Origin of the sequence: Planosporangium spinosum (assembly GCF_049999945.1) — a bacterium.
GTDB classification, from domain to species: domain Bacteria; phylum Actinomycetota; class Actinomycetes; order Mycobacteriales; family Micromonosporaceae; genus Planosporangium; species Planosporangium spinosum.
In genome coordinates this window covers 1-115,343 of record NZ_JBLYUB010000008.1, presented here as the reverse complement: position 1 = coordinate 115,343, position 115,343 = coordinate 1, and the positions used below count along the sequence as shown (strand labels likewise).

The window sequence follows — 115,343 nt, the reverse complement described above, 5'->3', positions numbered from 1 at the left end:
GCGTGCTGGTTGGGGTCGCTGGATGGTCAGGGTCAGCGCTCGAGCGCCGCCAGGTGAGACGCGATCGCGCGTGCACAGTCGGCGGCGCTGGCGGCGGCGGTGTCCACGACCAGGTCGTAGACGACACCCTCGTGCACCCGTTCGGCCTGGAGGCGAGCCATCCCCACAACCCGGTCCGGCCGACCGCGCTCCCGAGCGGCGGCGACCTCGGGGGCGCAACGCACCCCGACCCACACCACCGGAAGGCCTGACAGGGCAGCCGCCAACCGCTTCTGTGACGACCCGCCACCCATGAAGACCTCATCGAGGATGAGACCCGTTCCGCAGCGCCCTATCGCGGCCAGGCCCGCGTAGCACAGACCCGGCTACTCGCCCCGCGCGAACTTGTGCCTGATCCGCCGATCACAAGCCCCCTTGCGATCGGCGGATCCAACCACTCCGGCACTCACGGCGAGCTACACCACCCGCTCGGCTGGCCCCCCTGGTCGAAGCGCGCGGAGTGCAGCTTGCCGTCGAGGCCGAGAACGGCGACGACGAGCCGGCCGGAGGCATCGATCGCACCGGACGGTGAGTGCGCGAACATCGGTCCGGTCTCCAGCCACTCGGTGCTGCCGCCGGCACCCGTAGTCGACTGGAACGAGACGCCGACCGAGCCGGCACCGTTGCGCTGCGCCAGGGCGACCGTGCCGTCACCGAGTACCGTGGCCGAGACCAACCCAAATCCGCCGTGACCTCCGGCCATCTGAGGTTGCGGGTCCCACCTGCCGTCCGGCTCGGTCTGCCGGTACATCAGCGCCCATCCGGTACTGGGCTGACGCACCACCATCAGCAGCCGGCCGTCGGGCAGTTTCACCACCGTAGGCGGACCCGCGGGTGCCGGGAAGGGCAGTGAGTAGTCCCGCTCGAAGGCGGCGTTGGGGCGGGGCTGGTACCAGCGCAGAATGCCGGTCCGGGTAGCGCCGAACACCTCGATGCGCCCGCTATCGGTCGTTACCGTTGCCACGCTGTCCTGGCACGTGCCGCGGAGATCCTGCCACGAGCCCCACCCGGCCTTGTCCTGTGGCAGGCAGTTCAGCCCGGTGCCGAAATTGCGGACGAACAGGCGCATCATGCCGTCGGCGTTGAAGGCCACGACCGGCATACCCATTTCACGTCGTTTGATCGGGTTGAGGCCTGGTTTGTTGTACGGGTTCCCCAGATTCTCCCACGCGTCGAAGGGCCCGTCGGAACCTTTCTGCGCGGCGGTGACGACGTCCCTGCGATGCTCGTACGGACTGCTGGACAACGTGATACGCATTCCGAACAGGCGCAGGCCGTCACGAGCGGTACGGACCACGTGGAGCTGAGGGGCGAACAGGCCGTCCCCGAGCACGACCGGTGCCGACCATTCGTTACTCGCTGGCTCGACTTCGGTCCACACCACCGGCCGTCCGTCGAGAACGGCGAACGCGTACAACCGGCCGTCATCGCCGAGCTGCAGCCAGTTCGTGGTGCCGGGAAAGCGGTACGTCGTGCTCTGACCGTAGCCCCGGTTGTACGCACGGTCGCCCAGCACCAGGTCGCCGCACAGGCTCCGGTCGGCACACGGGTGCGGGTCGGCGCCCCCGTAGATGGTGATGAGATCCATCTTCTCGACGAAGGCGGTGCCACTGAGGTTGTGCGGCCACAGCTTGTTCCAGTATCCGCGGTAGCTTTCCACGACGCAGGGCTGATCGTGTCCCGCGTCGTCATAGCGACGAACCGCCTCCATCGCGAACATCGCCGCGGCGGTGTGGTCGGCGTTGTCGCAGTATTCCGCGCCGCGGTCGGCAGAATATGCGGTGTGGTCGGGGTCGAGGTCCATGACGCGTACGACTGACGGCGCGAACCTTGCCAGCAGGTCGCCGAGGGCGGACAGCAGTCGTTCCCGGGTCAACGAGTAGGTCCCGCCGAGCGGACTTCCGGTCGGGCAGAGGGTCGGCTGGCTGTCGATGGATCCGTTCCACAGGTTCAGAATCCGCACCGGGGGCGTGCCAGGGGCCATCCGAAGATTGAAGAAGATGAGGATGACGCCGGGGTCCGCGCACAGGGTGGCGAGTTCCGCCGAGAACCCGTCCCCCATCGGCAGGACCTCGCGAGTCCATTCCGCGGCCCGGTCGCCGGTGACCATCGTGGCGTACGCGGCTCGAATGCCGTTCTGCCTCGCCGCGGCGTACCGTTCGAAGTCGACCGGGGCATCGGCTCGGTTCGGATCGTTACTCGGGACGTTGCGTCCGTCCGCCTCGCCCGCCGTCAGGTACACGCTCACCGTGGCCGCGCCCGAGCGGACCGACTGCGCCAGGTCAGGATTCATAAAGTACAGATCGTCATCGGCGTGCGCGAGGATCTGCATGTGAACGGGGCGCTCTTCCCCGTCCGCGCTGACCGGCCGCGTTGGTCGCGGAGCAGCCGTCGGGGCTGTCGCCTCCGCATCCTTACCGCGCCAGAACAGTGAACGGATCACCCGCTGCCCTCTCATTCGTCCGGACTCCATCGCTCACGCGCTTTCGGTCGGTGCACCCGTACGCCCCGATGAGGTGGCCCCCAGTCTCGCCACGCTCGCGGACAGCCAACGGCGAAGCAGCCTTGCCACCGGCCGTTCCACCCACCGGTGCACCAACCAGGCCAGCAGCACCATCGCCACCACGGTCACGGAGACGACCAGCAGCGGCGGGAACCTGTCCGCCAGGCCACGAACGACCGTCCAGCCGATGTATTCGTGGAGCAGATACAGCGGATACGTGGTGGCACCGGCCAGCGTCAACCACCGCCACCGCATCCAGGAGAGCCCTCCCACGGCGATCAGGATGACGACCGCGAACACTCCGGTGACGATCAGCGCGGTCGGCCACCAACCCAGATGTTTGCCGACGGTGTCGGCCTGCTCCTCGTTCAGGCCGATAAGACCGTGCTGCGCGAGTAGCCAGGAGACGCCGATGATCCCCCACAACAGCGCGTCGGGTCCGTACCGGTGCATCAGGTAGCACGCGATGCCGGCGATGAAGAAGGGGGCGTACGTGGGAATGACGACCAGATCGAACACCTCGCTGTCGACGGTGGGCGCCACCGCGGCGGCGATCGTCCACAACAGGCAGAACAGCACGACGCGTCGGTACTGCAGGCCGAGCCGTACGACGATGGCGAACAGCAGGTAGAACCTGAACTCGGTCCACAACGTCCAGTAGACCCCGTCGACGTCCGGCACATCGAGCGGCGACTGGAGCATGGTGAGGTTGACCAGAACGTCACTGGGTCTGAGGTGGTGGCGGACCGTGGGCCAGATCGTCACCACCGCGGTGGTGGCCAGCACCGCGAACCAGTAAGCGGGGTACAGGCGCACGACGCGGGACACGAAGAAGCCACTCAACCGCCGGTCCCATGCGCTCATGCAGATGACGAACCCACTGATCATGAAGAACAGCTCCACCCCGAGCCATCCGTACTTCGCCGCCGCACTCAGGTGCGGGAAGACCGCCTCGGCCGGTCTTCCCCACCCGGGATTACCACTTTCGGGGCTGAACCCGACATAGTGGAAGAAGACCACTGACAGCGCGGCGACGAACCGCAACCCGTCCAGCGACGCGAGTCGGCCGGGTACCGGGCGGCGGCGAGGACGCTCGGGGAGGTCGACCTCTCCGACCGCCTCCAGCGTTGGCGCGCTCATGATCCGCCCCGTGGTGCGCACAATCCGCCCCGTGGTGCGCGCAATCCGCCCCGTGGTGCGCGCAATCCGCCCTGTGGTGCGCGCGCAGGATGGTCGCCGGGCCGGAACTTCGCCGGACGTGAGGCAGGCCGTCCGAGCGGGCTTCCGGTGCCGACGGCGAAGAATACGTCGCCCACCGGGCCGCCCCCTTCTCCCGCCTGCCCCATAAAGCGTCCGACAATATGGACAGATAGCACTTTTCCGCTTTCCATCAACTGACGTACGCCACTTTCGGGATCAGGCCAGGATGGACACCCGGCGGCAACGAGGGGGCTCATCGTACTAGGCCAACGAGCAATGACCGCAAGACGAGAGACCGGCAGCTCCGCCGATATCCGCTCGACCGACCGCTGGCGCGGCGCTCGTCAACCGCCTACCGACCGGACCGCCCCGGTCCCGGCACCCATCCACCCGGTTGACTAACGGCGGATACCGCACCGCAAGGACCTACCGGTGACGATTGTGGTCGGTCGCCACGCCACCCGGTGCGACCACGGCGGCCACTCTCGCCATCCCTTCAGCCCACCAGCGGCTGGAGGGATGGCGGCCCTTGAGACCTCCTTGTAGCATGATCGGCCACGCGGCGACACAGCGTGCGGAAGGGACGTTCATGGAGGCCAGGAGAAGGCGGGGCGAGCGGCACGGCGTCCCGTGGTGCCCCGCTCAGAGCGCCGACGCGGGTGCGCGCCCGTACCCGGAGTCGACGGCTCCGGCGATGAGGTAGGTGGATCATCGGCTGGACCCGCCGACAGGCAGCGGCCATCATCGTCGGCAGCGTCGCCGGAGCCTCCACCAGCATCGGTGCCATATGGCCGACCTGGCGGACCCGCCCAACCCTGGCGGCCTCGTCGCGGCGGTCACCGGACGCGCGCTACCTGCAGGTGGTCGCCCACCCCGACGACGACCTGTACTTCATGAACCCGGACCTGGTACACACGCTGCGCACCGGCCGGCCCCACATGAGCATCTGCCTCACCTGCGGCGAGGCCGACGGCAGGAACGCCGGGGCGTCGAAGTCCCGCCACGCCACCATGCCGGTGGACTACCAGGGGTACGCGGCGTCGCGCTTCCACGGTTGGCGACAGGCGTATGCCGACATGGTCCTCGGCGACCGCGACGCGGTGTGGGACCGCGGGGTCATCGTCACCGCGGAGGGCACCCTGGCCGAACTCAACACGTTGCGCGACGCACCGCACATCCAGCTCGTCATCCTCAACTGCTGGGACAACGGCGCCAGCAGTCCGTCGGGTGGCGGGCGGGTGTACACGCTGTGGACCGGCCAGGACCGGAAGTATCCCACCATGCGGCCGGTCGGTTCGCCCGTCGGTGGCGAGTACATGTACACCCACGACGGGCTCATCCGCACGCTGGTGGGGCTGTTCGACCGGTTCCGGCCGACCCTCGTACGAACCCTGGACCCGGATCCCGACCAGCAGACCCACGACGCCCAGAACCCGCAGTACTCCGACTGGGGTGACTTCTCCGATCACCAGTCCCACGTCGGCACGGCCCTGTTCACGTTCGCCGCGCTGCAGCAGTGGTGGCAGCGCGACCCGGGCGCCCGGACCGCCGTGGAGACGTACCGCGGCTACTACAACCGGCGCTGGCCGTCGAACCTGAGCCTGGCGGCGCGTCGGCTCAAGGAGCGCTACGTCCGGGTGTACGCGGGGGTCGGCGCCTCGCCGTGCGACCTGAGCACCGGCTGCGGCGACCTGAAGATCGGCAGCGGCAAGCTGGGCAACGGCTACGGCCGGAGCACCACCCGCCGGTACCCGCCGGCGCCGACCTGGCTGCACCTCGGCAATGACGGCCGTCTCGTCGCGTTCGCGGTCCTCGGCGGCCGGGCCGTCATGTGGCGGGAGCACCGGCCCGGCAGCGGTATGTTCGACGACCCCGTCGCGGTCGGCGGTGGACCGCTGCTGCCGCAACTGTCCGCGCTGCGGCTGCGGGACGGACGGTGGCAGCTCTTCGCCATCCGGATGACGCTGGACGCCGACCCGGGCAAGCAGGCACGCGACCTGGTCACCACGGTGCAGTCCACGGTCGACGGTTCCTTCGGCGACTGGGTGAACCTGGGCAACCCGCACGACCTGCCCGGTGTCGACCCCGTGCGACGCCGGGGGGTCGGCATCCCGGTGGCGGCCGTCCGCGGCGACGGGCAGGTCCAGGTCTTCGTCCGCAACTTCGGCAAGGGCATCGGCAGCCGGCTGCAGTTGCCGGACGGCAGCTGGGGACCGTGGTTGGATCTGCAGGGCACCGACACCCAGGACGGGTTGGCGGCCCGCGGCACCGGCTCCGGCCCGGCGGAGGTCTTCGCCTCCGGCAAGGCCGGCATCCTGCGCTGGCGGGAAGCCGGCGCGGACGGCGCGTTCGACCGGGAGGTCGTTCGGGTACCGGCACCCGCCGGGCCGCCGTGCGTGGTACGTGTCTCCGACGGCCGGCTGCTGTTGCTGGTACGCGAGGCCGGCACCGGCGGGGTGGTCGGGTACGCGCAGCAACGCGCCGGCGGCTCGTGGGTCCCCCGGGGGCACCTGCTCGGCGGCACCGGCGTGGGCGCCGTCTCGGCCGCGCCGTTGGCGGACAAGCGGGTACTCATCGTGGCGCGCACCGACGACGGCGGCATCAGCTACGTGGAGACGACCCTCGGCGCCGAGCACCCACGGTGGACACCGGTGGCCGCGCCCATTGCCGTGGGCACGCCGGCGGTGGCGACGAACGCCAACGGCAGGCCGGTGATCGCGGCGGTGATGGCCGACGGTCGGCTGTGGACGCACACCGTCGGCACCGGAGCCGCGGCGAACTGACCTACCCGGCCGTCCGACCGCCGTGCACCGCCGCGATCACCGACCGTCGTGCACCGCCGCGTTGCGCGCGCTGCCGCGCTCGTACTGGCCGGGCACCGGGAAGTACGCGGACAGGAAGGCCGACAGCAGTGCCTGCTGTTCCTCCACCGGTACGTCGCCGTCGTGGAAGTCGTTGAGGCAGAACACGTCGAAGGCGCGCCGGTCCAGCAGCCGGGTCAACCGTGGCCGGTGCTCCTGCAGGCCCACGTTGACAAAGCTGCACCGGATCTCCCCGGTGACGGCCCGGCCGGTCACGAGGCCGAAGTAGTGGGCGAACGACGACGCGACGGAGATGTCGCTTCGGGTGCGGACCCTGCTGCGCATCGTGCGGTCGAACGCCTCGGGGAACTCCTTCTCCATCGCGTACAGCGTGCTGCGCCGGTGTGCCATGGGCGCGTGCAGGAACGCGTGGCGCAGGGTCCGGCCGTACGAGGCGCGCAGCAGTTCCCGGTTGTTCTTCGCGGCGGTGATGTTGAACTCGTCGTCGTCGCTCACCGGCGTCGGCGGTACCTGGGTCGGCGACGGGAAGAACCGGGTCAGCCCACCCGGGGTGAAGAACAGCCCCGGATCGACCGGGCGGCCGACGAAGACGTCGTCGTTGAAGTACAGGAAGTGCTCGCTCAGCCCCTCGATGTGGTGGAGCTGCGTCTCGATGGCGTGCGAGTTGAACGTCGGCAGCGCCGCCGGGTCCGTGAAGATCTCCCGGTGGTCAACGACCCGCACCTTGGGGTGCAGCGTGTCGAGGAAGCCGGGCGTCTGCGCGTCGGTGACGATCCAGATCCGGTTGACCCAGGGCGCGAAGAGGTCGAGCGAGCGCAGCGAGTAGCGCAGCTCGTCGCGGCTGCGGAAGCGGGCGGCACCGTTGGCGACCTCCTGCGGCTCGTGGCCGGTGACCGCCTGCCGGCGTGCCTGCCAGGCCGGGTCGTCGCCGTCGACCCAGGTGTACACGACGTCGATCGGAAAGGTGATCTCGGTCGGCAGCGTGTCGACGAGCGGTTCGACAGTGCGGTACTCGCGGCCGCCGAGCCGGACGGTCGCGGGGACCATGGCGGCCTTGGGCACGGCCGAGCCCAGCGGGGTGGGCTTCGGTGCGAGCAGCTCCTCGCCGTCGTCGGAGTCGGTCCACACCTCCAGCGTGCAGCCGTACACCGCGCCGAACCGCAGGGTCCGCGAGCTCGTCACGACGGGCTCGAACACCTGGTACGAGTGGGCCTCGACGCTCGGCGGGACGTCACCGAGCAGGTACGCCGGCCACACGCCGGCCGACCGGTCCCGTCCGACGCGCGGCTCGACGTACACCGGACGCTCCCGGCCGGCGGCCCGGAGCGCCTCCAGCGCGGCCGGCCGGTCGGCCTCCAGGACCGCTACCCGGTGCGTGAGGCTCTGCCGGCGCACGAGGACGTACGGCACGCCGGCGTCCTCCAGCGCCTCGGCCACGAACCGCAGGTTGGCCCGGGCCACGTCCTCGGCGGTGTCGACGTCGCTGACCCGGGCGAGCTGTCCGGCCGCCCAGGCCAGACCGGGGTGCCTGGCCTCCACGGTGGCCGCCCAGCGCTCCGCCCCGTCGGTCGCCGTCGACGCGTCGGCGCCGACCGCGTGGCGTGCCACGTGCGTGCTCCCCCGTGCCCTCAGGTACGCCTCGCGCAGCAGCCGCCGCTGCGTGACGGCCGCGGGATCGTGGTCGGCGAGCAACTCGGTGAAGAGCCCGTCCCACTGCTTCATCACGGTGTCGAGTTCGAAGCGGCTGGTGGAGGCGAGTGCGTTGTCACCGAGGCGGTCACGCAGCTCGACGTCGTCGATCACCCGGCGCAGCGCGTCGGCGAGGGCCTCGACGTCGTCGGCCGGGACGAGGAAGCCGTTCTCGCCGTCGGTGATGATCTCGCCGGGTCCGTTCGGGCAGTCGTACGCCACGCACGGCACTCCGGCCGCCATCGCTTCGGCGAGCACGAGTCCGAACGACTCGTTGCGGGAGGTGAGCACCGCGACCGACGCGCGCGCCCACTCCTCGTCCATGCTGCGGCTCACGCCCATGAGCTCGACCCGCATGGCGACGCCGAGCGCCGTCGCCTCGCGCTGCACCTCGGCGGCCTTGGGGCCGTCCCCGAACAGCCGCAGCCGCCAACCCGGGTGTTCCCGGGTCGCTTCGGCGAACGCGCGTACCGCGTGGACCGGCTGCTTCTCGCCGCTGAGCCGGCCGGCCCACACCACCACCTCGCCACGCCGGCCGGAGGCGGGCCGGAAGCCCGGGTCGAGCGAGTTCGGGATGACCTCCAGCCGGGGCGCGGCCGCGCCGAACCGCTCCGCGAACCACCCGCGCGTCGCCTCGCTCAGCAGCACGATCGCGTCGGCCCGCGCGGTGTAACGCTCATACGGACCGCCGGAGGTACCGCGTAGCTCGGCCACCCGGTGCTCCTGGTGCACCAGCAGCACCCGTGGCGGCAGCACCTGGGCGGCGAGGGCCAGCAGCGCCGGCGTCGTGGAGACCACCACGTCGGCGTCGGTCTCGGCGAGCGCCTGCTGGGCCGCGAGGTCGGTCAACCCGGTGAAGGCGCCTTCCCACGAGGCGTCGACGAACCGGCTCGGGGCCGCGTCGAGCGCCGCCGCGACGTCGTCGGGCAGCGTGGCGGCCGTCGGGCGGCGGTCGCGGCCCAGCAGGTAGCGCACCCGCACGCGTTCGTCGAGCGCGAACGCCGGCCGCGCGCTGTCCTGGAAGACGCTCACCACCTCGACGTCGTGGCGGGCGGCCAGCCAGCTGGCCTGGCGCAGCACCGCCCGCTCGGTCCCGCCGACCGCATCGGCCCAGGTCAACAGGTACTGAATCTTCATGCGTCCACTTCCGGGCATACCGACACGAGGTTGCAGGCGAGGGCGAGCCGTCCGGTCGAGGTGAGGTACGGACGGGTGCGCACCGCGCTCTCCGGCGACGCCCACACGACCACGGCACCCGTGCGGACGGTCTTCTTGGCGTCGACGAGGTCGTGCAGCGACCGGCCGATCCGCAGCCGCATGCCGCCGGTCACCAGGTGCGGGTCCCACACCCACTCCTGGGCCCGCCCCCGCGGGGCAAGCAGCGCCACCGGGACCGGGCAGATGATCCGGTCACCCTCGACCGTCGCGTCGACCCGGGCCCGGGGTGCGCCTTCGCGGGAGGTGAACTCGACGGCGGCCGTGTCGGCGGAGATGCCGACGGTGCGCAGGACGAGTTCGGCCCGCGTCCAGTCGAGCACCACGTCGACCAGTTCGGCGGTCGGGCGCGCGGCGAGCACGGCCAGCTCGGTGCGCCCGCCGGGCCCCTCCTCGGGTCGGTACAGCAGGCCGCTCTCCGGGCTGCGGGGCGCCCGGATCGTGGGGCCGTCGGGCCAGGCGGCCGCCGGTACGCCGCACAGCGGGTAGGTACGCGTACCGTCCGCAGTGGACACCGCGCAGCTCAGCCGCCAGCGGCCGGGCCGGACGATGCCGAGGCCGGAACGGCCGAGGCGGACCGTGGCGCAGGCCCGGGTGGACCCGGCGTCGACGTGCCGGACGCGGGCCGGCACCTCCATCGTCCGGTTACCGGCGGTCAGGCGCAGCCGGACCTCGGAGGCGTCGGTCGCGACCGGCACCACGAAGTCGATGTTGAGGGTCTCGCCGTCGAGCACCGCGCAGTACCGCACCCGCGCCGTGGGACCGGCGGCGCGGGCGGGCATGAGCCGCCGTAGGTCGGGCAGTTGGCGCCCCGCGCGCCGCTGGGCGAGCCGGCCGGCCTCGAGGCGGCGACGGGCGGAGCGGGCCGCCCGGTGCGCCCACGGCACCCGGACGACGATCCGCTTGACCATGGTGGTGACGTGCACGACCTTCAGCGCTCCCGGGATCGGCGCACCCGCCCGGCGGGCACGGATCGGTGCGGGTGCGTCGAGGGCACCGTGGTGTGGCTACGAGTCACTGCTCACCCAGTCCGGGTACTTACCGATGAAGGTGTCGACGGTGTCGCTGTGTACCGCGCTGAGCAACTCCAGGCTCTCGGGCGTGAGCCGTTCCCTGGACTCACCGTCCACTTTGAACGACTGGTACTTGCCGGCGTTGGTCTTCACCATCGTGATGCCGTCGCCGCTGATACCGCCGAAGGTGAGCAGCCAGTCGGTGAGCGGGACGCCACCGGTGTCCACGGTGAGGGCCTTGCCGGCGGCCTTGAGCACCGAGTCGAGCTTCGCCGGGTTGGTGATGACGCCCTTGCCGGCGGCGCTCTTCGCGACCGCCTTGAGGAACTGCTGCTGGTGGCGCTGGCGGCCGTAGTCGCCGTCACCCTTCTCCAGCAGGTCGCGCTGGCGCACGAAGTCCAGGGCCTGCCAGGGCTCCAGGTGCCGGCAGCCCTTCTCGTACACGACGGCACGCACGCCCGGCACGGCCCGCAGGTTGGGCGGCTGGCCCTTGTACGGCACCCGCTGCTTGCCGGTCGAGTCGAAGCCCACGTGGATGGAGGTGACTCTCTCGTCGATGCACATGTCGACCCCGCCGAGCGCCTCGACGATCGCCTTGAAGCCCTCGAAGTCCACGATCGCGCCGGCGTCGAACGTGATGCCGGTGAGGTTCTTGATGGTCAGCGCGAGCAGTTCGAAGCCGCCCGCCCGTCCGCCGGACCCGTTGCTGCCGAAGGCGTACGCCGAGTTGATCTTTCCGCGCCCGCCCTTGTAACCGGTCTTCGGGTACGCCGGGATGGCGACGTCGGAGTCGCGGGGCACCGAGATGATGAAGGCCCGGTCGTGGGTCGCCGGGATGTGCAGGATGATGATGGAGTCGGCCCGGATCGCCTGGCTGGGGTCGCCACGCGTGTCGATACCCATCAGCAGGACGTTGATCGGCCCCTTCAGCGCGGCCTTCCCGCCGCCCTGCCGGCCGCCCGCCCCGAGCAGGCTGGTCTGTTCGATCGACCCGGTGTACCGGTCGAGCAGCACGGCGCCGGCGGCCAGCGTGCCGCCACTGATCAGGATCAGCACGGCGCCGACGACGACCAGCATCCGCGCCCAGAGTGGGCTGCGCGTCCGCCGGGCAGCGGGCGGCTCCGCCGGCTCCCCGGACCCGGCCGGACGCTGCGGACCGGGCGAACCGTAGACGGTCGGCCCGTGTGGACCGGGCGAACCGTGTGGACCGGACGAACCGTAGACGGCCGAACCGTGTGGACCGGCCGGACCTTGTGGACCGGACGAACCGTAGACGGCCGAACCGTGTGGACCGGCCGGACCTTGTGGACCGGACGAACCGTAAACGGCCGAACCGTGTGGACCGGGTGAACCGTAGACGGCACCGCTCGTCCGGGTGCGATCAGGATTACCGTCGATCGCCGCGTCGGCCGGCCGCTCCCCCTGACGCCGCACCGCCCCCGACGGCGCCTCACCCGGGCGCGCTGTCGGCTTCCAGTCATGGCCGGGATGGCCGGAACCACTGGAAGTTCGAATCGACATATCGCCCCTTATCCGGATTGGGACCCTCCAGTCCCGCGTGCTGTCCAGGCCAAGCGCCGCGGTCACTGTACGGAGGTTGGATGCGCCCGGCCACCCCTCCATCTCTCGGAGGTGACTCGCGACCATACGACGGCTGTCGCACCGGTAAAGGATTTGTTAATCTCACCGACCGCACAACCTTGACAAGGTTCAATATGTCCAGATTGTGCGGGCGCGTCGGCACATCAGTGCCGGAGCGTGACGGGCACATCACTGGGGGGCAGATGATCGGCGTGGTTCTCGCGGCCGGACTGGGCCGACGCCTGGCGCCGCACGCCCAGGGACTGCCCAAGGCTCTCCTGCCTATCGGGCAGGGGGTCGCCATCTTCGACGTCATCCTCGGCAACCTCGCCGCGGTCGGCATCGAGCGGCTCGCCGTCGTCGTGAGCGACGCCGCCCCGTACTTCGCCGACCGCGTCCCCGACGCCCGCCAGCGGCACGGCATCGCGATGGAGCTCATCCAGAACCGCCGACCGGAGTGGAACAACGCCTACTCGCTGTGGCTGGCCCGCCACGCCTTCGCGGAGGGAGCGATCATCGTCAACGGCGACACGCTGCACCCGGTGGAGGTGGAGCGCGCGCTGCTCGCCCGGTCCGACGACGCGCTGGTGCTCGCGGTGGACTCGGCACGCCCGACGGACGCCGAAGCGATGAAGGTGACCCTGCGCCCGGACCGGTACGTCGACCGGATCAGCAAGCAACTGCCTCCGACGAGCGCCTACGGCGAGTACATCGGCGTCTCGCTCGTCCGGCGGGCAGGCGCACGGGCCCTTGCCGACGCCCTGGAGGCGACCTGGCGCAACGACCCCGACGAGTACTACGAGGGTGCCTACCAGCGCCTGGCCGACCAGGGCTTACCCATCGGCGTCGCCGACCCCGGCAACTTCGACTGGGTGGAGGTCGACGACGGCGTCGACCTGGCCGTGGCCAGGGAACTCGCGTGCCGCTTCTAGCCCGTACCCTCTTCGCCCCGCTCGCCTTCGACGTCCGCCCCGGAGCTCTCGGGCAGCTGCGGCAGATCCTGTCCGAGCGCTCCGTCGACGTCCACGCCCGCACCCTCGTCGTGGTCGGCCCGGGCGTCGGCCACCAGGTCCGCGACATCGTGCACACGAGCCTGCCGGCCGCCACCGTGCTGCCGGTCATCGGTGGCACCATGCGGGCGGCGAAGGCGCTCGCCCGGACACTGCGGGACGGTCATTACGGCCTGGCGATCGGCGTGGGCGGCGGCCGGATCATCGACACGGTGAAGTACGCCGCCGGCCGGGAAGGCGTTCCGATGGTGTCCGTCGCGACGAGCCTCGCCCACGACGGGATCGCCTCGCCGGTCAGCGTGCTCCAACGGCGCGGTCGCAGCGTGTCGCTCGGCACCCACATCCCCGTCGCCACGATCGTCGACATCGACTTCGTACTGCGCAGCCCGGTGCAGCAGACCCGCTCCGGCATCGGAGACGTGGTGAGCAACCTCTGCGCGGTCGCCGACTGGGAGCTCGACCATCAGGTCAACGGTGCGGTGCTCGACGGCCTCGCCGTCTCGCTGGCCGGCACGGCGGCGCAGGCCGTCCTGACCCATCCGGGCGACCTCAAAGACGCCGATTTCGTCACCACCCTGGCCCACTCGCTCATGCTCTCCGGCGTCGCCATGTCCATCGCCGGCTCGAGCCGGCCGTGCAGCGGCGGCTGCCACGAGATCGCCCACGCGCTGACCGCCCTGTACCCGGGGTCCGGCACCCACGGCGAGCAGGTCGCCCTCGGCGCGCTGTTCTGCACCTGGTTGCGGGGCGACCGGCGCCTGTTCAACGACCTGTACGCCACACTGCGCCGGCACGGTCTGCCGTGCCGCCCCGCAGACCTGGGCCTGACCGCGGAGCAGTTCGCCGAGGCGGTGACGCTGGCGCCACGGACCCGCCCGGGGCGTTACACGATCCTGGAACATCTCGACCTCGACCCGTCGGCCATCGCGGGCCGTCTCACGGACTATCTCGACGACCTTCACGACATGACGAACCGGAGCACAGAATGACCAGCGAGGTACGGACCGCGGCCAACAACTGGGCGGTCCTCCGGCTCCTCGTGCAACGCGACCTCGCGGTGAAGTACCAGCAGTCGTTCCTGGGCTACCTGTGGTCCATGCTGGAACCCCTGGCGCTGGGCATCATCTACTGGTTCGTCTTCGGCGTGCTCTACGGCACCCGGGTCGGTCCGGACGGTGGCTCGTACGCACTGTTCCTCGTCACCGGACTGTTCCCGTGGCTGTGGATCAACTCGTCGCTGTCGGAGTCGACCGGCGCGCTGACCTCCCAGGCACGGCTCATCACCACGATGAAGGTCCGACGGGAACTGTTCCCGCTCGGCCGGGTCATGGGCCGCTTCGCCGAGTACATCGCCGGGCTGCCGGTCCTGCTGCTGTTCGCAGTGGTGTTCCACGCGGACTTCAGCCTGGCGCTGGTGGCGCTGCCGCTCGCGCTCATCCTCCAGGCGGCGTTCCTGATCGGCTGCGGGCTGCTGCTCGCCCCGCTCAACGTCCTGCTGCGCGACGTGCAGCAGGCCATCCGCATCGTCCAGCGGGTGCTGTTCTACGCCGCCCCGGTGCTGTACCCGCTGCAGAAGCTCACCCACTCGCACGCACCCCAGTGGGTCAAGGATCTCTACCAGTGCAACCCGCTGGTCGGCGTCTTCCAGCTGCACCACGCGGTCTTCTTCCCCGCCGAGTTCCCCTCGGTCACGCTGCTCGGAATCTCCGCGCTCGGCTGCTTCGGCACCCTCGCGCTCGGGTGGTGGACGTTCAGCCGGCTCGAGTCGGCCGTGCTCAAGGAGCTGTGATGCAACCCGTCATCGAGGCCAAGGACCTTGGCGTCAAGTTCGTACGCAACCGGCGCCGTAAGCTCAAGATGCGCGAGACGTTCATCCACGGCCTCAAGCGCCAACCCAGCGGCGAGTACTTCTGGCCGTTCCGGAACGTGTCGTTCGAGATCCATGCCGGTGAGGCGGTCGGCGTGGTCGGGCGCAACGGCACCGGCAAGAGCACCCTGCTGCGCACGCTGGCCGGGGTGCTGTACCCCGACGAGGGCTCCGTGGTCTGCCGCGGCAGGATCGCGCCACTGCTGCAGCTCAGCGCCGGCTTCTCGGACGATCTCACCGGACGGGAGAACGTACACCTGCTCGGGACGCTGCACGGGCTCTCCCGCGCGGAGCTGCGCGCGAAGTTCGACGAGATCGTCGATTTCGCGGAGGTCGGCAACTTCATCGACACCCCGCTGCGGCACTACTCCTCCGGGATGAAGGTCCGGCTGGGCTTCGCCGTCATCTCCCAGCTGTCGCACCCGATCCTGCTGGTGGACGAGGCACTCGCCGTCGGTGACCGCGACTTCCGCACCAAGTGCTACACGGTCATCGAGAAGATGCTCGCCGACGGGCGCACGCTGGTCTTCGTCTCGCACAGCGACAGCGACCTGACGCGCTTCTGCAAGCGCGGCCTGTACATCGCCGACGGCAAGCTGGTCGTGGACGGGTCGATCGACGAGGCGCTCTCCGTCTACAACGCCGGGGCGCGGTCATGACGACGGCTCTGGTCTTCGCCGTTCATCCGGACCCGCGCGACCCGGCACGGCCGTCCGCGGCGCTACGGGTCGACGGGCGCAGCCTGCTGTCCCGGCTCGCCGGCCAACTGCGCTCGCTTGGCGTCGACGACGTCCGGGTGGTGACCCGCCCGGAGTACGGACCGGTCGTGAGCGAGGCCGGCTGGCCGGTCGAACTCTGCGCGGACACCGGCGAGGAGCTCGCGCTCGTCGCCTCGGTCGGCCGGGAACTCGCCGAGCAGCCCGGCTCCACCCTGCTGCTGTGCCACGGCGATCTGCTCGCGCACCGGACCGCGGTCGGCGCCGTCGCCGCGGCGGGCGTGACGTCGACCACCGCGCTGGTCGGCTCCCGGCGCGGAGCCGACCACCAGGCCCCCATCGTGCGGCAGCGGGACCGGGTCATCTCCGTCGGTACGGCCTGGCACCAGGTGACCGCGCCGAACGCCAGCTTCCGTGGCGTGCTGAAGATCGGGCACGACGATCTGCCGTTCCTCGCGGACGTCTGCGACCGGCTGCTCGCCACCGGCGCCGACCTCGACGCGTGGGCCGGCGACGGCAACGCGGTCGACCTGGCCCTGCTCGGCGTGGTCCGGAGTGGACTGCGGGTGCCGGCGCGTTTCCTGCGCGCCCTGGTGTGCCGGCGGGTGCGGGACGAGAACGAGGTCGCCTCGACGGTGGACCTGATGCGGCGCGTCGACGAGGACGCCGTCTCGCTGCGCCTGGCCGTCAAGGAGCACGACGACCTGTTCGCCACGTTCGCGGTCAGCTCGTACTCACCCCGCATCGTCCGGCTCGTCGCGCGGACGGGCATCTCCCCGACGACCGTCACCTGGATCTCCACCGCGCTGGCCGTGGCCGCCGCCGTGGCGTTCGGCTCCGGCACCCGCGCCACCGTCGTGGCCGGCAGCGTCCTGCTGTACCTCGGGTTCCTCTTCGACTGCATCGACGGGCAACTGGCCCGCTACACCCAGCGCTACTCGGCGTTCGGCGGCTGGCTCGACATGATCGCCGACCGGGCCAAGGAGTACATCGTCTACGCCGGCCTCGCCGTCGGCGCGCTGCGCGTCGGCGTCAAGGACGCCTGGATGTTCGCGTTGACGCTGCTGGTGATGCAGACCGTCCGGCACATGGTGGACACCTGGTACGGCGCTCTCCAGGAGGCCGCGGTCAACCGGCTGCCCGTCGCACCCCTGGCGATGCGGGAGGACGCGCTGGCGCACACCGGCGAGATGCCGCGATCCCGGTCGCTCCGGCTCGGCCGGAAACTCGGCCGGCTGTCGGCCAAGGTCCAGTCGGACAAGGGCTCGGCCGGCTACTGGTTCAAGCGCACCGTCGTGTTCCCGATCGGCGAGCGGTGGCTGGTCATCATGGTGACCGCACCGCTGCTCCTCGGGCACGCCACCTTCTACGCGATGCTCGGCTGGGGCCTGGTCGCCATGGTCTACACGTTGACCGGGCGCACCCTGCGCGCCCGGGCCATGCGGGTACCGACCATGCCCGAGCACAACATCCCGGTCCACCGCGACGACGGCCCCGTCAGCACCCTGCTCTCGCTGCGCTCCCGGCTGCCCCGGCCCCGTCCCCTACCGGTCGTCCTGGGCGTCACCGTGTTCGGCGCGGTCCTGCTCGCGCTGACCACCGGGGTGCTGCACGAGCCGCTGCTCTCCGGTACGGACGACCGCCTGCTGCTGGTGGCGCTCGCCGTGCTGCTGCTGGCCGGGCTGCCGGCCGGCCACCGCCACGACGGTGCCCTGGACTGGCTGGTGCCACCGGTGCTGCGCGCCGCGGAGTACCTCTTCGTGCTCTTCGTGGCCGTCAACGACGGCGTCGCACCGTGGCTGACGTTCGCGTTGCTGACGATCCTCGCGCTGAACCACTACGACCTCGCCGCCCGGCTCGACAAGCGCTCGTCGCCGCTGGGTAACGTCCGGTGGGGACTCGGTTGGGACGGCCGCGCGATCGTCCTCACCGCCGCGGGCGTCGCCGACGCCGCGGAGTACGCCTTCGGTTTCCTGGGCGTCTACCTCGCCGCCATGCTCACCATCGGCGCCGTCGTCGGCACGCTGCGGCAACGGCCCCGGCCGCATGCCGCGCGGAACCGCATCCCGGTGCAGCGCGGCCCGGTCGAACCGCAGCCGGCCCTCGGGCGGAGCGTGACCCGCTGATGGCCGAGCAGCGCGCTGAACGCAGGACCGGCATGGTGGCCCGGCCGCCGGCCCGGTCGTTGGTTCTCCGCGTGTACGGCAACGTCGTGCCGCTCAACGTCCGGCTCAAGGTACGCGAGCAGCTCTCCCCGGAACTGCGGGCGCACCTGGCCCGCCGGCTCACCCAGGGCGGCCGCGTGGCCAGGTCGCGCGACCGGATGGCCGCCCGTATCCAGCGCCTGCAGTACCGGGAAGCCTTCGCCGGTGCGGACCGCATGGCGGTGCGGTACGACGGCCACACCTACATCGGCCTGGTCCACCCGGCTCCGACACCGACCGTCGCCCGGTTGCACACCCTGGAGTTCGTGCTGCGCACGCTGCACAACGCGGGGGTCACCGCGTTCCGGGTGCGCGGCTACCACGACACCGGCAGCGTCGTGGGCGTACCCGCCGAGCAACGGGCGCACGCCGTCGCCGCGCTGGCCGCCGCCAGCGTCGCGACACCCGGCTACGTCGGCAGCGTGAACGGCGAACCACGGCCCGCCGCTACGCTCGCCGTCTGGCAGCGACTGCGCGGCCATGCCGTGCTCCGCTTCACCCAGTTCGTCGTCGATCCGGCCGGCCGGCTCGTACTCGGCCGGGAGCACGGCTGCGACCTGGAGTTCTGGGCACGGCAGGACGGCCAGCTCGTCGCGCCCCGCCCCAACCGGGTCGCCGACACGGTGCCCGCCGACGAGCCGCTCGTCCTGGCCGAAGACGCGGTGTTCATGCGGACCCCCCTGCCGGGGGCGGCGGTCAAGCACCCCACCCACAGCGCGTTCCTCGGCGACCTGCTGGACGACATCACCTTCCCCATCGACGTCGTGTACACCTGGGTCGACGGCGCCGACCCCGCGTGGCGGGCGCGGCGTGACCGGGCGCTGGGCGAGCACGCCGCCGCGCTCAACGAACAGGCCGCCAACGAGTCGCGGTACACCAGCCGTGACGAGCTGCGCTACTCCATGCGGTCGCTGTTCCAGTACGCGCCCTGGGTGCGGCGGATCTGGCTGGTCACCGACGACCAGGTGCCACCGTGGCTGGACACCGCGCACCACCAGATCACCGTCGTGAGCCACCGCGAGCTGTTCGCCGGGCGGGGACTGCTGCCGACGTTCAACAGCCACGCGATCGAGACCCAGCTGCACCGCATCGAGGGCCTGAGCGAGCACTTCCTGTACTTCAACGACGACGTGATGCTCGGCCGGCCGGTGCAGCCCCAGGCGTTCTTCCACGCCAACGGGTTGAGCAAGCTCTTCCCGTCCACGGCGAAGATCGACCCCTCGGAGCCGAGCGTCCTCGACGCACCGGTCACCGCGGCCGGCAAGAACAACCGGCGGCTCATCCACGCCGGGTTCGCCCGGCGCGTGACGTACAAGATGAAGCACTGCCCCCATCCCCTGCGGCGTAGCGTGCTCGAGGAACTGTCCGGCCGGTACGCCGAGGAACTGGAGAACACCGCCCGCCACCAGTTCCGGCACCCGGACGACGTGTCCCTGCCCTCGTCGCTGTACCACTACTACGCACACCTGACCGGCCGGGCGGTCGTGGGTGACCTGCGGTACATGTACACCAACATCGCCGACCCGGACACGGCACACCGGCTGCGGCTCACCCTCGCCCGCCGCGACTACGACGTGATGTGCCTGAACGACACCGACAGCGACCCGGCGAAGATGCGTCAACTGCACGAGGTGCTGGAGGAGTTCCTCGACGCCTACTACCCGGTGGCCGCGCCCTGGGAGCGGTCGCGCTGACGGGCCGGCCGGCCCTCGACGGCGCCGGGAGACGTCCGACCGGCGAGCGTACCCGCCAAACCACCCAGCTTGCCGGCGGCGAAGGCGGCCACCTTGCCGCCCACGATGCCGCCGACCCCACCGGCCAGGCCCTGGAGCGCACCGGTACCGAGAGACCCGAACGCGTCACCCCAGTTGTGGGTGTTGTCCTGCGCCGAGTCCTTCGCCAGGTCGATCAACGCCGCGGCGCCCACCATGCAGGCCACCGCACCGGCACCGGCCGTCACCGCGGTACAGGCCAGACCGGCCAGCACGCCACCGGCGATCGCGGCCACCTCGATCAGCAGGTCCTTGTGGTCCTTGACCCACTTCTCGGTCGCGTTGTACGCATCCTTGATCGGGTTGACCTGCTGGACGACCACCCGGGTCGCCTTGGTCACCACCACCTTGCCGGCCTGTTTGACCGAACTGACGCGACCTTCTTCGCCGCCTGTTTGACCTGGTTGACCTTCTGGGCCACGTAGCTGCGGCCCTGGTCGACCTTCTTGGCCACGTAGCTGCTGGCCGCGTGGTACGCGTTCGACACGCCGACGTCACGGTGCCGCCCGACCGCAGAGCCGACACCCTGCCCGACCGGCTGCGCCAGGTACCCCAGGTGGCGGTGGTGTGCAGGGACGGTTCAGCCGCCGAGCGCCGTTCGACCCCAAGTTGATCGATATTGACGGCAACGGTGACGGCGACCTGGAAAGCCAGTCATGCCCGGCCAGCGCCGTTATCCACCGAGGGCGCGGCGCAGGTCTTTCATCAATAACAGCAGGTGCATGGGGTCGGTGGGGCTCGGCTCGAACTTCGCCAGCCGCAGATAGAAGTCGCGGGCAGCCTCGGTCTCGCAGTGGATGAGCACCGCCCGTACGCCGATGACCTCGGCGGCGGCCGCGATGCGCCGCAGCGCGTCAACCACCAGAGCGCGTCCCAGCCCGGCGCCCTGGACGCCACGGTCGACGCCGAGTCGGGTCAGAATCACCACCGGTTGGTGGTAGCGGCCCGCGCCCTGCCTCAGCCGCGGCGAGGCATCGGCCGGGGCGACACTGCCGGCGGCGAGGGCGTAGTAGCCGACCACCCGCCGGTCAGGGTGGTCGGTGTCGCAGACTACGTAGACGCGCGACAGGCCCGCGCGGTGCGCTTGCAGGGCGTGCTCGACCAGCCAGACGGACTGGGCGGGTGAACCGCAGTCGAAGCCGGCCAGCACGTGCGCGGCCGCCAACGGCTCGACCACCGAGAAGCCGCGGTTCACTGCCCCGTGCCGGTCGGTGGCGCGTCGAGCACCGTTGGCGTCGTCAGCAGTTCCCGCAGCCCCGCGACATCCTGAGCCGGTCGGCTCAGCGCCTCGTCGAACACCCGCCAGGCGTCCTGGTCCAACAGAAATGCCCGACGGTCGGCCAAGACGTCCGCCGCCGCCTCGGTCGCCGCCCGCAACACGAACGTCGACACGCTCGCCCCGGCGGCTCGGCTGGCCGCCTCCAGCAGCGCCTTCTGCTCGGCATCCACCCGCAGGTGCAACCGCTCCGCCTTCGCGCTCATGACGCAATCGTACGCACAACGTACGCCACAAACAATCCACCACAACGGCAAGATCGAATGTGAGCTCAAAACCACTACCAGAGCCAAACGACCCGGCTCGCGCCGGGCCGCACGCACGCGCTATGGCCGAAGCCCCGCGCGCACGCCACCAGCGCCGAGCCAACTGCGCAGGTTCCCGGATCGGCCACCCAAGGCCACGCCGACAGCGCTTCGCCAGCCGCTCACCGACACACGTCCGGCCTCGACGCCGTGTCACATCCTTCGGCACGCCACAGGCCTGACCACGCCAGCTGGTGCCGCTCGCGACATCCGTCATGCAGTATGCCAGCAGCGGCTGTCATACATCGTTCTCGACTAATTCTGTTGATCATCTGACATCAGTCATGACAGTAACCGAGGCATACTCCGGCGCCCGCAGGTGCACAACCGCGTCGACGAGACCACGGGCGATACACAACATCACATTCCGTCACGCGGAAGGCTGTGTTCCAGACAAGCCGCCACTCGCAATAGTTCACTGAGCCTTTTCCACCGTGACGGCGCTGGTCACGGTGTGGTGGCGTGCGCGGGTATCGACGTGAGGCGGAGCTCCCGGTAAGACAGCGATCAACCAAGACCCGCTGCCCCGCTGGGAGCCTCGTTGCTGTCCTACCCCGCCGCGATTCCGCTGTCCAGCCGCACCCTGACCCAGGTCGCCGACCTGGTCCGCGCCCACCGCCGCCAGCTTCGGTCCCGGTGGCGGCGCCTGTCGCCCGGGCGGCAGGCCCTGCTGACGCTCGCGCACTTGCGCAACGGTGACACCTACACCCCGACTGGCCGCCGGGTTCGCCATCGGCACCGCCACCGCTTGGCGCTACGTGCGCGAGGTTGTCGACCTTCTCGCCACACTCGCCCCCGATCTGCCCACCGCGGCCATGCACGCGCAGCGGTTGGCGTACGCGATCCTCGACGGCACGCTGGTCCCGATTGACCGGCTCGCCGACCAGAGGCCCTACTACTCCGGTAAGCACAGGCGCCACGGTGTCAACGTCCAGGTCTTATCCGATCCCGCCGGCCGACTGGTGTGGGCGTCCCCGGCCCTGCCCGGCGCCGTTCACGACTTGACCGCCGCCCGCACTCACGGCCTGATCGACGCCCTAGCCGACGGTGGGGTGATGACGTTGGCGGACAAGGGATACCAGGGTGCCGGCGGCACGGTGCGCACCCCGTTCAAGCGCCGTCACCCGCGTCCGCAACTGTCATGCCGACAGAAGGAGGCCAATCGCTCTCACGCCAGGCTGCGCGCCCTCGGCGAGCGCGCGGTGGCCACCCTCAAGAGCTGGAAGATCCTGACCAAGCTGCGCTGCTGCCCACGTCGCGCCAGCGCGATCGTGCAGGCCATCCTCGTCCTGCATCACGTCTAGCCAACCATCGCTCACGACGAATTGCCTCATCGCCCAGTGACGCCGGTGCACCGCGTCATTCACGCACTGAACGCGGCCTTGCCAGACGGACATTCACGATCATCTTGATAAACTGCGCCGGTGTCCGGACCCGCGATAGATCAGGACGTACTCGACTTCGCCGTCGAGGTTGCGGAAGCGGCCGGCCGGCTGGCCGCAGACCGCTTCTACGCCCTTGACTTCACGATCTCACTCAAGCCCGACGGCACCGAGGTCACCGAAGTCGACCTCGCCATCGAGAACTTCATCCGAAGCCAGATCCAGCGACGGTACCCCGACGACGAGATTTACGGCGAGGAAGCCGGCACCACGGCCGGCCGCTCCGGACGGCGATGGATCATCGATCCGATCAACGGCACCACGTACTTCGCGCACCGCATGCCGATCTTCAGCATGAACATCGCCTACGAAGACGAACATGGGCCAGCCGTCGGCGTGATCAACTATCCGGTAAACCGCCAGATCCTGTACGCGGGCCGGGGTCGAGGCTGCCGGATTCGCTCGGGAGACACCGACCTAAGCCCCATACTCCGGGATAACGCCGAGTTGGCGAAGGCCAGGGTCGAACTGGTCAACTTCGACCTGTGGCCGCCCGACATCGTGATGACGCTGCACCGCCATGTACGCGCGATGGGCTACCTGGGCGGCGTCGGCGGCATGCTCACCGGCGTCCTGGACGCGATCGTCATAGCAGGCAACGAGATGGGCTACGAGGACCTAGCCCCCTTGCCAATTATTGTCGAGGAAGCAGGGGGCCGAGCCACCGATCTCGATGGCGGTCCACTGCTGTCCGGACCTGGCACCGCGCTCCTCAGCACCGGATGGTGTCACGACGACCTACTCGACCTGCTCCGACTGCCTGCAGCGAACTGACATCGGTTGCCTTCCCTGGCCGAACCGTTCGCCGCAACGACCAATCCCCTAGCCATCATCGGCACCAGCACCTCGCGGCTTGCCTGTCGCCCGGAAAGGTTGGAAAAGGCTCAATTATGGACGAGGACCGGAGTGTTGCCGGCGATCACATAGTACGTGTGTGGTTTTCACGGCCAGCACGGAGAGTGACTCACGCAGTCATGACTTTGACCTGGCCTTTCCCGCCGACCAGTCGCTGCCCGACCGCAAGTTGATCGATATTGACGGCAACGGTGACGGCAACCGGGACAGACAAGCGCTGACGGCCGAATTCACCGACGCCGCTCGGTCAGCGCCCTCCGTCCCGCACTGGCACCCCTGGTTTACCATTCGCTATACTCGGCCCGTGGCGACCGGAGAGTGGGAGATCTACCTCGTCAACGAGGTACGCGACTGGATCGACAGCCTCGACCCGGCCACCCACACCCGCGTCGTGCAGGCCATCGACCTGCTCGCCGAAGCAGGGCCGGGGCTCGGCCGACCACTGGTCGACACGATCCATGGATCGTCGATCGCCAACCTCAAGGAACTACGCCCCGGCACCGTGCGCATCCTGTTCGCCTTCGACCCGTGGCGCGCCAGCATCCTGCTAGTCGCCGGAGACAAGGCCGGACGGTGGAACCAGTGGTACACCGAAGCCATCCCCCTGGCCGAGCAACGCTACGAGACCTATCTGAAGGAACGCGCCGAGGAGGAAGGCTGACAAGCATGAGCAGCTACGTGCGATGGAACGACATCCGCGCCGACCATGTCGAGCGCGCCGGCGGTGAACAGGCCGTCGAGGCCGGCAAGCAGGATCTGCTCGCCAGCGTGGTCGGGCACCGCCTGGCCGAGGTGCGTCGGATCCGGGGGCTGACCCAGCAGCAGGTCGCCGACCGCATGGGCGTCACCAAGGGCCGCGTCTCCCAGATCGAACAGGGCAAGATCTCCGGCCAGGACGTCCTCGCCCGCTACGCCGCCGCCCTCGGCGGCCGCCTGCACCAGGCCATCTACTTTGACGACGGCGACATCGCCGCCATCGCATAGCCAAGCCCCCCAACACCAAGATCGAAGTTGGGCTCAAAACTGCTATACAAAATCAAGACGGCCCGACTGCCGCCGGGCCGCGCGCACGCGCTATGCCGTTCCGGCCCGCGCGCACGCCGGCATCACCGAGTCGCCCATCCACGGAGCGCTGCCAACCCGCCAGCCGAGGCCACGACGATCTCTTCACCAGCCGCCCTCGGCAAGTGGCTCCGGAGATCGACGCCGCACGCCACCGAACGTCGGCCGCGACGATCCAGGACATCAGAAATGTCATCGATATCGGTGGATGTCATCTCGTGCCTGACGGCAGCCGTGACGGCAACGCAGGCTCACTACGGGGCCCTCCTGCACGCTTCGGCGCACAATGTCAACTCTCCGTCACGGCAAGTCTCCCGGCTAAGCCGAGCCTGAACGCAAGGGAGTGAGAGGCCTTCAAGCACCGAAGGGGGCGGCAAGAATGGTCGAAAAATCTGCATTCCCTCCACCGATCCACCGAGTTTCGATTTCCAAATCAGAACCAACAGCTTTGCTTTTCCATTGGAACGAGGATTAGGCGAAGATATCAGGCAGTCGGAATGTCAGACGGACGAAGTGTCAGAGTGGGCTGCCGACCCGGGTCCGCCGCCAGAACGACGGCCCTCCTAACTTCGCCGATATGCTCAGCCGTTTCCTCGATCGTGAAACGGCCATCCGTAACGCGAGGAGGGTTGACGTGACCGTAGGCACCTTGCGCAGTCAGTTCAACACCTACACCGAAAGCATGGACGCACAGGATCCGAGCCTCAACTATACGTCCGACCAGGTCATTGCCCACCTGCCCCCATTGCGACAGGGGCAGATCATGAATGTCTCGACCTTCTACCACGGCGCCCACAGCTTCTCCCTATTCAGTGTCAGATGGTTGAAGAGGTCAATCTTTCCATGCGGTATTTCCCATTCCAAGCCAGGGCCGCCTTCATATGGAAGCCCCGTACCGAAGTGTTCCTCGAACTCTGAACGCTTGAACGTGAACTTGGTGTAGTAATCCTCGTGCGTGCCGACCGAATAATCGGCATACTTCTGCGCCACGTCTTCAGTCCCGATATAGGCGAGACCATTGCCACCCGCGTGCCGAGCAGGGTTAAGTCCGCTAGCAAGTTCATCGGCTCCATTCCCCCTCTGCGCGGCCCGATAGACATGGATCAGGTCATCAGAATTGCCCGATCCGCAGTTGTGTACGAGGACCGGAGTGTTACCGGCCAGCACATAGTACGTGTGGATGTCGGCGACGGTGAGGTCGCGCATCTCGTGCTGACCGGTGAAGTTTCGGATGGTCGCGACGGATTGGACGCTGCCGTCTGTGGTGCGCAACCGGTGACCGGCCTGAAGGTCGGCGGCATCGACCCACGCGTGGGAGGTCTCGTCCCAGAATGGGTGGTGCTGGGTGGTGTGCAGGATCTGCGTATGCCCGTCGGCACCGGTCAGGATGACGTCGGTGAGATCAGTATCTTTATTGATATGTAGTGCAGTGACGGGCCTGGTTGTGGTCTGGCCGGTGTCGGGGTCGGTGGTGACGACCTTGTCGTCGACCTTGACGTCCTTGATGGCCTTGCGGGTGCCGTCTGCCATCAGGACAGGCGTTCTCGGATCGAAGCTGTGACATCCGCGCCTCAGCAGCGCTTGGGTTCTTGCGATGACTTCGTCGGCAAACTTGACGGCCTTCTGCCAGGTTTTATATGCCTCAAAGCCTCGGGTGAGTGCTTTGAAGATGTCTTTGCCGATCTTGAGCGCCTTGCCCCAGGGCATGGCATTGAGGGCGGCATTGCCGCAGGCCCACAGGTCACCCTTGGTGAAGCAGTTGACGATGTCCGTTACACCGATGAGGTCGAGGACGAACTTCAGCCCTTGGTCGATGAGGACGTCTACGAGGGTCTGCTTCTTGACCTTCTGGGCGTTTTCGTAGGCGGCCTGTTGAGCAGCCGTGAGCACCGGCGCACTGGGACGAGCGTTGCTGGACGGCGCACTGTTTGCTTTCGCCTTGGCTTGACGCGTCGCGACCTGCTGCTTGAGCACGTACTTGTCGTCAGGTCCGCCGCATTCGTCGAGGCAGACGCGCAGGCCGTCCGGGTCGCTGGCGGTGGTGGGGTTGTTGTTGGCGTAGCTGTAGCCGTTGGTCTGTTGCGGGTCGGTGACGTCGAGGATGGGGTCGACGGAGATGAACCGGCCGATGCCGGGGTCGTATTCGCGGGCGCCGAGGTGGGTCAGGCCGGTGGGGTCGGTGACGCCGTTGACGAAGCCGTGGGTGGTGGGCCAGGTGGGTTGGGTGCCGCGGGGGTTGCCGAACGGGTCGGTCTTGCGGCGGGTGGTGCTGAGGTCGCTGGAGTTGATGGCGAGTTGGGTGGTGCCGTGGTGGTCGGCGGCCAGCCAGGTGAGCCCGCCGGGGTTGGTGCGTACCGCGGTGGAGCCGTAGAAGCGGGTGGCGCTGATCGCACCAGCGGCGTCGCGGCGGACCTCGGTACCGGCGAGGTAGAGGGTGGTGCCGGAGGCGTCGCGGGCGATGAGCCGGTTGCCGGCGGCGTCGTAGAGGTAGGAGGCGGTGCCGGCGCTATCGGCGATGCTGGCCAGGTGGCCTTCGAAGTCCCAGGTGAGGGTCTGCCCGGGTTTACCGGCGAGGTTGCGGGTTTTGGTGTTGCCGGCCTCGTCATAGGTGTAGCTGCTGGTGCCGGTGGTGGCGGTGACGGAGGTGACGGCGTGCGGTCGGGCGGTCTTGGCGGCCGGGTAGGTGTAGCTGCGGGTGGTGTCGCCGGTGGCGATGTGGGTGGTGTCGGTGGTGCGGTTGCCGATGGTGTCGTAGCGGTAGCTGGTCCAGTACGGGTCCGGCCCGCCGACGACCGCTTGGCTGGGGGTGGTCTGGCAACTGGTGGCGGTGGTGGTCCACGCCTCGGTCAACTGCCGCAGCCCGTCGTAGCTGAAGCACTGGTTGGACACCACCTCGCCGGCGGTGGTCTCGGCGATCGAGGTGACCTGGCCGGCCGGGTTGTAGGTGTAGTTCTCGGTGAGCTTCTCGGTCCAGGTCGACGCGCCGGTCTGGATGCCCGTCGACAGCTGGGTCAGTCGGCCGGTGGCCTCGTCGGCGGCGGTGTCCAGCTTGACCTGTTTGGGCGCGGCGCCCAGGAGTTGCTGCTTGACCGCGCCCCAGTAGTAGTACTGGGTGCTGGCGATGTAGGTGTCCAGGCCGGCCAGCGTGGTGGGTAGGCCGACGTTGTCGTAGCTGGTGGTGACGGTCTCGGCGCCGAGGCCGGCGGCGGCCGGGTAGGTGGTGGACGCCACTGAGCCGTCGACGTTGTAGGCGGTGGTGGTGGTCCAGTCGCCGGCCAGGCCGGTCTCAGCGGCGGGGATGCGCACCGTGGTACCGAGGGGCCGGTAGGCGTCGTCGTAGCCGGTGACCAGGGTGGTGTAGGTGGTGCCGTTGGCATACCGGTTGGCGGCGGCGGCCTGGCCCTTCACCGTGCTGCCGTTGGCCAGGGTGTCGAAGGTCCAGTCGGCGAGTTTCGTGCCGGTGCCGGCCGCGTCCTTCCACAGCTCGGTCTTGCGGCCGAGGCCGTCGTAGGTGTAGGCCAGGGTGACCTTACGGTCGTCGGTGCTGGTCAGCAGCTGCCCGGCGTCGTCGTAGGTGGAGGTGATGGTGCCCTTGTCCGGGTCGCCTGCCTGGGTGACCCGGCCGCGGAGGTCGTAGCTGGTGGTCCAGGTGTTGCCGGCCGGGTCGGTGACGCTGGTCTGGCGGCCGAGCCGGTCGTAGCCGTAGCTGGTGTCCTGGAACGCCCCGGACGGGGCGCCGTTCAGGTACTGGCGCAGGGTGACGGTCTGGCCCCGGGCGTCGGTGATGGTGGTGGTCGGGGTGCCGCCGGCCGGTGGGGTGACCGTGGAGCGGTCGCCATCGTAACTGGTGGTGGTCTGCCACTTCAGGGTGTTGTTGCTGTAGAGCGCGTCGACGGTTTGCCGTTGCAGGGTGTCGTAGCTGAAGCGGTGCTGGTTGGCCACGTTGGCGTCGTTGGCCGCCACGAGCGACCCGGTCGGGCCGGATGCGCTGTTCCAGAACGTCGAGGTCTTGGCCGGCAGGCCGCGGCCGTCGTAGACGGTCTCGGACACCACCCGGCCGCCGACGTTCTGGGGCGCGGGGGTCTGGGTCTGGCGGGGGCGGAGCAGGCCGTCGTAGATGACGTAGCTGGTGATCTGCTGGCCGGCGGGGCCGAGTTTCTGGGTCTGGACGCTGTTGGGGGCACTGCTGGACAGGGTGTAGGTGTACTGGTTGTCCGGGGTGTCGGTGGTGGGCCGGTTGTTGCGCCAGACCTTGGTCAGCCGCCCGAGCGGGTCGTAGACGGCGGTGGTGGTCTTGCCGTTGATGTCGACGACCGAGGTGGGGGTGTCCTTGCCGGAGTCGACGGTCGTGGTGGTGGTCCAGCCTGCCGAGTTGGTCACGCTACTGGCGGTGACCGGTCCGCCCGAGGCGGGGGTGTAGCCGGTGGTGGTCTTGCGGTCGAGCGCGTCGTAGGCGGTGGTGGGCCGGCCGTAGGCGTCGTAGTCAGTGCGGGCGGCCTGCTTCCAGGTCCTGGTGCCCGAGGCGACACTGGCCAGGGCGGTGGTCTTGGTGGGCAGGCCCTTGGTGGGCGTGGCGCCGACGGTGGTCGTGCCGTCGTAGAAGGTCTGGGCGCCCTCGAGGTAGTCGCCGTCACCGGGGTTGGCCGCACAGGTGGTGGTGGTCACCTGAGAGGGGAAGTTGATCAGTCCCTTGCCGGTGTCGCGGGCGTAGTCGGTGTGGGTGCACCGGTCGTCGGCCGCGGTGGCGGTGTCGCCGAGGTCTTTGACGTCAGTCGGTAGGCCGTAGGAGTCGTAGGCGGTGTTGGTTTCGGTCCAGCGCCAGGTGTTGGTAGCGGCGATCCAGGTGCGGCTGCGGGTGGCGGTCTCGGTGACCATCAGGGCGCTGAGGTCCTCGCCGACGTCGTTGGGCTTGGACCGTACGGCGGTGCGGGTCACGGTCGGCTCGTGGATGGTCGAGGAGACGAGCGTGCCGCCGTCGAGGGTCTGCTGCTCGCGGCCGAAACCGCGGGTGCCGTCGGCGTCGGTGAAGTTGTTGACCCAGATCTGGCCCGGTCCGCCGGTGCAGTCGGAGATTTGCAGCTGAAGTCCGTTGACGCCGTTGCCGTTGGGGGCGTCCAGGCAGCGGCCGGACTTGGTGTTTTTGAGGCTGCCATCGGCCTGCGCCGCCCAGACCTGTGAGGTGGCGCCGTTGCAGGTCCACAGTTGGATCAGGGTGTTGTTGGCGGTGCCGCCGCTGGCGGTGTCCAGGCATTTGCCCGACTGGGGGTTTTTGAGTGTGCCGTTCGACAGGGTCTGCCACAGCTGCGCGCCGGTGCTGTTGCAGCGGTACGACTGGACCTTGGTGCCGTCGGCGGTGCCGCTGCTGGAGACGTCCACGCAGCGGGCCGCCTGCGGGTTGAGCATGCTGCCGTCGGCCTGCGGCAGCCACACCTGAGCGAGGTTGTCGCTGCAGTCGTTGAGTTGCACGTTGGTGGCGTCGGCATTGACCCCGCCGGCGATGTCGAGGCAGCGGCCCGTGTACGGGTTGCGCAGGCTGCCGTTGGGTTGGCGTTGCCAGACCTGGTAGGCGTTGCCCGCGGTGCAGGTCGACAGGTTGACGTTGGTGCCGGGCCAGGCGCTGCCGGCGATGTTGAGGCACTTGCCGCTCTGCGGGTTGCGGAACGTCAGGTCGGTCCAGTTGTAGCGCCATATCTGCGCGCCGGTGGTGTTGCAGGTGTACAGCTGGACGTTGGTGCCGTCGGCGGTGCCGCTGAGGGCGACGTCGAGGCACCGGCCGCCCCGGCCGGAGATTGCCCCGATCGTGCCTGGGGTGCCCAGCGGGGCGAGCACCCCGACCCGGCGGGCGTTCCACACCATCGACTGGTTGTCGGTGGAGGCCAGGCCATCGCCGTCCATGCCGCGGTGGTGGATGTTCGTGGTGACGGTTTGCGGGCCGCCGGCCGGGCCGTGGGTGACGGTCACGGTGGAGTAACCCTGCCACTGCGTCCACGACCGGTACGCCAGCTGGACGGTTTCGTTGTAGTCGTGGTGCCACAGCGCCGGGTCCGAGGAGTTGGCGGTGGAGTAGGCGTACGACCAGGTCTCGTCGGGCGACCCGCCGGTGAGGTCGCGGTTGGTCACCGAGGTGACCACGTACTTGTGGAACCAGTCCCAGCCGGCGTTGGGCATGGTGACCGGCTTGGCGTACACCGGGAAACAGCGGTTGGGGTTGATCTGCGACAGCGGGTCCCAGTCGCGCACGCAGTCGGTGGAGGAGAACGGCTCGCCCTGGCCGGAATAGTTCACGACGGTCTCGGCACCGGTCCCGGTGTTCACCCTCGTCACGCGGTAGTGCATCAGCGGGGCGAGGCCGAGGTCGTTCCCCCAGTTCTTGCGGTTGACCATGCGGGTACCGCCGAACGTCATCGTCGGTTCGGCGAGGCTGGTGGTGCCGTCGGCGGCGTAACCGGTGTGGGTGATCGAGGCCAGCCACAGGTTCGGCGACGAGTCGTTACCGGCCGGGGCGATGTAGTCGCCCGACGCGGGGAACTGGTGGGTCAGGTCCCACTTGTCGACGTTGCGGTAGGCGGACTTGCCGGCGTCCCAGACCTGGCTGGTCACCGAGGTCAGCCGGTACGACGTCCAGTACGCCGGGGTCTGCGTGTTCGGGCACGACGTCGGCGCCGGCGACGAGTTGCAGTTGAGATCCCATGGGGTGTCCGGCCAGTTCTCCGGATGTCCCGAACACGGGGTACTCGGCGACTGGAAACACCGGTCCGTCTTGGTGAACACCACCCGCATCGGGGCGGTGGAACTCGCCTCGCTGCCGGCCCGGGTGCCGTAGTCGATGTGGTCGAGAACCGCCCCGGCCAGGTACGGCTGCACGTTGGTGTTGCCGTTGATGCCCACGTACTGCTGGTTGACGGCGTAGTAGTACGTCATCGAGTTGCCGCGCGGGTCGACGACGTAGTCGAGGTTCCAGCGGTAGCCCAGCTCGCACCAGGAGCTGGCGAACCCGCCGCTGTTGTAGCAGGGTTCGCCGGGGTTGTTACCGAAAACCGGCTCCGGCAGGGTGGCCGCCGTGTCGGCGGTGTCGCCGGCGTAGCGCTTGTTGATGCCGAAGTAGTACTGGGTACCGTCCAGGGCAGTGACCCGCCAGTACTCGCCGTTCTTGGTCCAGTTCGACGTGCCGGTCAGGTTCTCGATCTTCAGCCCGGAGTCGTCGGCGGCGTGCCACACCCCGGTGGCGTTGTCCCGCACCAGCCGGGTCGCCTTGCCACCGAAGACCATGGTGGCGTTGTAGGCCGAAAACCAGCACAGGTCGGCGGTCGACCCGCCGTCCTGGCTGCACGGGCGGTAGGAGCGTTCGATGTAGCCGGGCTCGAGGTTCCAGCCCTCCCCCACCCACGAGGTCTGGCCGTTCTGCCGCACGGTCTGCCCGTCGATGGCACCGGAGTCGTAGGACAGCGCCAGATCCGGAGCCGGCCCGCCCAACGACGCGGGCACCTTGAACGGGTAGTTGTAGGTGAACGACCCGCCCTGGTTGCCGGCCGCCCACGAGTACGCCGGCGACAACGACGTCGCCCCGAAGTCCCCGCTCGACGACGACGCCGATGACGTCACCGCCACCACCATCGGCGCGGCCTGCCCTTCCTGCGCCTGTGCGGCAGGCGCGTTGCTGGGATCGGCGGCCACGTCGACATCCACCGACACCGACGTCGTGGTCGGCATGTTCACCGACGGCAACGGGGTCTGCCGCTGGCACTCCCGCTTCTGCGGCGTCGTCAGCGCGCAGGCCGGCAGTGCCACCAGCCGCAGCCGATCCCCGTAGTTGGCCCCGTAGGCGTTGGCGAACCCCGAGTAGTCCACCCGCAGGCGAACCCGGCCGGAGCTGGCGACCTTGTCGGAGCGGGTCAGGCTCATCACCACACCGGGCACCCCGACGGCCTTGGCGGCAACCTGGTCTGCCACCGTCACCTGGACCGACCCCGGCCGCTCCACATCGGTGGTGGGCATCTTGCGGCCCTGCCGCAACCCGTCGTTGCCCGACGGTGTCGCCGCATCGAGAGTGATTGGCAGACCGCCCACCGCGACCGCCGCGCCCGCCACCGGCACGTCCGCCGCGCCACCCGGCGGCAACGTCCGACGGTCGCTGATCGACGTCACCGCGGCGTCGTCGGTCTGCGACCGGGTCGGTTCCTTCGCCTTCACCCCACCGACCGGTGCGGACTTCGGCGCGGCCCCCTGCGCACCCGACCACGGCGGTGCCGCCAACGCCGGAACCTGGCCGGTCATGCCGACCGGCACGGCCACCGCCAGCGTCGCCGCCACCAACCTGACCAGCCGGCGGCGCCAGGCCGGTCGTGGACGGTGAACGCCAACGGGCACAACGGAACCACGCGCCGACCAGGCAGACATCGCGACCTCCCCAAGAGCCCCCCACGACAGGGGAACCGCAACATTAAGGAAGGTCAATAGGAGTTCACAAGAGCGTGCCGGTGAAACTACCGAGCGTCATGCACATAGGCCCCGCCGCACGATCATTAAAAGATCAACCACCTGCAGGTCCAGATGCTCCAATGTAGACAGCAGCGCCCGGGGTGCTACCACCCGTTACGACCGGCAAATCGGACAGGTACCCGCCAAGGCTTTGTATCAGGCGGCATGATCCAGACCATCCCTACCGGTGACGAAGCAGCGCCAACCATTCCTGCTGCTGATCTAGCAGACAAGATCCCGTAAAACAGCGACATCACCGTACGGACGACGGCCACAGCCGGTCACGGCGCGCCCGGGCGGCCGAGCAGCGGCCGGGCGACCGCACACGCCCCGGGCGTCACGACGGCGGCGCCCGACCCTCCCCCGCCGTCGGGCTCGATCGCGTAGGCTGCCCGCCAGTCGGCAAGGAGAGGTGTGGCGGTGCGAACGAGGTCGTATCCAGCCGTGGTGGCGGGACTGCTCCTGATCGTCGGGCTGGCCGCGTGCGCCGAACCCGCCCCGCACACCCCCAAGGCCGCCTCCGCCGTGTCACCTGACGCCAGCCCCACCGACCCGCCGCCGTCCCCATCGCCGTCGCCCCCACCACCGTCGGCCTCGCCCACCCCGTCGACCACCGGGAGCCCCAGCCGCAAACCCACGCCGAAGCCGACGACCACGTTGAAGAAAACCGTCTCGGCCGGCGCGGACGCCCCGAAGTCCAAGGTCACGCCGCCGACCAACGACGGCGTGCCGACCCGCGGCGCGGGCACCTTCAGCGTCGCCGACGGCGGCACCGACGTCGCCGGCACCGGGGCCACCCTGGTCAAGTACCGCGTCGAGGTCGAAGACGGCATCGCCTGGGGCGACAACCCGGCCTGGACCCCGGCCAGCTTCGCGTCCACCGTGGATAAGATCATCACCGCCCCGCGCGGCTGGACCGACTCCGCCCGGTCCCCCGTCACCGACCCCGACGAGCAGATGACCGACGCGTCGTGGTCGTTCCAGCGGGTCAGCGGCGGCGACTACAGCGTCCGGATCCGACTGGCCACCCCCGCCACCGTCGACAAGGAATGCGGCGCCTACGGCATGGACACCCAGGGCGTGTACTCCTGCCGGTTCGGCCAGACCGAGATGATCAACCTACGGCGCTGGCTGCACGGCGCCCCCGGCTTCCCCATCGACCTGGCCGGCTACCGCACCATGGTCATCGACCACGAGATGGGCCACTTCCTCGGCTTCGACCACATGAAGTGCCCCGGCGCCGGCCGACCCGCACCGGCCATGCAGACCCAGACCATCGACCTGGGCGGCTGCACGGTCAACCCCCACCCGTTCGCCGCCGACGGCACGTTCATCATCGGCCCGTGGGCCCCGTCCTGACCGACCCCGTACGACGACGGGGCACTCACGTGCCCCGTCGCTCCGCAGCGTGCGGATGCCGCCTCGCACGGCCTGTCCGGACCACCCTGCGTTGGAACCGTTCCCACCCCACCGCTGGCGGGACAGCAGCGGCAGCGTGACGCTCGACGTCACTCGCGGACAATTGCACTCAGCGCTGTCGCCACCTTTGTGGACGGTCGACCGCAGGCCCCTACGGCGATGAGGCGACAAGGGGATCGAAGGGCGGCCGGCCACCGATCTTCGACCCCATCGTCTACCGGACGCTAGGCGGCGACCTGGTCGCGCCCGCCGCGTTTGGCGTGGTAGAGGTTGGCGTCGGCGGCGTTGAACAAATCCTGCGCGGTCATACCCGGGCGCAGTGCGGTCGCGCCGATGCTGATGCTGATCCGCAGGCCGGCGGCGATGTGGTGAAGGTTCGCACCGCGGACGGTCGCGCGGATGCGTTCGGCGATGCGGCGGGCACCGGTGAGATCGGCGTGCAGGAAGATGACGAATTCGTCGCCGGCGTAGCGGATGGGGATGTCGCCGGCGCGGCAGTTCGCCTGCAGGATCACAGCGATCTCACGCAGCACCTGGTCGCCCACGCTGTGGGAGTACGTGTCGTTGATGGTTTTAAACTTGTCGACGTCGAGGAGCAGCAGCGCGGTCGGCTCGTTGATCTCGCCGGTGTCGAGGTCGGCCATGATCTGGTCGAAGCGGCGGCGGTTGGCCAGTCCGGTGAGCGGGTCGAATAGCAGCGCGGCCTCGGCGCGTTGGCGGGCCTGCTCCTGTTCTTCACGTTGGCGGGCCTGGCGGAGCATGGCGACGCGCTGCAACCGTTGCCGCCAGAGTTGCCGGGCCTGGTCGTGGATCATGCTGCGGAGGTCGCGGGTGGCGTGTTCACCGATCTCCTGTGCGGCGAGCACGGCCAGTTCGAACCCGACGACGAGCCCACCGCCGGCACTGCTGTCCGGGCCCAGCTGCTTGGCGGCGAGCAGTTCCCGGCGGGCGGCCGGGAGATCGCCGTTGACTCGAAGCGCGATCCCGAGCGCCAGGTGGGCCTGCCGGGCGTGGTACCAATCGCCAGCCGCGCGCAGCGGTACCACGATGCCGGCGGCGAGGTCGAGCGTCCGGTCGACCTCGCCGAGCTTGGCCAGCGCCACCGCGTACGAGGCGCTGAGCGACAGTGCCTTGTCGGTGGCATCGCCGCCGGCGGGGATGTCGCACGATCGCGCAAAGAGCTCCGCGGCGGTCCGCAACCGCACCCTGGCTGCTGTGTGGTCGCCGAGCTGGTCCAGCCGCAGACCCCATTCCAGCAGCATTTCAGCGTGGATCAGGTCGTAGATGGCGAACGACTCCGTCCGGTCGGTCGCGGTCCGAAGCTGCAAGATCTGATGGTAGGCGGCGCGGGACGTCTCGTAGAGTTCGGCGTTGATGGCCGTCCCCATCAGTGAGCCCAGCGCCGCCACGTACCGCTCGTTGCGTACGCCGGTCCGTTCCAGCAACAGGCCGGCCCGGGCCAGGCACTGCATCGCCTCGCTGAGCTGGTCGACGTACAGGTGCACCCGGGCAAGGTCGGCCAGCGTCTTCGCCACGCCGACGACGGAGCCCGCGGACTCGTGATGGCTCAGCAGCCGCTCGCCGGCCGTCAGCGCTTCCTGCAGCCGACCGAGGTTGACATACGCAAACATGCGGCTCTGCAGCAGGAAACCGACGGTCTTCTCGTCACCGAAGGCGCGGGCCAGCGGCTCATAGACCGCCAACGCCGCGAGCGCCTCTCGGGCCCGGCTGGTCTGCGTCAGATCATGTACCTGCTCGGCCAAGGCATCCAGCGGCCCGTACGCGGACACCGGGACCGGTAGATACGCGCCGGTTCCCGCGTCGTCGTCCACCACAACCCCAGTCAGCTCAACACATGATCGCGCACCACGCTGCTCTGTCCATCGGCCTGGAACCACCGCATCTGAGCGTTCCCGTGCCGACGCCGGCCAGCCCCCGGATCTCCGGCCGCGGGCCGGCGTCGGCACGCATCAGTACAAGTACGGCCTGCGGACGGCCACGCTGGAGTGTCGGATAGGCGTCTGCGGTGCATGGACGACATTGTGGCCACGACCTGCGCTGGCGCGCCAGCCTCGTCTCCGCGGCGCAGCACCGTGCGCCAGCCCGCGGCGACTGCTGTACCGGTCCGACCGATGCGGCAAAGATGTCTGTCACCGGCCCCTGCGGGCCATGGCGGTTCGCGCCGCAGAAGGAGGAGGCACGATGCCCGACAACTCACCGGCCGACGAGGCGTGGCGCCAGCAATCCATCTGGTCACAGACCGCCAACCGGATGAAGGCCTCCATCGGTCGCGCCCGGACCACGAGCCTGGCGCTGACCGTGACGAGCGCGGTGTCGGCGACGCTGGCCGGCGCGGTGACCGGCATCGCGCCCGCCGGCCGCTCCGCGCTCGCGGTCGCGGCGACCGTGGGGGTGGGCCTGGTCCCGCTGCTGCGCCCCCGGTGGAGCGGCTCCGTGTTGCGGGACTGGACCCGCGCGCGTTCGGTGTCGGAGGCGCTCAAGAGCGAGGTGTTCCTGTACCTCGCGCGGGCCGGCGACTACGCCGGGCCCGACCGCGACGACCGGCTGGTCAAGGTGTCCGAGACGGTACTGCGGGACGCCGCGGACCTGCTGCGACACAGGACCGGCATCGAGCCGGTGCGGCGCGCCCTGCCGGAGGTCCACGACTACCGGTCGTACCTCGAGGTTCGGGCCGACGCCCAGATGAACGGCTACTACGAGCCCCGGGCCCGGGGCATCCAGGCGCGGCTCGCCCAGTTCCGGCGGGTCGAGGTGACCCTGGCGGCCATCGGCGTGGTGCTCGGCGCCATCGCCGTGGTCCGCCCCGACCGGAGCCTCGGGGTGTGGATCGCGGTGGTCACCACGGTCGGCGCGACCCTGGCCGCGCACGTGGCCGCCGCGCGCTACGAGTACCAGCTGGTCGAGTACCTGCGGACGGCCGACGAGCTGGCCCGGCTGCGCCGGGCCGCGGCACGCACCGATTCCCCGGCCGAGCTCGACGTGCTGGTACAGCAGTGCGAACGGGTCATCTCGATCCAGAACGAGGGCTGGATGGCGAAGTTCGTCGGCGACGCCGACGCGCAGCCCACGAGCTGACGCCGTGGCGACCGCTACGGCTCCTCGGCGGCGACGGCTCCGGACTGCGGCGGGCCGGACCGGGCGACGTCGGCGTGCGACCGTGACACCTCGATCAGTTGAGCCGCCTGACCGGCCAGTTCGGTACGCAGCCGGTCCCACTCGGTCCGCACCACCGCCTTGTAGTCGGGGCGGTGGGCGACGAGCCAGTCGAGCGCGCCCGCCTCGTCGCCGGCGTCGATCAGCCCCTCGAAGTCGGCGAGCTCCGATTCGGACATCTCCGCCGCGAGGGTCGTGCCGACCCTGAGCTCGAGTGTCTCGTATATGTAGCGCAGCATGAGTTCCCCGTGCGCCGGGGGCAGCGCGGCCAGTCCGAGCTCGACCAGAGTGTTCTGGTCGAGCTTGATACGCGAACTCCTGTCAGGGCCGGCAGGATCGTCGGTCGTCGTTGCCATCCGCACTCTCCCGTCGTACGGCGTGCCGGCATACCCACCGGCCACTGTCGTCAGATCTCACTCACCGGGTCGGCGTCGGAGCTGACCGGGGACGTCGTGGACGAGGGGCTGGCGGGGGCCGTAACCGGCTCACCCGGACTGCCGTGTCGGCCGAGATACGTTCGCCAACCATCGACCAGGTTCTCGCCGTCACTGTCACTGTCACTGTCGCCGGCGCCGGCGCCGGCGCCGCGGCTGTCGGGCGCGGCCGGCTTCCAGGGCGACCGGCCGAAGGCGGGCCCTTGCCGGGTCCCCGCGTCGGCACGCTGCTGGTCCTTCTGCTTCTGGATCTGCCGCGCCACCTTGTTCTCCGCTCGCAGGAGGGTGCGACTGGCGGAGACGATGGCGCGCTGCTGGCGCCTGCCCTCGGTGGCCGGCTTCGTCGCCATTCTCTCGTAGTGGTCGATCTTCAACGTGAAGGCGGGTGTCGGCACGCCCGCGACCAGGAGGGAGCACGCCGCGTCGAAGTTGGGCAGCCGCCGGAGCGCGTCGAGTTCGAAGTCCGGCTGGAACCGGGCACCCAGGTGCTGGGCGTCACGGTCGCCCAGCCTGAACGCGACGACCGTTCCCACGTTGCCGAGCAGCGCGTTCTGGATGTTCTCCGGAAACTGGTCGAGGTACTGGTTGGCGACGACCGCCGACAGTCCGAACTTGCGGCCCTCGGCCAGGACGTCGGGGAGAGCGCCCTTGGCGAACGTGTGCGCCTCGTCGACGATCAGGCCGAACAGCTTGTTCGTCCGCCTCCGCAGCGCGGCGGTCCAGAACCTGGTCAGGTACACGTAACCGAGAAGTTGGCTGACGGGAGCACCGATCTTGCCCTTGTCCAGCGAGACGATGACTATCTTGGACGAGTCCATGATCTCGGCCGGGTCGAGCACGTCGTGGCCGCTGCCGAGAATCCGACGCAGGACGCCGTTCGTCCGGAATGCGGTGAACTTGCTGGTGAACCAGCCCAGGATCTCCGACTTGTGGTAGTCGGTCGTCTGCTTCATCTCCCGGTCCCAGAAGTCCAGCAGGTAGTCCTCGGAGATGGTCTTCTTGCAGGCGTCGCGGTATGCCGAGTCCAGGAACATCAGCGGCACGTCGAGCAGGGAAGCGTGTCGACCCTGGGCCGCGATCAGCGTCAGCATCGCCATCCGGAACCACGTCTCCCAGCGCGGTCCGACGATGCCGGTCTGGCCGGGGTCGAACAGGTCGGTGAACATGGCGGCCACATTGGCCAGGGCCGTGTCGCGCTCCAGCAGGTCCGTCACGGCGAACGGGTTGATGGGCGCCGGGTGTTCGATGTCGGCGCAGTTGACGTAGACGGTGTCGGCCACCCGCTCAGGGGGCAGGTCACGGAGCAGGTGGGCGGCGGTCTCACCATGGGGATCGATGAACAGGAAGCCGTGACCGGCCGCGGCGAGTTCCGTCGCCACCGCCCGCAGCGCGGTCGACTTACCCGCTCCGGTCTGGCCTGGAATGTACAGGTGGCGGGAGAGGTCCGCCAGGGACATCCGGATGTCGGTCGGCGAGCCTCCCGGCCCGATGGCGGAGCCGATGCGCAGTCCACTCGAGGCGCTCCCCCGGACCGCGCTGAGCCCCGCCCGGATCTGCCCGGCAGGCACCACGTCGAAGCCCGGGAACGTCCCGGTGGTGGCGACGGGCAGCCGGAACATGCCCTCGACGTCGTTGGCGCCGAGGATCGCCTCCCCCGGAGCGGCGTTGACCGCGAGTGGTTCCGGGCGGTCACCGCGCCAGGTGGCGACCGCCTGCGGCATCATCGCCGGTTCGACCACGACCAGTTCGAGGGGGTCGCCCGCGCTCGTCAGCTCCGCGGCCACCAGCGGGTCCAGGCCCGCCGTGGGGCAACTGATCAGTACCTGGCAGCGGACCGGCCTGCCGTGCCGGGCCAGCGCCATTCCCAACTCGGTCGAGGTACGACGCTCGACCCCCAGGACCTCGGCGAGATCCTCGTCCGACAGCGAGGTCACCGCCGACGAGACGCACAGCCGGATCTCGTGCTGCTCGGCGTCGACGAGTGCGCGGCACAGCCCGAGCATGTCCCGGTCGCCGTGGATGACGAGGGGCATGGTGCGCCGCCGGGAGGACCGGTCGGCGGCGAAGACCGCGCGGCGCATCTCGACCATCCGCTTCGGCGTCGCCCGCATCAGGCGCGTCACCTCGGCGTCATCGAGCCGCCCGGCGACCACCGGGCTGGCCGGGTCGGACAGCAGCGACCTCAGTCGGCGGTCGATCGCCGGCAGGGACCGGGCCGGTCCGGTGACGACGAACCGGAGCGCCAGGGTCGGCGACTTCGCCTCGCGGCCGATACTGACCTGCAGGCTGCCGGGGAAGGGCAGCGCGGCCGCGAAGTGAACGATACGGCCGAGGAAACCGTTGCGCGCCGCTCGCTGTTCCGCGGACCACGACGACACCAGGGACTCCGCCCGGTATCCGAAGTAGCCGGTGGTCGGTTCACCCGGTCCGTCGTCGCCGGCGACCGGACTCCGCGCCACGTTCCTGACCGCTCCTGCCATCGTGCCCCTCCCGTGCGCTCCTGCCGACCGGTCTTCACATGCTCCTGAGGATTTCGCCCACTACCTCGCGGGCCCAGGGAGTCGGCGCACCGTGCGCCCGCAGGGCCTCGATCACCTCCGCCTGCGTCACCCCGCGACCCAGCTCCCGCGCCGCGTACGCCCGCAGCTCGGTGGCGCTGGGAGCGGGCGGGAGGTCCGCGGCCGACCCGGTCCGCAGGGAGACCCGGAGGTCCTGCCTGAGCGAGTCCAGGGTGGCCTGCACCATCTGAAGAGCCGGCAGCACCTCCGGTGGTGACGAGCCGTCGTCGCCGCGCGCGGTCCGCCCGGACGTCCAGTCGAGCGGAAACGGCTTGGACGCGGTCGGCTCCGCGAGCGTCTCGGTGATGGCCCGGGTGATGTCGCCACGGAGCTTCTCGGCCCAGTCAGGATCGCGCGGCGAGTAGCTGATGTGGCGCTGGTTCTGCAGATCGAACGGGATCTCGGAGCCGGTCTCGGTCAGCAGCACGCACGGTTTCTCCGCCATGTGTGCCAGCCCGAGCTCGTAGTACACGTTGGCGTTCGGCTGGGAGAGCTCCGCGACCACGACGCTGGAGCGCAGGATGAGCTCCACGATGTGCCGCACGACGTTCCCGGAACGGAATATGTCGTCACCGCGTTGGCCGTCGAGATGAGCGTTCGCGATGGCCGGCAGGTAGATCTTGCGATAGTAGGTGTCGTACGGTTCGCCGAAGGGCGACACCACGAAGGCGGTGCCCCCGGCCGGTGGGGCCTCGGCGGCGGTGGCGACGGCAGCCGTCACGGGAGTTGGCCCGGGGTCGAGCGGAAGAGCAACCCGTCGGTCATCTCGGTGATGAAGCGGGCCAGGGCCCGCTCGCGCACGAACTCGACCAGAGGATAGTCGTACCGCTGGAGGAACATGTCGAAGTCGGGCTGCTGACGGGGCGGTTCTGCTTCCAACCGCGATTCCGCCACGTAGGTCAGATAGATCCAGACTGTGCCGTAGTCGCGATTGCCGGGCGCCTGGATGTCATATATCTCGCGCACCGGCCCGCTGGGACCGTCCTGCCATCTGCTCACCGCAAGATCGATTCGCCCGAGGTCGGGAATCTCCTTGTCGGAGAGTTCGACCAGTCCGCCGTCGCCGCTGGGCACGTGTGTGAGCGCCCGCCGGAGCACGTGCGAATTGCGCACCCGGTTGGCGCGCGACCTCCCCTGACTGAAGTCGTGGAGGATGAATGCGAAATGGTACGACGCGCGTGCGGGCTCGATGTGCCGGCGCTCGTCCCGGCTGCACAGCCGCTCCAACTCCTCCCGCAGCGCCGCCTCCACCTTCGCCACTCCCGGCAGGATGAGCTTGTACCAGTCGAAGAAGCGGCGGAACGAGGAGCCCGTCCGTTCGAGCCTGAGCTGGTTGCCCCGGGTGAAGACAACGGCGAAGCCCTGGTCTGCGTCGTTGTACTCGACACGTACCGAGTCGGAGTCGGAGGCCCGTTCGAGGCTGTCGTACCGGTACAGCCCGGTGCGGCTCAGCAGCTCGTACACCTCCTCATAGAGCGCGTCGTGAACGCCACTCATCGATGTGGTGCTCTCCCAGTGCGTGAACTGGGGATACTGGACCTCCAGCGCGAAGCGGTGAATCGAGTCGATGCACTCGAAGATGTCCGGCGCCCGGAACACGTCCCATTCGCCGAGGAAATCGTCCTCGCTCCGACCTATGGGCAAGGGGCGTCTCCCGTCCGGCGGGGCGACGCGTGCAACGCCGGGCCGACTGCCGGATACGCCGCGACGCGCAGGTAACCGGACCGCCAGAGCGCAAGGAAACCGATGTGCAGCTGAACCGGAGCGTCGGCACCGTGCACCGAATTCCGGGTCAGCTTCCGAGTCCGGTACGGCGATGAGCCCTCGCCGGGTACGAACACCATCGACGACGCCCCCTTCTGCACGTCGGGCGAATCATCCGGTCCCGACTCTGTCGGCATTGGAGGGTGACTGTCAATCGACCTGCCGCCGGTTCCCTAGGGATGATCGTCGTAAAAGCGGGTCGGCACGGACATCAATTCGATGATCGTGAATCATATTCCGATCGCGTGGCGGTAACCGGGCCGGTCGGCGCCGGTCACCCCACCGACCCGACCCCGGCCGGGCGTACGTCACGTCCGGCGTAGCATTCAGGGCATAGGGGCGTTGACCGTCCCGCACGCCGTGCCACAACGAGCCGTCGTGGAAGCGGCGTGACAACGAGCCCGCGACAACGAGCCCGTGACAACGAGCCGTCGAGAGGCCACACCACCGGCCGGCTCCCACCTCGGATGCCGACCGGCGACACCGCCGGTGGTAGACACCGGTCCGATGCCGACGCGCCCTCGTACGGCTTCCGCCAGGCGCCTGGCCTTCGGCCACCGGTACGCCGGTCCGGGCGCCAGAATCAAGGGAACGGCGGGATGTTCCGACGTGTCGCGTACCTGCTGGTAGCAGCCGCGCTGTTCTTTTCCGGGGTCACCGCTCGCGCCCTGCCGGCGGCCGGTTCCCTATCGGCGGACCGGCCGTGGATGCGTCCGGGCGCCAGCCCCGCCCAGCGCGCCGAGGCGCTGCTCGCCCGGATGACGCTCGACGAGAAGATCGCGATGGTGCACGGCGACGAGTTCCCGCCGAAGGGCGCCCACGCCGGACACGTGCCGGGCAGTGCCCGGCTGGGGATCCCGGAGCTGTGGCTGGCGGACGGGCCGAACGGGGTCGGCAACGGCGGTACCGGCGTGACGGCGTTTCCGACCGTCGTCGCCGACGCGGCCACCTGGGACCCGGACGTCGCCTACGAGTACGGTCGGGCACTGGGCCAGGAGCAGGCAGGCAAGGGCCACAACGTCGCCCTCGCACCCGCCCTGAACATCCTGCGGACGCCGCTGTGGGGACGGGCGTCGGAGACCTTCACCGAGGACCCGTACCTCAACGGGCAGCTCGCGGCGGCGGAGATCCGCGGCATCCAGAGCCGCCACGTGATCGCCACGCCGAAACACTTCGTGGCCAACAACCAGGAGACCGGCCGGCAGGGGGTACCGGTCATCGGCGGCCCGGCGGTCGACGAACTCATCTCCGAGCGGGCGCTACGGGAGATCTACTACCCGGGCTTCACGGCCGCCGTGCAGCAGGGCGGCGCCGGCGCGGTGATGTGCGCGTACAACCAGATCAACGGCGCCTACGCCTGCCAGGATCCGCGGATCCTCGGCACGCTGAAGGCCGGCTGGGGCTTCGACGGGTTCGTGATGTCCGACTGGTCCTTCGGCATCCGCGACACCGTCGCGGCGGCCAACAGCGGTACGGACATGGAGATGCCGCTGGGCACCCACTTCGGGGACGCGCTGAAGGCGGCCGTACGGTCCGGCGCGGTACCGATGAGCCGGCTGGACGACATGGTCCGGCGGATCCTCACCGCGATGTTCCGGATCGGCGTGTTCGACCACCCCGTGCGGGGCAACGAGTCGGCGATGGTCAGCACGCCGGCGCACCGCCAGCTGGCCCGGCGGATCGCCGAGCAGGGCAGCGTGCTGCTGCGCAACGAGCACGGTGTGCTGCCGCTGGACTCCGGCCGGCTGCGCTCGCTGGCGGTGATCGGCACGGCCGCCGGTGCCGGCGCGCAGATCGGCGAGGGTGGTTCCGGTACGGTCGTCCCCTCCGAGCTGGTCACCCCGCTCGCGGGGATCACCGCCCGGGCGGGCAGCGGCGTGCAGGTCAGGTACGCGCCGGGCACGCTCGGTACCGCTCCGCTGCCCGTGGTGCCCGCGACGTCGCTCACCCCCGACGCCGGCGGCGGCCACGGCCTGCTCGGCACCTACTACGCCACCCCCGACCTGACCGGCGCCCCCGTCGCCACCCGGGTGGACCGCACCGTCGACTTCTCCGCGCCGCCGGTCGCGGGCCTGCCGACGGTGTGGTCGGCACGGTGGACCGGGACGCTGACCCCGCCGGCCACCGGGGAGTACCGGTTCTCGCTCAACGCCGCCGGAGCGTTCCGGCTCCTGGTCGACGGCAGGGAACTGGCCGGCAACAAGTACGCCGACTTCCCGGTCACCGCACAGCCCCCGCCGGTGCGGCTGACCGCCGGACGGCCGGTCACGATCCAGCTCGAGTACTCCCCCGCGGAGTCGGTCATCGGCGCCGGCGTGCACCTGGGCTGGCAGCCGCCGGACCCGGCGCTGCGGCAGCGCGCCGTGGACGCCGCGCGCGCCGCCGACGTCGCGGTGGTCTTCGTGGGCGACAGCACCGGTGAGGGCACCGACCGTACCGACCTGGCGCTGCCCGGCGACTCCGACCAGCTCGTCCACGACGTCGCCGCCGCCAACCCCCGGACCGTCGTGGTCCTCAACACCGGCGGTCCGGTGTCGATGCCGTGGCTGCACCAGGTCGCCGGCGTCGTCGAAGCCTGGTACCCCGGCCAGGAGTTCGGCAACGCGATCGCCGCGCTGCTGTTCGGCGACGCCGACCCGTCCGGCCGGTTGCCGATGACCTGGCCGGCCAGTGCCCGGCAGGGCCCCGTCACCTACGACGACCTGGGCCTGCGCACGGAACGCTACGACGAGGACACCCTGGTCGGGTACCGCTGGTTCGACGCCACCGGACAGCGGCCGCTGTTCGGATTCGGCTACGGCCTGTCCTACACCACGTTCCGGTACAGCGACCTGGACATCGCCGGCGACGGCCGGGACGCCACGGTCACCGTACGCGTGACCAACACCGGCGACCGGCCGGGATCGGAGGTGGCCCAGCTCTACCTGGGTGCGCCGGCCGGCGCCGGCGAACCGCCCAAGCAGCTCGCCGGCTACCAGAAGGTCAGCCTGCGCCCCGGCGAGAGCGCCTGCGTCATGTTCCACCTCGACGCCGACGCGTTCGCCCGCTACGACGCCGGCCGGCAGCGGTGGTCGGTATACCCCGGCACGTACCAGGTCCTGGTCGGCGGCTCGTCCCGTGGCCTCCAGCCCGCCGGCAGTGTCCCCGTCACCTGACCGACCGGCCGTCGCCCGACGGGCTCACGTCGCCGGCGGTGGGCCGGAGGCCCGGCCCGGCGCGGTGGCGCCGGCGCGTACGGCGAGCGGGTGGTGGCAGGTCTGGACGCCGCGAGCGCCGCCCTTCGCCGGCCGCACCGGCGAGTGACCATGGTCGTCGTGACGTAGGGTGATCTGATCGATGACCGCCACCAGTTGGGGAGCCGACCGATGCAGCCGACGACGACCGCGGACGTGGCCGTCCTGCTCACCCACGACCCGGCCGCGGGAGCCCGCCGGGCGCTCCTGACCTACTACGACGACGCGACCGGCGAGCGGGTGGAGCTCACCGCACCGGCCCTGGGTAGCTGGGCCGCGCGGACCGCGGCTCTCCTACGGCACGGGTGCCGCCTCGACCGGGGAGCCCGCGCGGCGGTGCTGCTGCCGCCGCACTGGCAGACCGCGGCCATCCTGCTGGGCGCCTGGTCGGCCGGGATCGCCGTGGCGTACCGGTCCTGGGCGACGGCGGGACTGGCACCGGTCGGACCGGGTATGGACGAGCCCCTGGAGGCGGTGTTCGTCTCCCGTAAGCGCCTGGACAGCTGGCTGGAGACGGTGCCGGCAGCCCACCAACGGTTCGTGCTGGGCCTGGCACCCGGCGGCGCGCCGATGGCCGAGGTGCCCGCGGGCTACCGGGACTACGTCACCGAGGTCGGCCGGTACGCCGATCTTCCGCCGGAGTACGAGTCGATCGGACGCGACGACGCGGCGAGCCCCGACGGCACCAGCTACCGGGAGTGGGCAGCCCTGGCGGGCAGCATCGCCGACTCACTGGGGCTGCGCGCCGGCGACCGCCTCCTGGTGGACGTGGCCGAGCACGAGGAGCCGGTCACGTGGCTGCTGGCGCCGCTGGTCGTCGGCGCGTCGGTCGTGCTGTGCGCCAACCTCGACCGCAGCGCGGTCGATGCCCGAATCGCCGCCGAAGGCGTAACCCACGTGCTCTGAGGCCGCCCGAAGCTCCGGAGCTGCCGTCCGAAGACCCGGGACCCCGATCCGCCGTTGTCGTCGCCTAGGCGGGAGAAGTACGCACCCGGAGCCTCGACCGCGGGCGCGATGATGTGGCGTATGGACTGGATGCCGATTGTGAGCACGGCGGCCGGCGGGGTGGTCGCGCTCTCGGGCACGCTGATCGCGGATCTCCGGCGTAGCAGGACCCAGCGCAGCCGCGAGCGGGAGCTGGAGTGCTGGCAGAACTGCATCGACTTCACGCTCGCCCTGGATTCGGCGCACGGTCTGCTCCGCGAGGTCGCGCGGACGGACGCCGGCGCCACGGACCGGCCCGACGCCGCGGGTGACGCGATCGGCCGCTCCGGTCTGTACCGGGCCCGGGAGAAGTTGCTGGTATCGGCGACTCCGGACCTGGTGACCGCCGGCGAGGCCGCGTTTCGGCGGCTGATCGAAATCCGGGATGCCGTCCGGTCGGGCGCAGCGCTCCGGTCGGAGAGTTACCACCGGGCGTACCACGACTTCGCCGAAGCGCTCTGGGGCTTCCGGATGAGGGTCCGGACCGATTTCGGCCACCGACCTCTCACCCCGCAGGACCTTCACAAGGCGAGCTGGTCGGAGCGGGAACAGTGCGTCCACTGTGGCCAGCCGGCGTGATCCGACGCCGGACCGGGTACGGCAGACGGCGACGCGTGCTGGGCTGGTCGCTGGTCGCTCTGGGGTTGGCGACTCCGTACGCGTGCTTTCTGCTCAGCTTCGAACCCTCCTACCTGCCCTTCGGGCCGACGCCCGAGCAGGCCGCCGAGTACGTGCACAACCAGCGGGTCACCGCCGTCGTGACGGGAATCGGCTGCGGGATCGGCTCGGTCCTGTCGGGTATCGGGGTCCGGCTGGCACCGTGGCGTCGACACCGGGCGCGACCGGAGACGACGGCCGGCCTGCCGAAGGTCGCCGCGGCAGGGCTCAGCCCCGGGACTGCTCCGTCGTCGAGCGGAACGCGACCTCCCGCATCCGGTAGTGGCGCGGCCGGGTGAGTGCGAAGACCACTATCGCGGCCGGGTGAGTGCGAAGACCACTATCGCGGTCACGTCATCCGGGCGCATCATCTCAGCGAGCTGCGCCATGGCGTGGTAGTCGTGCGTCCACGGACGGTTCGCCGAACAACCGCGGCGCCGCCACATCTCCGGGACGGCGCCGCTCGGCGTACCGGGTCGGTACCCTCGCCGACACCCTCACTTCTGACCGGCCCGGATGGCCGGACCGCCATCCGGGCCGTTTACTCGTTTCATCTATGTATTCGCATACCTAGGTGACCGCCGGCACGCGGACGCCCGGGCCGACACCAACTCCACCACCCCGGAGCGAAGAGGTACCCGTGCGCAGACCCGAATGGACAACCCGAGGAAGGCCGCGATGGCGGCCCGCCCATCTCCTGGCGACCGTCGCGGCCGTCGCGGTCGTCGGCAGCATGGCCGCCGTGACGCCGGCCAACGCCGATCCTTCCCGGGGCCCGGCCCCGCAGCAGCAACGCTCCGACCTGCTCGGCGACGGCCACGGTCCCCGCGGCAAGGACAACCGGAAAGGCGCTGTGCCACCCAGCACCCGGCAGCGTACGCTCGCCGGCCACTTCCCCGGGGTGCGCTGGAACCCGCTGGGCACGCCCGAGGCGCTCGGGCCGGGCCCGGCGCTGGCGACCGGGCTGCCGGCGGACCCGGAAGCCGCCTCCCGGCAGTTCCTCACCGCCAACCGCGAACTGTTCGGCCTCGACCAGGCGTCGGTCGCCGCGATGCAGACCGTCCTCGTCCGTCCGCTCGGCGCCGCCTCGGTGGTGCAACTGCGCCAGCGCTTCGGTGACCTTCCGGCCGGCTATGACGGCCTGGTCAGCATCCTGGTCAAGGGCGGTACGGTGATCCGGGTCAGTTCGTCGCTGTCCCGGGACACCGGCGCGCCGCAGCCGGCCACCCTCAGCCCGGCCCAGGCCGCCGACGCCGCGCTGCGCGACGCCGGGCTGACCGCGGGTCAGGTCGCCACCTCCGACATCTATGAGGTCGCGGTGCCGACCCCGGCGAACGGTCCCCGCGCGGCCTACTCCGTCACCCTCATCGCGAACGACACCACCGAACCGACCGCGTACACCACGTTCGTCGACGCCCGTACCGGTGAGATCCTGGTCCGCGAGGACCTGGTGAACTTCGACGCGGACAACCCGGACTGGGCCGTGTTCCCGGCCGCCCCGCCCAGCCGCATCGCGCCGGGCACCGATCCGCGGACGCACTGGTGCCTCGCCCCGCAGCCGGGCTGCACGCGTACGGTCCGCGACCCGGCGAGCGGTCAGGCATGGGACGTCGACCTCGCCACCGGCGCGCCGACGTTCACCTCGGTGGGCAACGCCGCGAACAACACCGTGCGCTGGGGTGGCGGTGCCACTCCCTTCACCGCGACCCCCAGCCCGGACCGTGCGTACACCTACCCGTTCACCGACCAGTGGCACGAGTCCAGGTGCGACCCGGCGGTCTTCACCTCGGCCCGGCGCAACGACGCCGACGCCGCCGTGAGCAACCTGTTCGCGATGCACAACCAGATGCACGACTTCGCGTACCACCTGGGCTTCACCGAGGCGACCTGGAACCTGCAGGCGGTCAACCTCTCCCCCGCAGGTCTGGGCGGCGACGCCGAGCAGGGCCGGGCGCAATCCAACGCGCTCGGCGGTTCCCGCAACAACGCCAACCAGGGCACCCCGCGGGACGGCCTGCCGCCGACCACCAACATGTACCTGTGGCAGCCGGCGGCAGGCAGCGCGTACCCGCCGTGCGTCGACGGCGACTACGACATGACCGTCATCGGGCACGAGTACACCCACGCGATCACGAACCGGATGATCGCCGGCCCGGACAGCGGGATCGGCTCCTTCCAGGGCGGCTCGATGGGCGAGGCGTGGAGCGACCTGGTCGCCGCCGAGTACCTGTTCGAGAACAACCTGCGCGCCCCCGGCGACACACCGTTCGTCACCGGCGCCTACGTCACGGGCAACAACGCCACGGGTATCCGCGACTACGACGCAAGCTCCAGCCCACTCAACTTCTCCGACATCGGGTTCGACCTGACCGGACCGGAGGTGCACGCCGACGGCGAGATCTGGGTGGCGGCGAACCTTCGGGTACGCGACGCGTTCGTCAAGCGGTACGGCAGCGGCACCCCGCAGGTGCAGCGTAGCTGCGCCGAGGGCACGACGCCGGTGGAGTCCTGCCCGGGTAACCGGCGCTGGATCCAGCTCATGTTCGACTCGTTCGTGTTGCAGGCCGCGAGCGACGTCAGCATGATCGACATGCGCGACAACATGCTCGCCGCCGACGTCGCCCGCTTCGACGGCGCGAACCAGGCCCTGATCTGGAACGCCTTCGCCGAGTCCGGGCTCGGCCGGGACGCGGCCGGCGACGGGGCCGACACCGACCCGACGCCGAGCTTCGCCTCCCCGTACGCCGACAACGCCACGGTCACGCTGCGTCCCGCCGGCGACGCCTCGCGCGCCGTCGTCCGGCTGTACGTGGGCGACTACGAGGCGCGGGCGGTACCGGTCGCGGACACCGACCCCGCCACGCCGCTCCCGGACACCTTCCAGATCGTGCCGGGCAAGCGGTTCACCTTCACGGTGACCGGCGCGGGATTCGGCAGCACGAAGTTCAGCGAGGAGTTCCGGGCCGGCAAGGCGAAGGACCTGCGGCCGAACCTGCGACGCAACCTCGCGTCGACCGCCTCGGGCGCGACGGTGACCGGCGACGGCGTCAACCTCGACAAGATCGCCGACGACACCGAAGCCACCGACTGGGCGTCGCTGGACGGGGTGGCGGGCAGGCGGGTGACCGTGGATCTGGCCGGCACCAGGCCCCAGGTGGTGAGCCGGGTCAACGTGAGTGCGCTGCTCCGGCCGGCGATCACCGGGGACGCCGACGCGGGCACCCAGAACCGGTTCAGCGCGCTGCGGTCGTTCGAGGTACTCGCGTGCAACGCGATCGTCGCCGACTGCACGAAGGACGCCGGCTACCGCCGCGCGTTCGTCAGCGCGCCGGACGCGTTCCCGGGCGGGAAGTTCCGGCCGACCGCGCCGCAGTTGAACATCCGGTCGTTCAGCTTCCCGCCGGTCCTGGCCACGCATCTGCGGATCAAGGTACTGGCCAGCCAGTGCACCGGCGGGCCGGACTACGCCGGCGAGCAGGACGCCGACCCGGCGACCACGACCGACTGCGCGACCGGTAGCCCGTTCGCGCAGCAGGTACGGATCGCGGAGTTCCAGGCGTTCATGTACTGACGGACCGGAAGCCTGTCGACGGCCGCACCCGCTCGCCAGCGGGCGCGGCCGTCGCGGGATCGCCAGCGGGCGCGGCCGTCGCGGGAGAACGAGCGGCTACGACGCGTCCGCGGACGTCGGCGCCTTCGCGACGAACTCCGTGGTGTACGTCTTGCCCAGGTCGATCCGGTCGGCCATCGGCTGCACGTTCGGCGAGAACGCCTTCAGCACGTTGAGCACCGTCTTCGGGCCGTCCGCGGGCATGACACCGTCGGCGGTGAACATCGGCATCGAGTCCTTGACCGCCTGGGTGTACAGCTTCGGGTTGCCGGCGGCGTAGTCGGCGGGCATCCTGGCGGCGATCTCGTCCGCGCTGTGGGTGGAGATCCAGCGCATCGTCCGGACGAAGGCGTTCACGACCTTCTGGACGGTCTGCTTGTGCGCGGCGACGTACGCGCAGTCCATGTAGAGGGAGCTGGCCGGGTAGAGGCCGCCGAGCGCCGCCCTGGTGCCCTCCTCGGTACGCATGTCGATCAGCACCTTCGCCTTGCCGGTGGAGGTCAGCTGCGCCACCGTGGGATCGGTGGTCATGCCCGCGTCGATGCCGCCGTTGGCGATGGCGGCGATGAAGGTCTGGCCGGCACCGGCCTTGACCGTGCTGTACGCGCCCTGGTCCACGCCGTTCGCGGTGGCCAGGTAGCGGGTGAGGAAGTCGGTCGACGAGCCGGGGCTGGTCACGCCGAGTTTCTTGCCGGCGAAGTCCTTCGGCGAGGTGATCTGGCCGGCCTTGTCGGTGGCCACCACCTCGACCTCGCCGGGCACCTTGGCCAGCTGCGCGACGCTCTCGATGCACTTGCCCTTGGCCTGCAGGTCGACGGTGTGGTCGTAGAAGCCGACGACGCCCTGCACGTCACCGCTGATGAGGACGTTCTCGGCCTGGGCCCCGGCGGGTTCGGTGAGCAGCTGGACGTTGACGCCTTCCTTGGCGAAGTAGCCGAGCTGCTCGGTGAGCTTGGCCGGCAGGTAGATCACCTTGTCGATACCGCCGACCATGATCTTGACGGTTTCGGTGCCGTTGCCGCCGCCGTCGGCCTGCGTACGGGAGTCGCGGCAGGCGGTCACCAGGCTGAGGCCGAGCACCGGCACGGCGAGCAGGGCGATGCTCCGGGTGAGGCGCATGGGGTATTCCCTTCAATCGGTACGGATCTGCGGTGAGGGTCGGGTGTGGGAGGTCAGGACGCCGCGCCGGAGGTCGCCTGCGCCGGTCGCCAGGCCAGCAGGCGCTTCTCTAGCAGGCCCAGCAGCGACTCGGCGAGCAGCGCGATCACGGTGACGATGATCATTCCGGCGTAGATGCCGGCGGAGTCGAACGTGCCCTGGGCGTTGTTGATCAGCAGGCCCAGGCCCTTGTCGGCACCGGTGAACTCGCCGACGATCGCGCCGATCAGCGCGAACCCGAACGCGGTGTGCAGGCTGGCCAGGATCCACGAGGTCGCCGACGGCAGCACGATCGTCGTCATCAGCTGCCAGCGGCCGGCGCCCAGGATCCGCGCGTTGTCGTTGATGACCTTGTCGACCTCCCGGGCGCCCTGGAAGGCGTTGAAGAAGACCGCGAAGAACACCAGGACGACGGCGGTGGCGACCTTCGACGACATGCCGAGGCCGAACCAGATCACGAAGAGCGAGGCGAGCACGATGCGCGGAATGGCGTTCGCGGCCTTGATGAACGGGGCGCACACGTCGGCGAGGAAACGGCTGCGGCCGAGCAGGACACCGAGTACGACGCCGGCGATCGCGCCGATCACGAAGCCGTACACCGCCTCGGCCAGGGTGTAGCCGATGTTGGTCCAGATCGAACCGAACGCGGTTCCCCTGGTGAACCAGTCGACCAGTCGGTGCCCGATCGCGGTCGGCTTCGAGTAGTAGAAGGGGTCGATCCACTGGCTGGCGGCGAGTTCCCAGCTGCCGAGCCAGGCGACGACCAGCAGGACCCGTACCAGATGAACCCGCCAGCGGCGGCGGGCCCGGCTGGACAGCGCGGCCGGGACCCGCTGCGGGGGTGCGTCGGCCTGGACGGCCATGGCGGTGGCATCAAGCGGCACGGTTGGCTCCCCTCCTCCTGGAGATCTCGACCTCTTCGCGCAGGGCGTCCCACACCTCGCGGTAGATGTCGAGGAACGCCGGCTCCAGGCGGATCTCCTCGACGTGGCGGGGGCGCGGCAGGTCGACCGGGACGGCGGTCTTGACGGTGGCCGGCGCGGCGGTCATCACCACCACCCGGTCGGCCAGGGCGATCGCCTCGGTCAGGTCGTGGGTGACGAAGACGACCGCCGCGCCGCTGCCCGCCCACAGCCGCAGCAGCTCGTCCTGCATCAGCTCGCGGGTCTGCACGTCCAGCGCGCCGAACGGCTCGTCCATCAGGACGATCGACGGCTCGGTGATCAGCGTCTGGGCCATCGCGACCCGCTTACGCATGCCGCCCGACAGCTGATGGGGGTAGTACTTCTCGAAGCCGGCGAGCCCGACCCGCGCGATCCAGTCACGCGCCCGCTCCCGCGCCTGCGCCCGACCGACCCCGCGGTAGCGCAGCCCGAGCGCGACGTTGTCGAGGACGGTACGCCAGGGCAGGGCCGCGTCGGACTGGAACATGTAGCCGACCCCGGCCGGGATGCCCCGTACCGGCTGACCGGCCACCTCGACGCCGCCCGCGCTGGCGGCCTCCAGCCCGGAGACCAGGGCGAGGGTGGTGGACTTGCCGCAGCCGGTCGGACCGACCACCGTGACGAACTCGCCGGGGTTCACGTCGAGGGTGACGTCGCGGAGCGCGGTGAACTCCCCGCCGGCGGAGGTCTCGAACGTCTTGGTCGCCCCGCTCAGCCGGATCACCGGCCCCGGGGGCGGCGCGGCGGACGCGGCGCCCGGCGGTGATTGTGTGCCTTGGGTCATGGTCCAGGGACGCTATGAGCCGCCCGCGGGTATCCGGCGGGTTAAGCGCGTTGCGGCGGCAACCGTCACAAGCCGCGTTCTGCGCGTTTAGCTCACCGTTCGTCGTGGCCCGCGTCAACGGTACGGTGACCGCGTGTCCAGGCGGTTGAAGTTGGCGACGCAGACCATGGTGCTGCAGGTGGTCGTCATCGCGGTGCTGGCCGGCGTGGGATTCCTGCTGGTCACCATGCTGCTGCGGGCCGAGCTGGAGCGGCAGTTCCAGTACCGGGCGCTGGCCGTCGCGCAGACCGTCGCGGCGCGCCCCGGCCTGGGCGACGACGTCCGCGCCGCGCGACCCGACGCGGCCGGCGAGATCCAGCGGTATGCCGAGCAGGTCCGCCAGAGCACCGATGTGCTCTTCGTGGTCATCACCGACAGCGACGGCATCCGGTACTCGCACCCCGACCCCGGCCAGATCGGCAAGCGGGTCAGCACCGACCCGTCCGCCGCGCTGGCCGGGCATCCGGTCACCCTCATCGAACGCGGCACCCTCGGGGTGTCCGCCCGTGGCAAGGTGCCGCTGCGCGACACGAGCGGGCGGATCGTCGGCGAGGTCAGCGTCGGCATCGACGCCGACGAGATCACGAGCCGGCTCGACGACCTGCTCCCGATGGCCGAGCTGTTCACGTGTCTCGCGCTCGCCGTCGGCGCGCTGGGCGCGGCGCTGCTGGCCGCGCACCTCAAGCGGCACACGCTCGGGCTCGAGCCGGCCGACCTCGCCGACCTGCTCCGCGAGCAGGTGGCGGTGGTGGAGGGCATCGGCGAGGGGGTGCTCGCCGTCGACACCGACGGGTGGGTACGGGTGTGCAACGCCGAGGCCGCGCGCATTCTCGGCACCGTCCCCGACCACCTCGACGACCTGCCGGCCGAGGCCCGGGCGCTGCTGACCGATGAGGCGGCGGTGGTCGGCGCACTGCGGGTGGTCGGGGACCGGGTCGTCCGGGTCACCCGGCGACCGGTCCGCCGCGCCAACCGCGACCTCGGCACGGTCCTCACCCTGCGCGACCGTACGGATCTGGACGGGCTGTCCCGGGAGCTGGAGGCCACGCGGGCGCTCACCGACGCGCTGCGGGCCCAGGCGCACGAGTACACCAACCGGCTACACACCCTCACCGGCATGCTCCAGCTCGGCCACACCGACGAGGCGCGGGCCTACCTGAGCGAGCTGGCCGGGGAGTCGATCGGCGGCGGCCAGCTGGGCGACCCGTACCTCGACGGGCTGCTCACCGCGAAGGCCGCGGTCGCTTCCGAGAACGGCGTCACGCTGCGCCTCGGGGACGACACCTGGGTGGCGGGGCGGGTGACCGCCCCGCTGGACGCGGTGACCGTGGTCGGCAACCTGGTCGACAACGCCATCCGGGCCGCGGCGTCGGTCCCCCGCCGGCCGGCCTATGTGGAGGTCAGCCTGCTCGCCGAGCACGCGGACCTGCACGTCTACGTGGCCGACAGCGGCCCCGGCGTGGCAGCCGAACACGCCGACAGCCTCTTCCGGTCCGGCTTCACCACCAGCGCCGACACCTCCCGCCCGCACGGCCTGGGACTGTCGCTCGCCCGGCAGACCGCACGCAACCACGGGGGCGACGTGACCCTGCGCGACACCGGCGGCGACGGCCACGGCGCGGTGTTCACCGCTGTGCTACCCGGCGTGCTCGAACCGGAGCACGGCCTGGCCTGGCAGGGCAGCCGGTGATCCGGGTCCTCGTCGTCGACGACGACTTCCGGGTGGCGAAGCTGCACGCCTCGTACGTCACCGTGGCCGGTTTCGAGGTCGTCGCGGTCGCCCACACCGCCGCCGCGGCCATCGCCGCGGCGGCGCGGCTGCGCCCCGACCTGGTACTGCTCGACCAGTACCTGCCCGACCGGCTCGGCACCGACATCCTGCCGGAACTCGGCGCCGACGTGATCATGCTGACCGCGGCGGCGGACACCGGGACGGTACGCCGGGCCCTCGGCACGGGAGTGCTCAACTACCTGGTCAAGCCGTTCAGTGCCGGACAGCTCACCGACCGGCTGGTCGGGTACGCCCGCTACCGCCAGCGGCTCGGCACCGGGCGGGAACTGGACCAGTTCGAGGTCGACCGGGCGGTCGCCGCGCTCCACCAGTACGACACCACCGCCGCCAGCCTGTCCAAGGGCCGCTCGCCGATCACCGCCCAGCGGGTACTGGAGGCGATGCGCGAGGTCGGCCGCCCGGTCACCGCGGTCGAGATCGCCGACCTGGTCGGCGTGTCGCGGGCGACCGCCCAGCGCTACCTGGCCGACCTCGCGCGCTCCGGAAAGGTCGAGCTCAACCTGCGGTACGGCACGACCGGCCGACCCGAGCACCTCTACCGCTGGCTCGGCGGCGAGCAGTGACATCGCCCGGGTCCCGCGGCGGTTACCCGATCTCGGCCAGCCAGGCGTCCACCAGGTACCGGTCGATCGCGTCCGGTCGCGACGGCCGTCGCCGGCGTACCTCCTCCGCGGTGAACCAGCGGGCATCCTCCAGCTCGTCGCGGTCGACGGCGATCTCGAGCGAGATTGCCCGGGCCCGGAACCCGACCATCAGCCCGGCCGGGAAGGGCCACGGCTGCGACGCCACGTACGCCACCTCGCCGACCTTCACCCCTGCCTCTTCGGCGACCTCGCGGCGGACGGCGTCCTCCAGGCTCTCACCGATTTCGAGAAAACCGGCGAGCGTGCCGTAGGAGTCCGGCGGCGCGCCCCGGTGCCGCCCGAGCAGGCAGCGCGGCGCGCCGTCGGGGGCCTCGACCAGCACGATGATGGCCGGCTCGATCCGCGGGAACAGCAGGTTCCCGCACCCCGGACCGGTACAGACCCGCAGGTGACCGCCGGCGCGGACCTCGGTGCGCGCGCCGCACGCGCCGCAGTGACGCTGGTTGCGGTGCCAGTGCAGAATTCCCCGCGCGTACGCCTGCGCCGCCGCTTCCGCCGCCGTGAGCGACCCGACGACGTGCCGGACGTCGGCGGTCCCGGCCGCACCGGCCAGCGACAGGGCGTCGGACTCGGCAAGCCCGGAGAGGTCGGCGGCAAAGACCCCGACCTCTCCATCCAGCCCCAGGAAGACCGGGCCGTCACCGGCTGCGAGCAGTTCCGCCGCCTCGTCCGCCGGAACCGTCACCGGCGTCTTCGCCTCCGTCACCAGGCAGCGGTCACGCCAGAGTGGAATCACCCGGGCGTCGGGCCGGGCGAGGATCGCGGCGATCCATTCCGGGTCCTGACGGTGCGCGCTCGCCCGATCGAGCCAGTCGCCACTGTACGTGAGCAACGCGTCTCCCCCTGTCCCGTCGGACGCCCCGGATCCGGCCGATTCCATCGTCCTCCAGCCACGGCTCGGCCAGCGTAGCGCCGCCGGCACCCCGCGCCCACAGCGTCGCCCCACCCGGACCCGAGGCCGGTCGGCCTGCCTCCCGCGGCGGACCACGCGCGCCGTCGGTCCATCACTCAGGAGGACGAGCAGATCTCCACCCACGCACGGCATGCAGCCGCCGCACCGAGCCAGTAGCGTTTTCGTAGTGCTCATCAGGGGGGCTTCGCCGCCGGTCCGGCTGGTGGTCGGCACGTTCGCCGTCATGCTGGTGGTGGGCCTACTAGGGGTGTTGACAGCGTCCACGGGCGGTACACACTCGACGCCGGACCCCGCCACGCCCACCGACTTCTCCCTGGGCCCGGCGGACAAGTCCGCCCACGGCGACGACCTGGTGTCGGTCACCACCCTGGTACGCAACCTCGACGTCCCCTGGGGCCTGACCTTCCTCCCCGACGGCGGCGCGCTGGTGACCGAGCGGCAGAACCTGCGGATCCTCAAGATCGGACCGGGGCGGGGGCCGGCCGGCAACCTCACCGTCACGACGGTGGCCACGATCGCGGAGGCCTACTCCAACAACGAGGGCGGCCTGCTCGGCATCGCCGCCTCGCCGAACTTCGCCCGGGACGACACCGTTTTCATCTTCTACACCACCAGGGACGACAACCGAATCGCGAGGCTGCGGCTCGGCGGACGGCCGGTGCCGATCCTCACCGGCATCCCACACGCCGGTGTCCACAATGGCGGCCGGCTCGCCTTCGGTCCGGACGGCTACCTCTACGCGAGCACCGGTGACGCGTCGCGGGCCGGAAACGCGCAGGACATCGGTGACCTCGGCGGAAAGATCCTCCGGATGACGACCGACGGCAGGCCGGCACCCGGCAATCCGTTCCGGGGCTCGTTGGTCTGGTCGTACGGCCACCGCAACGTGGAGGGCATGGCCTGGGACAACAAGGGCCACATGTACGCCGCCGAGATCGGCGAAGCGGTCTGGGACGAGCTCAACGTCATCATGCCGGGCAGGAACTACGGCTGGCCGAAGGTTCAGGGCATCGGCGGTGATCCGCACTACGTCGATCCGATCGTGGCGTGGCGCCCCGAGGTTGGCGTTTCCGACGGCGTCGCGATCCTCGGCAACGTCGCGGTCGTCAGCTGCCTGCGCGGCCAACGGATCTATATCGTGCGCCTCAACGACATGGTCACGACCGGCCTGGGCAGCCGGCGGGTCGAGGGCAGCGGCGTCGACACGACCAGCGTCCGCTGGCGGCCCGGCAGCGGCGTCGCGAGCCGCCCCATCGAGGCGCTGACCGGCAGGTACGGCCGGCTCCGCGCCGCCGTCACCGCACCCGACGGCAGCATCTGGATCACGACGTCCAACCGGGACGGACGCAACCAGCCGGTCACCGAGGACGACCGGATCATCCGACTCACCCTGCACCCGGCCAGGCCGAGCCCCTCCGCGAGCCCGCATTAATTGCGAGTCGTTCACCGGGGCGTCCTGGTAGGTTCCGCCGGTGAACGCCTCGCACGGTGCCCGGCTCGGTCCGCGGTTCACGCTGGTGTGGTCCGCCACCGCCGCCTCCACGTTGGGTGACGGGGTCACGCTGGTCGCCGCCCCGCTGCTGCTCGCGTCGATCACCGACAACCCGCTCGTGGTCTCCGGCGCGGTCTTCGCCGGGATGCTGCCGTGGTTGCTGTTCTCCCTCATCAGCGGCGGCCTGGTGGACCGGCTCGACCGGCGCAGGGTGATGGTCGCCGTCGACGCCGTCCGCGCGGTGACCATCGGTGTACTCGGCGTGGCCGTGGCGCTGGACCGCAGCAGCGTGGCCCTGCTGTACGCGGTGATGTTCCTGCTGGGCACGGGTGAGACCCTGGTCCGGGCGGCGAGCATGTCGCTGCTGCCCGCCCTGGTTCAGCCGGAGCTGCTCGAACGCGCCAACGGCAGGCTCGGCGTCGCCCGCACCGTACTCCACGACATGGTCGCCGGTCCGCTGGGCGGTCTGCTGTTCGCGGTCGCCGCGGCGACACCGTTTCTGCTCGACGCCGGCTCGTTCGCGGTGAGCGCGGTACTCCTCGCCCTGCTGGCCGGCGCGTACCGCGCGGACGGCCAGCCCGGTCCCCCGACCGCGCCACGGGCCCCTCTGGGGCAGGAGATCGCCGAGGGAGTGCGCTGGCTGCTCGCGCACCGGCTACTGCGGACCCTCGCCATCCTGATCGGGCTGCTCAACGTCACGCTGACGGCGACCATGTCGATCCTCGTGCTGGTAGCCACGAAGCGGCTGGGTCTGGGGTCGGTCGGGTACGGGCTGCTGTTCACCGCACTCGCCGTCGGCGGGCTGGTGGGGGCGCTCGCCGGCGAGCACCTCGTCCGGCGGTTCACGGCGAGCGTGACGCTACGCGTAGGGCTGCTCGTGGAGACCCTGTTCCACCTGGCCATGGCGCTGTCCACCAGCGCGGTTCCGGTCGGCGTCATGCTGGCGCTGTTCGGGGTCCACGATTCACTGTGGGGGATCGTGACCACGTCGCTGCGCCAGCGGCTGACCCCACCGGGCATGCTCGGCCGGGTCAACAGCGCCTATCTGTTCCTGGCCGCGGGCGGCAACGCGTTCGGCGCGCTGCTCGGCGGGGCGGTCGCCAGCCGGTTCGGGCTGACCGCCCCGTACTGGGTCGGATTCGTCGTCGCCGCGGCCGTCACCGCGGTGACCTGGCGGGTCTTCGACCGCCGGACAATGGCCGCCGCGTATGCCGGGCCGGCCGCCGAACCCGCCGCCGAGCCCGCCGCCGAACCCGCCTGACCCCACCGCCACACCGCCGCCCCACCGCCGGGAGGTCCCGGCACCGGGGCGGCGGTGGTGAACCGCGCTGCTACCCGGCTACCCGCACCGCTTCCACTGGAACTGGACGATCGTGTCGACGTTGCCGTCACTCGCGCTCATCGACAGGTAGTTGACGGCGCTCGCGGCGGAGGTACCGGAGTCGACCCGCAACTCGGTGTTGATGTTGAGGATGCTGACCTCGCCGCACGGCTGGTACACCAACTCCGTCACGTCGGTGATGTCGGTGTCCCGCCACGCACCGTCGACCGGCCCGGCGAACGGGTGATCGACGTAGTTGTTGTCGGAGGAGCCCTGGAAGTAGTAGTTGGTCCGGTGTAGCCCGGTCGCGCCGGATGCCAGGTGCACCCGGCCGCGATAGTCTGCACGTGCGATCGCGTAGGTGAACCCCTGGGGAACGTGTACCCGCAGGTTGATCTGGCAGTTCTTCCGGATGTCGGTCGGCTTGGCGGCGCCGCCGTCCTGCGCCACGAAGCTCGTGTACGTCACGCGGAAGCCGGTCCGGTCCGGCAGCATGGTCACGGTGGCGGTGCCGGCCGGGCAACCGGAGCCGTTGACGGTCACGACGTCGAGCGTGACCTCGCTCGGTGGGGCCACGCTGTCGGCGTGCGCCCCGACGCCCCCGGCGTAGGCGGCTCCCGCTGAGGAGAGGGCAACCGCCGTGATGAACGCGGCGCACGTTGCCCAGCGCGCAGTGGTCAGCCTGAACGTCATGGCATTCCTCTCCGACAGTCTGGCTGGTCGCGACCGACGCCACCGGATCACCGTTGTCCGCGGTAGGCCGACGCACCCAGGTGCCTTCACAACGAAAACATCGAGCAGTTGAGATGCGAACGCATCGTATCGACCGCTCCGGATGCCGGCAAGAATTGAATACAATCAATTTTTTCGCTTTGCGCGACTCCGCCACTGGTCCATTTATCAATGACCTTGGAATGCCCCCCCCCCCACACCCGGTAACCAATTCCACATCATCCGCTGGTGACGGCCGCAAACGCCCACTGCCTGGCCGGACACCGACCAGTGCGGCACGGCTATCAACATCGGGCCGGTATCGACGCCGGACGGCGAAAGTGCCGGACGTTAATTGACGTACATCAATGCGAATTCCTACCATGATGCCCCCCGGTGCGGTAGCGCACCGGTAGCCAGAGGGGAGCGCATATGCGCAAGGTATTGGCCGCCGCCAGCAGCATCATCGCCACACTGGTCGCCTCGTCGCTGTCCGCGGCGCCCGCATTCGCCCAGGGGTACCTGGACGATCCCGTGCCGCCGCCGACCGACAAGATCGTCATCGACGTGGCGACCGTCAACGGTTCGGGCTGCCCGGCCGGCACCGCCGCCGTCGCGGTCTCGCCCGACAACACCGCGTTCACCGTGACGTACAGCCAGTACATCGCCCAGGTCGGGGTCGGCGCAGGCACCACCGACTTCCGCAAGAACTGCCAGCTCAGCCTGGTGGTGCACGTTCCCCAGGGATTCACCTACGCGATCGCGAAGGCCGACTACCGCGGCTTCGCGGCACTGGAGAAGGGCGCCTCCGGCACGGAACGGGCCAACTACTACTTCCAGGGCGACTCGCAGACCACCTCGATCAGCCACACCTTCACCGGACCGTTGCAGGACGACTGGCAGGCCACGGACGAGGCGTCAACCGCTCAGTTGGTCTACGCGCCCTGCGGCGCGCTCCGCAACTTCAACATCAACACCGAACTGCGGGTGTCGGCGGGCACCTCGGACACGAAGAAGACGACCAGCTTCATGACCATGGACTCGACGGACGGCAGCCTCAGCACCATCTACCACTTCCACTGGAAGCACTGCCCCTAGTCCTCCCCCTGAACGCGCCGCCCGGACGCGGCCGGCGGAACGGCGGAGCCGGCCCGTCGCCGACCGCCAGCCACGCCACCGGCCACGGAAGACCCCTCCCCCGGAGGGGTCTTCCCGCCCGTGCCGGGCGGCCGGCGGGTGCGGTCGGGCACCGGGCAGCCCGGCGCGAACGTGCCCAGCCGCGTCACGTCGTACCCGTCGGGATAGCTGCGGATGTACGGCAGATCCCGGGCACGGAACGGCCGGGTACGCGACGGCAGGAACCGCACGACCCGCCCGCGCAGCCGGATCGCACCACGCGCCAGGGCACGTTCGACGCGGGTCGGTTTGCGGTAGCCGAACGCCTCCAGCAGGGGATCGTCCATGATCGCCAGAGCGAGCCGCCGCGCCGCGGCTTCGGGGAGCCGGTGGTGGGGCGGGAACGTCGCCATGAGCCGCAACGTCGCGTCGGACACCGCCCGGGCACGCTCGTCGAAGGCGAAGTGCTCCCGCTCGTAGTCGTCGAGCAGCTCGGCGAAGGCCTGGTGGGTGGCGGGGATGTCCTTGATGCCCATGTGCCGGCCGAGTTCCCGGTAGTAGTTGGCACTGGCCACCCGCTCCTTCTCGGTGAGCCGGCGCCAGCCGAACGCGTCGAGCCACCGGATCGGCACCACGACGAAGGTCGACAGCACGTACCGCATGTCGGAGTTGGAGATGTCGTACCGGCCGTGCATCTGGTTCATCCGCCGCAGCGCGCTACGCCCACCCTCGCTGCCGAGCCCGTGCTCGAGGATGGCGTCGAGAATCAGCACCGTGTCGTCGTAACGCTTCTGCGTACGCGCCGTGAACTCACCGGTGTCGTACAGCAGCCGGCCGATGCGCGGTACCGCGTACGTCCGGTACAGCGCGAGCGACAGGGACTGGTTCATGTCCCACGGAAACTCGTACGTGACGAGGATCCGGTAGATCTCCTGGCTGTCCGTGTCCGGGTCGAGCCGGGCGATCCGGTCTGCCCAGTAGTACCGGCCCATGCCGCACCTCACCGTCGGTACAGTGACTCATCGGGAGCAAGCCGTGACTCATCGGGAATGATAGGGCCGCCACGCCCCACCGGTCAGCCCCGCGGTCCCGCGTCACCAGCTTCTCGGACGGGTCAGGGCCCTCAGGCGACGTCGGACAGCCGGCCGCCCGTACCCGTCGGTGGAGTGGCCGCCGGGGGCCGGGACGGGTGGTCGTCGGCGTCGGGTTCCCGGTCGCGCGCCAGCCGCTGGCGCTGTTCGGTCCCGGCGTCGCTGGCGAGAAAGCACAGGACGTCGGCCAGTTTCGTCGCGCGCCACGCGAGGTGGCTGAGTCGTTCCTGCTCCTGACTCGCGAATCCATCCGACCCTGCGACGCCACCCGGCCCTGCGACGCCACCCGACCCCGCGATATCAGCCGGCCCGGTGGCTTCGCCCAACTCCTGGACGAGTTCCTGCAACTCCCCCAGGAGCCGCAGTGCCCGCGCGTGCAGCACGTCGAAGGTGCCGGCCGCAGCCGGTTGTGCGCCCTGAGGGTAGAGGATGAACTCGAGTATCTTCCCGTGCGACATGACGGCGCCTTTCCTTCCTGATGAGAAATGAGGTGCTGGATCCGGTTGCCGTGGCTGCCTGCCACGCATTCAGGCGCTTGCTGCCCGCTACGACTTCAGGCGTGTGCTGCCCCACACGCCGAGGACGAGGACGGAGATGAAGACCGCGGCACCCGCCACGGCGTTGTCCGCACCCCGGCCGCCGCGCGCGAGGACGGCGGCGGCACCGGTCGCGGCACCGACGATGAGGAGGTAGGCGAATGCCGCGGTGACCACCGGTCCGCTACCTCCGATGTGGAGTTCGCCGAACGGACGGATCCTGGCGTCGACGGTGACCTCCGGTGCGCGGTCCACCGTCACCCGGGAAGCGGGAGTGGGATCCTCTGTGGACAGGTCCTCCTCCGCGTCGGGGGCCGCCCCTCGGGACGAACGTCCGGTACCTCCGTCGCGGCCCGGCGGCCGACCGTCCGGGGACCGGGCCGCCGCCGTGTTACGGACCCGGTCGGAACGAGGGCGCACCATGCTTACCGCCTTGCGTAGGGGAACGCCGGCCGGAATCCATTCATGGTCACCGGCGACTGTCACAGAAAGTTAGCAGAGCCGTGCCTGCGCCGGTATGAGGCCGTGTGAATAAAAAGCTACTTGCCAGTCATATCTTTCATGTTTGATCACGCAACAAATGGCGCCGTCGTCAGCGCAGCGTGGGAAAAAGATGACCGCGGGCTACGCCGACTCGCCGGCGCATGCCCACTCGAAGCCGCAGCCCATGATCGCTCTCCGTAATTTCCGAGCCGTACGGCATTGCTGCAGCGAACATCCAGCCTTCCGCCGCACCATGCGCCTGACAAAACTCGGGTATCGTTACCACTCACAACAGCCACACTACGTACAGTTACTATGACCCTGGTCACGTTCGTGTGGATGTCGCTTCGCTAGGAAGGAGCGCAACATGTCAGAACCGACGATCGTGGAGCGAGCACGATCCCGCCCCGCGGAGACGGGCGAGACGGCGGCACCGTCCCCGGCCGGCAGGACCACCCCGGCCGACGGCCCCGCCCGCGCCGACCAGGCCGAGACGCCGGGCGCGGGCGGCGGACTGGTGCGCGTCACGGTGAACCTCACCCCGGCCGCCGCACAGGCCATGGAGCGGCTGTGCGAGGAGACCGGCTACTCCAAGACCGACGTGATCAACCGGGCTCTCCAGGTGTACGAGGTGTGGCAGGAAGTCGCCCAGCGCAACGGGGGCACGGTCTCCGTCAAACACCAGAACGGGGAGACCGAGCGGATACGCCTGCTGTAAGGCCACCGGCTCACCACAGTCCATCGACACAGCTCACCACGCTCCGTCGACACGGCTCACCACGCCCCATCGGCGCCGGGAACGGGGGTCGGCCCGCGATCGCACCGCGGCCAACCCCCGGCCCCCGCCGCTAGGACGGCGGGGGCGTACGCAACGTACGTAAGTGATCGCTCGCGGCCAAGGCAACCGTCGGATAGCCAACTCGACATCCCGGCCGGAACCGGAGCCGGCATGCTGGACCGTGGCCGTGGTGCGATCGTCGACGTCGCCTCCCTGCTCGCCTTCGCCTCGGCGGGTGGCACGCTACCGGTCGTGACCGGGCCCGCGCGCTACCACTGCTGACCGTGCCCGCGGGGACCACCGCCCCGATCCGGGGCCTCAGCCGGCGCTGGCGGTGGGCGCCGGGAGGTGCCGGTGGGATCCCTGGTCGGGCAGGTCCCGATCGGCGTGGTCGGCGTGGAACAGCGCCTCGGCGAGCAGGGTCCGTACGTGGGAGTCGGCGGCGGAGTAGTGCACGAAGGTGCCTTCCCGGCGGCCCCGTACGAGCCCCGCGAGGCGCAGCTTGGCCAGGTGCTGGCTGACGGCGGTCGGTGCGGCACCGACGAGCTCGGCGAGGCAGGTGACGGACGACTCGCCCTGGAGCAGCGCCCACAGGATCTTGATGCGGGTCGGGTCGGCGAGCAACCGGAAGCCCTCCGCGGCGAGGTGGACCTGCTCGTCGCTGGGCATCTGGAAGTCCGTCAGCGAGGTGTGCACCGCATCAGCGTAGCCGCAACTCCGCTGCTCATCTGCTCTTCTGCTCATCTGCTCATCTGCTCATCTGCTCTGCTACCTGCATTACTACGCAGGTACTGTTGGTCCTCGTGCCTTTGACGACCCACCCCGCCACCACAGCTCGCACCGAACCGGGCGCACCTGGCGCACGGGCGCCGCGGCGACCGGCCCGATGGCGAGTCCCGGGGGCACGGCTGCGTGCCGGAGGACCCCGGCTGCATGCCCTGGTGGCGCGGCTGTGGGCCCTCACCGAGATCCGCTGGGCCACCCTGGCCACCGCACTGTTCGCGGTCGGCGGCGTGGCCCAGCTCGCCGGCGCGCCGGCGCCGGTGTGGTGGGCGCTGTACCTGGCCTGCTACGCCGCCGGTGGATGGGAGCCGGCCCTGGCCGGACTGCGGGCGCTGCGCGAGCGGACCCTCGACGTGGACCTGCTGATGATCGTGGCGGCGATCGGCGCGGCCGCCATCGGGCAGGTCTTCGACGGGGCGCTGCTCATCGTCATCTTCGCCACCTCCGGTGCCCTGGAGGCGTTCGCCACCGCGCGGACCGCCGACTCCGTACGCGCGCTGCTCGACCTCGCCCCGGAACGGGCCAGCCGGGTACGCCCGGACCGGGCCGAGGAGCGTGTCGACACCTCGGCCCTCGGGGTCGGTGACGTGATCCGGATCCGGCCGGGCGAACGGATCGGCGCCGACGCCGTCGTGGTCGGCGGGGTCAGCGAGGTCGACCAGGCCACCATCACCGGCGAGCCGCTGCCGGTGGCCAAAGCCCCCGGCGACGAGGTGTTCGCCGGTACCCTCAACGGCACCGGCGCGCTGCTCGCCCGGGTGCACCGCCCGGCCGGGGAGTCGGTCATCGCCCGGATCGTGGCCCTCGTCGAGGAGGCCACGGCCACCAAGGCGAGGACCCAGCTGTTCATCGAGCGGGTCGAGCAGTGGTACTCCGTCGGCGTCGTCGTCGCCACCCTGGCTCTGTTCGCCGTCCCGCTGCTGGTCGGCGCGGATCTGCGGGTGACCCTGCTGCGCGCGATGACCTTCATGATCGTGGCGTCGCCCTGCGCCGTCGTGCTCGCCACCATGCCGCCGCTGCTGTCCGCGATCGCCCTCGCCGGCCGCCACGGCGTACTGGTCAAGAGCGCCGTGGTCATGGAGCAGCTCGCCGACACCACGCTGGTGGCGTTCGACAAGACCGGCACCCTCACCGAGGGCAGCCCCCGCGTCGCCGCGGTCCGTCCGGTCCGCGGCATCGACGAGGACACCCTGGTGCGGCTGGCCGCCGGTGCCGAGCACCCCAGCGAGCATCCCGTCGCGGCCGCCGTACTGGCCGCCGCCCACGACCGTGGACTGGCCGTGCCCGCCGCCGACGGCTTCGACTCCTCGCCGGGCCGCGGAGTGCGCGCCGTCGTCGAGGGTCACGAGGTACGTGTCGGCAGCCCGGCCCTGCTGGACGAACTGGCCGCCGGGTCCGGTGACGGTCCGGTGCCCGCCCGGGTCCGGACCACCGGCGAGCCCGACGGGTCGGCGCCCGCTCAGGTCCGGGCCGCCGTCACCGCCGCCCAGGGCGGCGGCCGCACCGCCGTGGTGGTCGCCGTCGACGGCGCTCCGGCCGGGGTGCTGGCCCTGGCCGACCGGATGCGCCCGGCAGCCGCGGACGCCGTGGCGGCCCTCGCCGGGCTGACCGGCGCATCACCGGTCCTGCTCACCGGCGACAACCCCGGTGCCGCCGGCCGGCTCGCCGCCGAGGCCGGCATCACCGACGTACACGCCGGCCTGCTGCCCGCGGAGAAGGTCACCCGGGTACGGTCCTGGCAGGGCGACGGCCGACGGGTGCTGGTGGTCGGCGACGGGGTCAACGACGCCCCGGCCCTGGCCGCCGCCGACCTCGGCGTCGCGATGGGACGCCGGGGCTCCGCCCTGGCTCTGCAGAGCGCCGACGTCGTCCTGGTCCGTGACGACCTCACCACCCTGTCCACGATCGTCGCCCTGGCCCGGCGGGCCCGGTGCCTCGTGATCGCGAACCTGGCCGTCGCGGCGACCTTCATCACCGTCCTGGTCGCCTGGGATCTGCTCGGCGACCTGCCGCTGCCGCTCGGCGTCGCCGGACACGAGGGTTCCACTGTCGTCGTCGGCCTCAACGGGCTCCGACTGCTGCACTCCAGCGCCTGGCGCCTCGCCGGCCAGGCCGGTAAGGGCGCCCGCCACACGGCTGGCTAGGTCGTGGCCGGCGCGGAGCGCCGTGGCGTAACGTGGTCGTCGGTGACTGACAGCGATGGTGCGGACAGGCACGCGGCGAACCTCGCTCATACGGTCGATCACGCCGACGGCGAGGTGACGATCGTTCTTGCCGGCGAGGTCGACGCCAGCAGCGGAGCCCACCTGCGGGACGTGCTGTTCGACGCCCTGGCCGGGCGGCCGGCGCGCATCACCGTCGACGTGCGGGGGCTGGTCTTCATCGATTCGACCGGCATCGGCACGCTGATCGCGGCCCGGCAGGCCGCGCGGCGGCACGGCTGCAGGTTCGTGGTGACCAACACCCGCGGACAGGTACGCCGGGTCCTGAGCATCGCCGGCGTGCTGGCCGCCCTGACCACGGCCGGCTCGCACCGCGACACGACCGACCGGCCGGGCCGCCAGGTCGGGTGACGGCCCGCCGTTCCGGCGGCGACCGCCACGGTCCGCAAACGACGTGGGACCGCCCGGCCGGCTGCCGGGCGGTCCCAGGTTCACGATCCCGCAGCGGTTCGATGCCGCCGCGGGTCTCGGCTACTTGACGACGCTGTAGGCGTTGACCTCGCCGGCGCCGTAGAAGCCGTTGCGGTTGGCGCCGCCGCTGCACTGGGCCTTGTACTGGTCGAGGCCGGGGCGCGGGTCGTAGACGCCGGCCGGGCAGGCCAGCGGGTCGGCGGTGCGCTCCAGGAACGACGCCAGCGCGCCCGGCGTCATGTTCGGGTGCGCGGACAGGGCGAGCGCCGCGACTCCGGCCACGTGCGGGCCGGCCATCGACGTGCCCTGCATGTAGCCCCACTTGCCGTTCGACAGCGTGGACAGGACGGCGTGCGTGGAGTCGTTGACGTTCGGGTTCGGCTGCCGGACGTCGCCACCCGGGGCGGTGACGTTCACGACGCCCTGGCCGTACGACGAGTAGTAGCTCTTGCGCCGCTCGGTGCCGACGGCGGAGACGGCGACGACTCCCGGCGCCTCGGCCGGCAGGTCGAGGCAGGCACTGTTGATGGTGCGGGTCTCCGGCGTGCCGTTGTCCGGGCTGCCGCTGTCGACGGTCTTGTGGGCCAGGTCAACGTTCGAGTTACCCGCCGACGCGACGTTCAGCACGCCCTTGTTCTGCGAGTACCGGATCGCACGCTGGACCGCCTGCCACACCGGGCGCTGGCGGGCGTCGTTGCGGCAGTTGAACTCCCACGGGTCGATGTAGTAGCTGTTGTTGGTGACCTGCATGCCGTGGTCTGCGGCCCACAGGAAGCCACACACCGCGGCCTCGGGGTAGATGAACCCGTCGTCGTTGACGACCTTCACCGAGGCGACCTTCACCCCGGGCGCCACACCGACGATGCCGACGCCGTTGAGCGCTCCGGCGATCGTGCCGGCGACGTGGGTGCCGTGGCTGGAGGTGGTCGGGTTCCAGGCGGCCTCACGGGTGTCGGCGACCCCACCGATGCAGGAGGCGCTCTTGTCCTTGGCGATCTGGGTGGCCAGGTCGGGGTGCGTGCTCAGGATGCCGCTGTCGAGCACGCCGACCACGACGTTCGGGCTGCCGAGGTTCACGGCGTGGGCCTGCGGGACGCTGATCTGAGCCATGTCCCACTGCTGGCCGAACAGCGGCTCAGCGGCCGTGGTACCGGTCGCCGCCAGGGTGGCGGAGTCGACCGTGCCGGTGACCTCGTCCTCGGCGAGCGCGGTGCCGAGCCCGGCGGTCGACGCGACGGCCTCCACTCCGGAGCCGGAGACGGCGGTGGCGAAGGACGGATCGGACGACCGGGCCACCAGGACACCGATCTGGCTGTAGTTCGCGACGACGGTGCCGCCGGCGGCGGTGACCCGCGCCGCCGCCTTGGCGGTCGAGTTACCCTGCGGCGCGAGTACGAGGAACGTGGTTTCCGGTCCCGCGGCCGCGGCCGACGGCGCGGACACGAGAGCGGCCACAGCCCCGGCGCCGAGCGCGACAGCCGAGACGGCGGCCAGGGTCTTGCGACGAACGAAGGTCAACAGAACTCCATCGAGTGGTGGGTTGTCCAAACAGAAGGTGGACAGTCTGTGTCCGCAACGTACGGGAAAGTGAAAGAAGTACATAAGACGCCCGAATAGGTGAACCGCCCACCTCCGGTACCGACACGCGGGCGCCCCCGGCCGACCGGCTGTTCACCTACGCCTTCCGGCATGCCGGCGCCGACGCCGACGCCGACGCCGACGCCGACGCCGCGATCGTCACCCCGCCGCTGCGCACCGGCGGGTGAACCGCGATTACCGGGCGCGCGTCGCGATCAGCATCTCGACGCCGTCGAGAATGCGATCGAGACCGAAGTCGAGGGCCTGGTCCTGCGAGCCGTGGACGGCGGCGGAGGCCAGCGCGGCCGCCAGGGCCGGGAAGCGATCCCGACGGTCGCGTACCAGCGTGCTCAACACCGACGCCATCGCCTGCTCCGGGGCACCGGTGGACCCGGCGTCACCGGGGTGCGCACCGGTGGAAACACCTCCGGAGGGTGCGGAGATGGCGGTCACCTGCTGCGCGAGGTTCCGGACATGGCCGATGAGCGTGACGGCCACGTCGAGCATCTCTCCGCCGTCGAGCCCGGTCCCGGTGAGGGCGGCGACCGCGCCTTCCAGCCAACCGAGCTCGTTGGGGCCCATGACCCGGGCGCCGACGGTCACCTCCAGCGCCCACGGATGCCGACAGAACCGGACGAACAACCGCCGTGACCAGTCGTCCAGTGTGGAACGCCAATCGCCGGCCGCGCCGCGGAACCGCGGCGGCTCGCCCACCGCGATATCGATCATGAGGGCGACCAGTTCGGCCTTGCCGGGAACGTACCGGTAGAGCGCCATCTTGGTGACGCCGAGATCGTCGGCGACCCGCTGCATGGTGACCGCGGCCAGCCCGTCGGCGTCGGCGATCCCGATCGCGGCCCGCGCGATCGCGGCCAGGGTCAGCGTCGGCCGGGGCCCGCGCCTCGGCGTGGCCGGCTGCCCCCACAGCAGCGCCAGCACCGCGTCCGGATCTCCCATGCCCGCTCCCGTCTTGCCGAGCCAACTAACTGTGTCTATCGTACACTGTATCCATCGGACACAGTTTTTATCGACTCCCGAGGTGGGAAGCATGGATCCCTCACCGCTGCGCGGTATGCGCATCCTGATCTCCGGTGCCGGCATCGCCGGGCCGGCCCTGGCCTGTGCCCTGTCGCGGTACGGTGCCGACACCACCGTCGCGGAACTGGCACCCGCGCTGCGCACCGGCGGATTCGCGGTCGACTTCCGCGGACCGACCCACCTCGCCGTACTGGAGAGGCTGGGCGTGCTCGACGAGCTGCGCCGGCTCCAGACCCACGGCGGCGCGATGAGCTGCGTCGACGAGCACGGCCACGAGATCTTCCGGCTGCCGGCCGAGTTCGCCGGCGGCGACCTGGAGGTCCACCGCCGGGACCTGTCCCGGGTGCTCCACGACCGCGGCGCCGACCGTGCCGAGTACCTGTTCGGCGACGCCGTCCGCGAGCTCGCCGAGACCGCCGACGGCGTGCGGGTCGGGTTCGTCCGGAGCGGATCGCGTACGTTCGATCTCGTCGTCGGCGCGGACGGCCTGCACTCCGCCGTGCGCCGGCTCGCCTTCGGCCCGGAATCGCGCTACGTCCGGCACCTCGGCCACCACATCGCCGGCTGGGACCTGCCCAACGATCTGGGAGCCGGTCCGACGGCACAGCACTACGCCGTTCCGGGGCGCATGGCGAGCGTCGCCGCCGACCAGCGCGACCCCGCCCGCGCCACCGCGCTGTTCGTGTTCGCCTCTCCCGCCCTCGACCTCGACTGGCAGGACGTCGACCAGCAGAAGAAGGTCATCGCCGAGGCGTACGCCGGGTTGCCCTGGCACGTGCCGCGGCTGCTGGACGCCCTGGCCGACGCGCCTGAGCTGTATTTCGACTCGATCAGCCGGGTGAGCGTGCCCCGCTGGACACGCGGCCGGATCGCCCTGCTCGGCGACGCCGCGTGGGGCATCACCCTCGGCGGCATGGGCGTCGGTACCGGCGTCGTCGGTGCCTACGTGCTCGCCGGCGAGCTGGCCACCGCCGGTGGCGACCACCGGGCCGCATACGAGGCGTACGAGCGCCGCATGCGCACGTACGCCGGCCGGTGGCAGCGCGGCGCCAACCCCGGAAAGTTCCTCGCCCCCGCGTCCGCGTGGGGCCTGTGGCTGCGCAACTCCGCGCTCCGGACCACGGTGGTCAAGCGCATGCTGCTCAGCGGCACCACCGCACTGGCCACCGACGCCGGCCTGCCCGACTACCCGTGAGCGTGCCCCGAGTCATCGTCCGGCGCGCACGGCACCGACGGCGTCAGTGGAGGGCGTTGCGCAGGGCCGTCACCCGGTCCACGGCGGACTGGAACGCCGTCGGGTCGAGCTGGCCGCCGGCGAGCGCGTTCGCCAGCCCGGCGCTGGCGTCCTCGCCCTGGGTGACGTCCCGCGCCGAACACACGATCAGGTCCATCCCGGCCTGCGCCGCCAGCACCGCGCGCTGGCGGGGCGCGCCGTAGGCGTTGAGCGCACCGGCCTCGAGCGCGTCGGTGACGGTCACGCCCTGGTAGCCGAGCCGGTTCCGCAGTTCCGACTGGACCACCGTCGGCGACAGTCCGGCCGGGCGGGAGGCGTCCAGCGCCGGGTAGACCGCCCAGGACACCATGATGAGCCTGACCCCGCCCGCGATCGCCGCGGCGTACGGCACCTCGTCCCTGGCGCGCAGGTCGGACAGGCCGACCGACAGGGTGACCGGTCCGGTGTCGGTGTTCTGGTTGCGCCCGGCCGCCCCGAGCCCCGGGAAGTGCTTGGCGGTGGCCGCCACGCCGGTCCGCTGCTGTGCGGTGATGAAGGCGCGGCCGAGCGTGCCCACCGCGGTGGCGTTGCTGCTGTACGACCGCTGGTACCGGTCGATGAAGTTACCGGCCGAGTAGTACACGTCGAGGACCGGTGCGAGATTGACGTTCAGGCCGACGCCGCCGAGGTTCTGCCCCGCGCCGGTACCGGCCTGGGTGGCCTGCGCGGCCGGGTCCGCGGACTGCCCGATCTGCTTCTCCGACCACGCCGGCTCCCCGGGCAGCCGCCGGACCTGCCCGCCCTCCTGGTCGGTCATCAGCAGCAGTGGCGCGGTCACCGGGCTCTGCTGGTGCGCCTGGCGCAGCTGCTGGACCACCGAGGCGATCTGGGTGGCGCTGGAGACGTTCTCGCCGAAGAAGATGACCCCGGCCGCCTCGCCGTTGCGGATGTGCTGCAACAGGCTCGCCGGCGGGGTGAGCCCGGCGTAGGAGTAGATGATCCGCTGGCCGGCCCGCTGTTGCGGCGTCGGCGCGGCCGGCTGGGGCTCAGGCGCGGCCGGCTGCGGCGCGGCCGGCGCCACCGATGGCCCCGACGAGTGGACGGCCGATCCCTCCGGCGTGTGGGCGGCCGGCTGCCACCGCGCCGACGTGGTCTCCTCGGCACCCACGGTGGCGTGCACGCCGAGTGAACCGGCGGCGAGCAGCGCCACCACCCCGGTCGCCACCGCCCCGAGGCGCCGCCGCCTCGCCCGAGGTCCCGGCACTCCGACGGTCTCGCGGGTCAGCATGGTCGAAATGATAGCCAAACTTCGATTTGCCTGCCGGCTGGAAGACCCCGGCCTCCCCGACGGCCGGCGGCTGCGGCAGAGTGAACGGTCCGGGCGCGACCGCCATCGACGACAAGGACCGGGTATGGCCGAAGGTAGACCGGGCGGTGCGGCACCGCCGACCGAGACCGAGGTCAGGCACGAGGACTGGGCCGTCCAGGACCTCTCCGGGCAACGCCACGAGCGGGTGGCGTTCGTCGACGTGGATCTCACGGAAGTCACCGGTCACGGCGCCGTCTTCACCGAATGCACCTTCGCCGACTGCCGGTTCAACGCCTCGTCCCACTCCGACGCCGCGTTCGTCAACTGCACCTTCACCGGCTGCTCGTTCTTCGACGCCAGTTTCACCGACTGCAAGCTCGTCGGCAGCGTGTTCGACCGGTGCACCTTCGGCCTGCTGCGGGTGACGGGCGGTGACTGGTCGTTCGTCTCCCTACCCGAGGCGGACCTGCGCAACGCGTCCATCGTCGGCGTCCGGATGCGCGAGGCCGACCTCACCGGCGCCCGCTGCGAGGGAGCCACACTGCAGCACGTGGACCTCTCCGGCGCCGAACTGCACCGCACCGACCTGAGCCGGGCCGACCTGCGCGGCTCGGATCTGTCCGGTGTGGACCCGCTGGCCGCCGCCCTCACCGGCGCCGTCATCGACGCGGCGCAGGCGGTCACGCTGGCCACGGCCCTCGGGCTGCGGGTCCACCCCGACGCGCCCCGACCCTGAGGACGGCCCGGCCGGTTCGCCGGGCGGATCGCCGAGGGGCGGTTCCCCGGCGAGCCGCCCGGCGAGCGGTCGACCATCGCGTCGACCGGCTCCGGCGTCAGCCACGTCATCGACGTGGCTGAACGTCATCGACGTGGACATGCGCGCCGCTCGTAGGCGACACACGTGTCCACGATCGCCTCGGCCGGTTACGCCTCGACCAGGGCCGCCCGGCCCGGCTCACTGCGTACCCGCCCGATCAGCTCGTCGAGCGACCAGCGGCCCGGCCCGGCCACCGCGAGCAGCAGGAACGACCAGCAGAACATGGCGGCCAGTTCACCGCCGTTCTGGATCGGCCACAGCGCCCGCTCCTGGTGCACCGTGAAGTACGCGTAGGCCATCGAGCCCGACGCCACCAGCGCGGCCGGCCGGGTGAGGAGCCCGACCAGTACCAGCGCACCGGTCACGAGCTGGATCAACGCGGCCCACCAGCCGGGCCACGTCCCGACGTGTACCGCGTGCCCGCCGAAACCACCACCCAGGACGCCGAACATCGACGCCGCGCCGTGGCACAGGAACAACAGACCGACGACCATCCGGTAGAGCGACAGGGTCTCCGTGTGGACCCGAGTGAACATGCGCATTCCGCAGTCCTCCGTGTGGATGTACTCAGGGGACCCGCCAGTACCCGGACGAGCAATAAATATACAGTCATCTATGCAATTGCGGTTACCCCGCAATGTCCAGATACCGCACATCGGCCCGACCGTCGCGCCCCGGCGGCGGGCCGATGCACTGTCCATTCAGGACCCGACGGCGCGGATCAACACCGCCAGGATGCGCTCCAGCGTCCGGCGGTCACCGTCGGTCAGGCTCGCGAGCAGGGCCGCCTCGTTCGCCAGATGTTCCTCGATGAGCCGGTCGGTCAGCCGCACGCCCTCGGCGGTCAGCCCGATCACCCGACCGCGTGCGTCGGCCTCGGAGACCGAACGCGACACGAGTCCCCGCGCGACCAGCCGGTCCACCCGCTTGGTCACCGCGCCGGTGGTGACGAGCATCCGCTCACTGAGCTGGCCCGGCGTGAGCGTGTACGGCTCGCCCTCCCGGCGCAGCGCGGCAAGCACGTCGAATTCACCGTTGCCGAGCCCGGCGGCGGCGAACGGCGGCCGCAGCGCCGCGTCGAGCACCTCGGCCAGGTGCTGAATCCGACCGATGACCAGCAACGGGCCGGGATCGAGGTCGGGTCGTTGCCGACGCCACTGCGCGACGATCCCGGCAACGCGGTCGGCCCCGCCCGCGGGGCCGTCACCCCCCACCTGCCCCTCACCCACGGCGACCCTCTCCTCGTCGGCGGCGCGGCCCACCCCGGCCACGCGGTCTTCGTCCCTCACCCGGCCATCGTCGGCCAGGCACCGCCCGGCGACCCGACGACCCCCGCCGGTCACGACATCGTTATTCGTCGTTGCCATATATCTTCCACGGAAGGTATATTACCTTCCGTGGAAGATAACTCCCCCGACCCGGCCTCCCCCACGGTCCCGGCGTACGTTGCTCCGCCCCGACCGGCCGGCACACTGACCCGCGCACAACTGGTGGCCGCCGTGGGGGACGGCGCCTTCTCCGTGACCTTCGTCGGATACCTCTCCCACGCCGCCCACCTGACGCCGGCGTGGATCGGCGCCGTGCTGACCGTCGCGTGGGGCACCGGCTTCCTCCTCACGCACCCGATCGGCGCCCTCGGCGACCGGTTCGGCCTCCGCCGGCTGACGATCCTCCTGGCGCTCGCCACGGCAGCCGCCCTGATGACGCTGGCCGCCGCACCGGGCGCGGGAGTGGTGGCGGTCGCCTGCACGGCGTACGCGATCACCCAGAGCGGAGCGGGCGCGACCCGGCAGGCCCTGCTGGTCCGCCTGGTGCCACCGGTCGAGCTCGTGGCGGTGCGGGCACGCATCCAGACCGCGGCCAACGTCGGCATCGGGATCGGCGCCGCGGCCGGCGGTCTCGCGCTGCTGTCCGGCTCGGACCCGGCGTACCGGCTCGTCCTGCTCGGCGACGCGGCCCTCTTCGCCGGGAACGCGCTCCTGCTCTCCCGCCTGCCCGCGGCGGCCCACCACCGGCGGCCGGGCCGGGCGTGGGACGCCCTGCGGGACACCCCCTACCTGGCCGCCGCCGCGCTCAACGCGGTGATGTACCTGTACATGCCCCTGCTGAGCGTGCTGCTGCCGCTCTACCTGGCGGCCCGTACGGCGGCCCCCCGGTGGCTGGTCGCCGGCGTCTTCGTCGTCAACACCGTCGGCGTCGTGGCCGGGCAACGCCGGGCGGCCCGTCGGGTCGCCACCTTCGACGACGCCACCCGGGCGATCCGCCGCGCCGGCGTCCTGCTCGGCGCCGCCTGCCTGGTCTTCTGGGGCGCGTCCCGGGTCACCGGCCCGGTCGCCGCCGCCGGGATCGTCCTCGCCGGAGCGGCGCTACAGGTGGCCGGCGAGATACGGCTGGCCGCCGGCTCGTGGACGGTCGGCTTCGCGCTCGCCGACCCGGCCCGCCCCGGCCAGTGGCAGGGTGTGTACGCCAGTGGCATCCCGCTGGCGCGCGCGGTGGGGCCGGCGGCCCTGACCGGCCTGGTCATGGTGTGGACCGGGCCCGGATGGCTGCTGCTCGGGCTGGTGTTCCTCGCCGCCGGGCTGGCTGCCACCCTCGTTGTCACCTGGGCCGGGAACCACCGGCCCTTCCCGTTGGACACCCGCAAGGAGGAGACCGGTGAGTTACGCGCCGCACCAGCATGAGAAGGCCCGGCGGCTGCGCGCGCTCCATCGCGAGCCCGCGATCCTGGTCCTGGTCAACGCCTGGGACGTCGCGTCCGCCCGGGCCGTCGCGGCGGTACCGGGGTGCCGGGCGGTCGCGACGGCGAGCCACGCGATCGCGGCGGCGCACGGCTACGACGACGGCGAACAGATCCCGGTCGACCTGATGCTCGCCGCCGTCGGGCGCATCGCCACGGCGGTCGACCTTCCGGTGACCGCCGATCTGGAGGCCGGCTACGGCGACGTCGCGGCGACGGTACGCGCGGCGATCCGCGCCGGTGCCGTCGGCGGCAACCTGGAGGACGCGATGAAGCCGGTCGAGGACTCCGTACGCGCGGTGGCGGACGCCGTGGCCGCCGGCCGCGCGGAGGGCGTCGACTTCGTCCTCAACGCCCGTGCGGACGCCTACCTCGCCGGCCCGGCCGGTACCGCCCTGGCCGAGGCGGTCGAGCGCGGCACGGCCTACCTCGCGGCGGGCGCCGACTGCGTCTTCGTGCCCGGGTGCACCGACCCCGGCGACATCCGCGAACTGGTCGCGGCCTTCGGCCCCGGCCGCCTCAGCCTCCTGGGAGTACCGGGCCTGCCCGAGCCGGCGCGGCTCGAGGCCCTCGGCGTCGCCCGCGTCTCCTACGGCCCGTACCCGCAGCGCTGGGCGCTCGAGGCGGTCACCCGCCGGGCCGAGACACTGCTGGGCGGCGGCCGTTGACGCGCGCCGGCCATCGCACACGGCACCGCGGGCCGGGTCGGCTCCGGCGCACTGCTGTGCAACGCCGATGTCGCCATGTACACCGCCAAGGGCGCGGCCGGCACCGTACCGTCAGCTTCGCGGCGGGATCGCCATCGCCACTCGACCTGGCCGGCTGAGCCGGTCGTCACGGCCGGCCGGCTCGTGGCCGGGCAGCGGGTCGGCCCAGCCGGCGCACCGGGGGCAGCTCTTGACCATGCCGCACTCCGCGCACCACCCGCTCTTGATCTTGAACGACAACAGTCCCGCGAGGAACCCGAGTAGCATCGCCAGGACGCCTGTCACCAGGTAACTCATGCCGCTTACCTTCTCCTGCCGGAAGTGTGCCGGGGCTGGACCTTCATGCCAGGGCTGGACCTTCATGCCAGGGCTGGACCGACGCGCCGGGCGCCGGCGTGGCGTATCGCCGACTCCGCCCCACCGACCGTGCCGACCGCGCCACTGCCGGCGCGGTCGGCGCGGTCGGCGCGGTCGGGTCAGTCGACGAGGTGGTCGAACTCGCCGTCCTTGGCACCGGCCAGGAAGGCCACCATCTCGGCCCGGGTGTACACCAGGGCCGGCCCGTCAGGGAACCGCGAGTTGCGTACCGCGATGTCACCCCCGCCCAGTCGGGCCACCTCGACGCAGTTGCCAACCGCACCGCTGCGGGCACTCTTCTTCCAGGTCACGCCGGTCAGCACGGTTGCCGACATGCCATTGCGGACGCCGTCCGTCACCGCAAACCCCCCCCTTGCAGAATGACCGCACCGGCACGTGCGGTCTGCACACGACGTTAGGAACGGCCAGAAGCACGGTCAATGCACGTGCAGGCAACTGTGCATATGGTGACGGCCGAAGCCCAAGGTGCGGGCGAAACCCGCAGGACGGGCGAAAATCCGCAGGCCGACGCGGCGCGGGCCGCGTAGGCGGGGCTCCGCAGGGCGGGCGAAGCCCCGCCGACGGTCGGAAAGCTACCGCTCGGCGCGGGCCTTCAACAGTAGCTGCCGGGTTTCGGCCGGAGTCTCGGCATCCACCGTCAACCGGTCGAACACCCTGCTGTACACCTCGATCTCGCTCGCCTTGTCCAGATAGAACGCTCCCGTGAGGTGCTCGATGTACACCAGATCGGGCAGTTCGCGCTCGGCGAAGCGCAGCATGGTGAACGGGCCCTCGGCCGCGTAGCCGCTCAACCGGTAGGGCACCACCTGGAGGGTCACCTGCGGCTGCCGGGTCAGCTCGAGCAGGTGATCAAGCTGGGCCAGCATGACGTTCCGGCCCCCGATCGGCCGGTGCAGCACGGACTCGTCGATCACCGCCCACACCCGGGGAGCCCCCGGACGCGCGAGTACCTTCTGGCGCTGCATCCGCAGCGCGACCCGGCGCTCGACATCCTGGCCGGCCAGCTCCGGGCGCCCGTGGCTGACGATCGCCCGGGCGTAGTCCTCGGTCTGCAGCAGGCCGGGCACGAACTGCACCTCGTAGGTCAGGATCCGGGACGCGTCCTCCTCCAGCCCGACGTAGTCGTGGAACCAGTCCGGCATGAGATCGGTGTAGCGGTGCCACCAACCCGGCTCGTTCGAGCGTTTGACCATCTCCAGGAGTGCGGCACGCCGCTCCTCGTCGATTCCGTACATGGCGAGCAGGTCGGCGACGTCGCGCTCCTTCAGGCCGACCCGACCCAGCTCCAGCCTACTGATCTTCGATTCCGACCCGCGGATGCTGTAACCGGCCTCGGCGCGCGAGATCTCGGCGGCCTCGCGGAATCTGCGCAGCTGCGCGCCGAGCACGATACGCAAGGCGGTCGGGCCACTGGCCCCTTCACCCGGCAGGTCACCGGGCGGCGTGGCGGGATCAACTGACGTCACGTCCTGCTCCTTCGCACGTTCCACCGATGCCCGACCGGCGCGGCCGTCGTCGGGACGCCCCACCAGCGCGGCACGGATCCGGGCACGGCCGCCGTGGACCCGCCGCGATGCGGCGCATGGTGCCATATGGACCGAACCGCTGGTGTATCCGTCGAACCTGTGCTTAGGCTATGGCGTCTTCTGGCCTATGCACAGATTCCGATCTTCCCAAGTGAAGACGCCGGCCTCCCCAACGTACAGATGCCGGCCTTTCCCCATGTACAGACGGCACTCTTTCCCGCTCTGTGAGGCTTCTGATGCCCAGAATCATTCCGTCCACCGTGGACGCCGATGCACCCGTCCCCGTGCACATCGACACGACCAAGGCGAGCATCGCTCGCGTCTACGACGCCTTCCTCAACGGCAAGGACAACTACGAGATCGACCGCGAGGTCCTGCACCGAGTCCAGCGGGTCGCGCCCGAGGCGACGCAACTGGGGTGGGACAACCGCAACTTCCTCATCCGGGTGAGCCGGTTCATCGCCTCCCAGACCGGGATCACGCAGTACCTCGACTGCGGCTCCGGCCTGCCCACCGCGGAGAACACCCACCAGGTGGTGCAGCGCATCCAACCGGAATCGCGGGTGGTGTACGTCGACAACGACCCGGTGGTACTGGCGCACGGCCGGGCGCTGCTGGAGGAGAACGACCAGACGCACTTCTCGGCGGCCGACATCTTCAAGCCCCGCGAGGTCCTCCAGGATCCGATCGTCCGCCGACACCTTGACTTCTCCGAGCCGATCGCGCTGTTCCAGATCGGCACCCTGCACCACCACGGCGGCAAGCCCGACCCCAGCGAGATCATGCGCGAGTACATCGACGCACTCCCCTCCGGCTCCTACGTGGTGATCAGCCACTTCTTCGACCCGGAGGAGGAGCCGTACAGCCAGCTCGCCCGGCGGCTGGAGGAGACGTTCCTGCACAGCCCGATGGGCACCGGGCTCTTCCGCACCCGGTCCCAGATCGAGAGCATGTTCGTCGGCCTGGAAATGATCGCCCCGGGGATCACGCGGTGCGCCGACTGGTGGCCCGACGGCCCCCGGATCAAGCCGCTGCCCCCGATCTCGTACTGCATCGTCGGCGGCGTCGGCCGCAAACCCTGAGCCACTGCGGTACCGCCAGCCGGCACGGTCCCGGGCCGCGTCGAGGCAGCTGCGGTCGCGGTGCGTCAGGTCCCCGGACGGTGTCGGACATCGTCACCAGCCGATTGCCCCGGACGGGCCACGCGCGCGCCCGTCGTGGTCTATGGTCGTTACGCCATATACCAAGGGTGGGGAGGCAATCACCATGAGTAAGACGATTGACTATGACGCGCCGCGCCGGCCTCTCGTCGAACTCGACGATGACAGCCTGGTCAACCTCAAGGTGGCCGGCGAGTCGACCCAGTCGCCACGGGTCGACCTGGACGACGCCGACGTCGCCGACACCTTCGAACTGCCCGGCGCGGTGCTGTACGAGGAAGAGCTCAGCGTGCCCGTGGTACCGATGATGTCGGACGAGTTCCGGTGCGCCCGCTGCTTCCTGGTGCGCCACCGCAGCCAGCTCGCCCGGCGGCGCGACGGCGGTGACATCTGCACGGAGTGCGCCTGACCGGCCGGTGACCCGGCCGGACCGGGCCAGCCCCCGCCGGGCAGGCCCGCCACGACCACCGCCCGCTCGCCGGTGAACCGGCCGTAGCGGGCGATGCGGGAGTGGTGGCCGGCCCGGTCCGCGACGTACACGTGACCGCCGTGGATGGGGCGACCCCGCGGGCCGCCCAGCGGTTCGGTCCGGACGACCTCCAGGTCGCCCGGCCGGTCCAGCCGCAGGGCCCGGGCCGGCAGGTACGGCCGGGTGGGCCGGCGCTGCCGCCTTCGAGCAGGTACAGAGTGCCGTCGTCGGCGAACCCCATCCCGGTCAGCAAAAACAGCCCGACCAGCACCACCTAGAGGTGGTGACCCTCGGACAGTTCCACCTCGGCCGGGTCCACCCGGGTCCGGACTGGCGTGGGAAGGTGTCGCAACTCCTCCGTCGAGACGGTGACGGTCGGCAGCGTCATTCGGTCGTCCCCTCGGCCCGCGCTCATCTGCTGCGGACGGCCATCCCCATCATGTTGCGGGAAGTGCTCCCCCAGCCCCACCGGCCGCCGGCGGACGGCGTGAGGACGTCACCGATCCGGGCCGCCACCCCGCGCGCCACCGACCGGGGTTTCTGCTGCTCACCGGCGAGTGAGCTGACGACGATGATGGCGCCGGTGAGGATGGGGATCGCCCACTGGGCCACCTTCTCGCGCCGCTGGAGCCGGCGGATCTCGGCGGGGGTGTCGGGAGCCGGCTCGGTGATCCCCTCGACCGGGACCCGCCCGGCCTTCTCCAGCTTGCGGCCGATCACGCGGCTGTAGGCGGTCGCGCCGAGGGCGGCGGCGGTCAGCCCGGTCTTGGCCGCGCTCATCGCGCCCACGCCCTTCTGCCCGGCGACCCGCCGGCGCTCGTTGGCGAGGATGCCCGCAGACCCGACGAGGTGCGCACCGATTCCGGCCGCGTTGAGCGGGGTCCAGCGATCCCAGCCGATGGAGGCGACCCGCAGCCGTTCGTTGCGGTCGGGGACCTCGGCCGCCGCCCCGTTGAGCCCCACCACCCCCATGAGGGAGCCACCGAACCATTCTGCGAGGCCGATGTCGTGCATCGACCGCAACAGCGTGTCACGCTCAGCCATGGTCGCCTCCTCGCACAATGACGCCTTACCGGGACGTTTCGCCCGCTACCCCGCTTGAACGCGCCTACACCGAGTGCCGGTAGCCACATTCACGCGTGGAGCGCGGCGCCAGCGGGTACGTATGGACTGTGCTGTCTACAGGTGACGTGCTCAGTGACCGGTACCGATTGGACGAACCCGTCGCCGACGGTGGGATGGGCGAGGTCTGGCGGGCCACCGACGTCTCGCTCGGCCGGACCGTCGCGGTCAAGGTGCTGCGCCCTGCGCTGCTGACCGACCCGGGCTTCGACGCCAGGTTCCGGGCCGAGGCCCGGATCATGGCGGCCCTGGCCCACCCCAATGTGGTCAACGTCTACGACTACGGCCACAGCGACGTCAACCCGGGGGCCAGCGTCGCGTTCCTGGTCATGGCATACGTCGACGGCGAGCCACTGTCCCGGCGCATCGCCGAGGCCGGCCGGCTGCCGGTGGCCGAGACGATGTCGATCGTGGCCCAGACCGCCGAGGCGCTGCACGCCGCGCACCAGCACGGCATCGTCCACCGCGACGTCAAGCCGGCCAACCTGCTGATCCAGCCGAGCGGCATGGTGACGCTGGTCGACTTCGGAATCGCCCGCTCGCCCGCGGTCACCCAGGTCACCACCGCCAACGCGATCATCGGTACGGCCATGTACATGGCGCCGGAGCAGGCGTCGGGGCGCGAGGTCTCGCCCGCCACCGACATCTACGCCCTCGGCGCGGTGGCCTACCACTGCCTGGCCGGCCACCCGCCGTTCACCGGGGAGGCTCCGCTGGAGATCGCACTGCGGCACGTCAGCGAGGAGCCGCCGCCGTTGCCGGCCGACGTGCCGCCGGCCGCCCGTCAACTGGTCGAGCGGACGCTGGCCAAGGACCCGGTCGACCGCTACCCCACCGCCGCCGACCTGGCCGCCGCCGCCCGGGCCGTGATGGCGGGCCGGGGCGCGGTAGGGGCCACCGCGCGCGCGGCCACGGCCCGGGCGATGACCGTACGGGCACCCGCGGTCCGCCCGGCGGCGACGCGGTCCACCGCCGCCGCACCGGCCGCCGTGCCGGCCGGGCGCGCCGGTGTACCGGCCGCGAGCGCGGAGCCCGGGCCGCCGACCGCCTGGGAGGAGGCGCCGGCACGGCCGCCCCGGCGCAGCCCCCGCGCGGTCCTCCTGGTCAGCGCGGCCGCCGCCGCGCTGCTCGTGGTGGCGGGCCTCGTGGCCGCGCTCAGCCCGAGCCGGCCGGTGCGTACCAGCCCCGCCGAGGGAAGGGTGACCTCACAGGCGCCGGCCGCCCCCGCGGGCGACCTCACGACGGGCACCGGAGAACCACCGGCCGCGTCCACCACCGGCGTGGCCGCCGTACCGGTGGGCACCGGCGCCCAGGTGTCCCAGGCACCGGCGGCCCCCGCCCCCACCGGCCCGAGTACCGCGCCAGCCACGCCCGCGGCGCCCACCACGCCGGCGCAGCCCGCCCCGACACAGCAGCCGACGGTACGGCCGACCTTCACCCAGCCGGCGGCCACCACGCCCCCCGCCCCGGAGAACCCCACGCCCACCGGCCCGGGGGCCGCTCCGACCGCCACCGCGTCGTAGCCTCCGTGGTGCCACCGGGCCCCGGCGCGGCGGCCGGCGGCGCCCCGAACGCCGCGGCACGTAGCGGTGGCCGTGACCTTGTCGAGGCGCATGCCGACTCCGCACTGTGGACCGACGTTGCCCGCAGGACAGCCGAACGGCGCACCGCAACGCGCCGTTCGGCCGGTCTACCAGCACCCCGGCACGGTTGCTGATAGATAGAGTGGGATCACTGACTGTCAGCCCTTCACCGTGGGAGGTGGCAGCGATCCTCGAACTGCGCGACCTCGTGGTCTCCGCCGGGCCCGGGGCCGGCCGGGCCCGGCTGTCCCTGGCGTACGACCGCGCCGCCTTCACCGTCGTACCCGCCGGACCGGGGCTGGCCCGCGCGTTCGCCCGCACGGTCGCCGGGCTGGCCCGGCCGGTCTCCGGCCGGGTGCTGGTCGGCGAGCGCGACGTCACCGACGTGCCGCCCGGGTCACGGCAGATGGGTTACGTGCCGGCCGGCGGCGCCCTCCTGCCGCACCTGACCGTCCGGGAGAACATCGAGTACCTGCTGTGGCGCCGCGACACCGTGCGCGACCTCATTCTCGGCTGGGAGAAGGTGGTGGTCGACCGGCTCGAACTCGGCCCGGTCCTCGACCAGCGCCCACACGAGATCACCGCCTGGCAGCGGCTGCTGGGCGCCCTGGCCCGGGCCGTGGTGTCGCTGCCCGAGGTCGTCGTGTTCGACCGCCCCGACACGGGCGCGGTGGGCCGGCTGCGCGCGCTGCTGGCCCGGCTGGAGACGGCGGAGGCGGCCGGTCCGTCCACGGTGGCGTTCACCGTCGGTGAGGTGCCGGCGGGCGACGCCGACCGGGTCGTGCGGGCCGTGGCGGTGATCGAGCCGTGACCGGACCGGGCCGCGGCGATCGAGCCGTGACCGGCCCGCGGGTCAGCCGCCGGGCGCTGCTCGGCGCCGCCGCGGCCGGCACCGCCACCGGACTCGGTGGATGCGCCCGGGGACCGCGACCGGTCCGGGTGGTGGTGGTGTGGAGCGGCGACGAACTGGCCCGCTTCCGGGAGGCCCTGCGCGGCTACCACGCCCGGAGCGTCGAGGTGATCAGCGTCCGCAACGACATGGACGCCTTCCTGCGGGCCCGGCACAGCACCGCCAACCAGCCCGACGTCGCCATAGTCCCGTACACCGGGCTGATCGCCGAGTACGCGCGCGAGGGCTGGCTGGCCGACCTGGGATTCCTCGGTGGACGGTTCCGGCCGGGCTGGCACGAGCCACTGACCGCCGGTGGGGTCCTGAGCGGCGCCTGGGTCAAGGCGGCCCACAAGTCACTGTTCTGGTACCCACCCGGCGCGATCGCCGACGAGGCGCTGCCCCGCGACTGGAACGGCTTCGTCGACCTGATCGGCCGGCTCGCCCGGTCCGGCGGCCCCGCCCCGCTGGCGATCGGCGCCGCCGACGGGTGGGTCCTGACCGACTGGTTCGAGAACGTGCTCGCCTCGCTCGCGGGAGGCGACGACACGTACCGGGCACTCGTCGCCGGCGGCACCGACGGCACCGGCGCACCGGCGTGGGAGGCGCCGGTACGGGCCACGCTGCGGCGCCTCGCCGAGGTGTGGAGCGTGCCGCACGCGTTTCCCGGCGGCGGCCGGCGCGCCCTGGTGACCCAGCACGAGGAGTCGGTGAGCCAGGTGTTCGACCAGGGCCGGGCGACCATGGTGTTCGAGGGTGACTTCGTCGTCGCGGTGGCCCGGCGGTTCCGCCCGCAGCGCCCGCTGGCCAGGTTCCGGTTCCCGCCGGTGACCGCCGGCGCCGGCCGGCTGCTGGCGGCCGGTGACGCCGCCGTGGTCTTCAGCGGGTCCACCGACGGCCTGAAGCTGGTGGACTGGCTCACCGGACCGGACCACCCGTTCCAGGGGTGGCTGTCGCACGGCGGTTACCTGTCCCCGCAGCTGGACGCCCCCGACCCGGGCCGGGACCGCAGCGGCGGCCTCACCACCGCGCTCACCGAGGAACTGCGGCAGGCCACCGACGCCCGGACCCTGCGCTTCGACCTGTCCGACCGGCTGCCCGGACCGCTCGGTGGTCCGGACGGCCTGGGGCTGTGGAAGATCCTCCAGGACTTCTTCGCCGCCGTCACCGCCGCCGATCCCGACGTCCACCGGGCGATCGACCGGGCGGTACGCCAGTTGAACAACGCCGCGACGGCGCAGCGGAGGGAGGGGCCGTGACGGCCGGGCGGAGCGTGCCGGCCACCGGCGGCCGGCTGCTGGGCGAGGTCGTGGTCATCGACGACGTCGGGCCCGGCCGCCGCAGCCGGGCGTACCCGAACGTGGGTTTCGCGGCAGCGCTGCTGACGCCGGCCGTGCTGCTGCTCGGTGTCGTCCTGCTGTGGCCGGTCGCGCGTACCGTGCACGCCAGCGTCACCGACCGGCGCGGGCACCCGGTGGGGCTGGCCCACTTCCGGGACGCCTGGGCGGCCGAGGGCACGCTGCCGGTGCTCGGCCGGACCCTGCTGTGGGCCGTGGCGATCCCGGTGGTGGTGACCGTGGTGGGCTACCTGATCGCCGCCGCCACCCGGCGCTCGCGCGGCAGCGTCGAGACACTCGTCCTGGTGGCCCCGATCGCGCTTCCGCTGGCGGTCGCCGGCGTGATGTTCCGGCTCTTCTACGACCCCGACCCGCGGCGCGGCACCGGTACCCGGGTCCTGGTCGCCGCCTCCGGCCTGCTCGGCGTGCGCGCCGACGACGTGCCGTCCTGGCTCGGCCCGCAACTGATCACGGTCGCGTTGATGTCGGCGTTCATCTGGGCCTGGGTCGGGTTTCCGGTGGTGGTCTTCCGGGCCGCGCTCGCCGCGATCCCCGACGACCTCGCCGACGCGGTCCGGGCCAGCGGCGGCAGCCGGTTCCACGTCTTCCGCGACGCGCTGTGGCGCCCGCTGCTGCGGCGTACCACCACGATCGTGTTCGCCCTGGCGGCCCTCGCCACGGCCCGGGCGTTCGACCTGATCGTGGTCATGGCACCGGGGTCGAGCCTGGACGAGGCGGCCAACCTGGCGGTGCGGGTCTGGCAGACGTCCGGGGGCAGCACCTCCGGGCCGGCCGCCGCGCTCAACGTGCTCTGGCTGGCCGCGGTCTTCCTCGGCGTACTCGGCGCCGCGCTGGGCAGCCGGCAGGCCTGGCCGCCACCGCCACCGCCGCTCGCCGATCCCGACGTCGCCGACGGACCGGTCCGGCCGACCGCGCGGTCGGTGGCCCGGCGCGCGCTGCCCGTGCTCGCGGCGCTGGTCTGGACCGTACCCGTCCTGGCGCTGGTCGCGACGTCCCTGCACACCCCCGCCGACGCCGCCACCCGGGGCTGGTGGGCCGCGCCGATCCGGCTGGAGTCGTACACCGACCTGTTCTCCCACGCCGAACTGCTGCGCTCGCTGGGGTTCACCGGGCTGCTCGCCCTGCTCGTCACGGTCACCGTCATCGCCGTCTCGCTGCCCGCCGGGTACGCGCTGGCCCGCCTCCGCCCGCCCGGTACGGCCGCCGCCGGGGTGCTGCTACTGATGGCGCTGGCGGTACCGGTACCGGTCGTCGCCGGCCCCCTCAACGAGGTGCTGAGCCTCCTCGGGCGATCGGGCACCGAACTCGGCCTCGGGCTGGTCCACGTGGCGCTCGGCATACCGTTCGCCGTTCTCCTGCTGCGCAACGCGCTCGGCGACGTGTCGGCGGAGCACGTCCGCACCGCGCGCTTCGCCGGCCGGCGGGAGTGGTGGGTGCTGTGGCGCAACGCCCGTGCCGCCGGCCCGGCCGTGGTCGCCGTCGCGGTGCTGGAGTTCGTCCAGGTCTGGAACGACTTCGTGGTCGGCCTGTTCTTCGGCGGCGGGACCGCGCCGCTGGGGTTGCTGCTGTTCGGCGAGACCCGCCAGTTCGTCACCAACGGCGGCACCCTGGCGGCGTTCGCGGTGGTGGCGTCGGTGCCGCCGCTGGTGCTGATCGCGCTGGCCCGCCGGCAGGTGGTCGCGGGCCTGGTGTCCGGGGCGGTCCGGTGATCACCGACCGGCTGCGGCGCCGCGGTCGCCGACCCCGGCAGCAGCGGAAGTGGGTGGTCACCGCGTCGGCCGCGCTCGGCCTGGGCGTCGTCACCCTCGCCGGCAACGCCCTGCCCGAGCAGATCCAGAGCCTGCACCTGAACTGGCCGACCAGGGCGGTGCTGTCGCTGGTCGGGGTGACCTTCTTCGCCGTCGCCGGCATGGCGATCCAGAATCTGCTGGCCCGCGACGATCCGCGTACGCCGTCGGCGCCGCCGGTGGTGCGGTCCGCACCGACCGGGAAGCCGACCGGCACCCTGCCGTACACCTCGGGTTTCGTGGGCCGCACCGGGACGGTCGGGTGGATCGTCGACGCCGTGCGTACCGAACACGCCGTCGCGCTGGTCGGGCGCCGCGCGGTCGGCACCTCGGCGTGTCTGATCGAGGCGGCCAACCGGATCCGCGACCGCTACCCCGACGGCCAGTTCTACCTGGACCTGCGCCCGGCCGGCCGGGGCTTGAGCGCGCGCGAGGTGCTCGCCACGCTGTGCCGGGACCTCGGCGTCAGCGAGCAGGCGCTCGGCCGCGCCACCGACCTCGACGCCATGGCCGCGCTGCTGCGCGCCCACCTCGCCGAGCGCCGGGTCCTGCTCGTCCTCGACAACGTCGGCGCACCCGACCAGGTCCAGCGGCTGCTGCCGCCGGCACCGGACTGCCGGCTGCTGATGGCCGGCACGGCCGTACTGGACGGCCTCGACGGGGTGCGGGTACGCCGGCTGGGCGAGCCGTCGCTGGACGAGGCGACCGAACTGTTCACCAACGCCGTGCGCGACGCCGGGTCGGCCCGCCGCGACCTGCGCGGCGACCCGGCGGTACGGGCGATGGTGGAGCTGGTCGGCCGGCAGCCGTACGTGGTGCGCGAACTCGGGTACGCGATGGGCCTCAACGGCTGGTCGGCGCCGGAGCTGCTGGCCAACCTGCGCCGGGCGATGATCCTGCCGGGCCGTCCGGACGCGACGCTGCTCATGCTGGCCGACCGCGACCGGGCGTACGCGGTGCTCGGCCGCGGCGCCCGCCGGCTGTACCGGCTGCTCGCCCTGGTCCGGCAGCCGTTGAGCCGCAACGCGATCGCCGCCCTCGCCCGCGTCAACCGGGGCCGCGCCGACCGGATGCTCGACGAGTTGCTCCGGGGAGCGTTCGTCACCGCGACCGCCGACGGCCGGTACCGGCTGCGCCCGCTGCTGGCCGGGTACGCGCGGCTGCACCTGTGCTGCGCCGAGCCATCCCGGCGCCAGGTGGCGGCGCACGGCCGGCTGGTGCGCTACCTCGCCCGCCAGGCGGAGCGGCACGCGGCCGGCCTGGCCGGGCCGACTCCCCTGCCGCAGCCGCCCGCCGCCGACCCCGACCCGACTATGGAGTCCGGCAGCGGATCCCCCGACCCGACGCCGGTGTCGCCCGGCGTGCCGGCCGATCCGGGGGTGCACTGGTTCACCCGGCACCAGGAACTGCTGCGCACCACCGTGTGCGGCCCCTGGGGGTCGGCCGGCGCGCTGCCCGCCGACCCGCCGGCCCGGGTCCGCCGGTGGTGGCTGCGGCTCGCGGTGGCGCTGTGCACCTGGTACGCCACGCGGGCCCGGCTCGACGACTGGGCGGCGGTCTGCCGCGCGGTCCTGGCCTCCCCGCTGAGCCGCGAACGGCCGGCGGTGGCCGGCTGGGCGAACAACGAACTCGGCGCGGTGTACCGGTGGCAGGGCGACGCCCACCAGGCGGCCGTCGTGTTGTCCATCGCGGTCAGGCAGCGGCACCGGCGCGGCGCCGCCCAGTCGCGTACCAACCTGGGGCTGGCCCTCCTCGACCAGCACCAGGTCGACGCGGCCCTCGACCAGTTGCACCGGGCCCGCCGGCAGCGCTCCCCCACCGACCGGGCCGGCCAGGCGGTCACCGAACTGGGGCTGGGCGCGGCGTTCCTGGCCCGGCACGATCCGCTCAAGGCCAGACACCACCTGGTCCTCGCCGCGAACCGGTTCGACGCGATCGGCGACCGGCGCGGGTACGCCGCGGCGCTGACCAACCTCGTCCTGGCCCAGTGGTGGCTCGGCGAGCGCCTCGACGCCGCGCACGCCTGGCACGCCGCACTGGACTGCTACGAGGCCACCGGCGACCGGCGCGGCTACGCCTCCGTCCTGCTCAACGCCGGCGCGGTCCTCGTCAGCGGCGACCCGGCCCGCCCGGAACGGGCCCGCGAACTGCTCCTGGAGAGCCTGCGCCTGCGGCGGTCCACGGCGCAGCCGGTCGGCCGGGTGCTGCTGTACCTCGGCGACGCCGCCGCCGCACTCGACGACCCGGACGAGGCGCAGCGGTACTGGAAGGAGGCGGCCGAGGCGTGCCTCGCCGCCGGTGACGGCGACGGCAGCGAGGCCGCGCGGCGCCGCCTGCGGGCAACGGCGACAGGGCCGACGCCGGCGTAGTCTTCACCGGTGGGCTCCGGGGATTCCCGGTACGGTCAGCGCCTCGCCGTGAACGCGCGTCCCGAGGAGCACCTCGCCGCCTTCGGCGCGCGTCTCGAGGAGCACCTCGCCGTCATCGCCGCGCGCCTCGACCCGGGTCAGCCGTACCGTGACCCGCGCCCCGGCGAGCGACGGCTGGCAGTGTCCGCCCTCGGTCACGTCCTGCGGGCCCGCCCCGACCCGCTGGCGGCGGCGGCCGCCTTCGCCCGGCTGGGTTTCGCGTACACCGACGAGGTCGACGCCGGTACCGGGCGCCGGTACGCGATGTACCGCGATGGCGTGTGGGGCGTCGTCGCGGTGGACCTGTCCGCCCCGGCCGGCCTGGTCGTCGAGGTACCGCACCCCCACTCCGACCTGTGTACCGAGCGGATGGGCGCGTGCCTGTTCGCGCTCACCCCCGGCGCGGTCCTGGTGATGGCGGGCGCGCACCGCCGGGCCGGCGGCGGCGCGGCGGACGTCGCGCACAACGACGGCTCCCTGTTCCACGCCCTGGCCGCCGAGGCGGCCCGCCGGCGCCTGCCGCAACTGCAACTGCACGGGTTCGCCGACCGCAACCTGCCCGACGTCGACGCGGTGGTCTCCACCGGCGCCCCGGCGCCCGCCCCGGCCGCCGTCCGGGCCGCCGGCCACGTCGCCGACCACCTGGCGGCGCTCGGCCTGGCCACCCGCCGGTCCGGCGACACCCCCGGCGGGTACCTCGAAGGCACCCGCAACGTCCAGGCCCGGACCGCGTCCCGGGCCGGTACGGTCTTCGTCCACCTGGAGCTGAGCCGGCGGGTCCGCGCCGACGGCCGGCTACGGGCGGGTACGGCGCGCGCGCTCGCCGCCGCCGGCCTCGCGGAGTGACCGCCGCCCGGCGTCTCCCGGACGTGACCGCCCGGTCCGGGGCCGGGCCGGTACCCTGCACCGACGTGACCTTCACACTGCGCCCGATGACCGCTGCCGAACTCGCCGCGCGGACCGGCACGCTCATCGAGGAGTACGCCCTCGACCTGCACCGGTCCCGGAACCTGCCGCTGGACCGGGCCCGCGCCGAGGCCCGGCGGCAGAGCGCCGAACTGCTCCCGGACGGCGTGGACACCGACGGGGCACTGCTGTTCACGGCCGTGGCCGACGGCGTGGCGGTCGGGTGGGTCTGGATCAGCCTGCCCGCGCCGGATCGGCCCGACACGGCCTGGATCTACGAGATCACGGTCGACCCCGAGCACCGCGGCAACGGTCACGGCCGGGCGACCATGCGGGCCGCCGAGGACGAGCTGGCCCGGCGCGGGGTACCCCGCCTCGCGCTCAACGTGTTCGGCGACAACACGGCCGCGATCCGGCTGTACGAGAGCCTCGGCTTCCGCACCACCAGCATGCAGATGGCCAAGCCGGTCGAACCGCGCCCCTAGCCGCCTTGTGGGTCACCCACCTGGCGAACCGCTTCGAGCGCCCCCAATCAGCCACGAAGACACCCCGGCCGTGCCTACGCACCGCCCCGGCCGGCGACCTGCACGACCGCTTCGTCGGATGGCTGCCGATCACGGTCTGACGCACGGCCGGTCAGTACACCCAGCGGGTGGCGGCAACGACGTCCTCGGGCTCTCGGTCGGCGAACAGCTCGACCTCGGCGCGGCGGACCGCCAGGAACGCCTGGAACAGCTCCGGCCCCATCGCGTCGGCGAGCACGGTGTCCCGCTCCAGGGCGGAGATCGCCGCCGGCAGCGAGTCGGGCAGCCGGGGCGGCCGGTCGGGCTCCGGCAGCGACGCCGGATCGACGGTCACCTCCTCGGGCAGCCGCAGCCGCAACCCCGCGGCGGCGGCCGCCACCGCGCACACCGCGCCGACCACCAGGTACGGGTTGGCCGCGCCGTCGCAGCACTTGAGCTCGGCGTTGGCGGCCGTGTCCCGCGCACCGGTCACGCCGGTCACGAACCGCAGCGCCGCCTCCCGGTTCTCCCGGCCCCAGCACTGGAAGGCGCCGGCCCACCGCTGCGGTACCAGCCGCAGGTAGCTCGCCACGCTCGGCGCGGTGACGCCGACCAGTGCGGGCAGCCGGTCGAGCAGGCCGGCCAGGATCGACTCGCCGACGGCGGTCATCCCGTACGGGCCGTCGCCACCGGCGAAGACGTTCCCTTCCTTGCCCGCGGCCGAGAAGTGCAGGTGCGCCCCGTTGCCCACCTGGCCGGCGGTGACCGCGGGCGCGAACGACACCCGCAGCCCGTGCCGGGCGGCCACCCCGCGGATCGTCTGGCGCAGCAGTACCACCAGATCGGCGGCGACCACCGGATCGGCCGGCGCGACGGACAGTTCCAGCTGCCCCGCGGCGTACTCCGGGTGGAACTGCTCGACCGGCACGTCCTGGGCGTCCAGCGCGTCCATCAGGTCACGGATGTAGTCGGACAGCTCGACGACCCGGGTCATCCCGTACGCCGGTCCGGTGGTGGCCGGCACCGCCCGCCCCTCGGGAACGGGAGCGCCGACGAACCACTCCACCTCGAACCCCGCCTTGGGCCGCAGCCCGGCGCCGGCCAGCCGGTCCGCCATCCGCCGCGCGAACATCCGCTGGCAGGCCGGGTACGGTTCACCCTCCTGGGTCCACCGGTCGACCGGCGCCCAGGCCCAGCCCGGCTGCGCGGCGAGGACGGTGAGCCGGTCGAGGTCGGGGTGCAGCCGCAGGTCGCCCACGGGGCCGCCCACGTGCGGGCTCGTCGTGATGGAGTCGTCGACGCAGAACACGTCGAACACCGGCGACATCCCGATCCCCCACGCCGCGGCGTCCGGTAGCCGGTGCCGGGGAACGGTCTTGACCCGGGTGACGCCGGCGTTGTCGACCATGGTCAGCGCGACCGCCCGGACGGCGCTGGTGGCCAGGTAGTCGGCGAGTTCACGGGCCCGCTCGGCGAGCACATCGCGGTCCATGACACCCAGCGTTCCATGAATACGGAGAGTTCGGGGTGCTATGCCACCGAAACTCTCCGTGATCACGGACGAGGGTTGGGCTCACTCAACCCGCCGGTACCGGAGGCTGTGCGGCAGCCGTCCACCTGACCGGCGTCAGCTCCAGTGACCGCGGTTGGCGAGCCGGAACCAGCGCCCCGGGTCGGCGGGCCAGGCCCAGTGGCCCCGGTTGACCGGCCGCCGCGGCCGGCTGCGGATCCACCCGACGAACCGGTGGTACAGCTGACCGGCCGGCACGACCGGCAGGTCCTCGGCGGCCCGGACGAAGTGGGTGCTCATCACCAGCCCCAACATGGCCGTCGCGCCGTCGTACTCGATCAGCAACTGGCGGCGGCCGGTCTCGCACGGCCAGCCGTTCCCGCAGCACACGCAGGTCCAGGTAGGACGGACCGGCAGGTGGATATCCGCCGCGCCCATGACGCGCCCCCCCTTGCTCCCCTCGGGGAAGCGTGGCGGCCCCGCCCTCCGTACGCCATCGGGCCCGCCACCCTCCCGCGACATACCCGTCGGCGGGCCCGCCACGCTCCGTGCCGCCCATCCTGGGACGGCGGCGCCGGCTGCGCAATGTTACGAGCGCAACGTGTTGCCGCGCTGTTCGAAAGTCGCGATGATCCGACGGTCGCCATTACGCGGCGAAGCTACCGGCGATTACGGACGCAATCCAGGCAGGATTACGAACGGAAGGGAATCCGGTGACGACCGACCACGGTTCCACAGTGCCGCGCCGGCAATTGGGGCGTTACCTGCGACAGCTACGCGAAGACGCGCAGATCACGGTGCGGGCCGCGGCGGAGGCGCTGGAGTGGTCCACTCCCCGGTTGTGGCGCATCGAGAAGGGCGCCGTCCCGATGCGGGCGCTGGACGTCAAGAACATGTGCCAGGTGTACGGGGTGGCGCCGGACATCACCGAGGCGCTGATGGGGCTGGCCAAGGAGACCAGGGCCCGGGGCTGGTGGCACTCCTACGGCGACGCCGTGCCGGCCTGGTTCGAGCTGTACGTCGGGCTCGAGAGCGCGGCCAGCCGGCTGCGCAAGTACGAGTCCGAACTGATCCCCGGCCTGCTCCAGACCAAGGCGTACGCCACGGAGACGTTCCAGGTGGCCCGCCCGGAGACCACCCCGGAGGAGCTCGACCGCAGTGTCGCCGTACGGCTGGAGCGGCAGGGACTGCTCACCCGCCGGGTACCGGCCGCGCCGCGGCTGGACGTGGTGCTCAACGAGGCGGCCCTGCGCCGGCCGATCCGGGACCGGGACGCCATGGCGGCCCAACTGGAGCACCTGGTCGACATGGCGCAGCGGCCGAACGTGTCGGTCCGGGTGCTTCCGCTGAGCGCCGGCCTCCACCGCGCGTCGTCCTGCGGCGCGTTCACGATCCTGGAGTTTCCCGAGAGTGCCGGCGGTCGGGACGGTGAGCCGGCTACGGTGTACAGCGACAACCTCACCGGTGCGCTGTACCTCGACAAACCGGCCGAGGTGGCCGCGTACGCGGAGGTCTGGCGCAGCGTGGTCGACGCCTGTCTGGACGAGCCCCGTTCACATGGGCTGATCGCCGCCATCGCCAGGGAGTACACGACGTAACCGCCGGGCGCGCCGGATGCCGCACGGCGCACGTCGGCGACCGCACGCCGCGCACCGGCTACCGCGTATCGCCATCAGTCATGATCTGCCGGCGTTCGGGTAGCCCGGTGCCGAGTTCCGATGATCTCACTGCGAGGAATGGAGTACTCCGTGATCGACATCTCGGGCGCCCGGTGGCGCAAGAGCAGCCGTTCCGGCGGCAACGGCGGCGACTGCGTGGAGGTCGCCGACAACCTGCCCGGCGTCGTGGCCGTACGCGACAGCAAGAACCCGGCCGGTCCGGCTCTGGTCCTCACCCCCGCCGCCTGGAGCGCGTTCGTCGCCGGCGTGAAGCGGGGCGACTTCGACGCCGGCTGACCGGGACCGCCGCCGGCTGACCGGGACCGCCGGCCGACCGTGATCACGGAAACCTTTCCGCCGCGGAACCCGGAAAGGTTTCCGTGATCACGCGAACCCCGTGACGCGGCGGAGGGCGGCCACCTCCAACGAGATGAGCCACAGCGTGACCGAGGTGGCCAACGGCAGCCGCACCATCGCCACCGCCATCACGGACGTGGCGTCCGCGGCCGCCGAGACCACCGACGCCATCACCGAGACCGAGCGCGCCGCCACCGAACTGACGCGGCTCAACGGCCAACTTCAGGACCTGGTGGCCCGCTTCCGGTACTGACGTACCGAGGTCCCCGGCGGTCAGTACGGGTACAGCCCGCCGTCCAGGCCGATCACCTTGCTGGTGAGGTAGCCGTTGCGCAGCATCGCCAGCGCGAGGTCGGCGACCTCCTCGGTGGTGCCGAGCCGCTCGACCGGGATGGGCAGCGGCAACCGCTCGGGGTCGTGCGGGCCGACCGGCAGCATGCGGGTACCGGCGATGAGGGCCGGCGCGATCGCGTTGACCGTCACCCCGCTGTCGGCCACCCGGGAGGCCAGGAAGTGCGTCAACCCGTGCAGCCCGGCCTTGCTGGCCGCGTAGTGCGGCCCGACGACACCGCCGGTGAACGCGGCGACCGACGAGAAGAACAGGATCCGCCCGTACCCGCGCTCGATCATCCCGGGCAGCACCTGTTGGGCCAGGAAGAACGGTGCCCGCAGGTTCACCGCGACGGTCTGCTCCCACCCGTCGAGGTCCACCTCCTCCCAGGTCCTGCGGACACCGACCCCGGCAGCCGTCACCAGCAGGTCGACCGGGCCCACCCGCTCCTCGGTACGGCGGACCACGGCGTGCGGCGCGTCCGGGTGGGCGAGGTCGGCGTGCTGTACGGTCACCCGGCGGCCGGTCGCGCGTACCTGCTCGGCGAGGCTCTCGGCGTCCTCGGCGTGGCTGGTGTAGGTCAGGGACAGGTCGGCGCCGCTGCCGGCCAGCCGGCGGGCCAGGGCGGAGCCGATCCCGCCGGACGCGCCGGTCACCAGCGCGACCCGCCCGTCGAAGCTCGGTGCCGGTGTGCTCACCGGCTCCTCCTGGTGGTCGTCGCGGTCATCGGGGGGTGGTGCCCGCACCGGCCGGATGTATGCGGCTCTCCGGTGAGGACGGTCGGTCACACCACCCGGTCAGGCGGCCCGGTCGCCGTCGGCGTGCCGGCCCGGCGCCGGAACGGCGTCGAGGTCACCCAACGACCCGGACCCGCTACCGAGCAGCCCCCGATCCGATTCGAGCGGTCCCCGCTGCGATTCGAGCCGCTCCGGCTCGGTACCGAGCGGCTCCGTCTCCCGGGCGGCGGGCGCGGTCGCCGCGCCGTGGGGCTTCTCCAGGAACCGCAGCAGTTCCACGGGGAACGGCAGGACGAGGGTGGAGTTCTTCTCGGCGGCCACCTCCACGACCGTCTCCAGCAGCCGCAACTGCAACGCCGTGGGGGTGTCGGCCATGGTGGCCGCCGCCTCCGCCAGCTTGTGGGACGCCTGGAGTTCGCCGTCGGCGGAGATGATGCGGGCGCGGCGTTCGCGTTCGGCCTCGGCCTGCCGCGACATCGACCGCTTCATCGACTCCGGCAGCGAGACGTCCTTGATCTCCACCCGGTCGATGTGGATGCCCCAGTCCAGTGCGGGGCTGTCGATCATGAGTTCCAGCCCCTGGTTTAGCCGCTCCCGGTTGGCCAGCAGGTCGTCCAGGTCGCTCTTGCCGATGATCGAGCGCAGCGACGTCTGCGCGACCTGGAGCACCGCGAAGCGGTAGTCCTGCACGTTGACGACGGCCCGGACCGGGTCCACCACGTTGAAGTACACGACCGCGTCGACCTTGACCGTGACGTTGTCGCGGGTGATGCCGTCCTGGGCGGGTACCGGCAGCGTCACGATCTGCATGTTGACCTTGCGGAACCGATCGACACCGGGCGTGATGAGCGCGAGTCCGGGTCCGCGGACGCCTTCCCGGATCCGGCCGAACCGGAAAACCAGGCCCCGCTCGTACTGTTTGACGATGCGCGCGCTCGCCGCGGTGCCCGCCGCACCGAGTGCCGCGAGGAAGACGAGCGCGTCGACAATGACCATGACCGGCTCCCGTCTCCAAACCTAGCCGACCGCCCCGCCAATCTGCGTGATCGTGGAGGATTTTCCGTGTCCCCACACGGAAAATCCTCCACGATCACGGGGGCGGGAGCGGGAGCGCGGGAGCCGGAGTCAGCGCGGTGGGGCCGTGCTGCCCCTCGGCACGAGGTGACCGGTCTCGGCCTGGACGTTCTCCGCCGACCCGTGTGTGACCACAGTGAGCAACTGCCGCGCCGCGGTGGTGCCGTACGCCGGGATGTCACGCGACACCGCGGTCAGCGCCGGGTGCACCAGGCTGCACAGCAGCGAGTCGTCCCAGGCCACGAGGGACAGGTCGGCCGGTACCGACAGGCCCATCTCCTGGGCCACCGCGAGCCCCGCCACCGCCATGACGTCGTTGTCGTAGATGATCGCTGTCGGCCGGGGCGTCGAGCTGAGCAGCCGGCGGGTCGCGCGACTGCCCTCCTCGCCGGTGTAGTCGCTCGGTACGGTCACCGCGTGCTGCACGCCGAGACGTTCACACACGGCGGCGAAGGCCCGGGTGCGGACCGCGGTGTGCAGCAGGTCCGGCAGGCCGCCGACCCGGACGATGTGCCGGTGGCCGAGCGCGACCAGGTACTCGACGACCTCCTCGATGGCCGCCGCGTCGTCCATCCACACGTACGGGATGCCGAAGTCGCCGGGGCCGGCGATGGCGACCGCCGGCAGCTGGAGTTCGCGCAGGACGTCCACCCGCCGGTCGTCGACGTGCAGGTCGACCACGAGCACCCCGTCGACGCGCCGCTCGCCCCACCACCGGCGGTAGACGGCGATCTCGGCGTCGTGGTCGGCGACCACCTGGAGGGTGAGCCCGCAGGAGCGGGCCGACAGTTCGGCCTCGATGCCGCTGATCAGCTCCATGAAGAACGGCTCGACGCCGAGGATGCGCGCCGGCCGGCACAGCGCCAGGCCGACCGCGCCCGCACTGGCGCCGGACAGGGCGCGGGCGGCCGAGTTGGGGTTCCAGCCGATCCGCCGGGCGATCGCGATGATCCGTTCCCGGGTCGCCTCGGACACGCCCGGCTGGCCGTTGAGCGCGTACGAGACGGCTCCCTTCGACACGCCGGCCTCCCGGGCGATGTCGGCGATGGTCGGCCGCTTTACCACTGGTCTCCTCGGGTCGGCGGACTTATGCGGTTCAGTATGCGTGATCAAGGAGCGCCTACCGGTACCGGGTGGCGGCCGAACGGCGACTGGCGGAGCGGCCGGACGGCGACGGGCGGAGCGGCCGGACGACGACGGCCGGAGCGGCCCGGACGCGGGGACCGGCGGGGCCCACGCGTGGGAACGCTCCCGTCCGGGCGGGGACCCGGCCGCCTCCGCTGGTAACAGCCTCCTAACGACTCATTGACAGCCTTCGTTGTCACTTCTACGGTGAGGCCACTTATCCGGTTCAGTACGAGGTGAACCCTGCGTCGGCTGAGCCGTTTCCACGTCCCGCGGAGGATGGCATGAAACGGTTTTGGTCCCGGGCGCTCCGGGCGGTGGCCGTCGGCACGGTCGCGGCTGTTCTCGCCGCATGCAGCGGCAACAGCGGCGGTGGCGGCAACGACAAGATCACGCTGAAAATCAACTTCTGGGGCGACTTCGGCCTGACCCAGCTCAAGCCGAAGTACGAAGCCGCCCACCCGAACATCAGGATCGTCCTCAACTCCGGCGAGTACAACGCCCAGCACGAGGACCTGCAGAAGAAGCTCATCGCCGGCTCCGGCGCCCCGGACATCGCCGCGATCGACGAGGGCTTCATCGTCTCGTTCCGCGCTCAAGCCGACAAGTTCGTCAACCTCCTCGACCACGGCGCCGGCCAGTACGAGAGCAGGTACCTGCCCTGGAAGTGGAAGCTGTCGCTGTCGCCGGACGGCAAGACCCAGCTCGGCCTCGGTACCGACGTCGGCGGCCTGGCCATGTGCTACCGCACCGACCTGTTCGCCGCCGCCGGGCTGCCGACCAACCGCGACGAGGTCTCCAAGCTGTGGCCGACGTGGACCGACTTCATCACGGTCGGCCAGCAGTACACCGCGAAGACCGGCAAGAAGTTCGTCGACAGCGCGACCAACATCTTCAACCCCGTCCTGAGCCAGCAACCGGTCGGCCTGTTCAGCCCGGACGAGAAGCTGCAGATGGACGGCGGGCCGAAGGTCGCCTTCGACACCGCCACCGCGGCCATCGCCGCCGGCCTGTCGGCCAACCTGGTCAGCTTCCAGACCGGCTGGGACCAGGGGTTCGTCAACGGCAGCTTCGCGGTGCTGGCCTGTCCGGCGTGGATGCTCGGCCACATCAAGGACACCGCGCCCGGTACCAGCGGAAAGTGGGACATCGCCGCGGTACCCGGCGGCGGCGGCAACTGGGGCGGCTCCTTCCTCACCGTCCCCAAGCAGGGCAAGCACACCAAGGAGGCGTACGACCTGGTGCAGTGGCTGATCCAGCCGGAGCAGCAGATCGAGATCTTCAAGGAGGTCGGCAACCTCCCGTCACAGCCGGCGCTGTACTCCGACCCGGCGCTGGCCACCTTCACCAACCCGTTCTTCTCCAACGCCCCGGTCGGCCAGATCTTCGGGGGCACCGCCGCGAAGCTCCAGCCGCAGTACCAGGGCAAGAAGGCCGGCCCGACCCGGGTGGCCGTCGAGAACGTCCTCCGCCAGGTCGAGTCCGGCCAGCTCAAGGGCTCCGACGCCTGGGCGGAGGCGGTCAAGCAGGCCCAGAAGGCCGCGCAGGGCTGACCCCGGCGCGGCTGTCCACCCGGAGCGGGCCCACCGGCTACTCAAGCCCGCTCCGGGTACCCCGTCCCCCGCACCCGCCAGGAGGCCCGAGTTGACCGCCATGGGAAGCGCGCCACCGGTACCGACGCGGCCGGACAGCGCTCCGGTCCGCCCACCCCGTCCGCCCCGGCTGAGCTGGCGGGACCGGCTCTTCCGGCTCGACACGCGGGCCATGCCGTACCTGCTGATCGCGCCGTTCTTCCTGCTCTTCTTCGCCTTCGGCCTGTTTCCGCTGCTGTTCAACGGGGTCGTCGCGTTCCGCACCTGGCGGCTGGACGACCCCACCCGCGACGGCTGGGCCGGCGGCGCCAACTTCAGCCGGCTGCTGCACGACGACAGCTTCTGGAACGCGCTGTACAACACGTTCGGCATCTTCGTGCTGTCCACCGTGCCGCAGCTGCTGCTGGCGCTGGTCATCGCGTCGCTGCTCAACCGCAGGCTGCGGGCGCAGAGCTGGCTGCGGGTCGGCGTGCTGCTGCCGTACGTGACGCCGATCGTCGCGTCGACGCTGGTGTTCAAGGTGGTCTTCGAGCGCGACCACGGCGTCGCCAACTGGGTGCTGTCGCTGCTCGGGCTGAGCAGCACCGGCCACCCGGTCGACTGGCACGCGACCAAGACCGCGTCCTGGATCGCCATCGCCACGATGGTCAACTGGAAGTGGATCGGCTACAACGCGCTGCTGTACCTGGCGGCGATGCAGACCGTGCCGCGGGACGTGTACGAGGCGGCCGCCCTCGACGGCGCCAGCCCGTGGCGCCAGCTCTGGCGGATCACCGTCCCGATGATCCGACCGGTGGTGATCTTCACGGTGGTGCTGTCCACGATCGGCGGCCTGCAACTGTTCACCGAGCCCATGCTGTTCGACTACAACGCCCAGATCGCGACCGGCGGCTCCGGCGGCCAGTGGCAGACCGTCGCCCAGCTCATCTACAAGGTCGGCTGGAAGGACCTCAACCTCGGGTACGCCGCCGCGATGTCCTGGGCGCTGTTCGCGATCATCCTGGTGGTCTCGGCCGTCAACGCGCTGCTCACCAACCGGCTCGGAGGGGGGAACAAGTGAGCCGCCCACGTACGACGGACCGGCCGCGGGGCCGCGTGCTCGCCCGCGCGCCGCAGGACACGCCCGGCAGCCGCTGGACGTACCTGGCCCTGCTGCTGGTCCTGGCGTTCTCGGCGTTCCCGATCTACTGGATGGCCATCATCGCGACCGGCGACGAGTCCGCCGTGTCGAAGACGCCGCCCCAGGTGCTGCCGGGCGGCCGGTTCGGCGACAACGTGCGCGAGGTGTTCTCCGCCCAGGACGTCTTCTTCTCCGCCTCGCTGGTCAACAGCGTGATCGTCGCGGTCGTCGCGACCGCGGCGCAGCTGTTCTTCTGCTCGCTGGCCGGGTTCGCCTTCGCCAAGCTCCGCTTCGCCGGCCGCGACGCACTGATGATCTTCGTGGTGCTCACCCTGACCATCCCCAACCAGCTCGGCATCGTCGCGCTGTACATCCTGACCGGCAAACTCGGCATCAACGGCACCCTGCTGGCCGTCATCGCACCGATCCTGGTCAGCGCGTTCGGTGTGTTCTACATGCGACAGTTCATCCTCGGCGCGGTACCCGACGAGCTGATCGAGGCGGCCCGGATGGACGGCGCGACGACGATGCGGATCTACCGCAGTGTGGTGCTGCCCGCGATCCGCCCCGCCCTGGCCGTCCTCGGCCTGCTCACGTTCGTGGCGACCTGGAACGACTTCCAGTGGCCGCTGATCCAGTTGCAGGGCACCGACTACCCCACCTCGATGGTGGCGCTGTCCGACCTGGCCAGCGGAAACTACGTCATCTACCGGCGGGTGCTGTCCGGTGCCCTGATCGCGACCGCCCCGCTGCTGGTCGTGCTGGTCCTCGGTGGTAGGCAGATCGTACGGGGGATCATGGAAGGAGCCGTGAAGAATTGAGGTCGGTCCGCCCGCTCCACGACGGATGGTCCGTGCGCGCCGGTTCCGGGTCGCGGGTACCGCACCCCGTCCCCGCCGCCGTACCCGGCTGCGTCCACACCGACCTCATGGCCGCCGGGGTCATCGCGGACCCGTACGTCGACGACAACGAGGCGTGGCTGGGCTGGATCGGCCGGACCGACTGGACGTACGAGACGACCTTCGCGCACTCTCCCGGTGGGAGCGACCGGACCGACCTCGCCTGCGCCGGGCTGGACACCGTCGCGACCGTGTCACTCAACGGCGTCGAGGTCGGGCGCACCGAGAACATGCACCGGTCGTACCGCTTCGACCTGCGCCACGCGCTGCGCCCGGGCACCAACACGCTGCGGGTGGCGTTCGCGTCGGCGTACACGTACGCCGAGCGGCTGCGCGAGCGGCTCGGCGACCGGCCCGGCGCCTATCCGCAGCCGTACCAGTTCATCCGCAAGATGGCCTGCAACTTCGGCTGGGACTGGGGCCCGACCGTGGTGACCGCCGGCATCTGGCGCCCGGTGGCGCTGGAGTCCTGGTCGACCGCCCGGCTGGCGCGGGTACGCCCGCTGGTGACCGTCGAGTCGGGCACCGGGCGGGTCCGGGTCGACGTCGAGGTCGAGCGGGCCACCGAGGAGTCCGCCTCGGTGCCGCTCACCGTGGCGGCGACCGTCGCCGGGGTACGCGCGGCCGCCGACCTGGCGCCCGGGGCGCACACGGCGACGCTGGAACTGACCGTCGCCGACCCGGCCCGGTGGTGGCCGCGCGGCTACGGCGACCAGCCGCGGTACCCGCTGGAGGTGACGCTCGCGACGGCCGACGGCCAGCCGCTCGACCGCTGGCAGCGGCGCGTCGGGTTCCGCTCGGTCCGGCTGGACACCACCCCCGACGCGCACGGCACCCCGTTCACCCTGGTCGTCAACGACGTGCCGGTGTTCGTCCGCGGGTTCAACTGGATCCCGGACGACTCGCTGGTCAGCCGGGTCGACCGGGCCCGGTACGAGACCCGGTTGACCCAGGCCGCCGAGACCGGCGCCAACTACCTGCGGGTGTGGGGCGGCGGCGTCTACGAGTCCGACGACTTCTACGACGCCGCCGACGAGCTGGGGCTGATGGTCGGCCAGGACTTCCTGTTCGCCTGCGCGGCGTACCCGGAGGAGGAGCCGCTGCGCGCGGAGGTGGCGGCCGAGGCCGCCGACAACGTGGTCCGGCTGGCCGCCCACCCCAGCCTGGTGCTGTGGACCGGCAACAACGAGAACATCTGGGGCTGGCACGACTGGGGGTGGCAGGACACACTCGGCGACCGGACCTGGGGCGCCGGGTACTACCTCGACCTGCTGCCCGAGATCGTGGCCCGGCTGGACCCGACCCGGCCGTACTGGCCGGGCAGCCCGTGGTCGGGCCGGCCCGAGGTGCACCCCAACGACCCGGCGCACGGCACCAGCCACGAGTGGGAGGTGTGGAACCGGATCGACTACCCGCACTACCGCGACTACGTGCCGCGCTTCGCCGCCGAGTTCGGGTTCCAGGCGCCACCGGCCTACGCGACGCTGCGCCGCTGGCTGTCCGACGACCCGCTCACCCCCACCTCCCCCGGCATGCTCCACCACCAGAAGGCCGAAGACGGCGACGCCAAGCTGCGGCGGGGCCTGGATGCGCACCTGCCCGCGCCGCGGGACTTCGACGACTGGCACTACCTGACCCAGGTCAACCAGGCCCGGGCGGTCAGCCTCGCGGTCGAGCACCACCGCTCGCACCGGCCGGTGTGCATGGGCACCATCGTGTGGCAGCTCAACGACTCGTGGCCGGCGACGTCGTGGTCGGCCGTCGACGCGGACGGCCGGCGCAAGCCGCTGTGGTACGCCCTGCGCCAGCGGTACGCCGACCGGCTGCTCACCATCCAGCCGCGCGACGACGCCCTGGCCCTGGTCGCGGTCAACGACGCCGCCACCGAGTGGACCGGACAGGCGGTCGTCACCCGGTACACACTCGACGGCACCCCGCGCGCCACGTACCCGGTCGACCTGCGGGTACCCGCCCGGTCGGCACTGACATGCGCGCTGCCCGCGGAGGTCGCCACGCCCGGCGAACCGGCGGCCGAGCTGCTCCGCGTCGAGGCCGGCGACCTGCGGGCCTGGTGGTTCTTCGCCGAGGACAACGAGATCGCCTACCCGCCGGCCGAGTACCGCGCCGAGGTGGTCACCGTGCCGGACGGCCTGCGGGTCACCGTCACCGCCGGCACGGTGCTGCGGGACCTGGCCCTCTTCCCCGACCGGCTCGACCCGGCCGCGGAGGTCGACGACGCGCTGGTTACCCTGCTGCCCGGCGAGTCGGTCACCTTCACGGTACGGACCCGACAGCCACTGGACCCCGCCGCGCTGACCAGCCGGCCGGTCCTACGCTGCGTCAACGACCTCGGGAGATCGCCAGGGTGAGCACCGTACTCGCTGTCGACGTCGGCGGCACCAAGCTGGCCGCCGCACTGGTCGACGCCGACGGCACGATCAGCAACCAGGTACAGGTGGCGACGCCGGCCAGCCGCGACCCCGACGTGGTGACCGGTGCGCTGCGCTCGGCCGTCGAGCAGGCGCTGGCCGCGGTACCCGCCGACACGGTGGTCGCGCTGGGCCTGGGCAGCGCCGGGCCGGTCGACCCGGCCGGCGGCACCGTGAGCCCGGTCAACATCCCGGCGTGGCGCGGCTTCGGCATCCTGGCGGCCCTGGCCGACCTGCTGCCGGACCGCCCGGCGGCGCTCGCCGGGGACGGGCACTGCATGGGGCTGGGCGAGTACCGCTTCGGCGGCCACCGCTGCCGGTCCCTGCTCGGCATGGTCGTCTCGACCGGGGTCGGCGGCGGCATCGTGCTCGACGGGAAGGTCCTGGCCGGCCCGACCGGCAACGCCGGGCACATCGGGCACGTGATCGTCGACCTCGACGGTCCGGCCTGCCCGTGCGGCTCGCGCGGCTGCGTCGAGGTGCTGGCCAGCGGCCCGAACATCGCCCGCTGGGCGGTCGAACAGGGCTGGGTACCGGCTGGGGACGTCGCCGACGGCCGGGCCCTGGCCGCCAGCGCCCGTGCCGGCGACCCGGTCGCGCTGCGGGCGTTCGACCGGTCGGCCCGGGCCGTGGCCGCCGGCATCGTGTCGGCGTCCGCGCTGGTCGACCTCGACGAGGTCGTCATCGGCGGAGGCATCGCCGCGGCCGGCGACCTCCTGTTCACGCCGCTGCGGGCGGCCGTCGCCGACCTCGCCGGAATGGAGTTCGTCCGCCGGGTCCGGGTGTACCCGAGCACCCTCGGCTCGTCCGCCGGGCTGCTCGGCGCGGCGGCCCTGGCGCTCGACCTGGTCGCCGCCGGCCCGGATCCGATCGCCCGGGTCTGACCGGCTCCCGCTCAGCCGGTCCTGCCGAGCATCCCGTGCGGGTCGAGGACGTACTTGCGCGCCGCGCCCTGGTCGAACTCGCGGTACCCCTGCGGTGCCTGGTCGAGCGGGATCGGGGTGGCGTTCACGTTCTTCGCGATCGACACCCGGTCGTGCAGGATCGCCATCATGAGCTGGCGGTTGTACCGCATCACCGGGCACTGTCCGGTGAAGAACGCCAGCGCCCTGGCCCAGCCCAGACCGAAGCGCAGCGACAGCGAGCCCGCACGCGCCGCCTCGTCGGTCGCGCCCCGGTCACCGGTCACGTAGAGCCCCGGGATCCCGATCGCTCCCCCGGCCGCGGTGACGTCCATCAGCGAGTTGAGCACGGTCGCGGGCTGCTCGGTCGCCGCCTGCCGGCCGTGCCCGTGCGCCTCGAAGCCGACCGCGTCGACGGCACAGTCGACCTCCGGTACGCCCAGGATCTGCGCGATCTGGTCCGCGGGATCGCCCGTGGACACGTCGATGGTCTCGCAGCCGAAGCTGCGGGCCTGCGCCAACCGCTGCTCGTTGAGGTCACCGACGATGACGACGGCCGCGCCGAGCAGGAACGCCGACGTGGCGGCGGCCAGCCCGACCGGTCCGGCACCGGCGACGTACACCGTGGAACCGGTGGTCACGCCGGCGGTGACACAGCCGTGGTAGCCGGTGGGGAAGATGTCCGACAGCATGGCCAGGTCGAGGATCTTCTCCATCGCCTGCTCCCTGTCGGGGAACGGCAGCAGGTTCCAGTCCGCGTAGGGCACCATGACGTACTCGGCCTGGCCGCCGGTCCACCCGCCCATGTCGACGTAGCCGTAGGCGGAGCCGGGCCGGTCGGGGTTGACGTTCAGGCAGATGTGGGTCTTGCCCGCCTTGCAGTTGCGGCAGCGCCCGCACGAGATGTTGAACGGTACCGAGCACAGGTCCCCCACCTTGATGAACTCGACGTCCCGGCCCGTCTCCACCACCTCACCGGTGATCTCGTGGCCCAGCACCAGCCCCGGCGGCGCGGTGGTGCGGCCGCGGACCATGTGCTGGTCGCTGCCGCAGATGTTGGTCGCGATGCTCTTGATGATGGCGCCGTGCGGGGTCTTGCGGCCCACGTTCACCGGGTTGACCCCGGGGCCCTCACGAAGCTCGAACCGCGGGTACTCCGTGCTCTGGACCTCCACCCGCCCCGGCCCCAGGTACGTGACGGCCTTGTTGCCCGATATGGCGGCGGTTCCCGGCATGATCGCTCACCTTCCCTCGTCGTTGCCGCGCGGGTGCTCCGCCGACCGGTCGTTACGGTCGGGCGTCCGGTCCCCGTCCAGCGGGCTGGAGCGGTCGGCCTGGTCGACGACCGGCACCCGGCGCCCCTCGATCTCGCCCTCGGCGCCCTGCGGCACCTCCGGGGGCACCTCACGGACCGGCCGGGCCACCGCCACGTAGCTGAACACCGCGAGGACGGCCCCGACCACCGGGCCGACCACGTAGACCCAGAACTGCCGCCACGGGGTGAACCCGCCGAACACGGCGTTCGCCACGTACGGGCCGAACGTACGGGCCGGGTTGAGGGAACCGCCGGTCACCGGGCCGATGACGAAGATCGCTACGCTCACCGACAGTCCGATGAGCAGGCCGGCGGGGCCGCGCGGGGCCCGGCGGTCGATCGCGAGCGCCATGATCGCCAGTAGCAGCAGGAAGGTGGCCACCGCCTCCGCCACCACCCCCCTGAGGTACCCGGCGGTGGGGTTCAGGGCGGTCAGCCCCACGCCGCCGATCTCGGTCGAGCGGCGGCCGAACACCGCGACGATGAGCAGGGCGCCCAGTATCCCGCCGGCGAACTGCGCCACCAGGTACGCCGGCACGTCCCGCCAGGGGAACCGCCGGACGGCCGCCAGCGCGATACTCACGGCAGGGTTGACGTGGGCACCGGAGGTCGTGCCGAATCCGTCCACGACGACCGCGATGACCAGCCCGAAGGCCAGGCCGATCACGCCCAGCCCGGCGTAGTCGAGCCTGCCGTCTCCGGCGATGATGGCCGCGACCACCGAACCCGCTCCGAAGAACACCAGCAGCGCGGTCCCGATCAGTTCGGCAAGGGCGCGGCGCGCGAGATGCGCCGACATGACAGGGCCCTTCCACGGGGTACAGCCCCTAAACTCGCCGATCTTGGACAGTTGGCGGCGCGGACAGGTCGTCACATGCCCACGATCACGGGAGGTCCGCGCTCAGACCGGCCGCGCGCTCCCGGCGCTTCCGGCGCTCCCGCGCGCTCCCGTCACTCCCGGCGCCCCCGGCGCCCCCGGCGCCCCCGCGCGCTCGCCGAGCAGGCCGGGCCGGTGGCTTCTAGACTCGACGAATGGACTTCGGGATCGGATATTTCCCGACACACGACGGCATGAACCCCGGCGCTCTGGCCTCCGCACTCGAAGACCACGGGCAGGACGCGCTGCTGTTCGCCGAGCACACCCACATTCCGGCCAGCCGGGAGAGCCCCTGGCCCGAGGGGCCGCCCGGCACCGAACTGCCGCGGAAGTACTGGCACTGCTACGACCTGTTCGTGGCGCTGACCGCCGCCGCGGCGGCGACCACGAAGCTGCGCGTGGGCAGCGGCATCTGCCTGGTCATCGAGCGCGACCCGATCACCTGCGCCAAGGAGGTCGCCAGCATCGACCACCTGTCCGGCGGGCGCTTCGAGTTCGGTGTGGGCGCCGGCTGGAACCGCGAGGAGATGCGCAACCACGGCACCGACCCGCGCAAGCGGATGGCGATCATGCGCGAACGGGTCGAGGCGATGAAGGCGATCTGGACGCAGGAAGAGGCCAGCTACTCCGGCGAGTACGTCAACTTCGAGCGGATCTGGTCGTACCCCAAGCCCGCCCAGCGCCCGCACCCGCCGGTCCTCGTCGGCGGCGACGGGCCGACCGTGCTCGACCGGGTACTCGCCTTCGGCGACGCGTGGATGCCCAACTGGCGCGGCGACGACACGCTCCTCGACCGCATCAATGAGCTGCGCTCGCGGGCGGACCGGCACGTCGAGGTACAGATTCTGTCCGCACCGCCCGACCCCGCCGTCCTCGAGCGCTTCGAGCGGGCCGGGGTGCGGCGGGCGCTGCACTGGTTGCCGTCCGGCCCGGCCGGTCCGGTGTTCCAGGCGCTCGAGGCATGGGAGGACGCGATCGTCCAGTTCACCGGCGGATGACCGACGAGGAGGCGCGCCGGCGGTTCGCGGCGGCCCGGGTCGCCCGGCTCGCCACCGCGGACGCCGAGGGCCGCCCGCATCTCGTACCGATGGTCTTCGCCCTCGCCGGCGAGCGCCGCACCGAGGGAGCAGTCGCGGACAGCGGCACCGGTACGGGTGCGACCGTGTACAGCGCCGTCGACGCGAAGCCCAAGCGTTCCACGTCGCTGCGCCGGCTCGCCAACATCAGGGCCAACCCCCGCGTGGCCGTCCTCGTGGACCACTACTCCGACGACTGGAGCGCGCTGTGGTGGGTGCGAGCGGACGGGACGGGCCGGGTACTCGACGCCGGCTCCCCCGAGGGCCGTGACGCCATCGCGCTGCTGGCGCTGCGCTACCCGCAGTACCGGGAGAAGCCACCGGCCGGGCCGGTGGTCGCGATCGACGTGGAGCGCTGGTCCGCCTGGTCGGCCGCCGGTGACTGACCGCCACCGGTGATCCGGACGTCGGCACGCGGGCCGGACGTCGGCACGCGGGCCGGACGTCGGCACGCGGGCCGGACGTCGGCACGCGGGCCGGCCGGCTCACGCGGCGCGGGCCCGGCCGGGCGGTCGAGTGGCCGTAGCCGGGGGATTCGATCGCAACAGCCGGCCGCCGCTGGTGACGGGTATCGGGGACAATGGGCACGTACCAGAGCACGGCGGCAGGCAGCGGTGCTCGTCCTGCGGCAGGAGATCAGCACGTTGTCCCGGAACCACCAGGCCCCACCCACCGCCGGAGGACGTCCCGACCTGCAAGCCGACTGCGCGAACTGCTTCGGCCTCTGCTGCGTCGCGCTGCCCTTCGCCGCCTCGGCCGACTTCGCGGTCGACAAGGACGCGGGGCAGCCGTGCGCCAACCTCCAGCCGGACTTCCGCTGCGGCATCCACGCTCGCCTGCGCCAGGAGGGTTTTCCCGGCTGCACCGTCTTCGACTGTTTCGGCGCGGGGCAGAAGGTCTCCCGCAGCACGTTCGCCGGCCGGGACTGGCGGGAGGACCCGCGGACCGCACGGCAGATGTTCGCGGTCTTCCCGATCATGCGGCAGCTCCATGAGCTGCTCTGGTACGTGACCGAGGCGTTGACCCTGCCGCCGGCCCGACCGGTCCACGAGGACCTCCGCCGCGCGCGCGACGATATCGACCGCCTTACCCGGGGCGGCGCCGAGACGCTCGCGGGACTGGACGTGGCGGCCCTCCGTGCGGAGGTCAACCCGCTCCTGGTGCGGGCCAGCGAGCTGGTGCGGTCCCGGGTCCCCGGCCGCCGGAAGAACCACCGGGGAGCCGACCTGATCGGAGCCACACTCAGCGGCGCCGATCTGCGGGGGGCCAATCTCCGCGGGGCGTACCTGATCGGGGCCGACCTCAGGAACGCCGATCTGAGGTCGGCCGACCTGATCGGGGCGGACTTCCGCGGCGCGGATCTCAGCGGCGCCGACCTCAGCGGCAGCATCTTCCTGACCCAGTCCCAGCTCAACGCGGCCAACGGGGACGCCGCCACCACGCTCCCCCCGGGGCTCGACCGCCCCGGCCACTGGCGGACCACCGGCGCGGACCAGCCCGGAACCACTCGACCGGAGCGGCCCGGAACGCCCCGTACCGCCCGGCCCCGACCGAACCGCTCCGGCCGGCGCCGGGCCGCCGGGGCCGACGACCATCGGGACCGGCCCACACCCTGACGGGGCGACCGCGACGGTCAGCGGGCGGGTCCCCGTGTCCGCCGCCGTACCCCGATCACGACCAGCAGCGCCACCGGACCCGCGGCGGCGACGGCCGCAGCCGCGGCACCCACCACCGTCGGCGACCAGTACCGCAGCTCCTGACGCTGGGTGAGGGGTAGGCCCGCCATCGGCCGCGGACTCGCCGACCGCGAGGCCATCGTCGCGGCCATGCGGTCGGCTTCCCCCGGCTCGACCAACCGGCCCACCGACGCTCCGGCCGGTACCGCGAAGCCCCAGTCGAGCAGGGCGGCACCCTGCTGCCAGCCGCGTACCGGCTCGACCTCCGCGCCGAGCAGCGTCACCACCAGCCGCCGCCCGTTGCGCTCGGCGGCGCCGACGTAGGTGTGCCGGGCCAGGTCGGTGAAGCCCACCTTGCCGCCGAGCGCGCCGGGGTACTGGTACAACAGCTGGTTGTCGTTGCCGATCTGGAAGCCCTTGGGGTCCTGTGGTGGTTGCGCGGGCACGGTGGCGACCTGGGTCGTGGCGTACCGCCGGAAGTCGGCGCGGGCGAAGTCCGCGCGGGCGATCAGCGCCATGTCGTACGCGCTGGTGAACTGGCCCGGTCCGTCCAGGCCGGACGACGTGGCGGCGTGGGTGTCGAGCGCACCGAGCTGGCGGGCGGTGTCGTTCATCGCCTGGAGACCACCGACCAGGCCGGCGCTGCCGCCGCCCAGCCGGGCGAGCACGTTGGCCGCGTCGTTGCCGGAGTTGAGCATCAGCCCCAGCCAGAGCGTCTCGACCGGGTAGTGGCCGCCGAGCAGCAGCCCCATGGCCGAGCTTCCCGGTTCGAAGTCCAGGTCGGACTGCGTGACCTCGACGACCTGGGCCGGGTCCAGCTTCGGCATGACGGCGGCCACCAGCAGCAACTTCTGCACGCTGGCCGGGGGGCTCAGCTCGTGCGGGCCGCAGGCGCCGAGGACGGCCCCGCTGTCGAGGTCGGCGACCACCCACGAGGTGGCGCTGACGTTGGTGGGCAGCGCCGGCGCGTTCGGTGGCACCGCGAGACCCGCGGTTGCCAGGCCCACGCCGCCGATCACCGCCCACGCCGGATCGCGCGGCGGCGGGCTGGGCCGGGGTGACCGCTTGACCGGCGGGCTGGGGCACGGCACGAACGCCGGGCGGCTGGCGCCCGGCGTCGGGCGCACCACCGGGGTGGTGCCCGTATCCGGGTGCGACGCAACCATGGGAGCCGCCATCAACACGCTCGCCACGGCCGTCGCCAGACGGCTACCACTCACAAGGAGGCAGGCTAGCCGGCGCACCGGGGCGCCGCACGACATTGGGGAACCGCCGGGGCCGGTACGGGCGTCCGAGACTATCGATACCGACCACGGAGGCGAGCATGGCAGCCAGGAACCGTCAGCTATGGCCCAGAATCATCGGCATCGTCGTCAGCGCCGCCGTGACGGTCGTACCGGCATCGGCCGCGCCCGCTGCGGCGGTGACCAGGTTGAGCAGCGACGGGGTCCAGCGGGCCGCCGCGGCGCCGGACGCGCCCGTCGACGCCCTCGCCCGCGGTATCACGGCCTTCGGGTACCGGTTCAGCCAGGTCACCGCCGCACCGCCGGAGAACTGGGTGGTCTCGCCGGTCAGCATCGGGTACGCGTTCGCCATGGTACGGGCCGGCGCCCGGGGCGAGACCGGCACGGAGATCGACGGCGTGTTCGGCTTCCCGCCGGTGGGTACCGACGAGGCGTTCAACGCCGCCACCCGCCGGTTGGCCGGCTCCGCCACCTCCGGCTCCTCCGCCGCGGCCCCCGGCGCGGCAAGGCCCGCCACGCTGCTCGTCAACAACGCGATCTTCACCGCACAGCAGCTACGGATCGAGAAACCCTTCCTGCGTACGCTCGCCGCGCAGTACGGCGCCGGGGTGTACCCGGTGGACTTCCACTCGCCGCGCACCATCCGGACGATCAACGAGTGGGTACGGGCGCAGACCGCCGGACGGATCCCCACGCTGTTCGACCGTCTCGACCCGGACGCCGCTGCCGTCCTGGCGAACACGGTCTACCTGCGGGCCGACTGGGAGCACGAGTTCGACCGGTCCGCGACCGTGCCGGCCCCGTTCACCCGCGCCGACGGCCACGTCGGCCAGGTGCCGACCATGCACCTGGCCGCCGACCTGCGGTACGCCTCCGGAGCCGGCTGGCAGACTGTCGAGCTGCCGTACGCGCACAGCGACCTGGCCATGTGGGTCATGGTCCCCACCGGGCCCGCGCCCGGGGAGCCGGCCGGAGCGGGCGCTCCGCCGGGCCCGGCCGACCTGCTGGCACCGGCCTCGATGGCGGCCGTCGGCGCCGCGCTGCGGCCGGCGTACGTCAGCGTGGCGCTCCCCCGCTGGGACTTCGGCACCAACATCGACCTGGACGACCCGCTCGTGCGCCTCGGCGTGCGGCGGGCGTTCGACCCGGGCACGGCCGACTTCTCCGGCATCAGCGGCGCGCAGCTGTACATCGACCAGGCGGTGCACCGCGCGACCGTCACGGTCGACGAGCGCGGTACGGAGGCCGCCGCCGCGACCGGCATCTCGATGATGCCCACGTCGGCGCGGGTACCGCCGGAGCTGGTCGTGAGGGCCGACCGGCCGTTCGCGTTCGCCGTGGTGCACCGCCCGACCGGATTGCCGGTCTTCGTCGGCCACGTGGCGGACCCGGCCGCGCACGGCTGAGCGGGGCGCGACAGCCGCGGACGCGGTGCGGCCAGCGGCACGAAGCAGCCAGCGGCACGAAGCGCCCCAGCTGCATGGGGCTCCGGACTCCCCCAGCAACCGGGCCGCCGACCACGGCGGCCGGCGGCCCGGGCCGCGAGGGACCTAGTTGACGTAGACGCCCGGGGTGTCCGGCGCGCTGGAGTTCTGGACGGGTGAGTACGTCGCGCTGAAGTAGCCGTTGCCGAAGCAGGTGGCCGGTCCGGACACCTTGTTGAACTTCTGGCCGGTGAAGGTGATCGAGTTGTCGTCGTTGGCCGCGGTCCCGGTCAGCGTGTTGCCGTCAGCCTCGTATACGCAGGTGACCGTGCCGAGGATCGTGTTCAGCACGGCGGTGGTCCGGATCGGTCCGGCCGCGGAGCCGGTGACCGTGACGGACTTCGTCGCGCTGTCCACCGTGGTGTGGAACGGGAGGTTGTTGACCGTCACACCGCGGACGCCGGTCGTACCGAAGATGTTGCTGGTACAACTGCTGAAGTTCTGGGCGGTCAACGTCTCCTCCGCCGTTCCGGGCGCCACCGGGTTGGAGTCCACGGTGGCGCTGAACGTCGACACGGCACACCGGACACCGGTCGAGCCACTGGCCGACGAGAAGAAGTTGACCGTCGTGCCGGCCTTCAGCGCGGCGCTGATGACGTCGCCGACCGCCAGGTCGGCTCCGCCGGCGCCGTTGGTGAGCACGGCGGGGCCGTCCGCCGCCGGTACGGGGTCGGCCGCCGACACGGCGCCCGCCATCGGCAGCGTGCCGGCCAGTGCCGCGAGCGTCGCGACGGCGAGATACCGGTACCTGAGCATCATCCTTGCCTCCCTTTGTCGCCTGTCACCTCTGCTTGAGCGGGGTTCACCGTGGGCGGGGTTCACCGTGGGGCGGGGTTCACCGTGAGGAGAGCCACCTCGAGTTGACGTTCGCCTCGAGTTGACGTTCACCCCGAGCGCACAGTTCATCTCGAACAGGTTTCCTTCTGTTCTGCGGCGCGGTCGCCCACGGAATAGATGGATGCCACGACAGACCGCCCGGCCGTACACCACGATGGCCAGTGAACGCGTTTAGCTGAAAGGCGCACGGAATTACTCCGCACGACCCGGGACAGAGTGGAGCTGAATGGGGGACGAGTTCACAGAACCCGCGTCGATACCGCCAGCACGGCAACGGCAGAATTCGGCGCGCCCCATGAAATTGTTGGCGCCCATTCGACAGGGCCGCCACGAAATGAGTGCGCGCATCAACGGCACGACGAGGTCGCGCACTCGATGCCGACAATTCACGCGACCGACCGGGTCGCATCAGCTGACTGATCGACCGTGCCGGGAGCGGGATCGCGGCGGCGATACTGGGGATTACCTGCCCTCCTCCGCCCCCGATCGCCATGAAATGACACGGAAACAAACTCATCGATGTTATAAACCTCGAAGGGTCTTAACGTCAAGAAGTCAACGAAGGTGATCAATGTCAGCAACCACTTCCCCAACCTCTGACCTGGGGCTCGGCCCCCTACCCGGCGCGCGACCGGGTCGCGACCCGGCCAGAGCAATCAAACGCGGGCCGAGCCGGTTGCCTCCCGAGGTGGTCGCCGCCACCCAGCGGGACCGGCTGTTCGACGGGCTCGTGCACACCGTCGCCCAGAAGGGGTACGTCAACGCCCGGGTCAGCGACATCTGCACCGCCGCCGGCGTGACCAGACCGGCCTTCTACGCCCTGTTCGCGGGCAAGGAGGACGCCTTCCTGGCCACCTACCGCCACGGCACCGGGGTGCTGTTGGAACTGATGGAGCGGGGATACCGGGCCGCGCCGGACTGGCGGACCGGGGTGCCGGCGGCACTGAACGTGCTGCTCGACGTACTCGCGAGCGTGCCGGCCTTCGCGTCCATGGCGATCGTCGAGATAGACGCCGTCGGACCCGCCGCCCGGCACGAACGCGACCAACTCCTGCGCCGCTTCGACCAGTTCTTCGTGAGCGCACCCCCGCACGTGGACCTGGACCGACCCGACGATCTCGTCGGGTCGGTCGTCGGCGGCGTCTACGCCACCATCCACCGCTATGTCGCATCTGGGCGTGTTGATGAACTTCCCCGCCTCATGCCGGTACTGACTTACTTCACCATGGCGCCGTTCCTCGGCCATGACGAGGCGACCCGGGAAATCGCGTCGGTACGACCGGCCGCCATGAAGACCGTCGCCCCCTGCGTCGCGGCGCGACACGACGTCGATGTCACCGGCGACCCGGCCGGCCCCACCGGGGCGCCACCGGCCTGACAGCCGACCCGTTACCTTTTTGATCGTCCCCAGCCGGGGACTGCTCGGTCGCTCGGCCCGGTATGACTGACTGCCCCTGTAGCACGCATGATCCGGGGGGTGTTGTCGCCGGGCCGGGTGGCGTCGGCGGACCG

General features: G+C 71.4%; 94 protein-coding genes and 2 pseudogenes. 53 read left to right on the top strand and 43 right to left on the bottom strand.

The window, feature by feature from the left end:
• Positions 1–32: 32 nt before the first annotated feature.
• The 3 genes from ACNTMW_RS13440 to ACNTMW_RS13430 all read right to left on the bottom strand — a co-directional run bounded on the left by ACNTMW_RS13440 (position 33) and on the right by ACNTMW_RS13430 (position 3,682).
• The gene (locus ACNTMW_RS13440; RefSeq protein WP_426634003.1) at positions 33–344 is read right to left on the bottom strand and encodes a phosphotransferase-like protein; all 312 of its coding nucleotides are present in this window, start codon (positions 342–344) and stop codon (positions 33–35) included.
• 101 nt (positions 345–445) lie between these two features.
• Complete coding sequence (locus ACNTMW_RS13435; protein ID WP_426633837.1) at positions 446–2,371, bottom strand: DUF8189 domain-containing protein; 1,926 nt, start codon at positions 2,369–2,371, stop codon at positions 446–448.
• A gap of 144 nt (positions 2,372–2,515) precedes the next feature.
• Positions 2,516–3,682, bottom strand: a complete 1,167-nt coding sequence (locus ACNTMW_RS13430) for an acyltransferase family protein (protein WP_426633836.1) — start codon at positions 3,680–3,682, stop codon at positions 2,516–2,518.
• 920 nt (positions 3,683–4,602) lie between these two features.
• Here ACNTMW_RS13430 and ACNTMW_RS13425 point away from each other — a divergent pair.
• Positions 4,603–6,525: a PIG-L family deacetylase gene (locus ACNTMW_RS13425; protein WP_426633835.1), complete on the top strand. Its 1,923-nt coding sequence runs from the start codon at positions 4,603–4,605 to the stop codon at positions 6,523–6,525.
• A 36-nt stretch (positions 6,526–6,561) separates the two neighbouring features.
• On the opposite strand, the gene ACNTMW_RS13420 is transcribed toward ACNTMW_RS13425, so the two are convergent.
• The 3 genes from ACNTMW_RS13420 to ACNTMW_RS13410 all read right to left on the bottom strand — a co-directional run bounded on the left by ACNTMW_RS13420 (position 6,562) and on the right by ACNTMW_RS13410 (position 11,558).
• The gene (locus ACNTMW_RS13420; RefSeq protein WP_426633834.1) at positions 6,562–9,390 is read right to left on the bottom strand and encodes a Stealth CR1 domain-containing protein; all 2,829 of its coding nucleotides are present in this window, start codon (positions 9,388–9,390) and stop codon (positions 6,562–6,564) included.
• Entirely contained in the window at positions 9,387–10,394 is a 1,008-nt protein-coding gene (locus tag ACNTMW_RS13415; protein ID WP_426633832.1) for a hypothetical protein, read from the bottom strand. The genes ACNTMW_RS13420 and ACNTMW_RS13415 overlap by 4 nt, the downstream gene beginning before the upstream one ends.
• Before the next feature lie 81 nt (positions 10,395–10,475).
• Positions 10,476–11,558: an LCP family protein gene (locus ACNTMW_RS13410; protein ID WP_426633831.1), complete on the bottom strand. Its 1,083-nt coding sequence runs from the start codon at positions 11,556–11,558 to the stop codon at positions 10,476–10,478.
• A gap of 707 nt (positions 11,559–12,265) precedes the next feature.
• Here ACNTMW_RS13410 and ACNTMW_RS13405 point away from each other — a divergent pair.
• The 6 genes from ACNTMW_RS13405 to ACNTMW_RS13380 are packed head-to-tail and all read left to right on the top strand — an operon-like array spanning position 12,266 to position 19,553.
• The gene (locus ACNTMW_RS13405) at positions 12,266–12,994 is read left to right on the top strand and encodes a phosphocholine cytidylyltransferase family protein (RefSeq protein ID WP_426633830.1); all 729 of its coding nucleotides are present in this window, start codon (positions 12,266–12,268) and stop codon (positions 12,992–12,994) included.
• Positions 12,982–14,061, top strand: coding sequence for an iron-containing alcohol dehydrogenase family protein (locus tag ACNTMW_RS13400; protein WP_426633829.1), 1,080 nt, complete (start codon positions 12,982–12,984; stop codon positions 14,059–14,061). Before ACNTMW_RS13405 ends, ACNTMW_RS13400 begins: the two co-directional genes overlap by 13 nt.
• On the top strand, positions 14,058–14,861 hold the full coding sequence (locus tag ACNTMW_RS13395) for an ABC transporter permease (protein ID WP_426633828.1): 804 nt from the start codon (positions 14,058–14,060) through the stop codon (positions 14,859–14,861). Before ACNTMW_RS13400 ends, ACNTMW_RS13395 begins: the two co-directional genes overlap by 4 nt.
• On the top strand, positions 14,858–15,598 hold the full coding sequence (locus ACNTMW_RS13390) for an ABC transporter ATP-binding protein (protein WP_426633827.1): 741 nt from the start codon (positions 14,858–14,860) through the stop codon (positions 15,596–15,598). Before ACNTMW_RS13395 ends, ACNTMW_RS13390 begins: the two co-directional genes overlap by 4 nt.
• On the top strand, positions 15,595–17,781 hold the full coding sequence (locus ACNTMW_RS13385; protein ID WP_426633826.1) for a DUF5941 domain-containing protein: 2,187 nt from the start codon (positions 15,595–15,597) through the stop codon (positions 17,779–17,781). The genes ACNTMW_RS13390 and ACNTMW_RS13385 overlap by 4 nt, the downstream gene beginning before the upstream one ends.
• Positions 17,781–19,553 (top strand): stealth family protein, encoded by a 1,773-nt coding sequence (locus ACNTMW_RS13380; RefSeq protein WP_426633825.1) that lies wholly within the window; start codon positions 17,781–17,783, stop codon positions 19,551–19,553. Before ACNTMW_RS13385 ends, ACNTMW_RS13380 begins: the two co-directional genes overlap by 1 nt.
• Here ACNTMW_RS13380 and ACNTMW_RS13375 read toward each other — a convergent pair.
• From ACNTMW_RS13375 to ACNTMW_RS13360, 4 genes are all read right to left on the bottom strand, one after another.
• Entirely contained in the window at positions 19,517–19,972 is a 456-nt protein-coding gene (locus tag ACNTMW_RS13375; protein ID WP_426633824.1) for a hypothetical protein, read from the bottom strand. The two genes, ACNTMW_RS13380 and ACNTMW_RS13375, sit on opposite strands and share 37 nt — an antisense overlap.
• Positions 19,969–20,118: a hypothetical protein gene (locus ACNTMW_RS13370; RefSeq protein ID WP_426633823.1), complete on the bottom strand. Its 150-nt coding sequence runs from the start codon at positions 20,116–20,118 to the stop codon at positions 19,969–19,971. The genes ACNTMW_RS13375 and ACNTMW_RS13370 overlap by 4 nt, the downstream gene beginning before the upstream one ends.
• A 186-nt stretch (positions 20,119–20,304) precedes the next feature.
• Positions 20,305–20,826, bottom strand: coding sequence for an N-acetyltransferase (locus ACNTMW_RS13365; protein ID WP_426633822.1), 522 nt, complete (start codon positions 20,824–20,826; stop codon positions 20,305–20,307).
• On the bottom strand, positions 20,823–21,113 hold the full coding sequence (locus ACNTMW_RS13360; RefSeq protein ID WP_426633821.1) for a type II toxin-antitoxin system TacA family antitoxin: 291 nt from the start codon (positions 21,111–21,113) through the stop codon (positions 20,823–20,825). The genes ACNTMW_RS13365 and ACNTMW_RS13360 overlap by 4 nt, the downstream gene beginning before the upstream one ends.
• 640 nt (positions 21,114–21,753) lie before the next feature.
• Here ACNTMW_RS13360 and ACNTMW_RS13355 point away from each other — a divergent pair.
• The 4 genes and pseudogenes from ACNTMW_RS13355 (at position 21,754) to ACNTMW_RS13340 (ending at position 24,493) form a co-directional block, all read left to right on the top strand.
• Positions 21,754–22,516 (top strand): annotated as a pseudogene (locus ACNTMW_RS13355) (transposase family protein).
• Between the two features lie 120 nt (positions 22,517–22,636).
• Entirely contained in the window at positions 22,637–23,428 is a 792-nt protein-coding gene (locus ACNTMW_RS13350; protein WP_426633820.1) for an inositol monophosphatase family protein, read from the top strand.
• A gap of 385 nt (positions 23,429–23,813) precedes the next feature.
• Positions 23,814–24,170 (top strand): type II toxin-antitoxin system RelE/ParE family toxin, encoded by a 357-nt coding sequence (locus ACNTMW_RS13345; protein WP_426634002.1) that lies wholly within the window; start codon positions 23,814–23,816, stop codon positions 24,168–24,170.
• Positions 24,171–24,175: 5 nt separating this feature from the next.
• On the top strand, positions 24,176–24,493 hold the full coding sequence (locus ACNTMW_RS13340) for a helix-turn-helix domain-containing protein (protein WP_426633819.1): 318 nt from the start codon (positions 24,176–24,178) through the stop codon (positions 24,491–24,493).
• 858 nt (positions 24,494–25,351) lie between these two features.
• On the opposite strand, the gene ACNTMW_RS13335 is transcribed toward ACNTMW_RS13340, so the two are convergent.
• Positions 25,352–32,566 (bottom strand): ricin-type beta-trefoil lectin domain protein, encoded by a 7,215-nt coding sequence (locus ACNTMW_RS13335; protein WP_426633817.1) that lies wholly within the window; start codon positions 32,564–32,566, stop codon positions 25,352–25,354.
• Between the two features lie 52 nt (positions 32,567–32,618).
• On the opposite strand from ACNTMW_RS13335, the gene ACNTMW_RS13330 reads away from it, so the two are divergent.
• Together ACNTMW_RS13330 and ACNTMW_RS13325 are read left to right on the top strand one after the other, a co-directional pair.
• Positions 32,619–32,924: a hypothetical protein gene (locus ACNTMW_RS13330; RefSeq protein WP_426633816.1), complete on the top strand. Its 306-nt coding sequence runs from the start codon at positions 32,619–32,621 to the stop codon at positions 32,922–32,924.
• Positions 32,925–33,469: 545 nt separating this feature from the next.
• The gene (locus tag ACNTMW_RS13325) at positions 33,470–34,408 is read left to right on the top strand and encodes a DUF3152 domain-containing protein (protein ID WP_426633815.1); all 939 of its coding nucleotides are present in this window, start codon (positions 33,470–33,472) and stop codon (positions 34,406–34,408) included.
• A 284-nt stretch (positions 34,409–34,692) separates the two neighbouring features.
• Here ACNTMW_RS13325 and ACNTMW_RS13320 read toward each other — a convergent pair whose 3' ends face one another.
• Positions 34,693–36,300, bottom strand: coding sequence for a GGDEF domain-containing protein (locus ACNTMW_RS13320; protein WP_426633814.1), 1,608 nt, complete (start codon positions 36,298–36,300; stop codon positions 34,693–34,695).
• Positions 36,301–36,670: 370 nt separating this feature from the next.
• Between ACNTMW_RS13320 and ACNTMW_RS13315 the strand changes: the two genes are divergently transcribed.
• Complete coding sequence (locus ACNTMW_RS13315) at positions 36,671–37,564, top strand: DUF4231 domain-containing protein (RefSeq protein WP_426633813.1); 894 nt, start codon at positions 36,671–36,673, stop codon at positions 37,562–37,564.
• Positions 37,565–37,578: 14 nt separating this feature from the next.
• Here ACNTMW_RS13315 and ACNTMW_RS13310 read toward each other — a convergent pair whose 3' ends face one another.
• Genes ACNTMW_RS13310 through ACNTMW_RS13295 form a run of 4 tightly spaced genes read right to left on the bottom strand, consistent with a single transcriptional unit; the run spans position 37,579 to position 42,278 of the window.
• The gene (locus tag ACNTMW_RS13310; protein WP_426633812.1) at positions 37,579–37,998 is read right to left on the bottom strand and encodes a DUF5663 domain-containing protein; all 420 of its coding nucleotides are present in this window, start codon (positions 37,996–37,998) and stop codon (positions 37,579–37,581) included.
• Between the two features lie 50 nt (positions 37,999–38,048).
• Positions 38,049–40,556 (bottom strand): type IV secretory system conjugative DNA transfer family protein, encoded by a 2,508-nt coding sequence (locus ACNTMW_RS13305; RefSeq protein WP_426633811.1) that lies wholly within the window; start codon positions 40,554–40,556, stop codon positions 38,049–38,051.
• Positions 40,557–40,590: 34 nt separating this feature from the next.
• Positions 40,591–41,355, bottom strand: coding sequence for a hypothetical protein (locus ACNTMW_RS13300; RefSeq protein WP_426633810.1), 765 nt, complete (start codon positions 41,353–41,355; stop codon positions 40,591–40,593).
• Positions 41,352–42,278 carry a hypothetical protein gene (locus tag ACNTMW_RS13295; protein WP_426633809.1) on the bottom strand — a complete coding sequence of 309 codons (927 nt, stop codon included), beginning with the start codon at positions 42,276–42,278 and terminating at the stop codon, positions 41,352–41,354. The genes ACNTMW_RS13300 and ACNTMW_RS13295 overlap by 4 nt, the downstream gene beginning before the upstream one ends.
• A 719-nt stretch (positions 42,279–42,997) precedes the next feature.
• Here ACNTMW_RS13295 and ACNTMW_RS13290 point away from each other — a divergent pair.
• The 5 genes from ACNTMW_RS13290 (at position 42,998) to ACNTMW_RS13270 (ending at position 50,843) form a co-directional block, all read left to right on the top strand.
• Positions 42,998–45,553, top strand: coding sequence for a glycoside hydrolase family 3 C-terminal domain-containing protein (locus ACNTMW_RS13290; protein ID WP_426633807.1), 2,556 nt, complete (start codon positions 42,998–43,000; stop codon positions 45,551–45,553).
• Between the two features lie 210 nt (positions 45,554–45,763).
• A complete protein-coding gene (locus tag ACNTMW_RS13285) occupies positions 45,764–46,537 on the top strand; it encodes a TIGR03089 family protein (RefSeq protein ID WP_426633806.1) in 774 nt (257 codons plus the stop codon).
• Positions 46,538–46,657: 120 nt separating this feature from the next.
• Positions 46,658–47,194 carry a hypothetical protein gene (locus ACNTMW_RS13280; protein ID WP_426633805.1) on the top strand — a complete coding sequence of 179 codons (537 nt, stop codon included), beginning with the start codon at positions 46,658–46,660 and terminating at the stop codon, positions 47,192–47,194.
• A 35-nt stretch (positions 47,195–47,229) separates the two neighbouring features.
• Positions 47,230–47,571, top strand: a complete 342-nt coding sequence (locus ACNTMW_RS13275; RefSeq protein WP_426633804.1) for a hypothetical protein — start codon at positions 47,230–47,232, stop codon at positions 47,569–47,571.
• A gap of 341 nt (positions 47,572–47,912) precedes the next feature.
• Positions 47,913–50,843 (top strand): M36 family metallopeptidase, encoded by a 2,931-nt coding sequence (locus ACNTMW_RS13270; RefSeq protein ID WP_426633803.1) that lies wholly within the window; start codon positions 47,913–47,915, stop codon positions 50,841–50,843.
• Positions 50,844–50,939: 96 nt separating this feature from the next.
• On the opposite strand, the gene ACNTMW_RS13265 is transcribed toward ACNTMW_RS13270, so the two are convergent.
• Genes ACNTMW_RS13265 through ACNTMW_RS13255 form a run of 3 tightly spaced genes read right to left on the bottom strand, consistent with a single transcriptional unit; the run spans position 50,940 to position 53,768 of the window.
• Positions 50,940–52,001: an ABC transporter substrate-binding protein gene (locus tag ACNTMW_RS13265; protein ID WP_426633802.1), complete on the bottom strand. Its 1,062-nt coding sequence runs from the start codon at positions 51,999–52,001 to the stop codon at positions 50,940–50,942.
• 53 nt (positions 52,002–52,054) lie between these two features.
• On the bottom strand, positions 52,055–52,924 hold the full coding sequence (locus ACNTMW_RS13260; protein WP_426633801.1) for an ABC transporter permease: 870 nt from the start codon (positions 52,922–52,924) through the stop codon (positions 52,055–52,057).
• A complete protein-coding gene (locus tag ACNTMW_RS13255; RefSeq protein WP_426633800.1) occupies positions 52,914–53,768 on the bottom strand; it encodes an ABC transporter ATP-binding protein in 855 nt (284 codons plus the stop codon). Before ACNTMW_RS13255 ends, ACNTMW_RS13260 begins: the two co-directional genes overlap by 11 nt.
• A gap of 133 nt (positions 53,769–53,901) precedes the next feature.
• Between ACNTMW_RS13255 and ACNTMW_RS13250 the strand changes: the two genes are divergently transcribed.
• Both ACNTMW_RS13250 and ACNTMW_RS13245 read left to right on the top strand, forming a co-directional pair.
• On the top strand, positions 53,902–55,497 hold the full coding sequence (locus tag ACNTMW_RS13250; RefSeq protein ID WP_426633799.1) for a sensor histidine kinase: 1,596 nt from the start codon (positions 53,902–53,904) through the stop codon (positions 55,495–55,497).
• Positions 55,494–56,162 (top strand): response regulator, encoded by a 669-nt coding sequence (locus ACNTMW_RS13245; protein ID WP_426633797.1) that lies wholly within the window; start codon positions 55,494–55,496, stop codon positions 56,160–56,162. Before ACNTMW_RS13250 ends, ACNTMW_RS13245 begins: the two co-directional genes overlap by 4 nt.
• A gap of 22 nt (positions 56,163–56,184) precedes the next feature.
• Here ACNTMW_RS13245 and nudC read toward each other — a convergent pair whose 3' ends face one another.
• Entirely contained in the window at positions 56,185–57,123 is a 939-nt protein-coding gene (gene nudC / locus ACNTMW_RS13240) for an NAD(+) diphosphatase (protein WP_426633796.1), read from the bottom strand.
• Between the two features lie 163 nt (positions 57,124–57,286).
• On the opposite strand from nudC, the gene ACNTMW_RS13235 reads away from it, so the two are divergent.
• Both ACNTMW_RS13235 and ACNTMW_RS13230 read left to right on the top strand, forming a co-directional pair.
• Positions 57,287–58,588, top strand: coding sequence for a PQQ-dependent sugar dehydrogenase (locus ACNTMW_RS13235; RefSeq protein ID WP_426633795.1), 1,302 nt, complete (start codon positions 57,287–57,289; stop codon positions 58,586–58,588).
• Between the two features lie 40 nt (positions 58,589–58,628).
• The gene (locus tag ACNTMW_RS13230; protein ID WP_426633794.1) at positions 58,629–59,909 is read left to right on the top strand and encodes an MFS transporter; all 1,281 of its coding nucleotides are present in this window, start codon (positions 58,629–58,631) and stop codon (positions 59,907–59,909) included.
• Between the two features lie 78 nt (positions 59,910–59,987).
• On the opposite strand, the gene ACNTMW_RS13225 is transcribed toward ACNTMW_RS13230, so the two are convergent.
• Positions 59,988–60,662: a DUF4360 domain-containing protein gene (locus tag ACNTMW_RS13225; RefSeq protein ID WP_426633793.1), complete on the bottom strand. Its 675-nt coding sequence runs from the start codon at positions 60,660–60,662 to the stop codon at positions 59,988–59,990.
• 450 nt (positions 60,663–61,112) lie between these two features.
• Here ACNTMW_RS13225 and ACNTMW_RS13220 point away from each other — a divergent pair, with 450 nt between their 5' ends.
• A complete protein-coding gene (locus ACNTMW_RS13220; RefSeq protein ID WP_426633792.1) occupies positions 61,113–61,778 on the top strand; it encodes a DUF4360 domain-containing protein in 666 nt (221 codons plus the stop codon).
• On the opposite strand, the gene ACNTMW_RS13215 is transcribed toward ACNTMW_RS13220, so the two are convergent.
• From ACNTMW_RS13215 to ACNTMW_RS13205, 3 genes are all read right to left on the bottom strand, one after another.
• The gene (locus tag ACNTMW_RS13215) at positions 61,775–62,788 is read right to left on the bottom strand and encodes an oxygenase MpaB family protein (protein ID WP_426633791.1); all 1,014 of its coding nucleotides are present in this window, start codon (positions 62,786–62,788) and stop codon (positions 61,775–61,777) included. The genes ACNTMW_RS13220 and ACNTMW_RS13215 overlap by 4 nt on opposite strands.
• A gap of 131 nt (positions 62,789–62,919) precedes the next feature.
• The gene (locus tag ACNTMW_RS13210; protein ID WP_426633790.1) at positions 62,920–63,345 is read right to left on the bottom strand and encodes a hypothetical protein; all 426 of its coding nucleotides are present in this window, start codon (positions 63,343–63,345) and stop codon (positions 62,920–62,922) included.
• An 87-nt stretch (positions 63,346–63,432) separates the two neighbouring features.
• Entirely contained in the window at positions 63,433–63,684 is a 252-nt protein-coding gene (locus ACNTMW_RS13205; RefSeq protein ID WP_426633789.1) for a hypothetical protein, read from the bottom strand.
• Positions 63,685–64,273: 589 nt separating this feature from the next.
• On the opposite strand from ACNTMW_RS13205, the gene ACNTMW_RS13200 reads away from it, so the two are divergent.
• Positions 64,274–64,624 (top strand): ribbon-helix-helix domain-containing protein, encoded by a 351-nt coding sequence (locus ACNTMW_RS13200; RefSeq protein WP_426633788.1) that lies wholly within the window; start codon positions 64,274–64,276, stop codon positions 64,622–64,624.
• 378 nt (positions 64,625–65,002) lie between these two features.
• Here ACNTMW_RS13200 and ACNTMW_RS13195 read toward each other — a convergent pair whose 3' ends face one another.
• The gene (locus ACNTMW_RS13195; protein ID WP_426633787.1) at positions 65,003–65,380 is read right to left on the bottom strand and encodes an ArsR/SmtB family transcription factor; all 378 of its coding nucleotides are present in this window, start codon (positions 65,378–65,380) and stop codon (positions 65,003–65,005) included.
• A 245-nt stretch (positions 65,381–65,625) separates the two neighbouring features.
• Here ACNTMW_RS13195 and ACNTMW_RS13190 point away from each other — a divergent pair, with 245 nt between their 5' ends.
• Entirely contained in the window at positions 65,626–67,611 is a 1,986-nt protein-coding gene (locus tag ACNTMW_RS13190; RefSeq protein WP_426633786.1) for a heavy metal translocating P-type ATPase, read from the top strand.
• Positions 67,612–67,653: 42 nt separating this feature from the next.
• Positions 67,654–68,040 carry an STAS domain-containing protein gene (locus ACNTMW_RS13185; protein ID WP_426633785.1) on the top strand — a complete coding sequence of 129 codons (387 nt, stop codon included), beginning with the start codon at positions 67,654–67,656 and terminating at the stop codon, positions 68,038–68,040.
• 120 nt (positions 68,041–68,160) lie between these two features.
• Here the strand turns inward: ACNTMW_RS13185 and ACNTMW_RS13180 are convergent, their stop codons facing one another.
• A complete protein-coding gene (locus ACNTMW_RS13180; RefSeq protein ID WP_426633784.1) occupies positions 68,161–69,618 on the bottom strand; it encodes a S8 family peptidase in 1,458 nt (485 codons plus the stop codon).
• Between the two features lie 255 nt (positions 69,619–69,873).
• Complete coding sequence (locus ACNTMW_RS13175) at positions 69,874–70,635, bottom strand: TetR/AcrR family transcriptional regulator (RefSeq protein WP_426633783.1); 762 nt, start codon at positions 70,633–70,635, stop codon at positions 69,874–69,876.
• A 91-nt stretch (positions 70,636–70,726) separates the two neighbouring features.
• Between ACNTMW_RS13175 and ACNTMW_RS13170 the strand changes: the two genes are divergently transcribed.
• On the top strand, positions 70,727–71,911 hold the full coding sequence (locus ACNTMW_RS13170) for an FAD-dependent monooxygenase (protein ID WP_426633782.1): 1,185 nt from the start codon (positions 70,727–70,729) through the stop codon (positions 71,909–71,911).
• A 43-nt stretch (positions 71,912–71,954) separates the two neighbouring features.
• Here the strand turns inward: ACNTMW_RS13170 and ACNTMW_RS13165 are convergent, their stop codons facing one another.
• A complete protein-coding gene (locus tag ACNTMW_RS13165; protein ID WP_426633781.1) occupies positions 71,955–73,217 on the bottom strand; it encodes a glycoside hydrolase family 3 N-terminal domain-containing protein in 1,263 nt (420 codons plus the stop codon).
• Between the two features lie 124 nt (positions 73,218–73,341).
• Between ACNTMW_RS13165 and ACNTMW_RS13160 the strand changes: the two genes are divergently transcribed.
• Entirely contained in the window at positions 73,342–73,974 is a 633-nt protein-coding gene (locus ACNTMW_RS13160) for a pentapeptide repeat-containing protein (RefSeq protein WP_426633780.1), read from the top strand.
• Positions 73,975–74,162: 188 nt separating this feature from the next.
• Here ACNTMW_RS13160 and ACNTMW_RS13155 read toward each other — a convergent pair whose 3' ends face one another.
• Both ACNTMW_RS13155 and ACNTMW_RS13150 read right to left on the bottom strand, forming a co-directional pair.
• Positions 74,163–74,591: a DoxX family protein gene (locus tag ACNTMW_RS13155; protein ID WP_426634001.1), complete on the bottom strand. Its 429-nt coding sequence runs from the start codon at positions 74,589–74,591 to the stop codon at positions 74,163–74,165.
• A 165-nt stretch (positions 74,592–74,756) separates the two neighbouring features.
• Complete coding sequence (locus ACNTMW_RS13150) at positions 74,757–75,344, bottom strand: MarR family winged helix-turn-helix transcriptional regulator (RefSeq protein WP_426633779.1); 588 nt, start codon at positions 75,342–75,344, stop codon at positions 74,757–74,759.
• 108 nt (positions 75,345–75,452) lie between these two features.
• Between ACNTMW_RS13150 and ACNTMW_RS13145 the strand changes: the two genes are divergently transcribed.
• A complete protein-coding gene (locus ACNTMW_RS13145; protein ID WP_426633778.1) occupies positions 75,453–76,736 on the top strand; it encodes an MFS transporter in 1,284 nt (427 codons plus the stop codon).
• A complete protein-coding gene (locus ACNTMW_RS13140; RefSeq protein WP_426633777.1) occupies positions 76,711–77,460 on the top strand; it encodes an isocitrate lyase/PEP mutase family protein in 750 nt (249 codons plus the stop codon). The genes ACNTMW_RS13145 and ACNTMW_RS13140 overlap by 26 nt, the downstream gene beginning before the upstream one ends.
• Before the next feature lie 111 nt (positions 77,461–77,571).
• Here the strand turns inward: ACNTMW_RS13140 and ACNTMW_RS13135 are convergent, their stop codons facing one another.
• The 3 genes from ACNTMW_RS13135 to ACNTMW_RS13125 all read right to left on the bottom strand — a co-directional run bounded on the left by ACNTMW_RS13135 (position 77,572) and on the right by ACNTMW_RS13125 (position 79,343).
• A complete protein-coding gene (locus tag ACNTMW_RS13135; protein ID WP_426633776.1) occupies positions 77,572–77,796 on the bottom strand; it encodes a hypothetical protein in 225 nt (74 codons plus the stop codon).
• A gap of 179 nt (positions 77,797–77,975) precedes the next feature.
• The gene (locus ACNTMW_RS13130; protein ID WP_426634000.1) at positions 77,976–78,191 is read right to left on the bottom strand and encodes a DUF397 domain-containing protein; all 216 of its coding nucleotides are present in this window, start codon (positions 78,189–78,191) and stop codon (positions 77,976–77,978) included.
• Positions 78,192–78,449: 258 nt separating this feature from the next.
• A complete protein-coding gene (locus ACNTMW_RS13125; protein ID WP_426633775.1) occupies positions 78,450–79,343 on the bottom strand; it encodes a helix-turn-helix domain-containing protein in 894 nt (297 codons plus the stop codon).
• Positions 79,344–79,639: 296 nt separating this feature from the next.
• Here ACNTMW_RS13125 and ACNTMW_RS13120 point away from each other — a divergent pair, with 296 nt between their 5' ends.
• Together ACNTMW_RS13120 and ACNTMW_RS13115 are read left to right on the top strand one after the other, a co-directional pair.
• Positions 79,640–80,485, top strand: a complete 846-nt coding sequence (locus ACNTMW_RS13120) for an SAM-dependent methyltransferase (protein ID WP_426633774.1) — start codon at positions 79,640–79,642, stop codon at positions 80,483–80,485.
• A gap of 184 nt (positions 80,486–80,669) precedes the next feature.
• Positions 80,670–80,972: a DUF4193 family protein gene (locus ACNTMW_RS13115; protein ID WP_426633773.1), complete on the top strand. Its 303-nt coding sequence runs from the start codon at positions 80,670–80,672 to the stop codon at positions 80,970–80,972.
• Positions 80,973–81,443: 471 nt separating this feature from the next.
• On the opposite strand, the gene ACNTMW_RS13110 is transcribed toward ACNTMW_RS13115, so the two are convergent.
• Positions 81,444–82,076, bottom strand: a complete 633-nt coding sequence (locus ACNTMW_RS13110; protein WP_426633772.1) for a hypothetical protein — start codon at positions 82,074–82,076, stop codon at positions 81,444–81,446.
• A 167-nt stretch (positions 82,077–82,243) separates the two neighbouring features.
• Between ACNTMW_RS13110 and ACNTMW_RS13105 the strand changes: the two genes are divergently transcribed.
• From ACNTMW_RS13105 to ACNTMW_RS13075, 7 genes are all read left to right on the top strand, one after another.
• A complete protein-coding gene (locus tag ACNTMW_RS13105; protein WP_426633771.1) occupies positions 82,244–83,677 on the top strand; it encodes a serine/threonine-protein kinase in 1,434 nt (477 codons plus the stop codon).
• Between the two features lie 238 nt (positions 83,678–83,915).
• Positions 83,916–84,548, top strand: coding sequence for an ATP-binding cassette domain-containing protein (locus tag ACNTMW_RS13100; RefSeq protein WP_426633770.1), 633 nt, complete (start codon positions 83,916–83,918; stop codon positions 84,546–84,548).
• A 26-nt stretch (positions 84,549–84,574) separates the two neighbouring features.
• The gene (locus ACNTMW_RS13095) at positions 84,575–85,885 is read left to right on the top strand and encodes an ABC transporter substrate-binding protein (RefSeq protein WP_426633769.1); all 1,311 of its coding nucleotides are present in this window, start codon (positions 84,575–84,577) and stop codon (positions 85,883–85,885) included.
• Positions 85,882–87,693 carry an ABC transporter permease gene (locus tag ACNTMW_RS13090; RefSeq protein ID WP_426633768.1) on the top strand — a complete coding sequence of 604 codons (1,812 nt, stop codon included), beginning with the start codon at positions 85,882–85,884 and terminating at the stop codon, positions 87,691–87,693. Before ACNTMW_RS13095 ends, ACNTMW_RS13090 begins: the two co-directional genes overlap by 4 nt.
• Positions 87,690–90,140, top strand: a complete 2,451-nt coding sequence (locus ACNTMW_RS13085) for a hypothetical protein (protein ID WP_426633767.1) — start codon at positions 87,690–87,692, stop codon at positions 90,138–90,140. Before ACNTMW_RS13090 ends, ACNTMW_RS13085 begins: the two co-directional genes overlap by 4 nt.
• A 48-nt stretch (positions 90,141–90,188) precedes the next feature.
• Positions 90,189–91,025, top strand: coding sequence for a hypothetical protein (locus ACNTMW_RS13080; protein ID WP_426633766.1), 837 nt, complete (start codon positions 90,189–90,191; stop codon positions 91,023–91,025).
• 65 nt (positions 91,026–91,090) lie between these two features.
• Complete coding sequence (locus ACNTMW_RS13075; RefSeq protein ID WP_426633765.1) at positions 91,091–91,570, top strand: GNAT family N-acetyltransferase; 480 nt, start codon at positions 91,091–91,093, stop codon at positions 91,568–91,570.
• Positions 91,571–91,721: 151 nt separating this feature from the next.
• Here the strand turns inward: ACNTMW_RS13075 and ACNTMW_RS13070 are convergent, their stop codons facing one another.
• Both ACNTMW_RS13070 and ACNTMW_RS13065 read right to left on the bottom strand, forming a co-directional pair.
• On the bottom strand, positions 91,722–93,080 hold the full coding sequence (locus ACNTMW_RS13070; RefSeq protein ID WP_426633764.1) for a type I glutamate--ammonia ligase: 1,359 nt from the start codon (positions 93,078–93,080) through the stop codon (positions 91,722–91,724).
• A 135-nt stretch (positions 93,081–93,215) separates the two neighbouring features.
• The gene (locus ACNTMW_RS13065) at positions 93,216–93,536 is read right to left on the bottom strand and encodes a hypothetical protein (RefSeq protein WP_426633763.1); all 321 of its coding nucleotides are present in this window, start codon (positions 93,534–93,536) and stop codon (positions 93,216–93,218) included.
• Between the two features lie 275 nt (positions 93,537–93,811).
• Here ACNTMW_RS13065 and ACNTMW_RS13060 point away from each other — a divergent pair, with 275 nt between their 5' ends.
• The 3 genes from ACNTMW_RS13060 (at position 93,812) to ACNTMW_RS13050 (ending at position 95,366) form a co-directional block, all read left to right on the top strand.
• Positions 93,812–94,696: a helix-turn-helix domain-containing protein gene (locus ACNTMW_RS13060; RefSeq protein WP_426633761.1), complete on the top strand. Its 885-nt coding sequence runs from the start codon at positions 93,812–93,814 to the stop codon at positions 94,694–94,696.
• A 153-nt stretch (positions 94,697–94,849) separates the two neighbouring features.
• Positions 94,850–95,053 carry a DUF397 domain-containing protein gene (locus tag ACNTMW_RS13055; protein WP_426633999.1) on the top strand — a complete coding sequence of 68 codons (204 nt, stop codon included), beginning with the start codon at positions 94,850–94,852 and terminating at the stop codon, positions 95,051–95,053.
• Between the two features lie 133 nt (positions 95,054–95,186).
• Entirely contained in the window at positions 95,187–95,366 is a 180-nt protein-coding gene (locus tag ACNTMW_RS13050; RefSeq protein WP_426633760.1) for a hypothetical protein, read from the top strand.
• 20 nt (positions 95,367–95,386) lie between these two features.
• Here the strand turns inward: ACNTMW_RS13050 and ACNTMW_RS13045 are convergent, their stop codons facing one another.
• The 3 genes and pseudogenes from ACNTMW_RS13045 to ACNTMW_RS13035 all read right to left on the bottom strand — a co-directional run bounded on the left by ACNTMW_RS13045 (position 95,387) and on the right by ACNTMW_RS13035 (position 98,320).
• Entirely contained in the window at positions 95,387–96,142 is a 756-nt protein-coding gene (locus ACNTMW_RS13045) for an SDR family NAD(P)-dependent oxidoreductase (RefSeq protein ID WP_426633759.1), read from the bottom strand.
• A 273-nt stretch (positions 96,143–96,415) separates the two neighbouring features.
• Positions 96,416–97,177: pseudogene (locus ACNTMW_RS13040) on the bottom strand (slipin family protein); the annotation flags it as partial.
• 129 nt (positions 97,178–97,306) lie between these two features.
• Positions 97,307–98,320 (bottom strand): LacI family DNA-binding transcriptional regulator, encoded by a 1,014-nt coding sequence (locus tag ACNTMW_RS13035; protein WP_426633758.1) that lies wholly within the window; start codon positions 98,318–98,320, stop codon positions 97,307–97,309.
• A gap of 344 nt (positions 98,321–98,664) precedes the next feature.
• Here ACNTMW_RS13035 and ACNTMW_RS13030 point away from each other — a divergent pair, with 344 nt between their 5' ends.
• The 5 genes from ACNTMW_RS13030 to ACNTMW_RS13010 all read left to right on the top strand — a co-directional run bounded on the left by ACNTMW_RS13030 (position 98,665) and on the right by ACNTMW_RS13010 (position 105,304).
• Positions 98,665–99,933 (top strand): ABC transporter substrate-binding protein, encoded by a 1,269-nt coding sequence (locus ACNTMW_RS13030; RefSeq protein ID WP_426633757.1) that lies wholly within the window; start codon positions 98,665–98,667, stop codon positions 99,931–99,933.
• A gap of 100 nt (positions 99,934–100,033) precedes the next feature.
• The gene (locus ACNTMW_RS13025) at positions 100,034–101,032 is read left to right on the top strand and encodes a carbohydrate ABC transporter permease (RefSeq protein ID WP_426633998.1); all 999 of its coding nucleotides are present in this window, start codon (positions 100,034–100,036) and stop codon (positions 101,030–101,032) included.
• The gene (locus tag ACNTMW_RS13020) at positions 101,029–101,913 is read left to right on the top strand and encodes a carbohydrate ABC transporter permease (protein WP_426633756.1); all 885 of its coding nucleotides are present in this window, start codon (positions 101,029–101,031) and stop codon (positions 101,911–101,913) included. The genes ACNTMW_RS13025 and ACNTMW_RS13020 overlap by 4 nt, the downstream gene beginning before the upstream one ends.
• Positions 101,914–101,945: 32 nt before the next feature.
• Positions 101,946–104,360 (top strand): glycoside hydrolase family 2 protein, encoded by a 2,415-nt coding sequence (locus ACNTMW_RS13015; RefSeq protein ID WP_426633755.1) that lies wholly within the window; start codon positions 101,946–101,948, stop codon positions 104,358–104,360.
• Positions 104,357–105,304, top strand: a complete 948-nt coding sequence (locus ACNTMW_RS13010) for an ROK family protein (RefSeq protein WP_426633754.1) — start codon at positions 104,357–104,359, stop codon at positions 105,302–105,304. Before ACNTMW_RS13015 ends, ACNTMW_RS13010 begins: the two co-directional genes overlap by 4 nt.
• A gap of 11 nt (positions 105,305–105,315) precedes the next feature.
• On the opposite strand, the gene fdhA is transcribed toward ACNTMW_RS13010, so the two are convergent.
• Together fdhA and ACNTMW_RS13000 are read right to left on the bottom strand one after the other, a co-directional pair.
• Positions 105,316–106,557, bottom strand: a complete 1,242-nt coding sequence (gene fdhA, locus ACNTMW_RS13005; RefSeq protein WP_426633753.1) for a formaldehyde dehydrogenase, glutathione-independent — start codon at positions 106,555–106,557, stop codon at positions 105,316–105,318.
• A 6-nt stretch (positions 106,558–106,563) separates the two neighbouring features.
• A complete protein-coding gene (locus ACNTMW_RS13000; protein WP_426633752.1) occupies positions 106,564–107,436 on the bottom strand; it encodes an MIP/aquaporin family protein in 873 nt (290 codons plus the stop codon).
• 233 nt (positions 107,437–107,669) lie between these two features.
• Between ACNTMW_RS13000 and ACNTMW_RS12995 the strand changes: the two genes are divergently transcribed.
• From ACNTMW_RS12995 to ACNTMW_RS12985, 3 genes are all read left to right on the top strand, one after another.
• Positions 107,670–108,512: an LLM class F420-dependent oxidoreductase gene (locus ACNTMW_RS12995; protein WP_426633751.1), complete on the top strand. Its 843-nt coding sequence runs from the start codon at positions 107,670–107,672 to the stop codon at positions 108,510–108,512.
• Positions 108,509–108,976, top strand: a complete 468-nt coding sequence (locus ACNTMW_RS12990; protein ID WP_426633750.1) for a TIGR03668 family PPOX class F420-dependent oxidoreductase — start codon at positions 108,509–108,511, stop codon at positions 108,974–108,976. Before ACNTMW_RS12995 ends, ACNTMW_RS12990 begins: the two co-directional genes overlap by 4 nt.
• A gap of 237 nt (positions 108,977–109,213) precedes the next feature.
• Positions 109,214–110,206, top strand: coding sequence for a pentapeptide repeat-containing protein (locus tag ACNTMW_RS12985; RefSeq protein ID WP_426633997.1), 993 nt, complete (start codon positions 109,214–109,216; stop codon positions 110,204–110,206).
• Positions 110,207–110,223: 17 nt separating this feature from the next.
• Here ACNTMW_RS12985 and ACNTMW_RS12980 read toward each other — a convergent pair whose 3' ends face one another.
• Positions 110,224–111,432: a D-alanyl-D-alanine carboxypeptidase family protein gene (locus tag ACNTMW_RS12980; RefSeq protein ID WP_426633749.1), complete on the bottom strand. Its 1,209-nt coding sequence runs from the start codon at positions 111,430–111,432 to the stop codon at positions 110,224–110,226.
• Between the two features lie 158 nt (positions 111,433–111,590).
• Here ACNTMW_RS12980 and ACNTMW_RS12975 point away from each other — a divergent pair, with 158 nt between their 5' ends.
• Positions 111,591–112,916, top strand: coding sequence for a serpin family protein (locus ACNTMW_RS12975; RefSeq protein WP_426633748.1), 1,326 nt, complete (start codon positions 111,591–111,593; stop codon positions 112,914–112,916).
• Positions 112,917–113,060: 144 nt separating this feature from the next.
• On the opposite strand, the gene ACNTMW_RS12970 is transcribed toward ACNTMW_RS12975, so the two are convergent.
• Complete coding sequence (locus ACNTMW_RS12970; protein ID WP_426633747.1) at positions 113,061–113,753, bottom strand: Tat pathway signal sequence domain protein; 693 nt, start codon at positions 113,751–113,753, stop codon at positions 113,061–113,063.
• A 754-nt stretch (positions 113,754–114,507) separates the two neighbouring features.
• Here ACNTMW_RS12970 and ACNTMW_RS12965 point away from each other — a divergent pair.
• Positions 114,508–115,209, top strand: a complete 702-nt coding sequence (locus ACNTMW_RS12965) for a TetR/AcrR family transcriptional regulator (RefSeq protein WP_426633746.1) — start codon at positions 114,508–114,510, stop codon at positions 115,207–115,209.
• The last annotated feature ends 134 nt before the right edge of the window (positions 115,210–115,343 follow it).

What these genes read in the sequence shown, in the direction of transcription:
- ACNTMW_RS13435 (WP_426633837.1), bottom strand. Translation starts at nt 2,371, where the DNA reads ATGCAGATCCTCGCGCACGCCGATGACGATCTGTACTTTATGAATCCT.
- ACNTMW_RS13430 (WP_426633836.1), bottom strand. Translation starts at nt 3,682, where the DNA reads ATGAGCGCGCCAACGCTGGAGGCGGTCGGAGAGGTCGACCTCCCCGAG.
- ACNTMW_RS13420 (WP_426633834.1), bottom strand. Translation starts at nt 9,390, where the DNA reads ATGAAGATTCAGTACCTGTTGACCTGGGCCGATGCGGTCGGCGGGACC.
- ACNTMW_RS13410 (WP_426633831.1), bottom strand. Translation starts at nt 11,558, where the DNA reads ATGCTGGTCGTCGTCGGCGCCGTGCTGATCCTGATCAGTGGCGGCACG.
- ACNTMW_RS13405 (WP_426633830.1), top strand. Translation starts at nt 12,266, where the DNA reads ATGATCGGCGTGGTTCTCGCGGCCGGACTGGGCCGACGCCTGGCGCCG.
- ACNTMW_RS13395 (WP_426633828.1), top strand. Translation starts at nt 14,058, where the DNA reads ATGACCAGCGAGGTACGGACCGCGGCCAACAACTGGGCGGTCCTCCGG.
- ACNTMW_RS13385 (WP_426633826.1), top strand. Translation starts at nt 15,595, where the DNA reads ATGACGACGGCTCTGGTCTTCGCCGTTCATCCGGACCCGCGCGACCCG.
- ACNTMW_RS13380 (WP_426633825.1), top strand. Translation starts at nt 17,781, where the DNA reads ATGGCCGAGCAGCGCGCTGAACGCAGGACCGGCATGGTGGCCCGGCCG.
- ACNTMW_RS13360 (WP_426633821.1), bottom strand. Translation starts at nt 21,113, where the DNA reads ATGAGCGCGAAGGCGGAGCGGTTGCACCTGCGGGTGGATGCCGAGCAG.
- ACNTMW_RS13340 (WP_426633819.1), top strand. Translation starts at nt 24,176, where the DNA reads ATGAGCAGCTACGTGCGATGGAACGACATCCGCGCCGACCATGTCGAG.
- ACNTMW_RS13335 (WP_426633817.1), bottom strand. Translation starts at nt 32,566, where the DNA reads ATGCCCACCACCGATGTGGAGCGGCCGGGGTCGGTCCAGGTGACGGTG.
- ACNTMW_RS13315 (WP_426633813.1), top strand. Translation starts at nt 36,671, where the DNA reads ATGCCCGACAACTCACCGGCCGACGAGGCGTGGCGCCAGCAATCCATC.
- ACNTMW_RS13310 (WP_426633812.1), bottom strand. Translation starts at nt 37,998, where the DNA reads ATGGCAACGACGACCGACGATCCTGCCGGCCCTGACAGGAGTTCGCGT.
- ACNTMW_RS13305 (WP_426633811.1), bottom strand. Translation starts at nt 40,556, where the DNA reads ATGGCAGGAGCGGTCAGGAACGTGGCGCGGAGTCCGGTCGCCGGCGAC.
- ACNTMW_RS13290 (WP_426633807.1), top strand. Translation starts at nt 42,998, where the DNA reads ATGTTCCGACGTGTCGCGTACCTGCTGGTAGCAGCCGCGCTGTTCTTT.
- ACNTMW_RS13285 (WP_426633806.1), top strand. Translation starts at nt 45,764, where the DNA reads ATGCAGCCGACGACGACCGCGGACGTGGCCGTCCTGCTCACCCACGAC.
- ACNTMW_RS13280 (WP_426633805.1), top strand. Translation starts at nt 46,658, where the DNA reads ATGGACTGGATGCCGATTGTGAGCACGGCGGCCGGCGGGGTGGTCGCG.
- ACNTMW_RS13265 (WP_426633802.1), bottom strand. Translation starts at nt 52,001, where the DNA reads ATGCGCCTCACCCGGAGCATCGCCCTGCTCGCCGTGCCGGTGCTCGGC.
- ACNTMW_RS13255 (WP_426633800.1), bottom strand. Translation starts at nt 53,768, where the DNA reads ATGACCCAAGGCACACAATCACCGCCGGGCGCCGCGTCCGCCGCGCCG.
- nudC (WP_426633796.1), bottom strand. Translation starts at nt 57,123, where the DNA reads ATGGAATCGGCCGGATCCGGGGCGTCCGACGGGACAGGGGGAGACGCG.
- ACNTMW_RS13235 (WP_426633795.1), top strand. Translation starts at nt 57,287, where the DNA reads ATGCAGCCGCCGCACCGAGCCAGTAGCGTTTTCGTAGTGCTCATCAGG.
- ACNTMW_RS13225 (WP_426633793.1), bottom strand. Translation starts at nt 60,662, where the DNA reads ATGACGTTCAGGCTGACCACTGCGCGCTGGGCAACGTGCGCCGCGTTC.
- ACNTMW_RS13220 (WP_426633792.1), top strand. Translation starts at nt 61,113, where the DNA reads ATGCGCAAGGTATTGGCCGCCGCCAGCAGCATCATCGCCACACTGGTC.
- ACNTMW_RS13215 (WP_426633791.1), bottom strand. Translation starts at nt 62,788, where the DNA reads ATGGGCCGGTACTACTGGGCAGACCGGATCGCCCGGCTCGACCCGGAC.
- ACNTMW_RS13210 (WP_426633790.1), bottom strand. Translation starts at nt 63,345, where the DNA reads ATGTCGCACGGGAAGATACTCGAGTTCATCCTCTACCCTCAGGGCGCA.
- ACNTMW_RS13200 (WP_426633788.1), top strand. Translation starts at nt 64,274, where the DNA reads ATGTCAGAACCGACGATCGTGGAGCGAGCACGATCCCGCCCCGCGGAG.
- ACNTMW_RS13175 (WP_426633783.1), bottom strand. Translation starts at nt 70,635, where the DNA reads ATGGGAGATCCGGACGCGGTGCTGGCGCTGCTGTGGGGGCAGCCGGCC.
- ACNTMW_RS13170 (WP_426633782.1), top strand. Translation starts at nt 70,727, where the DNA reads ATGGATCCCTCACCGCTGCGCGGTATGCGCATCCTGATCTCCGGTGCC.
- ACNTMW_RS13165 (WP_426633781.1), bottom strand. Translation starts at nt 73,217, where the DNA reads ATGCTGACCCGCGAGACCGTCGGAGTGCCGGGACCTCGGGCGAGGCGG.
- ACNTMW_RS13160 (WP_426633780.1), top strand. Translation starts at nt 73,342, where the DNA reads ATGGCCGAAGGTAGACCGGGCGGTGCGGCACCGCCGACCGAGACCGAG.
- ACNTMW_RS13155 (WP_426634001.1), bottom strand. Translation starts at nt 74,591, where the DNA reads ATGTTCACTCGGGTCCACACGGAGACCCTGTCGCTCTACCGGATGGTC.
- ACNTMW_RS13135 (WP_426633776.1), bottom strand. Translation starts at nt 77,796, where the DNA reads ATGAGTTACCTGGTGACAGGCGTCCTGGCGATGCTACTCGGGTTCCTC.
- ACNTMW_RS13130 (WP_426634000.1), bottom strand. Translation starts at nt 78,191, where the DNA reads ATGTCGGCAACCGTGCTGACCGGCGTGACCTGGAAGAAGAGTGCCCGC.
- ACNTMW_RS13120 (WP_426633774.1), top strand. Translation starts at nt 79,640, where the DNA reads ATGCCCAGAATCATTCCGTCCACCGTGGACGCCGATGCACCCGTCCCC.
- ACNTMW_RS13115 (WP_426633773.1), top strand. Translation starts at nt 80,670, where the DNA reads ATGAGTAAGACGATTGACTATGACGCGCCGCGCCGGCCTCTCGTCGAA.
- ACNTMW_RS13110 (WP_426633772.1), bottom strand. Translation starts at nt 82,076, where the DNA reads ATGGCTGAGCGTGACACGCTGTTGCGGTCGATGCACGACATCGGCCTC.
- ACNTMW_RS13070 (WP_426633764.1), bottom strand. Translation starts at nt 93,080, where the DNA reads ATGGACCGCGATGTGCTCGCCGAGCGGGCCCGTGAACTCGCCGACTAC.
- ACNTMW_RS13065 (WP_426633763.1), bottom strand. Translation starts at nt 93,536, where the DNA reads ATGGGCGCGGCGGATATCCACCTGCCGGTCCGTCCTACCTGGACCTGC.
- ACNTMW_RS13050 (WP_426633760.1), top strand. Translation starts at nt 95,187, where the DNA reads ATGAGCCACAGCGTGACCGAGGTGGCCAACGGCAGCCGCACCATCGCC.
- ACNTMW_RS13030 (WP_426633757.1), top strand. Translation starts at nt 98,665, where the DNA reads ATGAAACGGTTTTGGTCCCGGGCGCTCCGGGCGGTGGCCGTCGGCACG.
- ACNTMW_RS13025 (WP_426633998.1), top strand. Translation starts at nt 100,034, where the DNA reads ATGGGAAGCGCGCCACCGGTACCGACGCGGCCGGACAGCGCTCCGGTC.
- fdhA (WP_426633753.1), bottom strand. Translation starts at nt 106,557, where the DNA reads ATGCCGGGAACCGCCGCCATATCGGGCAACAAGGCCGTCACGTACCTG.
- ACNTMW_RS13000 (WP_426633752.1), bottom strand. Translation starts at nt 107,436, where the DNA reads ATGTCGGCGCATCTCGCGCGCCGCGCCCTTGCCGAACTGATCGGGACC.
- ACNTMW_RS12995 (WP_426633751.1), top strand. Translation starts at nt 107,670, where the DNA reads ATGGACTTCGGGATCGGATATTTCCCGACACACGACGGCATGAACCCC.
- ACNTMW_RS12990 (WP_426633750.1), top strand. Translation starts at nt 108,509, where the DNA reads ATGACCGACGAGGAGGCGCGCCGGCGGTTCGCGGCGGCCCGGGTCGCC.
- ACNTMW_RS12980 (WP_426633749.1), bottom strand. Translation starts at nt 111,432, where the DNA reads ATGGTTGCGTCGCACCCGGATACGGGCACCACCCCGGTGGTGCGCCCG.
- ACNTMW_RS12975 (WP_426633748.1), top strand. Translation starts at nt 111,591, where the DNA reads ATGGCAGCCAGGAACCGTCAGCTATGGCCCAGAATCATCGGCATCGTC.
- ACNTMW_RS12970 (WP_426633747.1), bottom strand. Translation starts at nt 113,753, where the DNA reads ATGATGCTCAGGTACCGGTATCTCGCCGTCGCGACGCTCGCGGCACTG.